The following is a 115,343-nucleotide window of genomic DNA, read 5'->3' as shown; positions in this document are numbered from 1 at the left end:
AAATTATTGAGCTTATTGGAGAAGGGATACAAATAGAAGAAGAAGAATTTTTAATAATAAATAATTGTATAAATTCAGAAGTGGATATTAGGTTAATTATTGAACCATTGAATAAGCATTTGATGTGGAATAATGGCATGCAAAGTGGAACGGTATTTACCTTTGAATCAATAAAATTATTTGAAAATCTTTATTATAAATTTATTGGTGATTATGATTTTGACGTTTTTTTTAAAAGTTATTATTTGTACAATGTTGCTTATCATGTAAGCTCTAGTAATAGTTTGGTAGTTCAAATTATGTCTACACTTTGTAGTATTTTTTATAAAGAAAATTTATTTAATATTGAAAACTTTGTTCCGCAAAACCACTCTAGTGCAAATAGCTTCATCTTAGACATAAAAAATTATTGGTCAGTGTCAAGTAAGAACAATGCAGAATTTACTTATAATAAATACAGAGAAAATCATTTGCTTAATAATATATGGTTATTGTCACATGACAAAAGGAATATTTTGTGTTATGACATAATTGATTTATTATTAAAAAATGATGATAATAAAGAATTTGAGATTGAAAATCCATTTTTTATTCTCTGTGATATTGCATGTAATTCTCCGTCAGGTTATAATAGTATTAGTGGAATTATTATAAAATTTTTAGAAAACTCAAATCTAAAAGAAGAATTAATTACAGCAGAGGATTTGAGTTTGACAGTAAATAATTATGTTCTATATGAAATCTTAAAAACTGATAATTCAGAAGAATTGTACGATAAATTAGAAATTGAAATAAGAAAGCTTAATAGGGAAGATTTTGTCAAATCACTTCAAGACGGTAATAATTATTTATTTGATATACTTTTTAAATTGAAAGAAAAAAACAATCATCTGTCTTTAGGAATTGTTTTAAATGATGCTCTTTACGAATTTGTGCAAAGCATATCAATTGGTAGTAGTTTTACAATTAGTGAGTTTATAAAAGAAGATTGGGATGATATTGTTAAATTGCTAGATGATGTAAATATTGATAATTTTTCGCAACGAATTACAAAATTATTAAAAGAAAGAAGAGAAAACTTGAATGATATTTTCTTTGAAATAAATAATTCTTTTATTGACAAATCTTTTTTTACATCGCTAATTAATGATGATATTATCAATGTTAGGTTAGAAATCCAAACAGCTCTTAGTAGTGCAGTTGATATTAAAAATCTAAAATACATTGAAAATTTGTTAAAATTTGAAAACAATAAGGCAATAAAATTTGGTAACGGTTTCAAAGAATTAATAAAAGATTCTACACTTATTTTACTAGATAGTGAGGATGAAAATGTTAAGAAAATTGCAGATGTTATTGCTAAAAGGTTTTCAATTAAAAAGAAGTAGATTTAATTCTTTTACAATATTAATAAACAGTAGTAATTTTTATTGTGTAAAACAAAACCCTCAATCTTTTAAAGAACTGAGGGTTTTAATTTTTTTCAAAAAAAGACTTACTCCAAATCCAGATAAGGATCTAAAATTTCGGCTAGTTCATTAAGCCAATAGAAGCTGTCTCCAAGTTTGGCAGCGTTTAGCTGAATGTTTTCTTGATCGTTTAGAACGCCCAATGCGAGGGTTAGATTTACCTGTCTTATGGCTCTCGCCATATCGAGTGGGTCAATTCTGTCGTTGAAGAAATTCATTAGACCGATTTCGGCTTCTTTTGAAAGGGTTTTGGTACTCATAACTCTGTAATTTAGGAAATATAAAACCCATGTAGCTTAGGTGTCCTACGCTTACAGAAGCGTTACGGTTGTTTCCAATGCCGCCACCATACCACATGGGCAAGAAGTTTTTTAAGTATCATAATTCTGTAATTTAGGAAGCGCAAATATATTAAAAAAGAAGTTGGTTTAATAGTATAAAAAGTAGTATAATTCTTAAATTTTATTTGTAAATCACAAACACAAAGTCTTCTTAAAAAACTAACAATAAAAAAGAGCAACTCAGTACCTTAGCATCTCAGTACCTTAGAAACTAGAAAACATGACCATTCAGCAGTTAAAATATATAGTCGCTTTAGACGAAGAACGGCATTTTGCAAGAGCTGCCGAAGTTTGTATGGTAACGCAGCCCGGACTTACCATTCAGTTAAAAAATCTGGAAGAAGAAATCGGAATTAAGATTTTTGATCGAAATAAAGTGCCGTTGACACCAACCGTTTTAGGAATTGAAATTATCAATAAAGCCAAAAAGATACTTCGTGAAGTTGATGAAATTCGTGATTTTGTGATCAACGAAAAAAATCTGCTGGAAGGAGAGTTGAAACTTGGCATTATTTCAACTTTATCGCCTTATCTGATTCCGCTGTTTATTCAGGCAATGAAAGAAGCGGCGCCAAAAGTGCATTTTATTATTAAAGAAGGCTATACGGGACATTTAATGCGCGATTTGGAAACGGGTGCAATAGACGTTGCGATTATGGCTACGCCAACAGGAAATCCGAATTTAATAGAACATGTTGTTTTTAAAGAACCGTTTGTTGCTTATTTAAATCAGACGCATCCTATGGCGAATGAAGAATTTTACGAAATGCAGCCCGGCGACAAAACCGAGTTGTTATTATTGCATCATGAATATTGCTACAACGCACAATTGCTCGATATCTGCGGATTAAAAACATCCGATAAAATAAAGGAACAATTTACGTACGATATTAATTCGATAGAAACCTTAAAAAATCTAGTTCGAGCCCATTTAGGATTTGCGATTATCCCTAAACTTTCTACCTTAAACGAATCGGGCGGACTTTTTAAACCTTTCAAAGAACCTGTTCCCGTAAGAGAAATAAGTTTGGTAGTTTCCGATTCCTTCTCCAAGAAATTATTGCTGGAGAAAATGAATGAAGCCATTTGGAACTGCCTTCCCGAATCGCTCAAAAAAGATTTCAGTTACAGAAAAATCCGCTGGAACGATTCGCCATATTTTATTAAAGCGGTTAGCAAAAGTTAAAAATTCCAATACAAAAAATTCCAAATTCCATTACTGTATAGCTTGGAATTTGGAATTTCTCCCCAATTCATTGGAATTTAGGATTTTAAAGTATTGGAATTTACTTTAGTAAAGATGCATCAACAATCACATTCGCCACTTTCTCTGGCTGAGAAATAAACACCACGTGACTTCCTTTAATCTCAGTGATTTTTGTGTTAGAGCGTTTGTACATCGCGTGCTGAATACTCGGAACAATACTTTTATCCTCAGTCGCTAAGATTCCGTAAGAAGGTTTAGCTCTCCAAGCGGCTTTAGTTATCGGTGTTAAAAAACCTTGCGCATGAAAAGCACCTTGCGAAGCATACATAAAATCGGCTTGTTCTTTGCTCAAATCTCCTGCAAAACCAGCGTGAAATTTAGCTTTGTCATAATACGCAATTCCTTTTTCGTCTGGAGGCAATACACCATTTTCTGGAGCTGGAGGAGCAGTTTGCAACCATTGAACAGAATTTTCGCCATTATCTGGCTGTAAAGCCGCTACGTAAACCAAAGCCGCTACTTTTGGGTGATTTCCAGCTTCAGTAATTACGGTTCCTCCCCAAGAATGTCCAACCAAAATTGTTGGTCCGTCTTGTTTGTCCAAAGCTAAGTTTGTAGCTTGAACATCATCTTCCAAAGAACTCAACGGATTCTGAACGATGGTTACATTATAGCCTTTTTTTGTCAAAACCTTGTATAATCCTTGCCATCCAGAACCATCTGCAAAGGCACCGTGAACTAATACGACATTTTTAATTTTTGGAGCTGTTTTTTGTGCGTTTACCTGAACTGATGTAAGTAATAAACTAAAGATTATTGCTGCGAATGCTAAATAGCTTTTATATAATGTTTTCATTTTATTTTAGATTTTAGATTGTTGAATAGAAATTCCAATTTTGAAATTCCAAATTCCAATTTTCCACCGAGAGTTGGAATTTGGAATTTTTGTATTGGAATTTAATTAAGTGTAACTGATAAAGTAATCTCCGTATTTAGCAATTTAGAAATAGGACAAATCTCTTTTGCTTTTTGAGCGGTTTGCTGAAAATCTTCTTCAGAAATTCCAGGAACTTTTCCTGTAAGTTCTAAAGCAATTAAAGTGATAGTTCCGTCTTCAAAAGTTACTTTAGCCGTTGTGTCTAAATCTTCTGGAACAAAACCAGCTTCAGACAGTAAAAAGCTCAACTGCATGGTAAAACAGCCAGAATGTGCCGCTGCGATTAACTCCTCAGGGTTGGTTCCAACACCTTGCTCAAAACGAGTTTTAAAAGACAATTGTGCATTGTCTAAAGTGGTGCTTTGTGTACTAATGGTTCCTTTTCCTTCCATTCCTGTACCTTTCCAGTTTGCGTTTGCTCTTCTTGTAAATTTCATGATTTCTATTTTTTTAAGTTATTTTTTAAGATGTTCAAATCATTTCTTTGATTTTGATGAGACAAAGGTATAGGGAAGGTATTTATTAATCAAATTAATAATTTTTAGTAGTTATAAAAATAATTTATAATTTCTTTGATTGGAGTAGATAAACTAGTTTAAATTTCTAGAAGTATTTGATTTTTTTTTACAAAGTATGGTTTTCCGTAAAAATGAAGAATTTGAAAATTTTAGATTTGAAACAACACTAAAATAGAACAGGTATAATTACTTAATGATTGATTAATAATTATTTGATATTTTTGATTAAGATAATTTATAAAAAATGAAAATATTATATATAGATAATTTTAGAGGTTTTGAATCAACATTTTTATCATTTGAAGATGTAAACTTTTTTGTAGGTGAAAATAGCACTGGAAAGACATCTATTTTAAAACTTCTTGGGATAATTTCCTCTCAAGGATTCTGGAATTATCAATATTTCAATACAGATGAAATTAATTTCGATTCTTTTAGTGAGATTATTACGCTTAATAGTTCAAAAGAGTTTTTTGATATAGGTATTTTGGAATCTACAAATGATAATAGTTTTTCAGCAATGAAATTAAGATTTATTGAAAAAGATAATATGCCGTCTTTGAAAGAATTATCTCTTTTAAATAATGAAATTAATATGCAAATTACAATTGATGGAGATTTTTTGAAATATAGATTTGAATTGTTGACAATCAAATATATAACTGAAGATTTTTTTAACACGTGGATAAGTAATAACGGCTTAAATAATTATCCTTTTTTACGAAACGAATTTGATTTTTTAGGAATTCGATCAATCTTGTTTCATGTACAATCATTTATAAATAGTCAATTAAAAAGTGAAGGGAAAGATATTTTATTAAAAGTTTCAATACCATCATTTTTAACAAATTTTGCATGGACAGCACCCATCCGTGCAACACCTTTAAAAACTTATGACAGTTATGCTTTGTCATTTAAACCAGATGGTACGCATACTCCTTATGTTTTAAAAGAGATTTTAGATAATGAAAAAGATGAATTTGGAGTTAGAAGGATTTTAACAAAATTTGGACTTGACAGTGGGATATTTGACAATATAATTATTAATAAGTTAGGAAGTGGAAAAAATAAAAATGATGCTTTTGAAATTATAATTATGTTAAATGGGAAATCATTGAATATAACAAATGTAGGATACGGAGTTTCTCAAATATTGCCATTACTTGTTGAAGTAATTGCGAGACCAGATGATACTTGGTTTGCAATACAACAACCTGAAATCCATTTGCATCCAAGAGCACAAGCAGCTCTCGGAGATTTTATATTTAAATCAAAATTTATAGATAAACAAAAGTTTATAATTGAAACTCATAGTGATTATATTATTGATAGGTATAGAATAAGAATAAACAAAGAACATCGAAGTAAAGATTCAAAATTGGAAAGCTCAAAAAGTCAAGTTGTTTTTTTTATGAGAAATGAAAAGGGAAATAGGTTACAAACTATTAAAATAAACTCCGATGGGTCTTATTCTGATGATCAACCTGCAGAATTTAGAGATTTTTTTATAAATGAACAATTTGAATTAATTACTATTTGATATGTGTATAATTATTGATACTAATGTATTGGTTAGTGTATTTGAGAATAAATCTGATAATCATCATGATTTTTTGCCTGTACATGATTGGATTTCAAAAGGAAAAGGAAAAGTTGTATATGGAGGTACAAAATATATTGATGAAATAGGCGCAAAATACCGAGCTTTTTTTATTGAACTGAGAAGAGCTAAAAAGGCTATTTACATTGATAATGAAAAAGTGGATGAACAAGAGAAAATAGCTTCTTCAAAAATTCAACATAAGGATTTTGATGATCAACATTTGGTGGGACTTTTAGTAGAGTCAAAATGTAAATTGATATGTTCTCTGGACGAAAGAGCCTATCAATTTTTTACATCATCTAAATTTTTTTCACCGTCATCTCAAAAGCCTAAAATTTATAGCAATAAAGCGAATAGAAAAATTTTGAAAGATAATAATATAGCAGAAGTTTGTAAACCATGTTCAGCTTCTACAAACGCACAAAAAAAGATTTTTGATAAATTAAACTCTAATTAGATATAAATTATGGGAAGTACAGGTAGTGGGTCTTTTAGTGATTATTCTAGAAGAAAGCCGATTAGTAAAGAAGAAAAGAATGGAGGGTCAAGTGATATAGATAAGTGTTCACTTGCTTTCAGTACCTCGCTTGAGGAAATTGGGAGATGTTTTTATTTTATGAATTTTTCAAATATTCCACCAGTAGGAACTTCAATAGTTATAGTTTTTAATGGGATTCGTTTAGTTGCTGAAACATTACTAGGGGAAGAAGTAGGATATTTGCCAACAAGATATAATTACTTAAAATTCTGCATTGACAGTGGCTTTTCATATAGTGGGGTTGTTGTTGATTCTAATCTAAAACCGACTCCTTTTGTAAAAATTGATGTTACTCCATGATTGAAATAGAACCAAAAATATGTTTAGTTGGAGATATTGTGATTGATGTTTCTCTTAAGAATGAATCATCAGATTTAAAAATGCGCTTAGGTGGAATAATTCACGCAGCTAGATGTTTATGGGCTCTAAATATACCATTTTCGGTTGCATATTTTGCACCATCATATTTGGATGTACAGATAAATGAATATTTAAAGCATCATGGTTGTATAGAAATTATAAAGATTGGAAATATTATTGGAGCTCCTTATGTTTTTCTAATAGAAGAAGTAAAAGAGAGTGGTTCACAAGGTTACGAGTTTTTATTACGTGATGAAATAAATATAGAGTACAATATTTTAGGATTAAAAAAATTAGAAGAAAATAAGGTATCTAATTACTTATTAATATCTGGAAATTATGATTTAGAGAAAATTATAAAAAACCTTAATGGTAAAATTCATCTAGATATAGCAAATAATATTAATGACATTTCTTTTTTTGAAGGCCTGACAAAAAAAATTGAAACATTGTTTATTTCTACCTCTTCATCTATTTTTAAAAAATTATATCAGAATGACTTTTTAGTATTTTCGAACAAGTTTAAAACTATAGCAGAAAAATTGATTTTAAAAGAAAATCGGGGAGGAAGTAGAGGAATTAATTTGAAAGAAAATTTATTGATAAATGTTCCTGCACAAACACAGCCAATCTTACATTCTGTAGGAGTAGGCGATGTATATGATGCTACCTATGTTAGTGTATACAATGAAAAATCTTTTGAAGAATCATTATTTTTATCTTCTTGGATTGCAACTGAATATGCAACAACAACTTATCCAGATGATTTTAAATTAGGAGTAACAAGAATATTAAGTTCAAAAATATCTGACTTAATAACTATGGAAGGTGTTTCTCTAAATTGGGAGAAAAGAGAAAAGATAAATATTTATATTGCGGCTCCCGATTTTGATTTTGTGAACACCAATGAAATAGATCGTTTAGTCAATGCGTTAGAATACCATAATTTTAAGCCACGTAGACCAATAAAAGAGAACGGGCAAATGGAAAAAGAAGCTTCGAAATCTAGAAGACAAGAGCTCTTTAGTAAAGATATGATTTTGCTGGATGATTGTTCAATTTTAGTAGCAGTACTTCTTTATAATGATCCAGGAACACTAATTGAAATTGGATTATCAGCCGCTAAGAACATTCCAACAATTGTATATGATCCATATTCTATAGCTACTAATTGTATGCTAACAGAATTACCTTGTTTGATATCTAGTGATTTAGACGAGATTATAAGTGAAGTTTTTATTAAAGGTTCAAAAATAAAATTCGATGAATAAAAAAAATGGAGTTCTTTTAGCGTCAGGTGGCTTGGATTCAACTACAATGGCGTTTTGGTTAATTAATCAACATATTGAATTTGTTCCTTTGTTTATTAATTATGGACAACATTGTGCCGAAACTGAGTATGAGACTTTAAAAAAAGTTTTGCCTCCTTCGTATGTTGATAAAATAGAAGTAATTGATATTTCGAGTATTTATAAACACTCTAAATCAAAATTTATTAGCCCCGCAAATCTTTGGGAAGAAGAAATTGTAGCAGATGATTTATATATTCCTTACAGAAATGTTTTATTATTGACAATTGGTGCTACTTTTGCACAAACTTTAGGTTTGTCAAATTTGTATTCGGCATTTATTAATAGTAACCATGCTAAGGAGATTGATTGTTCTAATGAATTTTTTGAAAAGATGGAAGGCATGTTGAGTGATTACGGTTCTGTAAAAATTAATATGCCATTTCGTTACTACTCAAAATATGAAGTTGCAAAGATTGGTATTGAACTTGGGGCTACAATTGGAAACACGTTTTCATGTCAAGCTTCTCCAATTGTCCCATGTGGTGCTTGTCCAAATTGCGTTGATAGACTTGATGCGTTAAGACGTATTGAACAAGATTTTAATTAAAAGAAGAAACATGAATTTTGCAAGGGAAGCAAGAAAACTAGCTGATTTTATAAGTGATTTAGAGGATGACTTTATATTGTATTCTTATGAAAATGATTATAATTATACTCATATTGGAGCATTACTTACTAATATAATTTTGCAAGCGGGCTTAAACTATAATACTGTTGTAAAACCTCGGGTAGAAAAAGTTTTATTACAATATCCCAATCATAATACTACCAGCAAATTCCAGGAATTAATAAATAGTGATGGGCTAGAAAATATTATTAATTGGAAGCATCATACAAAGCTAAACAGAATGTATGATTTTGTTGATTTTTTAATGGGTAATAACATTAATACTTGTTTTGATTTAAAAGAATATTTATTGAGTTATGAAAATCAGAAGGAAGTTTTAAATCTAGAAGGCATTGGTCCTAAAACAGTAGATTATTTGCTAAAATTATTAAATTTTGATGTCGTTGCTGTAGATAGACATATTTATAATTTTGTTGAGATGGCTGAAGTTGAAATTAAAGGATATGACTACACTAAAAAGACAGTAGAATATGCTGCAGATTTCTTAGATATTCCTCGAAAAGTATTAGACTATAGCATATGGAGCTATATGTCAAATAAAGATTTTACGAAAAGTAATAAGGAAAGTCAACTTATGTTAGAATTTTAAAAAATCGCTGAAAAACAAAACCCTCAATCTCCAAAAAGACCAAGGGTTTTAATTTTTCAAAGAAAGAACCTTTTTACTCCAAATCCAGATAAGGATCTAAAATTTCGGCTAGTTCATTGAGCCAATAGAAGCTGTCTCCAAGTTTGGCAGCGTTGGTCTGAATGTTTTCCTGATCGTTTAGAACGCCCAATGCGAGGGTTAGATTTACCTGTCTTATGGCTCTGGCCATATCGAGTGGGTCAATTCTGTCGTTGAAGAAATTCATTAAACCGATTTCGGCTTCTTTTGAAAGGGTTTTGGTACTCATAACTTTACTTTAAGGAAATATAAAACCCACGTGACTTAGGTGTCCTACGCTGTAAAGTTGAGCGTTGCGGTTGTTTCCAATACCGCCACCATACCACATGGGCAAACTTTTTTTCTGAGATCATAACTTTACTTTTAGGACTGCAAATATATTAAAAAAGAAGTTGTTTTGATATTATAAAAAGTAGTATAATTCTTAAATTTTAATTTATGGAAAATACGGATAGAATCGACATTATTTTACATTAGGTTCTCCCGCAAACGCGAGCGTCAAGCGAGCGTATTTGAAACTTAATTTATTCGGTCGCATAATTTTTGAGCTCACGAGCGGGACGCTCGCGGAGCAGGAGTAACTTTTGGAATTATCATTTTGACGTTTTTAGATTATACTTTTTCGCTATTTCATTTTTAACATCTTCAATATTGTATTCAAAAAAATAATTATCTGCCATATTATATTCTAAATTTTCATTTTCAATTATCTTACCTCTTCTTATATATTGATTTTTTTTCCAGTTTAAAATGTAAAATTTTGCAAAGAACTTTGTTGTCATATCTTTTTCTGTGTCGTCTATAAGATAAAGATGAATGATTTCTTTTTTTTCTATTTCTATTAAGATTGGTCTACTTTTTTTTAAATATACGACTGTCTTCGTATAGTCTCCACGCGATCCAATTTCTCTAGAAAACTCTAGTTTTTCAATAATTTTAGTTGAAGATTTATAATCTATTTTTTCGATGAACTTATTTTCTAATGCGTTTTGTCCTTTACAATTGATTATAAAGCCCAAAGCTTTAAATAAGTAAAATATACTTTTCATGAGTTTTTAAATTATATATTAGCTTTTCCCTCATGCTGGCGCGAGCGTCTCGCTCGTGCCGATTTAGGTAAAATTGATTTACATTGCGTTCACGAGCGGGACGCTCGCACTAGCAGGGGGATTCAAAAAAGCCCCAATTCAAATCTAAATAAAACGTATTTTATTCTTTTATTGTTCAAATCTATTTTGAACAATAATTAGGTAATAAATCACGAGAGGTTAAATAAATTGTGTCAGACTCTAAACAATATTCTATATTGTTTATTTTAATATAATTATAGCAGAAAAAATCACCTTTGTTCTTACCATATTTTTGTCTGAAGCCTTGGCGTCTAAAATCAGAAATTTTTACTGTTTTATCTCTCAATTTAATTAATAATGTATCTGTTTTTAATATTTTATCTTCTAAACAATATGACAAGTTGTTTTTTGACAATGAATCTATTTTATGGTATCTAATCATTTTTTTTAAACCTTCTTTTTGAATGATTAGTATTTTAAGATTTTCATTTACTTGAGAGTTGGAAAATTTAATAACTATATTGTTAGAACTTACAAATTTGCTGTTTTCGCATTTATTATAATTAATATAATCAGAAGCAGTAAAGTAAACGAATCGAAAAATGAAAAATGTAAATGTTAGTACCAAAAAAAACAATATAACCTTCTTCATTTTATTTAGCTTTAATATATCCATTGTAATTATTCATAAAATGATTCGATGTTATTGTTTTTCTTAAGTATCTTGATGGACCAAAAGGATCAGTTCCCCACGAGTATACATTAAAATCTATCTCATTACTTTTTTATAATTTTTCCAAGATTTGTTGGAATTTCAATATTTAAAGGTGCATTTTTGTTGTCTATATTTTGTCCATTTATCACTAATGATGATATATTATTCATTATAGTAAGGCTTTCACAACAGTAGAATACTGTATCTATTTTATTTTCAACTCCTGTAATTCTATATTCAAGACTATCATCTATTATCAATCGTATATCATAGTTTATTTTACCTCTATAAAAACATTAGGTGTAAATATTCTTTGGCTATTATTTTCACAGCCCCCAATATTAAAAACGGAATCACTTTTAATTAGGATTTTAAATTTAGAATCCTTCACATAACTTTGGTAAACATTTTTTTTTGGACATTTTGATGAATTCCATTCTTTCAAATAAATTCCCCAAAATGAACTATTATCTTTTACATATTTAGTTTTATGACAGCTATTCAATAAAAAACTAAAAAGAAGTAAACTAATATATTTCGATATATCCATAATAGTTGCTTTTAAATGATTCTCTAGAGATTCTTTGATGATTATAAATTAACACTTGATTAGGCATAGCCGATTTATTGGTTTCATCCAATTGACTTATAGGACTATCCCCACCTGCTGGTGTGAGCGTCCCGCTCGTGCCGATTTAGTTGTAAAATTGATTTACATTGCATTCACGAGCGGGACGCTCGCGCCAGCGGAGGAGCAAACATAGTAGTGATGGTCTCTACTTTTTTTTCATCCATTGCAAAACTTAATAGATCTAAAGCTTGCAAGACATAATCTAGTTTTTCTGCATTTTTTAATAGTGCATTAAAAACTTCAACCTGCATAATATAATCAAGCTGGTTTATTCAATATTTTGATTTTTACCAATTGATTTTTTTGCTTACATAGAAAAAACTTCCATCCTTTTTCATAGCTCTAAAATGAATGGAATCACTAATCTTATTAAGCTCTTGAATGATTAGTTTGTTTTCTTCTCTAAACTTATCATAAGCTACCAATTTTATCGTGTCAGTAGGTTTTAAATTATCTAGTGATTTATTTATGTGGTATTTTTTCAATACTTGTTGAGCATCTTTTTTGGAAATTAAATGATTTCTTTCTTTTACAATGATATCTATTGATGCACTATTGACTGGTTTATCAAAATCTAATTGGCGTATTGACTTTGTCTTGTTATGTTTATTATAAACTTCATAATCGAAATAATCTTTTTCAAGAGTTTTATTATTAACTTGATAAATCCATGCAATATATTCAATTGAAGAATTAATTTCTATTTTAAATTCTATCGGAAAACTAATCCGAATACTATCTTTTATTTGTCTACGATCCATAAAATTATCTTCAAATGTTACCATTTCCTTAGAAGTAGTTTGTTTAATCTCAATTGGCTTTTTAGATTCACATGAAAAAAATAATAGAGAAATTATAATAATGATATAGGTATGTTTCATATTTGAATTAGTTTATAAAAATGGTCTCTATATATGCTATCTTTTCATCTATTTCCACGTTTTTTTTTGTATAATAAAAAACAGTATAAATTAAACTAGTTTGATAATCATAATTATTAATTGATTTTCTAAAATTTTCTAGATTATTTTCTAAATCTTTTAGTGTCTTATATTTTCCTTTCAATAAATTATTTAACATATCTTGGTTTATTTTAATATGTTGATAATCACCATATGTATCTCTGCTAAACCATTTTGCTACTGCTAGATCAGATATGCCTCTAAGACCATTGTCTTTAGCTTGTTCAACAGCGTCTACAACCATTCCATCCCAAACTTTTTCAATAGGTTTGCTTATGCTTGGATAAACAATAGCATTTAAAAAGTCTAAAGGAGCAAACATGGTAGTGATGGTCTCTACTTTTTTTTCATCCATTGCAAAACTTAATAGATCTAAAGCTTGCAAGACATAATCTAGTTTTTCTACATTTTTTAAAACAGCATTACGAACCCCAACTTGTTTAAAATAATCCAATTGGCTTATTCCTTTTGTTGTTATAAGTTTTCCTTCTTTTCTATAACCAAAATTGACTGCTTGGGTAATTTCATAAAGTTGGCCGCTGTTATCAAATACAGGTTTGGTATAAAGCCTTTTACTAAATTCTATTTTGCCTAAATTGTTAACTAGATATCCTTTTTTAAGCTTATTAACCGCTATAGAATACCTCAATTTATCGCTGTATTTGACCATTTTTTCGCGAACATCTGCAATTGCATTATTTTGAATGTCATCCAGAATAGTATCCATTATTTTTTCTAATTCTTTAGATTGTTCTACAGTAGCTACGATTCCTGCAGAGAAAACAATAAGCTCTCCGTCTGCAGTTCTAATTTCTGGAAAACCATAACCTTCATAAGCTGGCTTTATAAACAAAGTAGTTTTTGAAGGATATACATTAAGTATATTTGTATTTGAAGTCCATGGTTTACCATTATATTCCCAGGTCCAATAAAAGTCTAGACAGCCATTCTTAAAGCGTCCAAGGTCAGCCACTAAATCATCATACCATTTTGGATTGAGAAATAATTTAACTGTCATTTTATGAGTTCCGTTTACTTCTCTTACAACGGCATTTCGATACACTTTTTTGCCATCAAATGTATCATCATCTGATAAAAACCAATTTAGTATATCTCCAAAATCTTCATCCCAAAGCTTAAATGTTATATTTGTTCCAATTGGTATATCATTACTTACAGTTAATTGGTAATATACTATTTCTCCGAGATTTGACCTAGACTTAGTGGCATCCTTTTCCAAATTTCTCATTCCTTCATAATCTGAAGTCCAGCAACCTGAAAAAGCAATTTCAGGTTCTTCTCTAACTGGCCTTGGCTCTGGATCTCCATAAGTATATTCGGGGGCATAATAATTGATACGCCCGTTGGAGTTTATTTCTATTTCGTTGGCAAATTCTTTTGTAGTTCCTCCAACTATGTAAGTTGCATTACCGCCAACACGTCTTGTTTTGGTCATTTCTTGATTTTTTTATATTCTTCTGGTTTAGTTTTGTCTCGTATCTTCGGAGCTATTATTTTTTATAGTTTTATCGGAATGAAATTCATGTCCAGTTTCACTTTGATGAATGTTTTTTCCAGCAACTGTATAAATTTTATCCTTCCTGATATCTGAGTTTAAATTACCTTCAATATTTTCATCATGATTACCGCCAACATAAAACATACTATTGCCAGTAACATTTGTATGTAACATTCCGCCAACTATTGTAGATTTATCTATTGTAGCAGTTTCAGAAATATTCATTCCCGCAGTAGTTGTAATACTCTCAGAAGCATTTATAATTAAGTTTTTACAATTAAGCGTCAATGTCTCTGGTACAGTCAAAGTGGTGCTTTTGGTTTCCTCATTCATATGCAGTTCATTCCCACTTGGGTCAGAGAGTATGATGCTAACTTTTTCGATAAACTTGAAAAGCTGCCCAAAAGGGAGTTTCCAGCCTTTAATTCGGTTTTTTGTATCAAAGAAATCGGGCATTTCTTTTCCGTTATAAAAGGTGCCAGAAATATACGGGCGTTCTGCATTGTTGGCTTCAAAACTTACTTGAACTTCTTCGCCAATTTCGGGTCTAAAATATAGCCCTTTTCCAGAGCCAGAGTAAGGCTGTACAACACGCATCCAATCGCTTTTAGTTGCTCAGCCATTCCAGAAGAAATCCACTTTTATGCGTCCCATTTTTTCGGGATCATTATTGTCAATTACTATTGCAGACTGGCTTTCAGCAGGAGCAAATGCAGTTACGTCTGTGTAGTGCGGCGCTGCCACATCGGCGGGAATGGCTTTAAATTTACAGGTGTAATTTCCGTTTACCTCAGAGCAGTGAATAATTTCAACTGCCAGTAGATGATGCTCTACGTTTTTATTTTCAATAGAGAAAGTCTGTCCCAAACCTATTGGCAGATAGGAGGTGCCACTATAAAATATGCTGTTGGCATCGCGTCCTTCGGTCTGCATTTTTACCATTTCATCAATTTCATCTTTATTTTGAGCATTGCTGGTATATGCGCCGTTTTCGAGTCCGGGTCTTACAATATAAGGCTGTTTAAAAACGGCTAATGTGGCAAATCGGTCTTGACTTCCTACGGAGGTTTTTTCTGCACCATTTTTTATATTAGAAGCGCTATTGTAGTCATAACTGCTGAACGAAGTTTTATGTGAAACCAAATTGGCTTCGATGCTAAAATTATGCAGTGAAGATTCGTTTATAAGTTTTATTTCGGTGTTTTTAATTTGGCCAAACTGCATACGCATTCCGTCAAAATAAAACCATTGGGCATAACGTGCAGAAAGACGTTTAAGGAAATCAAAGCTTGTTTCGTTGTACTGAGTCTTAAAACTAAATTCTTTTGTATAGGTAGGCACAATTGCTTCTCTCTGATAGAATTCTCCTGAATTTTCTTCTGCAAAAATTTCGAGTACAATCTGTTGTAAGTTTTTCTCGCGAAAGATTCTGGATTTTGGCATATCATCAAGAGCAATTGTATGGCTTGTTCCTGTTACGTGCAGTCCAGCTGGGCTTCCGTGCAGATCGATAGAACCTAATTTTGTAATTCTGCCTTTAGACATTAAGCGTATTCCGTTTACTTTAAAGGTGAAAATTACCTCGCTGCCAATGTAATTGCTAAAAGCTTTCTCCTGATCTTGTGGGGCAATAATAGGTTTTCCTGTGTATTGCCAAAAGAAAGAAAAATGGTGATGGTCTGCCATTTTTTGAGAAAGCTCAAGATTGTAATAGATAACATTTTGGGTAAAGCCTTCTATAGTGATATGTACTTGTTCTGTGAATTTTGACATTTTTTAGAAATTTAAATAAGGTATTGATTGGTTAAATTGAAATCTATTTTTTAAGAATTTGACATCGTCAAAAGCCGATTGTTTGGCAGTAAGTTCTATTGATTAGGAGCATTGGAATTTGCTCATGCTGTTACATTTTTCTTCGTTGATTTGTAGTTTGCTAGAAAACTCATTCTCTTTGTTTTAAGGTTAATTTGATGCAATAATTTTGCGATCCTTTATTTTGATATAGAAGGGAATAGTGGGATTTCTAAAATGTAGTTGGATTTACTGCTGGTATATGCGCAGTATTTTTAGTGCGGTATTATGGTAAATATAGATAGGGAGAAATAATAACGATGATCTCTAAAAGACAAAAAAATAATAGAATAGGGCATTTATTTGTTTTGTTTATTTTGCAACAACTTTCGTTTGAAACCGAGTGCCCTAGCCCCGATAGAAGTGGAAATCCTTTTGTACTGGGGTTCAGCACAAAAGATTGCAACGGATAGCGGGAAATAGCTCCTAATCAATATCAATGTGACATTTTAGCTCACTTTAATTGTGGCAGAATACAATCTTAAATCAAGAAAAGAAGAATCATTTAGGCACTTATTTGGTTTCAAATTATAATGTGAAACAAAGTAAGGGACTGATTTGTAGTTTTATTTATGAGGTGAATTTAATTTTATGCGAAACAATTTTATAAGACGATCGAGAAAATAAGTTTTCAATGAATAATCTAACTTTTAAATTTATGAGAAATGCTTTTCTAATAATTGGAGTTTGTTTGAGTGCAGTTTTGTTCTCGTGCAAAAAAGATAAAGAAACAGATCAATCTACCGAAGCTGAAAAGTCAAATCTTGCCGACTCTACATTAATTGCAGATCGCGGCTGGCCTCGCGAAGCTGAAAATAACGGTACAAAATTGGTTTATTATCAGCCTCAGATAGATGACTGGAAAGATTTTAAAGAAATTATTGCCCGAGTGGCTTTTTCGCTGACTCCAAAAGACGGAAAACAGGTTTTGGGTGTAGCTTCTTTAAAAGCTGAGACATTGGTCGACAAAGACAATCGAAGCGCTTTTATTAAAAATATTCAGGTAACCGATATACGTTTTCCTGCGCTGGACAAAAAGAAAGTGCCAGAAATGGAAAAACTGTTTAAAGAAACATTGCCTAAAAGCGGAGACCCTATTTCGGTAGATCGTATTTTGGCAGATTTGAGTCATACCAAAAGTCCGTCTAAAGGAATCGCGGCTAAAAATGACCCTCCAACCATTTTTTACAGTACGAATCCTGCCATTTTGCTTATCGTGCAGGGTGAACCGGTTTTGGTGCCTGTAGAAAAAACGGATATTCAATATGTGGTAAATACCAATTGGGATTTGTTTTTTGATAAAACCACAAAAGATTATTATGTATTGGTGGAGAATATCTGGCTAACTTCGAAAAATCTCGCAGGTAAATGGACTAAAACAACCAAACTGCCTTCAGGTTTAAGCCATCTGCCTTCGGGACAGAATTTTGATGATGTTAAGAAAATGATTCCGCCTCCGTCTTCTGGAGGAGCTCCAGAGGTTTTCTACAGCAATAAACCTGCTGAATTGATTGCCATAAACGGAAGTCCGAAGTTTGTTAAAATTCCAGGGACAAAATTGCTATATATTGATAATACCGAGAATGATATTTTTGCTGACGAAAATAAAGGTCAGTACTATGTATTATTGTCTGGAAGATGGTTTAAGTCTAAAGAACTAACAGGACCGTGGAGTTATGCCAGTAATAGTCTTCCGGCCGATTTTGCTAAAATTCCGAAAGATTCTCCGCGTGCCAATGTATTGTCATCTGTGCCTGGAACACAAGAAGCAAATGATGCTGTTATGTTATCGCAAGTTCCGACAACCGCTATTTTAAAGAAATCGGATGCTGAGTCAAAAGTAAAAGTATCGTATGATGGCGGAACGCCTCAGTTTAAACCTATCGATGGAACTAAAATGCAATATGCAAGCAATACGCAAGAGAAGATTATAAAAGTGGGCGATTTATATTACTTGTGTTTTCAAGCGGTTTGGTTTATGTCGACAAGTCCGAACGGACCTTGGAAAACATGCGATTCTGTTCCGAAAGAAATTTATACGATTCCGCCAAGTTCGCCCGTGTACAATGTTACGTATGTGACGCAAACGACAACCGATACAACGGTAGAAAGCAGTGCAACAGCGGGGTATTTGGGGGCATTTATTATTGGTGCAACATTTGGCGCTATCTTGACTTATGGAACAGGATGGTATTATCCGCCTTATGTATATTACGGCGGACTGTATCCAATTTATCGTCCGTGGCCTTATGCTTACGGAGGAGGAGCAGTTTACAATCCGTGGACGGGAGGATATGCGGCAGGAAGACGCGTTTACGGACCTTATGGCGCGGCTGGAACTTCGGCTTGGTATAATCCTGCTACTGGCAGATACGGTCGTTCTGCCAGTGTGCAAGGCTGGTATGGCGGAAGAACAGCGGCAAGCACTTATAATCCGTGGACTGGAAATTATGCGAGAACCAATCAAGGGCATAATGCGTATGCGCAATGGGGACATTCTGCTGCTACAAACGGAAATCAATGGATACAGACAGGACATATTACAACCCGACGCGGAACTGCGATTGGCTATGAAACTTCTAGCGGAAATAAAGGCGTAATTACGCATAGAAGAGGTGGAGGAACTACAATTCACACTAATAATAATGTTTATGCTGGTCACGATGGTCATGTCTATAAAAGGGATGCCAACGGAAATTGGAGCCATTATAATAACGGAAACGGTGGCTGGACACAAGCAGGAACTTTGGGTTCGTCTAAAAAAACGGGTGAAGGCATTCAGAATAGAGCTAACCAAGGACTTGGTGCAAATGGAGCAGGAGAGAGAATTCAGCGCGATAACCAAGGTCTTGGTGCAAATGGAGCGGGAGAACGTATGCAACGCGATAATCAAGACCTAGGAGGCGAAACACGAATGGGTGACGGAATGCGAGATGATTTCCCTAAAGCAGATCAAACTTTGGGGCAACCAAATAAACCGCTTGGTGAAGCAGGCCGTCCAGATATTACAAACGATTTGGACCGTTCGGCTATTTCTAGAGACCGCGGCGAAATGCAAACCAGAAACTTCCAAAATTTCCAAAGAAGTGGCGGATTTAATGGAGGTGGCTTCGGCGGCGGCGGTTTTAGAGGAGGCGGCGGCTTTAGAGGAAGAAGATAAAAAATCGAAAGTCAAAATTTGAAAGTCAAAAGTTGAAGTTAAAAAAAAGTTAGTTATAATTCAGAAAAATCAGGATGGTGGTAAAATACTAATCCTGATTTTTTTTTAAATTCTAATTTTTGAAATTACTTCATCTGTTGGCTATCGCTTGGGTCCAAATTCCAAGACAAGGAATTGGAATTTGGAATTTTATTTTTTTTGAATTTTCTTTATATTTAACATTCAAAAAATCAGATAAATGAATTCTAATAAACTTTTACTTGGCCTTTTGTTTGCGGTGCAAATACTATTAGGGCAGACAAAATCGGATTCTATTTTAAAACAACTGAGTAAACAGCATCAGTTTGCTAAAATGGATAGTCTTAACAGCAAAGAAAAGGGTAAAGATTATTATTTCTATAAAGGATTATATTCCAATGTGTGTAACAAGCCAAAGTTATCAAATCAGTATTTAGATAGTTTAAAAAACAATGAACTTATAAATACGTACGAATTTGCCAAATTGAAAGATGATAACTACATCAAACTTTTTAGCTACAATTCGGCTTATATGGCTTCTAAAGTTTTAACGATGAAATTTCAGCAGCGTTTTACCAAAGAAGAACTTCAGGATGAAATAAACACGCAGCAAATTTGGAAGATGCTTAGAGGTACTAGGCCACAATCTATAGATAAGTTTACTAAAATTACGGTTGCTGCCATAAAAGACAAAGCGGGTTTAATTACGACAGAAGTGAAAGCAAAAGACACATTGGCTTATTTTGTTTTTGATACTGGAGCGGGAATTAGCTGTATTACAGAAAGCATAGCGAAAAAAATGGGAGTAAAAATTTTGCCAGACCAGAATATTTCGGTGGAGAGTTTTACAGGGCAGAAAAATAAAGTCCGTATTGGTGTTGCGTCGGAGATTAATTTAGGAGAACTGAAAATTCATAACGCGGTTTTTTTAGTATATCCCGATAAGGCTTTTACTTTTGCAGATGTAGCGTATGTAATTAACGGAATTATTGGTTTTCCCATAATAAAAGAATTAGGAACAATTACCATAGAAAAAGATAAACTGACATTTTCTAAAGAATTGGAATCAGTAACAAACGAAAAGAACTTGTTTGTAGACGAACTCAGAGCAATTGTAATGTTGAAGTATAAAAGCAAAACACTGCCTTTTAATTTTGACAGCGGCGCAAAAGTAAGTTTGTTTAATAAAGCATTTTATGATACATTCAAAACCGATCTTGATTCTATAGGCACTTTAGAAACGACAAAATCTTCTAGTGCAGGTGCAGAAGTTGTTTCGACTGAAGTTTTGGTTTTAAAAGATCAGCCAATATCACTCGGAAATAAAACAATTCAGCTTCCAAAAATGGAAATTGCTCCAAAGGATTATGGCGTTTATGGCGAAGTAAACTATGGGAATATCGGTCAGGATGTTCTCGGCCAATTTGAAAAGGTCGTGATTAGTTTTGATGGCAATTATTTGAAATTAGAGAATTAGAATTAGCCACAAAACAATTCATATAAATCAGGATAGTAATAACATACTATGCCTGATTTTTTATTTTTATTTTAACCTTAAAGAGCGCTCAGATTTACATAATGTCCATAAAGCTTCGGTTAATAAAGGTTATCAAATCCTTTTTAATCCTTTTAATCAGTGGCAAAAAGAAATAAAGGCAAAGCTTTGTGTTCTTTGCGCTTTTACAAAGTCCTATAATTAAAAATCCTTGCTCCCGATAGCCATCGGGATTGCGGTAAAAATCCCTCTCATTTCACATCTCACAATTCACAACTTACAGCCTGTCCATTTCACCCTGAAGTTTGTCCATTTCACCTATTTTCTGATTTTGTAAGAAGGGTTATCGAAATACTTTTGACAAAGAAATTAACAGAAAAACAAATAATCTAAATCACAAGTTATGGAAACGAAAAAACAAAAAACATGGGTTATAATCGCAATTATAGTTTTAGGAATCATTGCTTTTTTGGTTCCGAATCAGCTTGCAGCACAAGGAGTAAAACGCATCGATTTGCAAAAACATGATCTAAGCACTCCAGGAAAAGAAATGGTTCAAGCAAGAATCGATTTTGAAGCGCATTCAGCTTTCGGAAAACATTCTCACCCCGGCGAAGAAGTCATTTACGTTGTTGAAGGTTCACTAGAATATCAAATTGAAGGTGAAAAACCAGTGACACTAAAAGCAGGAGAAGTGCTTTTTATTCCGGCAGGAGTAGTTCATTCTGCTAAAAATAATACAAATGCCAAAGCATCGGAACTGGCAACTTATATCGTAGAAAAAGGAAAACCTATTTTAACTATGAAGAAATAGTTTCAAGTTTCAGGTTGTTGCCACGAAGGTGCAAAGTCGCGAAGATTTATTATATCACAAAGTCCGCAAAGGATTTATCTTAAAAGCATTCTTAAAAAAAACTTAGTGTCTTAGTGCCTTCGTGGCAAAAGAAACGCCTGTCCACTTCAACCCCAACTTTGTCCACTTCACCTTTTTTTACCTTTTAAAACAAGCATTGTCAAAATACCTTTGACGAAGAAATTAACTGATAATCAACTAATCAAAAAATAAAAATTATGAAAACACTATCCAATATTCTAATCGCTATTCTTTTTATGAATGCAGCTTTTACTCAAGCACAAACTTCAAATCAAAAAACAATTGAAGTAAACAGTTCTTTAGGAACCTTGAAACAAATCAACGCCGGATTATTAAACGTGGGTTATACCGAAGCAGGTCCGTCAAACGGAACGTCAGTAATCTTGCTTCACGGCTGGCCGTACGATATTCATAGTTATAACGAAGTGGTTCCGATTTTGGTCGCAAAAGGATACCACGTTTTCACGCCATATTTGCGTGGATTCGGGACAACAACCTTCCTTTCGAAAGACACTTTTAGAAATGGTCAGCAGGCAGCTTTAGCAAGTGATATTATCGCTTTTATGGATGCGTTAAAAATCGATAAAGCTGTAATAGGCGGTTTCGATTGGGGAGCAAGAACAGCAGTTGTAATGTCAGCACTTTGGCCAGAACGTGTAAAAGGTTTGGTTTCGGTAAGCGGTTATTTGGTGGTGAATTTAGAAGCAAACTTAAAACCGCTTCCTCCAACAGCCGAATTAGGATGGTGGTACCAATATTATTTCGCAACCGAAAGAGGAAAACAAGGTTACACACAAAATACTTACGATTTCAACAAACTAATCTGGAAAATCGCTTCTCCGTTATGGAACTTCGACAAAGCAACTTATGATCAAACGGCTCAATCTTTTGATAATCCAGATCACGTAGCGATTGTGATCCATAATTACAGATGGAGACAATCTCTAGAAGCAGGAGAATCTAAATACGATGCTTTAGAAAAACGTTTAGCAGCAAAACCAGAGATCAAAGTTCCAACCATTACAATTGGAAGTGATTTTGATGGCGCTTTCGCGGATGGAAAAGCGTACGCAAACAAATTCAAAGGAAAATACGAGCACAGAATTTTAAAAGGAATTGGACACAACGTTCCGCAAGAAGATCCAAAGGCGTTTGCACAAGCGATAATTGATGTATCTAAATAAATTCCAATTTTTTGAAATTCCAAATTCCAAATCAAAAAGCAATATCAATAAACATTTCACTTTTTACAAATAACATTTTACACAAGAAAATCATGGAAACAAAAATTTTATACACAGGAAAAACACACACAACAGGGGGTAGAGAAGGAGCTTCTCAAAGTTCAGATGAACAATTGAATATCAAATTAAGCACACCAGGATCTTCACGTCCGGGAACAAATCCAGAACAGTTATTTGCGGCAGGATGGTCGGCTTGTTTTATTGGAGCACTTGGAATTGCTGCTTCTAAACTGGGAGTTAGACTTCCAGCTGAAACTTCGGTAGACGCTGAGGTTGATTTATGTGTAACCGAAGGTGAATATTCTCTTCAGGCAAGATTAAATATCAGCCTTCCGGGAATTGATGTTCAAACTGCAGAAGCTTTGGCAGCTCAAGCGCATCAGACTTGTCCGTATTCTAAAGCAACTAGAGGAAATATAAACGTTGAGATTAATATTCTTTAAAAAGAATTTTAAATTATGAATTATGAGTTATGAGTTGACGCGAAAACTCTACTCTTAACAAACCTGACGGGTTTTAAAAACCTGTCAGGTTTAATTAAATAGAAATTATGAAAAGGATAAAAATAATATTGATTTTTTCGCTGTTTCTTCTGATTGGAAATAGCATATTCAGCCAAAACAATTCAAAAGGTTTTGCACTTTTAGAATTATATACTTCAGAAGGCTGTTCAAGCTGTCCGCCAGCGGATGAATTGCTGGGGAAAATTCAAAATGAATACAAGGATAAGAATGTTTATGTATTGGCGTATCATGTTGATTATTGGGATAAACAGGGTTGGAAAGATATTTTCAGTAATGCTGATTTCACCAAAAGACAATACGATTACGCTCAATTTCTAGGAAAAGAACCAATCTACACGCCTCAAGTAATCATTAACGGAAAAACAGATTATATAGGTTCTCAGGAAACAAGTCTTAGAAACGGAATAAAATTGGCGCTTTCAAAACCCGCTGCGGTTGATTTGTCTTTAGAAACCAAACAGCAAAATGATAAATTGTCGCTGAATTACAGTATTAATGGTACTTTTAAAAACAGTCATTTGCTTATTGCAGTAGTTCAGAAATCGGCTAAAAGCAATGTAAAGCGAGGAGAAAATGCACATCGCGTTTTATCACATTACCAAATTGTACAGCGTTTGCAAACTATCGATTTGAAAGTAGCAAAAGGAAACTTGACAATCACTTTGCCTAAGAATTTTAATATGCAAGATTTTGAAATTATTGGGTTTGTCCAAGATATAAAATCGGGTTCTATTCTTGGGGTGAAACGTGCTTAGGGTCACCTTAGTTGTCATTTCGACGAAGGAGAAATCTCCGTAAGAAGCTCTACAAAGATTGGCGACATTCTGTATGGAGTTACTTGTGGAGATTTCTCCTTCGTCGAAATGACAAACTAAATGTGTAACGTTGGTTTTCTAAAAAAAAACTCCTAAATCTGCAAAATCTGCGAGAGTAAAAATCTAATTTAATTTTTCAAAATAAACCTATCTTTGACAGAGTAAGATCAAAAAAACAAACTTCAATTATGGAAAAACAAAAACGTTTTCAGGTTTCGCTCAAAGTCATTTGGGGAAGCTCGATTGCCTTGGCAGTTATGGCTTCGATACCCAAATTATTTGATGCCGATTCTACACCTGGAGATCTTATTATAAATTCTTCGATTACGCTGTTGTTTTCCCTTTTTATATGGTATTACAACATCTACAGCTTGCCAAAATTTTCTGCTAACCATGCCAATAAAAGTCTGTTTAACTGGAAACTTTTGCTGAGTGTTATTCTAGGGATTGTGCTGATGGTGATTTTGGTAATTGCGCATCAAGAATTGTTTCAGGTTTCAAAAATGGATGCGCCTATCATGTTTGAGCTTCGAGGAGTTTTAATCAACTTGATTGTGTATATGTTCTTGCATCTGCTTTTTCAGAACTACCAAACACAGCAAATGGGAGTCGAACTAGAACGTACCAAAGCAGTAAATCTAGGAGCTCAATACGAATTATTGAAACAGCAGGTCAATCCGCATTTTTTGTTTAATAGTTTGAATACGCTGAAATCTATGGTTGATATTCAAGACCCGCAGAGTTCTGATTTTATTTTGAAACTATCTGATTTTTATCGTTTTACACTCGAAAGCCGAAAAATGGATTTGATTCCGCTAAGCGAAGAACTACAAATTTTAGATTCGTATGTTTATCTGCTGAAAGCGCGTTTTGAAGACGGATTTGTTTTAGAAAATGAAATTAATCCAAAACAATATGATTCGGCGATTCCGCCTTTTACATTGCAATTGCTAATTGAAAACTGCATCAAACACAATGTCGTTTCATTAGATAAACCGCTCAAAATAAAGCTTTATACAGAAAATGAGTTTTTAGTGGTCGAAAATAAGATTCAGCTCAAAAGAGGCACTGTGTCTACAGGTGTTGGTTTAGATAATATCAACCAACGTTTTATGCACCTGATTCATAAAGAAATTGAAATTGACAAAGACGAAACTACCTTTAAAGTAAAAATACCACTTGATTATGACTATCATAATAATTGAAGATGAAGTAAAAACAGCCAAAGCTCTTGGCCAGCTAATTCTGAGCATCAGACCCGATGTTCAGATTTTGTCGTATATACAAAGCATTGACGGGGCGGTGGATTATCTTTCAGAAAACGATCAGCCCGATTTGATTTTTATGGATATTCAGCTGGCAGACGGTCAGTGTTTTGAGATTTTTAAGAATGTTGAGGTTTTATCGCCTGTTATTTTCTGTACCGCTTTTGATGATTATGCAATCGACGCTTTTAAGTCAAACGGAATTGATTATGTTTTAAAGCCTTTTTCAAGAGAAAGCATTTCGCAAGCTTTGAAGAAAGCGGGAGAACTGAAAAACTTCTTTCAGAGAAATAAAAAAGCAATGCCCGATTTTGATTATTTGCTAACGCGAAATGGCGAAAACAAAGGAAAAAGCAGTTTTTTGGTTTTCAAAAACAACAAATATCAAACGGTTTTAACGGAAAATATTGCGTTCTTTTTCATCAAAAACGAAACTCCGACAATAATGACTTTAGATAAAAACGAATATCCGTTGACGCAGTCTTTAGACGAAATCTATAAGCTTTTATCGCCAATTCAGTTTTTTAGAATCAATAGACAATATTTGGTTAATTTTTCGGCAATTCGAGAAGCAGAACATTATTTTTCGCGTAAAATAATTGTGAAATTAAGTGTGCCAACAGAAGAAAAATTATTGGTTGGAAAAGAAAAAGCAACGGCATTTTTAAGCTGGCTGGAAAATCGATAAAACCAATTAATTCATCATTTTTTCAGATAAACTAATTGGTTTGATTTTACAATCCAGGAAACATAAAGCAGCTTATAAAGAACAAAGCTGAAAGTATAAAACAGAGAATTAAGATGATCTTTTTCATGATAATTAATTAAAGAAAGATTAAATAGAAAATAATAAAATGCCTAATGTTTAATTATTAGGCATTTTTATTTTAATGTAATTTGTATTAATTGATTTCTGAAGGAACGTAAGTTGCTGTATATAGTTTTCTATACATTGCATAAGTTACGCTTACCATTATAAAGGCTACAATGGCATCAGTCGCAGCACCAAAACCTAAAACGGCTATTTTTGAAAAGAGAGCAAAAATGATGTCGAAAAATACGCCTGCGAAAACCCATTCTTTCAATCGCAATAATTTGTTCGGAATTAAAAGTGTAATTACTCCGGCTACTTTAAAAACGCCAAGGATATAAATAAAATGTGCTGGATAACCCAATTGCTGTGTAATTCCCCAAACTAATGGATTATTTGTTAGTTCGAAGAAACCGCTTGCGCCAAACCATAAAGAAGTTAATACTGCGCCTGTCCAATAGATAATTTTTGTTGTTTTTGAGTTCATGATTTTGATATTTAAAGTTATTTAACGGTACAAATGTGCGTTGAAAGCCTTAAAATCGAAATCGAAAATATGTTGAAGCGGACAAACTTCGGGGTGAAATGGACGGGATGTTGGGTGGTGTTTTTTAACCGCAAAGAGCGCAAGGATCTTTTTTATATAAATGCTTAGAGATTTTAAGTTCGCAAAGCTTTGTGTGAAAATATTATGATTTTTAATCTCGCAAAGTAGCAGAGTCGCAAAGTTTTCTTTATTTCTCGCAGATTTGGCAGATTGAGCAGATTATATTTTTAAATATGAAAAAAATCTGTTAAATCTGCTAAATCTGCGAGAGACAAATTCCTTTAATCACAATAATCTGTGGCTTAAAAATAAAATCCTTTGCTACTCTGCGACTTTGCGAGATTATAAATACAATGCTTTGCGAACTTAAAAACATAATCTAAAGCAAAAAAACTTAGCTCCCGATTGCTATCGGGATTGCGGTAAAAAACTACAGCAAAGCAGATGTTTCAGCAATCAAAGCCTGCATTAACTCGCTTGCTTTATGATGTTTTAAATTACTTGTATTTTGTCCAGACCAAAAACTAACCATATCAGTTCTTCCTTGCGCGAGCGCGGCTACTTTTAAAGGTGCAATTAATTTGGTCTGAAGCGGGAAAGGCAATACTTCAGTTTCAAAAGGAACAGCGTCGGAAATGGTATTGCTGATCATTCTGCCCATTCTTCCTGTTAGTGATTTCGAAACTGTTGTTGGAGTGTTTGGGTTTGAAAAAAGCATTTCTTTGTGAATGGGAGCCGCGCCAGATTCATCGGTAACCATAAAAGCAGTTCCCAATTGCACAGCATCGGCACCTAAAGCCATAGCAGCTTTTATGCCTTTTGCATCAATAATTCCTCCTGCAGCAATAATTGGCGTTTTGGTTTTAGCTTTTAATTGCTGTACAAGGGTAAATAATCCTGTAAAAGAATCTTGTGCAGGTTTTAGGAAAGATGGCCTATGTCCGCCAGCTTCAAATCCTGCAGCAATAATAGCATCGACTTCGGCATTTTCTAGTGCAAGCGCTTCTTCTAAAGTGGTTGCAGCGCCAATAGTTTTTATTCCCAACTTTCGGCTTTCTAGAAGTATTTCTTTCGACGGAATTCCGAAAATGAAACTAAAAACGGCTGGTTTGAGTTCGAATAAAACTTCAACTTGTTTTTCAAATTTAGAAGGAATATCAGAAGATAAATCGGGAAGCGAAATCCCTAATTCATCAAAATAAGGTTTAAAAAGCAGTTTTATCTTTTCTAGTTTTTCTGAAGGATAATTTAAAAGGCTTTTATCGACATCATTAACCCATAAATTGATATTATAAGGTTTAGAAGTAGCGAGTTTGATTTCTTTTCCAGCTTCACGAATTTCTTCTGGCGTGAGCGTATAAGCACCGTAACTGCCCAATCCTCCCGCATTGCTTACAGAAGCCAAAAGAGCGGCAGTTGAAAAACCACCGCCCATTGGACCTTGTAAAATTGGATACTCAATGCCTAGTAACTGTGTTATTTTGGTTGAATTCCACATTGTATTTTAATTTACTTTAGTTGCTAATTTATTACTGATAACCCATTTGCCATCAACAACGATAAGGCTTAAGAAGTCATAATAATTATACTCGAATATCGGAACCTGAACTTTCGCGACAGCGGTATTATTGATAATTTCTAAAGATAGGATTTTCATTTTGAATTCTTCTCCCAATTCCTGTGGACTTTTACGGTTTTTTACACCTTCCAAATATTGATTTACGGTTTTAAAATGAGTTTCTCCATTAAGATCAAAACCAATAATCGCTTCTTGATGAAATACACTTTGAAGTAGAGGGACATCACCATTATAAATTCCGTTAAAATAATTCATAAGTACAGCCGTAATTAGAGCTGCATTTGTGCTAAAATTTTCCATGATTTTAACTTTTGAAGTTATCAAATGCTATGGCCAGCAACATGACCGCCATCTAAATTAATGATTTCTCCCGTTACAAAATTGCTTTCAGCCAAATAAAGAGCCAGTTGCGCCACATCATCGGTTTCTCCAATGCGGTTTAATAAATGCAGCCCAGCCAAACTATCAGCATTGTCTACGCCAGTTTTAGCCTGAAGCGGACTTCTAATTATTCCTGGGGCAATGGCATTTACGCGAATATTGTTTTTTCCGAATTCAGCAGCCAGCTGTCTGGTAAAAGCATGAATGCCGCCTTTGCTTGAAATTGGTGCTGTAGCAGGAAATCCATCAATAGCATGGTCAACCAAAACGGTTCCGATATTAATAATAGATCCTTCTCCTTGTTGCAGCATTTGTCTAACAGCTGCCTGACTTGTAAAATAAGTTCCTTTTAAATTAATGTTTAAAAAACGATCCAAGTCCTTTTCTTCTACATCTAAGAAAGATTGTGGCTGAAAAATTCCCGCATTATTGATTAAAACGTCAACGCTTCCAAAGCGTTCTAAGGCCGTTTCGACTAATTTTTTCCCGGTAGCAATAAGGCTTACATCGCCATGCACCATCGCTAATCGGTTCGTATGACCTAATTCTTGATATGTGTTTTCAAGGTTTTGTAAATTTGCGGAGTTGATCACCACATTATACCCTTTTTCTAAAAATAATTGTGCTGTTGCTTTACCAATGCCTGTAGAAGCACCGGTTATGATAATTGTTTTCATTTTTTCTAATTTTAAAGAGATTATTTCTTTTGTGCCGTAATGCCTTTTTCTCGCAATACTGAAACTTGTTCGCCTGCAAATCCCCAATCATCCAATTCTATTTCCTGAATTACGATGTGTGTAAGGCTAGGGTCTTTGTCCAAAACATCTGTTATTAATTGTGTAATTCCAGATATTAGCTTTTGCTTTTGTTCTCTTGTAACGCCTTCACGAGTTACTTCAATTTTTACATATGGCATGATTTCTAGATATTAAGCAAGTTTTGCTGTTAGGTTAAAATCCAATTCAAAATCGTTGTAGATTAAAGTGTCGCCAAGATTAGTGAAGAAGTTTCCAGAACGGAATTTCATGTCATATTTGGTACGGTCAATGATGATTTTGCCCGTAGCTTTCAAGTCGCTATCGTTTCTTTTTACTTCAAGATTAAAACCAATTGGATGTGTAATGGCTTTAATCGTAAGATTGCCTTCAATAAAATAATTTGAAGAAGATTGTTTAGAAACAGCTGTAATGTCTAAAGCTGCTGTTTGGAATTTGTCTGTAGAAAAGAAATCATCTGAAGCCAAATGTCCGGCAAATTGCTGATTTGTTGCAGGATCTGTGACGTCAAGAATTACGATAGAAGTGGTGTCAATTACAACATTTCCTCCAGTCAGTTCGTCATTAGAAAAAGTAAAAGTGCCTTCTTGAATATTAATTGTTCCATTGTGCTGTCCAGTAACTTTTTTTCCTATCCAGTTTACTTGACTTTCAGTATTCGAAATTTTAAAATTTTTAGTTTCCATTATTCTGTATTTTAAATTGTTATTAATTTATGATACAAAGTAATGGCGGTATTCAAAATTGATTACGTGATGTAGATCACATTTGTTAGTGTGGTTTAGAAACGTTGTACAATCGGCTTAAAGTTTCTCGCGAAACGCCCAGATAAGCCGCAATTAAATGTTTGGGAACAGCATTGTATAGGGCAGGATAGAGAGCCAGCAGTTCTTCGTATCTCGTTTTCGTATCATTATTCATAAAAGAAAGCAATCTTTTCTGAGAAGCCACATAACCGCGATTGGTTCTCCATCTAAAAAAATGCTCCACTTCGTGTATTTCTCTGCAGAGTTTTTCTCGGTCGTCATTTGAAAGAGAGAGAATTTCAACATCCGAAATGCAATCAACATTAATTGTTGCTTTGGTTTTGTTGTAAAGCGCCGCATAATCTGACGCCCACCAAGTAGGCATGGCAAACTGCAGAATATACATTTTTACTTCATCATTAACATAAAAAGATTTTAAACAGCCCGAAATAACAAAATATTCTTTATCAACATTCTGGCCTTCGCTAATAACAGTTTGCCCTTTCTTAAAAGTTTCTGTTTTAAAATGCGAAAAGAAATACTCGAATTGTTCGTCGGTCAATGAAACAATTTTAGAAACATGTTCTTTTAAGAGAGATTTGGCGTCCATTCGCTAAGTTTTAATAAAAAGTAAAAATAATAAATATAAAAACTGACAGACTTGATTTTTCTTGTTTTTAAAGTAAGAAACCAAAAAATAAAGCCTGTTTTTTCGGGGATGAAATTTTACGGTTGGGTCGTAAAAAATGATTATTCGGTGATATAAAAAAGGTGTAAAGCGTTTATTTGGGCAATTTTGCAGAAAGCTTAATTACAAAATTTATGATTTCACCTCTTACTATAATCGCCGCGACAAATTTTTCTGATATTGCAAATAACGCCGTTGCGTATGCTGCTGGTTTAGCCAAAGCTACTGGCGCAAAATTGGTTTTATTTAATTCATTTTCTCTGAGTGTGCATAGTGCCAACTCGCATATAACAGCAGATGCAATGCAGAAGCAGATTGACCGAGCAATTTCTAAGCTTGAAAATGTAGCTAAAGAAATAGCCGATTCATTTCAAATAGAAACAGCAGCAATTTGTACTTATTCTTTTTTAGAAGATGAGCTTTCGAGAATCATTAAGGAAACCAACGCCGATGCTGTCGTAATGGGAATGGCTGAGCGTTCTTTTGAGCAGGAATTATTAGGAAATTCAACGACAACAGCGATTAAAAACTTACAGATTCCGGTTTTGGCTGTTCCTCAGGCTGCCCGTTTTGTGAACATAAAAAAGGTATTATATGCTTGTGACAGCTTAAGTTTTTCGGCTATTAAGAAATTCAGCTGGATCAAAAATACTTTAGGAGGTTTTGGTGCAGAAATTGAGTTTTTTACTGTCGATGATAAATTGGATGATTTGAAAGAAGAGCAGCAGAGAATTTTGATGAATTCAAATATTGAAAAAGAATTTGAAGACGTAAAATATTTGTACAAAACGGTAAGATCGAATGCTGTTATTAACGAAATCAGGAAAGAAATTAAAAATTATGAGGCCGATCTGCTGATTATGGTGCCTCAAAAATACGGTTTTTGGGATTCTTTGGTTCACAGAAGCAAAACTAGGATTCTGGCAGCGGGTCTAGATATCCCATTATTGTCATTTCCGAATTATTAACGATTGATTTGATTTAAAATTAATGATATAAAAATTATAAAGTTTTTTTGAGGAAATAGTATCAAAATAAAATTTAACAGATATTTTTTGATTTTAGAGATTCTATAATTTTTGGAGCTAATTGTCGAATTTCAAAATTATACTTTAACATTTCAGCCAGTTTTGTTAATTATTCTTAATAACCTGCTGGTTTAAGATATTTTTAAATTAATTTTGTGGCACTCTAAAAACGTAATGCAGAAAGGTTTTTTTATCAGTACAGCAACAGCTAAAATTGGGAATTATCTGCAAACTGAAACCGCATTGTATGATTTTAAAAATAAGGTAAATTAAAGGTTCTATACAGAGTTATACCGAGAGAACACTTTGTATAGGTTTTTAATTTATTTTAATTGGATTTTGTATAATGTTCATAGTTTGTTAAGTTTTTAAACATTATTTCTCAAGAAAAGTTATTGCCAACAGATTTAATCGGTTTTTAAGGAATACTATATTGGTTTCCTGTGGTACCTCAAAGATTCTATTCCTATCATGAGCAGTCCAAAAAAAGAAAAAAAGTGTTAAGCGTTGGGTTCTAAGAGTACAAAGCTTAAAAAAAATAAAAAACAATGAGCGCAGTAATTACAGCTATAGGTGGTTACGTACCATCATCAATTTTAACCAACAAAAAAATTTCAGAAACAGTTGATACATCGGAAGAATGGATCATCAAAAGAACTGGAATTAGAGAACGCAGAATCGCAGATGACGATACGGCAACATCTGATCTTGCCGCAGCTGCGATTGAAAATCTTATCGAAAATTATAATGTAGACCGCGAAGAAATAGAAGCTTTGTTAGTAGCAACAGCTACTCCGGATCACATTTTGGCACCAACAGCAAGTATTGTTTGCGATAAAAGCGGACTTACAAATGCTTTTGGAATTGACATGAATGCAGCCTGCAGCGGGTTTTTGTATGCGCTGGAAATGGGGGCAAACATGATTGAAAGTGGCCGTTATAAAAAATTAATCATCGTTGGAGCAGATAAAATGAGCTCAATCGTAGATTACGAAGACCGTAATACGTGTATTCTTTTCGGAGATGGAGCAGGAGCCATTTTATTAGAAAAAAGTGAATCTGATGCTGGTCTAATGAAAACAATCCTGAAAACGGACGGAAGTGGAGTTTCTTCTTTGGCTGTGCCAGCTGGAGGTTCTAGAAATCCAACGTCTATGCAGAGTCTTTTACATAGAACACACTATTTAAAACAAGATGGTGCTTTTGTATTTAAAAGAGCCGTTGCGGCCATGAGCCAGGTTTCGCAAGATGCTTTGGCAAAAAATGAATTAGAAGCAGACCAAATTGACTGGGTGGTTCCACATCAGGCTAATTTGAGAATTATTACTGCTGTTGGCGAAAGTTTAGGAATTGATTTCGAAAAAGTAAAAGTAAATATTGACCGTTACGGAAATACAACCTCTGCAACAGTTCCGTTGTGTTTATGGGATTTTAAAGATGATTTTAAAGAAGGACAGAATGTATTGATAACTACTTTTGGAGCAGGATTTTCATGGGGAGCAACTTGCTTAAAATGGGGAGTTATGCGCGAGAGAAAATCAGCTGAAACTATTACAGCAACCACTAAGGCAGAAGCTGTTCTGGTAGAACACTAATGAGATAGGATTTTTTGAATGAATTAATGAGTAGAAAGAACCAAAATAAAAAATCAGGCAAGAATTTTTTCTATAAATATTACAGAGTTATAGTAATTCCAGCCGTTTTTTTGGTTTATCTTTCTTCTTATTATTGGCTCAATCCGTACCGAGATTTCGAACAACAAAGCCTGCTCGATTTAGACCAGACCTTTGATATTTTCATTATTTTAGTCTATTGCGCAATTTTGACAGAGCTCACACTTTTTGTGGGCCGAAGATTGAATTATTATATAAGATGGGAACAAAATCCGGCATTTAGGGCAATAGCACAGTTTATTTGTTTAATTGCCGGAAATAGTCTCTTAAATTTTATTTTTTCCAGTGTCTGGGATTATTTCTATCCATGTACAGCCTTAGAAGAAAATGATCTGGTTACCATTTGGCAGTCTAAAATTATGGCTGCGATTATTTCGCTTTTCATAAGTGCCATTCATACTGGAATATTTCTTCTAAACAGGTGGCGTTTAAAAGCTATAGAAACTGCTGAATTAAAAGTTAGAGCTTCTGAACTTCAAGAAGCGGTAACACGTTCAAAATTAGAATCTTTAAAAATGCAGTTAGATCCGCATTTTGTGTTCAATAATTTCAGCACTTTGACAGAATTGATTTATGAAGATCAGAAAGAAGCCGCTTCGTTCTTAGAAAATATAACGAGAGTATATCGTTATATGATTTCAAACTCAAATAAAGACACGATTACTGTAAAAGAGGAGATTGAATTTCTGAATGCCTATTTTTATTTGTTGAAGAAAAGATTGGGAGAAAAAATCGACTTAAAAATTGAGGTTGATTCGTCTGCTTTAGCTCTTCATTTGCCGCCTTTAACCTTGCAGTTATTGGTAGAAAATGCTGTAAAACATAATATGGCAACTTTAGCGAATCCGCTTGCTATTTCTGTTTTTTCTGATTCTGGCGATATTGTCGTTCGAAATAATTTGCAAAGAACCGCTGGAAAAACGTTGGTTTCGACAGGAATTGGAAATAAAAACATCGAATTCCGCTATAAAATTTTATCTCAGAGAATGCCGATTTTCACTGAATCAAACGGTTATTATGACGTACGTCTGCCATTAATGTAAGAGTTATGAAAATTTTAATTGTAGAAGATGAAAGCATTAACGCCAGCCGTTTAAAAAGGCTATTGGAAGAGCTCGAACCCAACTGCGAAATTCTTGGCATTATTGATACAGTTGTAGATACTGTTGCATGGCTAAAATTGAATCCACCTCCAGATCTCATTACAATGGACATCCGCTTAGCTGACGGACTAAGCTTTGCTATTTTTGACGAAATCGAAATCACTTGCCCTGTTATTTTTACGACAGCGTATAACGAATATGCGATTCGCGCTTTTAAGGTTAACAGCATCGATTACTTGATGAAACCTATAGAAAAGAACGAATTGGAGTTTGCCTTAAACAAATTTAAATCTTTAAATAAAAACGAAGCCAACGTTACCAATATAGCTGGAATTCTAAAAGAACTGATTGAGAAACCTGTATTCAGAATGCGTTTTTTAGTAACCTATCGCGACGGTTACAAAAGCGTAGATGTCTCCGATATTGATTTTATATATTCTGAATTTAAAACGAGTAATTTATTCCTAAAATCGGGTGTAATTATTTCTATTCCGCAAACTATGGAAGAACTGGAACAAGAATTAGATCCAAATATTTTCTTCCGTGCCAACCGCCAGTTTTTCATTCGTGCAGAAAGCATTAAATCTATTGCCAACTACTTCAACGCAAAACTAAAGATCCAATTAAAACTTGATCCAGAACGCGAGGTAATCATAAGTCGCGAAAAAACGCCTTTCTTTAAACAGTGGATGGATCGCTAATTTTGAGATGCTATCCCAAGTCTTCGGGAATGAGAGGCTGAGATTCTAAGTTTTTGTATTGTAAACGGCTATTCTTTGCTATAAAAAACTGCGATTCTCTGAAGTTATAAAAAAAAGAGGCTTTCTCTAGGAAAACCTCTTTTCAAATAGTTGTGTTGCGGTTTAAGACAAACCGGCTTAGTTTTTAATTAATTGATTAACCAAATGAGCTTCGATAGCAGCTCTTTGAGGTTCGTATTGAGCAGGAAGTTTTAGGTTCTGACCCAATTCTTCTAAGCTTTCATCTACAGTGAACCCAGGATTATCAGTTGCAATTTCAAACAAAACTCCTCCTGGTTCTCTAAAATATAGAGAGTGGAAATACTGTCTGTCAATTTGCGGTGTAATAGACAATCCGTAATCTTCGATTTTCTCTCTGAATTTCATCAAAATTTCATCATTTGGAACACGGAATGCTACGTGATGAATAGTTCCGTTTGCATTTAAACCACGTTTTTCCTCTGGTAATTCCACCAAGTCAACAATGGCAGCATTTTCTACAGCATCTGTTGCATAACGGTAGCGGTTTACCTCTTGATCGATTAATTTATAACCGAAAATGTCAGTTAAGATAGCAGCAGTTGCTTTGATGCTGTTTAAAGTTAAAGTAATGTTATGGAAACCTTTTGTTGCCACATCTGCTTTTACTTCATCTGTTTCCCAAGCTTTTCGGTTATCTTCTGTTTTAGATTCGATTAACTCTAATTTTAGTCCGTCTGGATCTAAAAAAGTCAAATATTTTTCTCCAAACTTTTCAGCTGGTTTATTGTAAATTACATTGTATTTCTCAAAACGTTTCTGCCAGAAATCCAAACTTCCTTTTGGAACAGAATAACCAATTTCTGTTGTCATTCCAGAACCTTTTCTTCCTTGTTGGATTCCTTCTCCCCAAGGGAAAAAAGTTAATATTGTTCCAGCGCTTCCTACTTCGTCGCCAAAGTAAAAATGGTATGTTCCAGGATCGTCAAAGTTTACTGTTTTTTTGATGAATCTTAGTCCTAAAACTTTTGAATAAAAGTCAAAATTACGTTTAGCGTCACCTGCGATTGCAGTAATATGGTGTAAGCCTAATATTTTATTTTCCATGGTATTTGTTATATTAAATTGTTATTGATTTTTCTTTTACAAATTTACGTCCGTTATGCTTCTGGATCGATTAACCTAGATTAAGAAATGAAATACGGCACGTTTTTGATGTTTTTTAAAGAATAACCAAACCCTGTTCCATTTGAGTAAGTGCTTTATTATTAGGGTTTTTAAGAAAGAGCAAATTTGATATTACACGATATATCGTGATTTTGATAATGGAAAATCTATATTCAGAGAATCAATAAAAAAGAAAAATCTTTAAGATTGATATTTTTTCACGCTTTCGATAACTATCGAGATTAAAAGATTTAAGTAAAGGTTTATATTTTTTTTAAACACATAGAAACATAGCTTTTTAGATGTATAAAAGGCGTTTCACTTATTTAAATGCACATAGTTTTTCGCGCTTACTTTTGATTTTTTTCACGCTCCCAATAGCTATCAGGTTTAAAAGGTTTAAGCAGATTAAATTACTTAAAGTAAAACTTTGCAGCTCTGTGTCTTTGCGAGATTTTTTTAGTGTTTGCAAAAAACTTTGTGTCTTAGCGCCTTCGAGGCAAAAAAAATCAATTTAATTCTTTATTGCGATAGCTATCGGGAGTGGCACTTTTTTAAATTACAATTTTATAAATATTGATTTTCGAAGCTTTGGTTCGATATTTTTAGTTTTGTGGCCTTTTCCAGTAGTGTCTTCCACCAATAAAATTGAACCCGTCGGGAATGTTCTTTTTTCTCCCAGCGAAGTTTCGATTTCTACGCCTCCTTCCAGTAATACAATATATTGGCGGTCTGGCGCATTATGAAAATCGTAATCGTAAGACGGACTTACTTCTCTAAAAACAATAGATTTGACAGGCTCATCATCAGATAAAAATCCTATATCGCCATTGTTTTTCAATGGAATTTGAAAGTCTTCGAAGTGACTTTCTCCGCTAGTATCGCTGTAAACACGAGTTATGGTAATCATTATTTTTTATTGAAAATCAATGCATTTGCACAATCTACTTCATCCTGACTGATGGTGTGTCCCATATTAGGATAGATTTTTTTAGTAACGTCAGCACCCATTTTTTCCATAAGCGCTTCTGTATCATTCACTCTTTCTACAGGAACGTGGAAATCAGGATCGCTTGTTCCTATAAAAACAGGAGTATTTTCAAAATTTCCTGAATAATGATTTTCATACACCTTATCACCAATTAGCCCACCTGTAAAAGCTACGATTCCGCCATATTTTGCGGCATTTCGGGTTGTAAATTCCAAAGCAAGACAAGCTCCTTGAGAAAAGCCCAAGAAATAAATATTCTCTTTTTCGATTCCGTTTTGCTGAATTGCAACAACAACCTGATGGATAGCTTCTAATGATTTTGAAAATGAAGGTTCATTTTCGTTTAGGGGTGCCAAAAAAGAATACGGATACCAAGTTCTGTTTTCTGCCTGAGGCGCAACCAACGCAAAATCTTCTACTTTAAGATGTTTGGCGATAGAAAGAATATCATGCGCGCTTGCACCACGACCGTGAATCATGATGAGGGCTTTTTTGGCTTCATTTAAAGGAACGCCATCTGTTAATATATCTGTATTCATAGTTTTTTAATCTTTAATTTTTAAGCCTAGAGACAAGAGTCTTTCATCTCCAGTCTTTCATCTCCAGTCTTTTGTCTTTAATCTTTAATCTTTTCAACGTTACTTCTTCCAAATATCTTCGTATTCATCTGGATGTCTTTTGAATTGCGCATGCACATAAGGGCAAAGCGGTAAAACTTTTAAATTATTGGCGCGAACGTATGCTACCATTTCTTCTAAAAGTTTCTTTGCATAACCTTTTCCTTCTGCTTCTGGTTCAACTCCAGTATGATAAACCGTCAACAAATCTGGTTTAATGCTTACTATCATTTCGCCTAGTTTTTTATCGTCGACATAGAGATTAAAAGCACCATGTTTTTTTTCGTCTAATTCTAATTTTATTGTTTCCATATTCTTGGGTTGTATTTTGTTTTATTTCTATATCAGCAATTTCTTTTTTAGGAAAAGAGATAAAACCATTCTTTAAAGATACTATATTATTGGCAAACTGCAATTCAAAAATGCGTGTTTACTGGCTGTCTCGGTGGTATAAATAGCAAATAATCATAGCAGTTCCAGGCAGAATTAAAGTGCCTAATCCGAAAAACTTTCCTGCAACGGCACCAAGAAAACAACCGATAAGAAATCCAATTATTGTAACTAATTGTTTTTTAAAACTTAAAAGTACTTCGGCATCTTTAAATCCGTTTTTTAATAGATTTCCAAGGTCAAGCGAAGCCTGAGTGACATTTCCTGTCATCATAGTTGTCGGGCCGTGCGTTTCTTTAGCGTAAAGTTTTCCAAAAGCATTCTGAAGCCCCATGGCAAATACAGTTGTCATGGCGATGGTATACATCGTCCATTCTTCGAAATTTTGCAGATAACCAAAGGCGTACGATGCAATGCCGCTTAAAACCAATATTATCCCTTCCCAAAATAAAATAGTATAGCGATTTGTGGCTTTTAAAGCAATTCTTCCCCCTGTAATTACTGCGATAATAAAAACGGGAAAAGTTAGCAGTTTTATCCAAGCATGCAAGTCTGAACCTTTGATAATCTGGTAGGCAAATACGATAAAGTTTCCTGTAACATGCGCCGAAAATATCGAATCAGCTGCGACAAAGGTTACGGTATCGCAATACCCTGCTATTATGGTTAGAAGCAGGGTTACGTACCAAATATTGTTTTGTTTTATTTCCATAATTTCTTTTTAGTTTAAATGTGCGCGAAGCATCCACGCCATTTTTTCGTGATTTTCTACAAGACCTGTAATAAAATCGCTTGTCCCTGCATCTTGGAGATCATTCGCAATAAGATTGATGTTTTCTCGCAGATATATAATGATGCTTTCATGATCGAGAAGCAATTCTTTAATAAAACCATTACTGTCATTTTTCTCTTGTAATTCTTCGCTAAGATGTGTTAACGTTAAGAAATCTTTTAAAGTAGCTGGAGTGTAATGGCCTAAAGAACGAATTCTTTCTGCAACAGTATCCACAATTTCATCGATGGCATCATATTGCTGTTCGAAGAAAATGTGCTTGTTGTAAAAATCTGGACCTTCAACGTTCCAATGTGCTCTTTTTGTTTTGGTGTAAAGTATAAATTCGTCTGCAAGAACTTTAGTTAAAATCTCTACGATTTTTGAAATGTTTTCTTGTTTGATTCCGATGTTTGCTTTCATTTTTAAATTGGGTTTTAATAAGTTATTAATTATGAGTTATGAGTTATGAGTTTTGAGTTTTAAGTTATGGAGGAATCTGAATCAATAAACACATAGAAACATAGATTTTTTCTTGATTTTTGAAAAGAATAAAGAAAGAAACTAGTTTCTAACACATAGATTTATGAACGCTTTGTGAGAACTTGTCAAAGTTTGTAATGGAAAATATCTGCCTAATCTGCGAGAGAATAAAAACATGCTATGTGTATTAATGCAAAGTGAAACGCCTTTTATTTGCTCCCAAAAAAATCTATGTTTCTATGTGTTAAAATATTTGTGCTTAAATCAATTGTTTAATATTGTTACTAAATAGTAATCTAGTGAATACGTTCCTGCGCCAAGGGCAAGAAGCAGTAATAAAGATAAAGTGTACATAAAAGGCACATCGCGCACTTCTAGCGAATCGTTTCGGTGAACCACAAAATAGCCAATTGCAGTGACACCAATTGTAGGTAAGACCGCGAGCCTTGTTCCAAACCCTAGAATGATGAAAAACGGGATGACAGTATCTGAAAATGTTGCTACCAAACCGTTTAGTTTTTCTGGCAGATGCAGCGGATTTGGAACATGTTCTTTTTGTCCGTTTTCGACTCTAAATTTTTTCATTCCGTGTACTCTGAATAATTCAATGGCAAGCAGAACTCTAAAAGCTAAAAGAGCTGCATTGTTGAATGATGTCCCTAAATCGGAATACAGGATTTGTTTTATAATATCAATCATTTTTTGAGATTTAAAAAGCAAAACAAGAACAGCCCAAAGCTCCCCAGAATGCATTATAATTATTAACAGGAACATTGCTCAATCGGGCAGCGTCGTGATTGTGTAAATGAACGTCGCAACTTCCGCTGCAGCTATGAATCTGCGAAGTCAGTTTTGGTTTTGCATCGGCTTTTGCATTTTTTTCAATTGCACTTTGCAAACCGCTCCTTACAGGATATCCGTTATAAATATTTGTTGGTGACCAATCTGGAAGAATCGGAATGTGAGGAGGGGAGAAAGAAGAAAAATCTCCGTTTGCATACACAATTTTTCCGTCTACAATGGTTAAGTCAGCTTCGATTTTTTTAATGTCTTCGTCGTCAATTGCAAAATAATCTCGGTCTAAAACCACTAAATCGGCAAACATTCCAACTTTAATATCTCCTTTTTTTGTTTGTTCTTGCGAGAACCAAGCGCTTCCTCTGGTGTACAATTCCAAAGCCGTTTGTCTGTTCAATCTGGTTTCATTGTACAATTGCAAGCCTCCAACAGTTTTTCCAACCGTCATCCAATACATGGAAACCCACGGATTGTAACTGCTTACTCTTGTGGCGTCCGAACCTGCGCCAACAGGAACTTCCATTTCGATCATTTTTTTGATTGGAGGTGTGTTTTCTGCAGCTTTAGCTCCGTAACGATCTGTGTAATATTCTCCTTGATAAGCCATTCTGCTTTGAACAGCAATTCCGCCTCCTAAAGCTTTTACACGTTCGATGTTTCTTTCATCAATAGTTTCTGCGTGGTCAAAAATCCACGGAAGTCCGTTGAAAGGAATATCTTGGTTTATTTTTTCAAATACATTTAAGAATCTGGTAATGCTTTCGTTGTAAGTCGCATGCAGTCTAAACGGCCAGCGGTTTTCTACCAGAAGACGAACCACTTTTGCTAATTCGGCTTCCATGTTTTCTGGAAGATCAGGTCTTGGCTGTAGAAAATCTTCAAAATCAGCAGCAGAGAAAACCAACATTTCACCAGCGCCATTGTGGCGGTACATATCATTTCCCTGATATAATTTTACGGTATCAATCCAATCTGAAAAATCTTCAAATTCGTGTTTTGGCTTTTGTGTGAAAAGATTGTAGGCAATTCGCACTGTCAATTGGTTCTTTTCATTCAATTCATTCACCACTTTATAATCGTCTGGAAAATTCTGAAATCCGCCGCCAGCATCGATCACACTGGTGATTCCGAAACGATTTAATTCTTTCATAAAATGACGTGTCGAGTTAAGCTGATGCTCATAAGAAAGAGTAGGGCCTTTAGCCAAAGTTGAATACAAAATTATCGCATTTGGCGTTGCAATAATAAGTCCTGTTGGCTCTCCGTTTGAGTCACGCTCAATATGTCCGCCTGGAGGCGCAGGCGTATTTTTGTTATATCCAACAGCTCTCAGTGCCGCTCTGTTCATAATCGCTCTATCGTACAAATGCAGAATAAAAACAGGAGTATCTGGCGCAATAGCGTTGATTTCTTCTAAAGTTGGCATTCTGCGTTCAGCAAATTGAAATTCAGACCAACCGCCCACTACACGTACCCATTGCGGATTTGGAGTGCGATCAACTTGCTCTTTTAGCATTCGAAGCGCATCGGCTAGAGACGGAACTCCATCCCAGCGTAATTCTAAATTATAGTTTAATCCGCCACGAATAAGGTGAATGTGCGAATCGTTGATTCCTGGAACAGCTCTCTTATTCTGAAGGTCGATTATTTTGGTTTCTTCAGAAGCAAACTGCATGATATCGCTGTCATTTCCAACGCCAATAAATTTTCCGTTTTTAATCGCGACTGCTGTTATATTTGGAGTTTCTGGATTGAAACTATGAATTTTTCCGTTGAATAAAATTAAATCTGCTTTCATAATTAAATTATTTAGAGTAGAGCCTAGGATAGGTATATAGGTTTAAATGAACTCTTTAGATTAGTGTTTCAACATAGTATGTGCATATTGGATGCCTATTCCATAAGAACCGCCATATTTTTTCATTAAAGAAGTTACAGGACCATAAGTAGCTTCTCGCGCCCAGTCTCTTTGAAGTTCTAATAAATATTGGATAGAAGTTATAGGAATTGCACCAGCTTGTACCATTCTCTGTACGGCACGTTCGTGAGCTTCTTTGCTTACGTCGCCACAGGCATCTGTAATAATGTAAACTTCGTATCCCTCTTCAATAGCAGATAAAGCAGGCCCAACAATACAAACGCTTGTCCATAATCCAGCAAGAACTATTTTCTTTTTATTTTTTGCTACAATAGCTTTATAGGCATTTTCGTCTTCCCAAGTATTCATTGTTGTTCTATCAATATATCCAGAAGTAGCGATTGGATAAAATTCTTCAACTTCAGGGAAAACAGGACCCGAGAAGCTTTCTTCTGCAACTGTAGTTACCACTGTTGACACATTAAAGATTTTTGATGCTCCAGAAACGATTGCCACATTTGTACGTAATTCGTGTACAGGAAGATTGCTCGTTGCAAAAGCCATTTGACCTTCAAAATCGATTAATACTAAGGCGTGATTGTCTGGTGTCAATAAGTTAGATGATGGTTTCATGATGTTTATTTTTTAGATTTTATAATTAGTCAATAGAGTATTTAATTTCCGAGAGAACTAGCGATATATCGTTATTCTTACGATATGCTGTTATTTTGATATTAATGTGTAGAAAGTTTTTTAATCATTTCAGCAGAAACTGAATCTGCATAAATTCCAAAAGCGCTGGTTAAAACACCTTTTACATTGTAAATGTCAGAGATTATGCCGTATACAATATCTTCATCACCGGGATCAGTATCACCTTCGAAACGAAATAAATATTCGATTCTGAACTCTTCTGGAGACATTCTAAGCGTGTTGGTATTGCATCTGATGCAATCTACATCAAGATTGAAGTTTTCTGTAAAACCTTGTACATTTAGCCATTGTAAAGCTTCGGTAACGGTTTCAAAATAAGGTTGTTGTAATGAACTCATAACTTGGAGAGATTTAAACTGTCTGCAAAGAAGTTTTGCAGACAGTTAGGTTTTAAGAGTTATTTTATGAAAGCTAGAATATCATTATTGATCGTTTCTGCTTCTGTGGTTGGCATACCGTGAGGAAATCCTGGGTAAGAAATCAATTTTCCGTTTTTTAGCAGTTTTGCTGATTTTGGCGCTTGATGATAAGGAACGATCTGGTCATCTTCTCCGTGCAACACAAGAACCGGAATATCTAAACTTTTAAGATCTTCTGTAAAATCAGTTTCAGAGAAAGCTTTAATTCCTTCATAATGAGATAATACAGAACCCATCATTCCTTGACGCCACCAATTTTGCTTAATTCCTTCTTGAACGGTTTGACCTTCGCGATTCCATCCGTAAAAAGGAATAGGGAAATCATAAAAATATTGCGATCTGGTAAAACCCGTTCCTTTTCTGATTTCATCAAAAACAGACAAAGGCACACCTTCAGGATTCGATTCGCTTTGAACCATAATTGGTGGTACAGCGCTAATGATTACTGCTTTTGAGATACGCCCTTTTCCGTATTTTGCAGCATAACGAATTACTTCACCGCCTCCTGTTGAGTGACCAACGTGAATTGCATCTTTTAAGTCAAGAGCCTCAACTAATTGAGCAATGTCTGATGCGTAAGTTTCCATGTTATTTCCTATAGAAGTCTGGCTTGAACGTCCATGACCGCGGCGATCGTGTGCAATAACTCTGTATCCTTTTTGAAGAAAAAACATCATCTGTGCGTCCCAATCATCGCTTGATAAAGGCCATCCGTGATGAAAAACAATTGGCTGTCCTGTTCCCCAATCTTTATAATAAATTTCTGTTCCGTCTTTTACTGTAAATGTGCTCATGGTTTTTGATTTTAAGATTAATATTTGTTTATATTTTTAATTTAAATTGATTTATAGGTTTAAATTTTAAACTTATAAGTGGTATTGTATTTTGTTTTGTTATGATTACACTGCAAATGTATTGCAGATTGAAAGGCCTATCGGTTAATCTAGATTAAGAAGTGAAAATTTTTGTGTTGAATACGTGGTGGGGCATGCTGAAAGAGGGATGTTTGCTTAATTTTCATATTATTCATTTTATATTTGGAAATTATGCCAGACAGTAGCCAATTAACGTGCCTTATTTACAATGGCTTTATTTTAAAGGCTTTATCGAAAAGAGAAAGTTTTTTATTTGCGATATTTCGTTAATTGATGAGGAGTTCGCTTTTTGCAAATGCAATTGATTAGTTATTATCCAATAAAAAATGAAGAAATCGTTAAAATAAATACAAAATAGTATGTACTTTTGCCAGCAACTATTGAACAAGCATTGAAAAGAGTAATCATCATAGCGCTTTCTATTTTAATACTGTCGCCATCTTTTGGCAGCTTGTTCGTTTATGCTTCTTTTAAAATCAATCAAAAAGAAATTGCAAAAACCATCTGTGTGCAACGCAAACAAGCTTTTAATAGCTGTAATGGTCGTTGCGAACTTCAAAAAAGCATTAAAAAATATTCTGATAACGAACGAAAAATGCAGGATAGCCTAAAAGATAAATTAGAGCTTGTATACGTTCAAAATACTGCTGAAACTAATTTTAGTACAATTCCAGTTATCGAATCAAAAGAGAATACTTCAATTTTATTTGAAAAGAAACCTATCGGGGCTTCTAATCTTACTTTTCATCCTCCTCTCTATACAGTATAGAGATTAAAATCCTGTTGTTTTTATAAAATCCAATTTGTGAAATTCCAAATTCCAATTCTGAAATTTGAATTTTCGAATAGTTTTGTTTTGCTCGATTTACTAGTGCTTATAATTCTAGTTGAGATAAAATTACTCAATTTATTTTTCTAAAACTGATTTTGATCTTCTTTTGTAATTGAAAGGAAAACACTTCCATTTTCATTTACACTGCCAATATTTTGGTTTGCTCACAGCATTTTGGTTCTTTTTTGATATTCAAAAATTTATGGCAAGGTGTTGAATATTAAATTTTTTTTATAACATCATCAAATGAAATCTTTTAATTTTTGTATAATCGCACTATTGTTTGCGGTTACTTCCTGTACAATCGATAAAACAGATTACGAAGCTGAAACTGGTTCTGAAGTTCCTGAAAGCTACGAATTTAAAGAAGCGACTTCTTTTATTAATGGGAACTATAAGATAACCATAGATGCCTTAAACGGAACATTCTATAAAGGATATAATGAGCTTCACTTGAAAATTGTGAGCACTCAAAACAATCAGGAGCTGACTTCTTCTGCTGTAACTTTTCTGCCTATTTTGAGCAATGCTGACGGAAGCAAAAGTTCATGTCCGCATGAATATAATCTAGCATATGATCCTACTAACAAATACTACATTGGTTATTCTGTTTTTACTGGCGAAAGCTCAACGACGGCAAGTTGGAAATTGTACATCAGTTTTACGGCTGATAACCAAAAATATGAGATTAATAAAGATATTTCGGTAGCACAGCAACCCAATAAAAATCTAAACATGACGGCTTTTGCAGGAAATGATGGAGAACAATATGTTATAGCATTGATTTCGCCTCAAAAACCTATGGTTTCAGAAAATCCACTTGTGGCAGGGGTTTATAAATACAACAAACCAACCACGCCTGCGGGAACTTTCCCTGATCCAACACAGTTTTCATATACAGAAGTTGTGGGCTATACTTTAAAGTTAGATCCTAGAATGCCTGAACCTTCAATGGGCAATCATTCTTCGCCAAATAATAAAGATTTAACGCAAGGAAATGATGGTTTGTATCACGGTGTGGTTAATTATACGATGACAGGAAACTGGACATTGAATCTAATTATGATGAACCAAAACGGATTAATAGTAAAAGGAACTGTAGTTCCGACCGATCATACGCCGGGGGTTGAAGGCGTGAAAAGCGAACTATATATTGATACTTTATTCTAATAACATGAAATATATTATAATGCTACTTTTTTTGGGAATGTCTGTAACGGCTCAAAACCAGCATGCACATCACGACAGTATTAAAAACTTAGAAGAAGTAACAGTAAAAAACGCCGCAAAAAAGAAAATTGAAACCGAGATGAAAATGGCGGTTTCTGTTGATGAATTTCTGTCATCCTCAGAGAATATCAGTTTTATAAAGCGTGGAGCTTATGCATGGGAACCTTTGTTAAACAATATGAGCACGGAACGTTCTACAGTTACCATTGACGGAATGCATGTGTTTGGCGCTTGTACCGATAAAATGGATCCAATTACGTCTTATGTAGAAAGCAATAATCTCGCGGCAATCGATATTAAATCGGGACAGGAGGGAAGCCTGCATGGATCAACAATTGCAGGAAGCATCGATTTAAAAAGAAAAAGCACGCCGTTTGGACTTCAAAAGAAATGGAATGGAACGTATCAGACAGGATTTGAGTTTAATAATAAGCAGTTTTTCAATTTAGGAAATATCTCTTATTCGGGAACTAAATTTGTGGCTGACGGAAGCATTTCCTACCGAACGGCCGATAATTATCATGACGGAAACAACAATGAAGTAAAGCATTCGCAATACAATAAATTCAATACTTCATTAGGATTTGCTTATAAAACCAGCGATTTATCATCATTACGATTAGACGCGATTTTTGATGTGGCAAAAGACGTAGGTTATCCTGCTTTGCCAATGGATTTGTGGCTTTCACGCGCACTCATTACTTCAGCGTCTTACAAACAATTGTTTGAAGAAGGTTTGGTTAGAGTAGTGGATACGAAAGTATATTTTAATGCAATCGAACATTATATGGATGATACTACACGTCCTGAGAATTTGGTTCATATGGATATGCCGGGTTGGAGCACAACCTATGGCTTGGTTTCTAAAGCCAATTTGAAAAGAAATAACTATTCATCTGAAATTCAGTTGAATGCCTACGATAATTTGTCTATTGCAGAAATGCGTATGTATCCGCAGGATCGAAGCGAAAGAACCATGTTTGCCTATAGCTGGCCTTGGGTAACAACACGTTTTGCTGGACTTTCTATGAATAATTCTTGGGAGCTTTCGGAGAAAAGCACTGTGAATCTTGGCGGTTCTTTGGGGGTGAACTACAATTATTCTAAATATATAGAGTTCAACTGGATTTTTCACCCAGGCGCGCCTCAGGAAAAAACGAGATTTCTGCCAAGTTTAAATGCCAGTTATCAGTTAAATATAGATCAGTTTAATTTTTCTGTTGGAACGGGTTATGGTCATAGAGCGCCTTCTGTTTCTGAAGGTTACGGATATTACATTTATAATAGTTTTGACCGCTACGATTATATCGGAGATCCCAATCTGAAAAATGAAATTTCGTATGAAGGAAATGCAAGCGCAGGTTTTGCAAACGAAAGATTAAGCATTCAGGGAAAAATCAACTATTTCTACATTGACAATTATATTATTGGTAAAATCTTGAGTTTAGGAAGTCCAATGAATTATCAGTCGGTTGGGGTAAAAGGCTATACTTCTTTAGATTATGCAACACTTTTGAATATGTCTGCGAATGTAAGCTACGATATTTTAGAGCATCTGCACTGGAAAGGAACGTTGACTTATGCTCGCGGAATGGACAATAAAGGAGGAAATCTGCCATTTATACGTCCGTTAAGCTATTTGAGTTCATTGTACTATATGTATAAAAATTTCGGAATCCAGACTTCTGTAAATGGCGATTTCGAACAGATTAATTACAGTCCGGAATACGGAGAAGATTTGACTGCGGCTTATGCCATTTGGAATATCTCTGCCGATTATTCTTTTGCAATCAATAAAGTGAGAAGCACAATCCAGATTGGTGCAGAGAATGTATTAAATGAATATTACAGTACGTATGCTGACTGGGGAAATATCCCGAGAATGGGGCGTAATATTTTCACGTCTTTAAAATTGAATTTCTAATTAGAAAAACATCAAGATTAAATTTAAACACATAGGAACATAGATTTTTCTGTGATCTTGAAAAGAAAAAGAAAGAAACTAGTTTCTAACACATAGTGCTATGAGTTTTATTAAAAGTGAAACACCTTTTACAAATTTCTAAAAACTATGTTTCTATGTGTTAGAATTATTATACAAGTAAAATGAAAAAGGTTTTTAGTATCACTATGACGATTCTGTTCCTGCTGGTTTCTTTCCAGCAGGCGCTTATCATTGTGCACTTTAAACTGAACCAAAAAGCGATAGAAAAAGAGTTTTGCGTTAACAAAGCCAAGCCAGAATTGCAATGCCATGGTAAATGCCATTTGAAAAAAGAACTTCAGGAAACCGAAAAAAATACAGATTTAGAATTGAGAAGCATCAGCAAAAAGATTGATATTGCTTTAATTGCTAATATCGAATTTGCGGTTTCTGTTACAAAAGCAATTCATTCTAAAAAAGTAAATTTATATAAAGAATCTGGTCAGCCAGAACCTTGTCTTGAAATTTTTGTACCGCCGCCTATTTTATAATTGTCCTTGTCAATTAATAAAAATAGAATGCAATACAAAAATTAAAATCATATAATGGAAACTTTAAAAAAATACCTTTTATTATCAGCGGCTACCTTAGCATTTGTATCATGTTCAAGCGATGACGATACACCTGCAGCAAACAACTTAACCCTGGAATTCAATAATACTTTCAAAGAAAAGACAATTGTTTTAGGTGATGCAACTTCAGCTTCAGCAACAACAAATACTTCTGCAGCAGGGCAAATTCACCATTTTTCTGAGTTAAAATACGTAATCAGCAATATTCGTCTTATAAAAGATGATGGGAGCGAAGTGCCTTACAATGTAAATGATTTAGATAAAGGCGCAACTGTAATCGATCAGGCAAAAACGGAATCATTGAGCTATGTTTTGAGCAATGTGCCATCAGCAACATACAAACAGATTAAATTTGGTTTGGGTATTAAAACAGAGCAGAATACTCTAGATCAGACTAGATTTCCTAAATTTTATGCAGCAGCAGGAGCCAATGATACTCAAATGATGTGGGAATGGGGAACAGGATACCGTTTTACGAAAGTAGAAGGTTTTTATGATACTGATAATAAAGTTATGTCTATTCATACTGGAAGTACTGTAGCAGGAAAAGAAGGCGCTTATACTCAAGGTGTAAATGCTTACAGAGATATTACATTAAGCCTTACAGCAAATGCAGTGGTAGGAAGCAAAGCTCCAAAAATCAAAATTAAAGCGGATTTTGATAAGTTATTGAGCGGAAAAATCAATACAATTACATTATCGACTGGAACAACAATGACTGATAATGCAACTCCGAATATTCATACTGCAGCTCAGATGGTAAAATTTGTGGATAATTTGGGAGGAAATGGAACAAATGATATCTCAGGAATGTTTTCTGTTACTAGTGTAGAAAACTAAATATATTTTGGAGCCGTCTGAAATTAAAAAGACGGCTCTATTTTAAAATTCGTTAAAAATGAAAAAAATATTTGGCTTTATCATAATCGTAATCTTTTTCGCTTCTTGTAGCAGTAGTGATTCTGATGAAACTTATTTTGATAATCCTGAACTTGCATTGCCTATTCCGACTGATTTTCCAGAAGTAAACAGTTACGTAAGTTTGAACAAGCCTACAAAATATGGAGTTGAATTGGGTGAAAAACTTTTCTCTGACAAAAGATTTAGCGCAGACAATACAATTTCGTGTGCAAGCTGTCATATTCAAGCGAATGCTTTTGCAGATCATAATGCGCGAGCAATTGGCATTGAAGGAAGAGTTGGTCTTAGAAATGCTCCACCTCTTCAGAATTTGATGTTTCTAAAGTTCTTTAATTGGGATGGAAGCAGACTGCAGTTGGAAACGCAGCCTTTAGTGCCAATTATTACGCATGAAGAAATGGATTCATCGATTCTGGAAGTGATCGGAAAAATTAAAGATGATGCTTTTTATAAAGATTTATTTAAAAAAGCATTTGGCGATCAGGAAATTACTGCTGATAGAATTTATAAGAGTATTGCTCAGTTTGAATATACTTTAATTTCTGCTAACAGCAAATACGATAAAGTAAAACGAAAAGAAGGACACTCGTTTACAGAAAGCGAAGCGGCAGGCTACGCAACATTTCAACAGAAATGTGCCAACTGTCATAGCACAGAATTGTTTACAGATCAAAGTTTTAGAAATATTGGTTTTCCAGTAAATACAGATTCTAATGAAGCAGGACGAGGAAGAGTTACCGGAATCCCGTCTGATTTTATGAGTTTTAGAGTTCCAAGTCTGCGTAATGTTGAATATACAGCGCCTTATGGAAGTTTTGGTCAGTTTCCTACATTAAAATCAGTTTTGGATTATTTCGACACAGGTGTTTTGGAAGCAGAAAATTTGGATCCTATTTTTAAAAATAACGGTAATAAAATTCCGCTGACAGAACCCGAAAAAGAAAACCTTATTGCGTTTATGAAAACTCTTAGCGACAAAGAATTTACAGGAAATTAACCTCGAAAGACTTGATTTTGCTGGTATTTGGCATTTCTATTATAAAAAAAGAAGAAATGTTTATAATATGTTGATAAATAATATGTTGCGGATAGTGTTAAAATCTGATTTCGATAGATTAAATGTTTTAAATTTAGTAACTGAATGATAGTTAATTATTTAAAATTATTTGAATATGGAAAGAGCTATAAAATTACAGGTTCGCAAAGAACTTGATGGAAAGCAGCAGGTAAACGTAATCAAACTAAAAGGCAGTTTAATTACTAAAGGCTACACAGAAATTATTCATATTAGTGACAAGGATGATGAATTTTATATTAATTCGTTTGCAACCAAAACGGAAGCAAGCAATGAAGTAAAAGAATTTATTCTGGATTTTATAAACAAAGAAAATTTAAGCAATACAATTAGTGTTTTAGGATAATCATTTCATAATTGTATTGCCTAAATAGTTTTATAACAGTTTGAGATTAAACTGCACTTGTAAAACTTGTATTTTGATCCAGATAAAGAGGCTTGTCTTGTAATGCATCTTCTGGTTTTTCGTCCCAATCTCCCCAATCTCCTACATAAGTTTTACGAAATATCAATTCGTTATTGTCACCTTTACAAACCAAAGTTCGGTCTGTACAGGTTTCATTGTTTGGACTGAAATTTATTTGTAAATTTTTCATGACGCTATTTTTTTAATTGTTTGTAAATGAGATCATAAAATTAAAAATATGAGATGTGATGTTGTTATAAAATAATATTAAATTATTGTTTAATTTACATGTATAGGGTTGAAAATTAATAATATAAAAAAAAGCTAAACAAATTTTGTTTAGCTTTTTGAATTTTAATCTTTCGTCTTTAATCTTTAATCTTTTTTCTCTGAATCTTTCTCCCTCTTAAGGCACCTTCCTCTAGGCTCATCGCCTTCTTGAAGTATAATCTCAGAATGCAAGAACTGCGCAGCATCGGCTGAGCCTTTGACTTTTGCGGCGCTTCGTTCGAGCATTTCAGCTTCAAATTCGGTTAATACACATTCTCTCAATCCTCTTTCTTTCCATTTTGACTTAGCATTACAGCCTTTCGAAATTTTTCTGGACAATTTTAAAGCATCTAACAAAGCTTGATTGGCGCCTTGTCCTTTAAACGGACTCATTGGATGCGCTGCATCGCCAATTAAAGTGATATTGTGATTTTTTTCTAATAATGCTGCACTTAATAATTCACGGTCATAAACAGGATATCCAGAAATTAGATTTTCTTGCGTGGCTTCCAAAATTTGAGGAATAGGAGCGTGCCACTGTGTTCTTCGGCAGGCTTCTTCTTTTAGGGCCTTTGGTCCTTTTGCACTTAAATTTTTGGCTTCTTCTTCAGACATTGGAAAACTTAATTGCCACATGACCGAATCAGCCGTATAAGGCATTACATAAATTCGTTCATTTCCATTAGCAGTCTGGAATATTGTTTCGCTATCTAGCAAATCGCTAGAAAGCCCTTCTAGAGCACTTAACGGACAAATTCCTAATATTACAATGCAATCTAAGTAACGAAGCGGTGTTGCTTCTTCGCCAATTATAATTCTTCTAACGGCGCTTCTTATGCCATCTGCGCCTACAACAAGATCAGCTTTTGTTGTTATTATTTCTCCGTTTGCCTGAAAGTTTAATTCTACACTTTCTTCAGCTGCTGTAAGGTTTACTAATTGGTGGCCCCATTGTACAGCATTGTTTTCGCCAAGCTGTTCCAAAAGCGCCAATCGAAGCGATTGTCTTGCTATATGTATGTTAGTGCGTTTTGTAGGTGACTTAATAGCGGTTTCCAACCATTTTCTGGTTCCCCATTCTCCTAATATTTTTCCATCAGTATTGTGTACAATGTGTTTTGTCGAAATAACGCCGTTTAGAGAAGTAATTCCCAAACCTTTCATGGCTTTACTGGCTTGTTGCAACGTAAGTCCGTAGCCTTGAGATCTGGCATCAAAGTCTCTGTCTCTTTCATAAATTGTAAAAGGAATTCCGCGATGTAAACAAGCTACCGCTAAGGCAACTCCGCCTATGCCTGCACCAATAATGGCAACATGAGGTTTTGTGAGATCAGGTTCAAGATATTTTTCAGATTGAATTAATCCAGACCCTAAGCAATTTGTGCACAAATGCAGATGCGCTTTAGGACGCATTGGAGCAATTTTAGTCTGCGAACTTTCATATGCCGCCAATTCCGTCTGATAACGGCGTTGCGCTTTTTTACTGAGTCCGCGATTTATTTTGCCCTGTCCTTGGCATTCATGACATATAGTCCACATTCTATTGTACAGCTTATTGGTTATGAATATGCAAATTTACGTCAACTGTACTATTTAAACTACTGATTTTCAAATCTAAATCGCATTTCAAAAATATAAAAGATAAAGATTTAAAAATCAGTATTTTGCGTTTTTTTAGTTTGTTTCTATGAAATCATCAATGTAGCGTGCAATCATATCCGGATATTGGCTTTGAGGGCCATGACCAGTTTGAGCGATAGTAATAAGTGTTGCTGTTGGCAGTTTTTGGTTCAGCTCGAACCAGTTTTCTGGCGGAAAACAAACTTCATGATTGGCAGAGATTACCAATATTGGAATGTTTGTTTGCATTAATTTTTCTCTGGATTTGTAAGGATCGTTGATATAATCATCATGAGACTTTGCATAGTATTCCCAAAGTTCAGGTCTTACTTTTGGATCTTTATCTTTTCTTTTATTGATTCTTTTATGACTTTCTACTGCTGCTTTTTTACTTATTTCAGAAGTCGGTTCAAAAAACAATATGGTTTCGTGCTCAAGGGTATAATCTGGAATGTAAGCTGTTTTAAGAAAAATTTCTTCCATAGAATGACTTACTTTTCCTGGAGGTTTGGTTCCTATTAGAATGGTATGGGTAATTCTATTTGGAAATTCGGTTGTAAGAACCTGCGCAGCCCATCCGCCAAGTGACCATCCTCCTAAAATAAATTTATCAATGTTTAAAGCATCTGCCAAGTCCAAAGCATCTTTTCCAAAACCTAAAATGGTTTCATGAGGTGTTCCGGTAGAAGAGGCCAATCCTTTGAAGTTAAATGTGATGACTTGGTATTTTTGTGCCAAAGCGTCTAAAAACGCAGGATCCCAATCGTCGAGATTCCCTCGAAATCTATTGCAAAGGATAATTGGCAAGCCTTTGCCTATCGATCTATAAGCGATTTTATGATCTTTAATTGAAGCAAATTTAGTTTCAGACTGGATTGCTTCTGAGAAGGTGTTTTCTTTTTCCATTGTTATACATTTTTATGTTGTTGTTTTTATGAATTGATACTATTTATGAATTCGTCAGTAGAGAGAAGTGCATGTCCGTAATTAGGAAAATTAGTTTCGACCGTTGCTTTAATTTCTTCCCAATTAAAAGCACCAATTCCGTCTTTGATTAAAGTGACATGATAGCCCAGTTCGACACCAAATCTCGCAGTTGAATCAATGCAGGTATTAGCTCTCATTCCAGCAATAACAATCTGGTCAATATCGTGCTGACGCAAAAGAAAGTCTAAATCGGTGTTGGCAAAACCGCTGGCAGTCCAATGATTTTGCGCCATATGATCGCCTTCCTGCATAATGAGATCAGGATGAAATTCGGCTCCCCATGAATCTTTTTCAAACAAAGTGATATTTTTGGTTCCTGCATGCGAAGGCGACAAGTACTTCCAGTTCAAGTAATCGCCTTTTTGAGTGTGGCGATGCGGTGCGTAAATCACCTGGATTTTATTTTCTCTCGCAGCTGTCAATAGTTTTTTTATGTTGCTGACCACTTTATTTCCTTCAACAGTTTCTTTTGCTACAGGAAATAATTTTCCTCCTTCAGAAAGAAAATCATTAAATGGATCAATAATGACAAGTGCAGTTTTTTGTAGTTGATACAAGCCCATAATTTTAAAAGTTTTAAGTTAAGTTGTTGTATTCTAATAATATGCCATTTGTTTTATGATGCAGTTTTATTGATGTTTAGCAAATATGTCAAGATGAAAAATTGCGATATTTAACGGATTTTTGAAATAAAGCAAATTAAGAAAGCCACTTCATTTTATAATTTTTAAAAATGATTATATAAACCAGACTATTGCATTTGAGTTAATTTTAATAATCATTTAAAAACGAAGAAATTATGGAAAAGAATAATCAAACCCAGAAAAACCCCAACCCTAAAGAACAAGGTGGGGGAGATCATCGAACCGATACAAGAAAACATCAATATAAAGAACATGATGAAGTTTTGACAAATGATGAAAATTATGATGTGGACACCAAAAAGTTCAAAGGAGAAGAACCCGAATTCGATGACAAATTGGATAATGAAGAAAAAAAATAATGTTAAAGCGCCCTGAAGTTGTTTGGGGCGTTTTTTCGTTCTTCCTTTTCATGACAAATCCATTTTTCCTTTTTAAAATGACTTTTTTTAAGAGATAAAAGTGAAGAAGTGAAAAATATGACATGATTTTTATAGATTTGTAAAAATCTAATACAATCTCTCAATACTAATTGAGAAGCAATATATAATACAAGGCATGAAATCGGTTACTTCAGTTTTTTTACTTTTAATGTTTGTCTGTTCAAATGCATTCGCTCAATTGAGTTCTGATAAAATATTCGAAAGTTTTAAACAAGGTGAACGCACCAATTGTTCATCTATAGCATTTATTAAAGCTTCTTTAAATGTTTACGGATTAGATAATCTTTTTGTAACCGAAAAGCTAAACGATGATTTATATAAGATAACTTTAAAGAACAATGCCTCATTCAACCTGAACAGTGCAGAAATTAGCAAGGCCAAAGAATCTGCAGGTTTTGTCTATATTAAGGACAATTGCGATAGCGAAAAAATCACCGATTATGCAGAATTGACTTATGCTGTAATGGCAAAATACAAACAGATTATAGATAAGGAAGCCACTTTTGATAAAGCCTTGGAAGATCTGGAAGACGGTACAGTTTATACTCCAACGATTTATAAGTACCTCGGATTCACATTAGGCAAACAGATTCAAAAATTAAAAAAAGAGTCTGGAACTGAATATTGCGGTGTTGTGGCTTGGTCAAAAGTGCACGCTGTTTTTGTATGTGGAGAATTTATGGACTATTACGGAAACAAAAAAAGCTTATGGATTAAATATCCGAGCCGTTTCAGGATAATTAAATCGTAAAAAAGCATTTATCTTTTTTTGGGAAAAATGTGCTTAAATGCCCAAAATCCTTGCTTTTGCTGTAATATTTTCCTTATCGCAACGTAATAATTATAATTTTATTGTGAAAAAGAAAATATAAAAGTTGCATTTTAACATAATTTATATATTTTTGTTTTTATTCAAGAACCAAATCTATTAAGAAAATGAAGAGCAAGATTATTTTATTATGTGTCCTTTTCTTCTTGACGACTGCTGCCGTTTCTGCACAGGCAAAAAATGCACCAAGAAGTATCATTAGTACAACTGCCTTAATCCGTAAATACCATGATCAAAAAGAATTAAGCGGTATGCAAAAAGGAGAACTTTTAGAATTGTACATTGAACGTATAAAAGTTCTAGTAAAAACGCTTCCTTATATTGCTTTGGTTACTAAACCTGGTGTAACAATGGCAGATTTAGGTATTCCAGATACAAGTGAGAATAAAAAAATCTTAGATGGACAGGCAGAAGGCACAACGGTTTTCTTAGATACTACAGTAGACTTCCAAAGAAAGATGATGCCGTATTCTGATAAAGGAAATCTTATCGCAGCCATCTTGTTTTACGAAACTACATTGAAATCGTTACACGAGTTTAACGAATTATAATATTTCGATACCTAAAATAGAAGCTCCAAGGTCTTATGATCTTGGAGCTTTTTTTTATAAAAAAATTGAATTGCCTCCATCTTTAGATGGAGGTAGATAAAATTAGCCTGAAATGGCTTTAGCCAAATTTCTCAAAGTTTAAAACATAGCCTCTGGTTTCTCCCAGAGGAACGGAAAGAAAAGCGATTTTGGCTAAAGCCATCAACTGACAATTTCCAAAAGATCCCCTAGTTGAAACTAGGGGCAATAGATAAAGCTCTACTATTTTCGTCTGCTGCAATCAATTGTATTAAATATCTCTCGCAGATTTCATTAGATTTATGTACATTAAATTATCCTGTTTGATTTATATAATTGAATTAAAATCCTTTGAAAGTATTGAGCTTTTAGTACAATTCTTATAAAACCGCAAAAAAACGCATTTCTTATAACTATTTTATTTTTAGATGCTTAAGGTTTTATTTTAAAAGCAGTTAACATTTTTTTTGCAAAAAGTTTAATTAAAATTTGGGAACTAAAAATTTTAACATACTTTTGTTCTATCAAATTAGTAGAGTTTAAAATTTAGTTAGAAATACAGAGATTAAAACCTTATCATTTCATTTTCAGAAATATAAAGCATAAGGCATTTGCAGCTTATGCATCACTACGGTTAAAATTCCTCTTTTTAAATTCATTATAGATTTTTAATAACACTATCCTGAACAAGGGTAAAAATTGTATAGGCCAAATAAAATAATAATCTAAAAAAAAGTAAAAATGAAAAAACGAATGTGCTGCAGATAAAAAAGAAAACCATTTCTGTTGCAGCAGAAATGGTCAGAGTTTAAAGAAATTGTCATCTCTAAAAGGAAAGCAAGAATAGTTTAAAACTGTTCTGAGCCCGCCTTATTTATTAAACTAAAACAAAGTAATGAAAATAAAATTAAAAAGATATGCTTGGCTATGTATTTTATTGATTTCCATAGGAGTTAAAGCTCAAGATACTAAGCCATTAATTCAGTCTAAGCTGGAAGGGACTGTAGTTGATGCCGTAACAAAAGAGCCAATTATCGGGGCTTCGGTAACTATTAAAGGAACTACACATGGTGTTGTTACCGATACAGATGGGAAATTTTTCTTCCAAACCGGACAAAAATTCCCTTACACACTTTTAATTAGTTATTTAGGATATAAAAAAGAAGAAGTTGTAGTAAACAAAAACGCTATCACGATCAGTCTTACTGAAGAACAGAATGCATTGTCTGAAGTTGTGGTAACGGCACTTGGAATTTCTAAAGAAAAGAAATCTCTAGGATATACGACTCAGGCATTAAAAGGAAAAGAATTGGCTACTACAAAAGAAACCAACTTTTTGAATGGTCTTTCTGGTAAACTGGCAGGTGTTCGTATTACAAATTCACAAGGAGATATGGGATCTTCGCGTATTATCATTCGTGGGGAAACTTCTATTGCAGGAAACAACCAGCCACTTTTCGTGGTAGACGGAGTTCCTGTAGATAACTCTCAATTGAACTTTGGAGGAGCAACTCGTGATTTCAGAAATGCCATTGCCGATTTAAATCCGCAGGATATTGAAACGTTAACAGTTTTAAAAGGACCCAATGCTGCCGCTCTTTACGGATCGCGTGCTGCGCATGGTGTTGTGCTTATTACTACAAAATCGGGAAAAGGACAAAAATCAGGATATGGAGTTACTTTTAATACAGGTATAACTGTTTCTCAAGTAGCTACTTTACCTTCTTTCCAAAATACTTTTGGTCAAGGTTCTAACGGAAGATTTAGCTACGTAGACGGAAAAGGAGGAGGAGTTAATGATGGAGTTGATGAAAGCTGGGGACCAAGAATGGACGGTCGTTTAATACCTCAGTTTTATTCTAAAGGTGAAGCCGTTCCTTTTGTAGCTCATCCAAACAATGTAAAAGATTTCTTTAATACTGGACTTACTTACGACAATAGTGTTTCTATTGCAAAAGCTAATGATAAAGGAGATTTTCGTTTAGGTGTAAACAATCAGAAACAACTTGGAACTGTGCCTAATAGTGAAATAAACAAAACAAACTTTACAATTAATACTAATTATCAGATTTCTGAAAATGTAAAAGTTGGTGTTAATGCTAATTATATTGTTACAAATGCTCCACAATTGCCAGGAGGTCCATCAGGAGGGCGTGCTGCGGGTGTAATGCTTCAGTTTCTTTGGTTCGGACGTCAGGTCGACATTAATGAATTGGATAAAGATTGGAACACTAACTGGAACAACAGTTACTACAGTAACCCTTATTGGAATGCCTATTATAATACAACAAGCCAACAGCGTAACCGTATAATTGGAGATGTCCATTTAGACGCGAAATTGGCTGAAGGACTTAACTTCAGATTCCGTACAGGTGTTGATTATTATAATGACCGCAGAAAATATACTATTAAGTATGGTACAAACGGAACTCCTTTCGGATCGTATGCTGAAGACGCATACACAGTAAATGAACAAAATACTGAGGGTATATTTCAATATACAAAACAGCTAAATGATGATTTCAGTTTAGATGCGCTTGCAGGTTTCAATATTCGTAACCATAGCGATGCCAACAATTATCAGAAAGCGCCACGTTTAGCGGTTCCAGATTTATATACTTTAACTAACTCTAGAGATCCGTTAACTTCATCAAATTCATTGTCAAGATTAAGAGTGTATAGTGCTTACGCATCTGCTCAAGTAGGATTTAGAAACTATGCTTTCTTAAACGTAACAGCGCGTAATGACTGGTCGTCTACATTGCCAAGCAGCAACCGTTCTTATTTCTATCCTTCTTTTAACGGAAGTGTAGTTTTAACAGATGCATTAAACATTAAGAGCAGTACACTTGATTTCTTAAAAGTTAGAGGTGGATGGTCTGAAGTAGGTAACGATGCAGATCCGTACCAATTGTCTACGGTTTACAATTTCCAAACAGCATTTGACGGAAACCCAATTCAGACTTCTTCTCAAAAGAAATTAAATGAAAACCTAAAACCAGAAACAACTCGTTCTACAGAGGTAGGTCTTGAAGCTTCTTTCTGGAAAAACAGACTTCATTTTGATGTAGCGTACTATAATACAAATAGTTTCGACCAAATTTTAGAAATTAAAACTACGGCATCAAGCGGTTATACTTCGCAGTTAATCAATGCGGGTAAAATCAACAACCAAGGTATTGAGGTGCAATTGGACGGGAATCCAGTTCAAACTGAAAACTTCAAATGGAATGTGGCTGTAAATTATTCAAAAAATAAGAGTAAAGTAGAAATTCTAGATTACGCTGGAGATATTAAAAACTATACAATTGGTTCTTCTGGAGGTGTCGATGTATTGGCGTCTGTTGGGCAAGCTTACGGAGCACTTTACGGAACAGCTTATCAGCGTGATGCAAGCGGCAATATTGTAGTAGGAGCAAACGGTCTTCCAAAAGCAGATCCGACAAAAAAGGTTCTAGGACATTACACGCCAGATTATTTAGCAGGTCTTACGAATACTTTGACTTACAAAAATCTTGAGCTTTCTTTCCTTGTTGATGCTAGCATTGGCGGTGAACTTTTCTCTGGAACTAACAGAACAGGAAACTATACAGGAGTTTTAGCACAGACTCTTCCAGGACGTGGCGCTGAAAACGGAGGTTTAAGCTACTATTATCCAGGAAATAATACAGCTAACCCAAAAACTTTGGTAAGCGGAGGAGCTGCTCCAAGCGGTGTAACGGTTTATGATGACGGAATGATTTTCGGCGGTGTATTTGCAGACGGAACGCCAAATAATAAAGTGATTAGTGCACAAGAATATTATAAAGCATCATACAATATTAGCGAAGCCTATATCTATAGCTCAACTTTTGTAAAAATGAGAGAGATCAAACTAACTTATAATGTTGATAAAAAATTGGTTAAAAAGTTAGGATTAGAAGGAGCAAGCATTACTGCAGCTGGACGTAACTTATTCTTTATCTATAAAGATGCGCCAAATATTGACCCTGAAACAGCTTTCAATACAGGAAATGCACAAGGATTGGAAAGTTTAGCGTTGCCAACAACTAGAAACTTCAGTCTTAACCTTAATGTTAAATTTTAAAAACTCGGAATCATGCTAAAAAAACTATCATATACAATACTGTTTGCATTGACACTGAGCTCTTGCAGTGATACTCTTGACGATATAAATAAAAACCCAAATGCAACTGAAACGCCACTTGCGCCGTACCTTTTGACTGGTACTTTAAAACAAGGTGCAGATTTGTATTGGGGAGATGCAAATAACTTTAACTCAACATTACTTTTTGTACAGCATTGGGCTAAAATTCAATATACAGAACCAGACCGTTACGATGTTTCGAACACTTCTTTCACTTCATTGTGGGATAAAGGATATTCAACTCTAATTACAGATTTGAACACAATTATAAAGTTTCCAGATGCACAGGCTAATTCTAATTATAAAGGAATTGCCTTATCGCTACGTTCGTGGACATTTTTATTGCTGACAGATGCTTACGGAAGTATTCCGTACAAAGAAGCAGGTCAAAAAGTAACGCCAGCGTATAATACTCAAAAAGAAGTTTATACAGGATTGCTTGAAGATTTGAAACAAGCACAATCTTTATTAAACTCAGCAAACGGTTCTGTAACAGGAGATTTGGTTTATAAAGGCGATATAGCAAAATGGAAAAAATTTGTGAATTCACTTCGTTTGAGAATTGCTTTAAGAATTTCAGACAGAGAACCTGTTTTGGCGAAACAAGCAGCGATTGACGCGACAAGTGACGCTGCAGGACTAATCAGCAGCGAAAGTGAAACATTTAAGTTCACTTACACTAGCTCACCACAGCAGAATCCAGCTTCGGCTTGGTTTGAAACGAGAGACGATTTCCGTATTTCAAAAACTATGGTTGATCAATTATATGCATTATCTGATCCGCGTTTGCCAGTATTTGCACAATTGCCATCAGATGCAAGCGTAGGAAAATATGTTGGTGGTGCTAATGGATTATCAAATAGTGATGCCAACAGCCAAGGTTTTGCAAAAACATCAAAACCAGGAACTTATTTCCTTACATCGGCTTCGCCTGCTGTAATTGCTTCTTACTCTGAAACTTTGTTTAACTTGGCAGAAGCTGCGGCAAGAGGATATATTTCTGGAGATGCAGAGCAATATTATAAAAATGCTATTACAGCGTCTTTCAATCAATTTGGAATTACAAATGCTACAACTATTTCAACGTATTTGAATCAGGCAAGCGTGAAATATGATGCTTCAAACTATGCTAAATCAATCGGTACACAAAAATGGATTGCTTTCTTCGGACAAGGTCTTGATGCATTTACAGAATGGAGAAGATTGGATTATCCTGTCTTGACAGCTGGTCCAGCAACTGTTTTGGACGGAAAAATTCCTTCACGTCTTTTCTATCCGGGTACAGAACAATCTCTTAATGGAGCAAGTTATCAAGCTGCTGTTGCAGATCAAGGAAAAGATTTATTGACAACCAAATTATGGTTTGATGTGAAATAAATCTGAATTTTAATAAATTTCATCAAAAAAGCCCCGTATCAAACTTTGATGCGGGGTTTTTGCATTGTTTTCAATTATGATAAAGTTGTTCGTTATTTTACAATTTTTGGGCTAGTAGAATAATTTTCTTTGTAAAAAAATATATAAACCATGAAAACAAAAATCATTTTAAGCACATTCATGATGCTTACTTTTTGGTGTAATGCCCAAACCACAGATCCTGCTTTAAAAGAGGTAAAAAAAATTATTGAAGCCAGTAACAAAACGTTCTCCGACTTTACCAACAAGAACGATGGTTCTATTGTTGCAAGATATACGGATGATGCTTGTCTATTTCCGCCAAATGGAGAGCCAAAATGCGGAGCAAAACAAATTGATTCCTTTTTTAGAGGCGGACCTCAAGTGCATGTTATATTCACAATCCAGCATCTTTATGGAGACGCAAAAACAGCCGTTACTGAAGAAAGTTTTTATGAAATGACTGATATGAATGGTAAAAAACTAGATGACGGAAAAGTAATCGTGATTTGGAAGAAAACCAAAGATGGCTGGAAAATGCATCGTGATATGTTTAGCAGCAATCATCCTGCAAAACAAGGCTAAAAACCAATGTTAACTGCATGCTGTAAATTGGTATCGTTTTTTAGCATCGAATTTCTGGATGCAGATGGCGTAATGCCAGTAAACTTCTTAAACTCTTTAATAAAATGAGATTGGTCATAATAGCCATTATCGTAAGCTATAGTCGTCAATGATTCTGTTGTGTTGAGTACTAAATCCAGACTTTTATTAAATCGGACTACAGAGGTAAAAGCAGCAGGACTTATGCCAATATTAGACAAATAAAGTTTTTGGATATACCTTTCTGATAATCCTGAATGGTGGGCAAGGAAAGGTAAATCCAATTGCTTATGATGTCGAAAAAGCTCCTGACTCAGATTCTGAACTATTGAAACTTTTTTTAATCTAGTTTCATTTTTCTTTAATTTTTTAAGAAAGTACGTTTCTAAAACACTTATTTTAGACAATAAATCGTTCCTTTCCATGATCTGGTCATACAAATCCCTATTTTCTCCCAAAGCAACATCATACATATCGGTGGCATAATTGGTAAATTCTGATAGAGGATCTGAAAAAAACAGTGCGCTGGCATGCGGATAAATTCTTGCTATTAGTACGGATGTTCCTTTTGCTACAGAAAGACGTGTTGGAAGCGTAAGATGTCCCAATAATTCTATTGCAGGAGTATCTTTTTGTTTTCCGTTAATAATAATAGCTGCAAATCCTCCAGAAATATTTATAATCAAATCGACATATCCGCTTGGATAAAAAACTTCGTTGTCGAGATCTTTTTCGATTGTAACAATAGTATAATTTTTTATAAACGGCGCTAAACTGGCTGACGGTAAAATCTGCATATCGCTTTTTGTTGTAATTTAGAAGTAAATTAACTGATTTATAGCAAGTTCTAAATTAATAATAAATACAATATAAACGAATTAGAATTTAGCAGATGTTGTTGACTGAAATAACAGTAATCAATATTCCTACGGAATGAATATTTTTTTGATTTTAAAAAAGCCCTGTATCATATTTTGCTACAGGGCTTTTATTTTCAATTACAATTTTTTTATAGGTTTTCGTACCAATTTAAAATATAATCGGCTACACTTTCCCAGCCAGGTTCTCCACAGATAAAATGGCTTTTGCCATCAAATATTTTAAGGTCCACTCGTCCTGCATTTTCTTTATATCTACTGGCAATTGTTTCTGTTAAGTTAGGTGGAAAAATATGATCACTTCCGCCGCCAACAAATAGAATAGGTTCATGCGGTTTTTTAAAATTGATATTGGAGAAAGAATTCAAAACCAATTCTCGGCTTACTTTATAACTTTCTGGCACAGCAAATTTCTCAAAAGCAATACTTTTTTGTGCTTCAGGTATGGTGTTAAAAAAGGCATAATCGTACCATTTTCGGCTTCCCATAAAATATTTGGAAGAAGAAAAAAAGCCAAAAGCAGGAATTACAGTCTTTAAAGTTTGAAACGGCGGAAATACATTTTTTGGAGGCGCTCCGTCAATGCTCACGCCAGCCGCTGCTTTACCTAGTTCGACCAATTTTAATGTCGCCATACCAGCCATTGAATGCCCAATCACCAAAGGCTTTTCGGGTAAAGTATCTATTAATCTGCTGATGTTATTGACAATATCTATAAATCCGGTTTTGATAAGATCGGGATGAACTTTTGCTCTTAAGTCGGCAGGATTTCCATCGTGTCCAGGATTTGCGGGAGTATAAACCGTGTATCCTTTCTGTTCATAGTGCTTTTTCCATTCTGCCCAAGTTTTCTCATTGACAAAATTTCCGTGAATAAGTACAATTGTTTTTGATTTTGACATGATTTTATTTGATTAATGTTAGAATTTCTTTGAGGATTTCTCGTTTTGGAATTTTAGAAAAAATTAAACTTCCCTCAAAAAAAAACAATTAACATGCCATGCCAAAACATCGCTTAATAATATGGCTTTTAATCGCTATTTGTTTGTTTATAAGTGCTATATATCGCTAAACAGATTTAGATTAGTGAGATTTCGCTATAAAATCAATATAGGACTATTCAAATTACCTTCTTTTTTCATTGATTGGAAATTCCTTTGAAAATTCAATTTTAAGAATCGTTCCATTATTGTTTTCCATAGAAAAAGTGGCATCCAAGTCGTCACTTAAACCTTTTATAAGGCTCAATCCAAAAGAATTGATTTTTTTATTGCTGATATTAGCATCAAAACCCACTCCATTATCTGCAATGGTTAGCATGTATTTGTTTTCGGATGTAGCCTGTAAAGTGATATAAATCATTCCGGTACCATTGTCTGGAAAAGCATATTTTATAGAATTTGTAATCGATTCGTTTAAAATAAGTCCGACGGGAACGGCTTGGGCAACATCCAATTCCAAAGTATCAATTTTTAATTCAAAACGGATTCTTTGTCCAAGCGAAAAAGATTCTCTCAAATATTCGACCAGTTCTTTGATGTAATTCGGCATATTGATGGTTGAAATATTCTCAGAATTATATAATTTCTGATGAATGAGCGACATAGAATGTATACGATGTTGGCTATTTTTTATGGCTGATAACGCCATATCATTTTCCAGATAAGCCGATTGCGAATTGAGCAGACTTATCACGGTTTGAAGATTGTTTTTTACACGGTGATGAATTTCTTTCAAAAGCCATTCTTTTTCATCGAGCAAATGTCTCAGATTGATGTTTTTCTGATTGATTTCCTTTTCTTTCAGTTCCAGTTCGGCATTGTTTTTCTGTTTCAGACGATATCTGTTGTACAATAATCCAATAATAAGGATCAATAAAACCAAACTTGATATCGATACGGTGTTCAATAATCTTGATTTTTTTAAAGCTGTTTCCTGTAAACGAGTCTCTTGATTTAATGATTTGATTTTCTGTTCTTTATTTTCTGTTTCATATTGGAATCTAAGTTCTTCAATCTGCTTGTTTTTAGCATAATCTAAAACGGAATCACTCATTTTTTTATACAATTTATGATGCTCTAATGCCAATTTGAAATTGCCATTCAACGAATCTAATTTGTATAAGGACATTTGTAGCGCTTCAGAATTATAGTTCTGGCTATATTTTTTTGAAATTGCATCAATCTTATCGATATACAATTTTGTTTTATGAAGGTTTTTTCGATTCGCATAAAACAAAGCAATAGACGAATAGGTGTTGCATACATCTCTGTAGGTTTGCTGAGAGTCTAAACCATCTGCAGCTTCTCCCGCTTTTATAAAATACTTTTCGGCTGTGCCATAATTTTTAATGCGCCAGTAGCAGTTGGCGTAACCATAATTCATAAGCATGTTATCAAACTTATTTGGAGGAGGATAATGGCTTGTAATAGAATTCATGTATGCTATGGCTTCTTTGTTTTTTCCTTTCATTGACAAAGATGCAGTGGCGGTCATAAAACTCTTATACCATGAGCCGCTGCTAAAAATATTTTGTCCGTATCTAATGCTTTTTTCAGACATTTTTATGGCTTCATCTGTATGTCCCATTTGCAAATACACCAATCCTAAGCGCATATAAAAAATATCGGCAAATGTGTAATCATTTGTAGACTCCATGCTTTTTACACTCTTTAAAGCATAATAAAGAGCGTTTTTAATATTGAATTGTACGCCTTCTATATAAGCAATTGTAGTTTCAACGAATTGCTGCTGCCTGAAGCCAATTTTTCGCATATCGGCAGCATTTTGATACAAGATTTTCTTGGCATCGTTTATTTTTCCGTGCCAGAAATAGATGGTGCAGATCCTTGCTTTTGTGATTATTCTTTTTTCTTCAAAGCCTAGGTTTTTGTATAAAGCTTCGGCTTCTTTCAGTATTTTTTCTTTTTCGGGATCCAAATCATATTGATTTGTTGCCTGATAGAATAAGGCGTCTGCTAGAGCAGCTTTGTCGTTTTGTTTTCGGCATTCGTTTACTACTTGCGAAAAGCATTTTTTGCTTTCAGGATAATTGTTGATCTGGAAATAGAACTTTCCCAGAAGCATCAAACTCTCATGCTGCCATTTTTGAATTTTTAGCTGATTGCTGATTTTTACTGCTTCTGTTATATAATAATGCGCATTTTTGATATCATCTGGTTTGATAAAGGGCTTAAACAGATAAAAAATCCCCAATTGCAGCGCTAGTTTTGTTTTGTTTACACCTTTTGATTTTAGAAAAAGTTTTTTAGCGCCATCGATATTGCCTTTTTCAATTAAGTCTTTTCCAACCAAATAAGAACCATCATTAAATCCTTCGTCATAGGCTAAAGAAACAGGCAGTTTATAGGCCTTGCAGGCTAGAACTACCGCACTGTCGGCGTCTATTGATCCTTGATTTGAATTATACAGATAAGAAGAGCAAGTCTGTATAAGCAAACGTTTCTTTTTTAAATCATAGCCCGCTGTAGCAGGATGATTTTGCGCTTCAGAGTTAATTGCGATAAGGAATAGAAGACAAAAAGGATACAGCAGCTTCATCAATTTGATTGGGATTAAATAGTAAGTTTTTGATTAACAAATATAAAGAGAAACAATTGAGTTTGGTTTGCAAAATAACGGGAAAATTATGGTAAAATATGATTTTTATTTAACTAAATTTGGAAACGCTTAATTTTAATTATGATAATTAACTATTTTTGTATCAATGAATTAAGTGTTATGTAGGACAAAATTTACCCACTTATGAAAAAGTCTGCCGATAACGGAAATGAAGCTGCGATTTCAGCATTAAAAAAGCGAATTTTAATTGTTGAAGATCAGTTTATTGAAGCGCACGATTTACAGCTTATTCTTGAAAAAGCCAGTTATGAAGTTACAGGAATTGCAAGATCGGTAGAGCAGGCTTTGGAACAGATTGAGATTGAAAAACCGGATCTTGTTTTTTTGGACATTATGCTCAAAGGCAAGCAGGATGGTATAGAGCTAGCACATATTCTTAAAGAAAAATATATCGGTTTTATATTTATTTCGGCCAATTCCAGCAAAAGTATTTTAGACGAAGCAAAAACAACACAACCCTACGGATTTATTGTAAAACCATTTAGAGAGCAAGATGTTCTCACCACTCTCGAAATCGCTTTTTATCGTCAGCAATATAGTTTAGAAAGCCAGTTGAGACAGCAATTTCAGCTTCAAAAAGCAATTTCAGAGATCATAAATTCAAATGTAAAGAAAGAAGAGGCTTTATTGGCTTTTGCAAAAGCAGTTCAGACTTTTATTCCTTTCGATTATTTAGAGACTGGTTTTGTGGCCAGTACACATTATGATAATCTCGGAATTGTCCGCAGAAATATCGATCAGTATCAGATCGTTAACCTGCAGAAACTTGTTCAAATAACAGAATTGTCTGAGAGAGAAATAAATGAAACGTACAAGAAATCAAAAATAGATCTAGAGCCGATTATCTATAGCGAAGAAGCGCTGATAAACAACCTTCAGGAAGCGCCAATAAAAGCTCTGATTGCTCATAATTTCGGAATAAAATCCTATTTAGTTTTTCCGCTTTCGATTGCGGCAATCCAGAGTTATCATTTTACTTTTTACAGCCGTAACCTGAATGTGTATTCTCAGGAACATCTCCGAATTTTGACTTCACTCGAACCTATATTCGGGCAGTTTATAGCAAAAATCTATTCGAAAGAACAATTTAGCCTGGCTCCGAAAAAAGCTGAAGCCAAAAACGCTAAACCTGTCAGCACCCAAGAAGGCTTTGAAGGCATTATTGGCAATAGTTCGCAAATGAATTCTGTTTTTAATTATATTCGAAAAGTAGCCCCTTCCGATACTTCGGTGCTGGTTCTTGGCGAAAGCGGTACAGGAAAAGAAAAAATAGCCCAGAGCATTCATGCTTTGTCTCCCAGAAAAGATAAGCCTCTGGTTATTATCAATTGTGGAGCAATTCCTGAAAATCTTGCCGAATCATTGCTTTTTGGCCACGAAAAAGGCGCTTTTACGGGTGCTTTGGATAAACGTATCGGTAAATTTGAACTGGCGGATGGAGGCACTATTTTTCTGGACGAAGTAGGAGAGATGTCTCTAGAACTTCAGGTCAAATTGCTGCGTGTTTTGCAGGAAAGGGAAATTGAGCGCGTTGGCGGTACTTCTCCTATGAAAATTGATGTCAGAATTATTGCGGCAACCAACAAAAATCTCGAAGAAGAAGTGGCAGCGGGAAGATTTAGAATGGATTTGTATTATCGTCTGCATGTTTTCCCAATTATGGTTCCGCCGCTAAAAAAGAGAAAAGAAGATATTCCAGATTTAGCCAATCATTTTATAGCCATTTACAGTGATAAAATGGGCAGAAAAACACCAGTCCTTTCCGATTCTGCCATGCAGCAGATAATGAATTACAATTGGCCGGGAAATATTCGTGAGCTTGAACATGTTATCCAGCGTGCCATCCTGTTGACAGAAGGAAACACGATCAAGGAAATCGAACTTTCGATGTCTGCCAAAATGCATCCTGAACAGCCAGCTGAATCATTTTCGATAAAAACAATATTAGAAAACGAAAGAGATTATATTCTTTACATTCTTAAAAAGTGCAACGGAAAAATTTCTGGATCTGGCGGTGCAGCCGAAATTTTAGATATTCATCCGTCAACATTGAATTCTAAAATCAAAAAGCTGGAGATTAAGAAAGGGATTATTTAAGTCATATTTTAAAAAATAAACACATAGAAGCATAGAATTTAGGTTCTATGCGTAAAAAATAGCAAGAAGAACGTTTGATTAAACTATGTTTCTATGCGTTTAAAGTGATTAGTAATGTTAAGTAGCTTTCATTAGCCAATTTGCTATAAACTCAGCAATAGTTTCCCAGTTTTCCTGATTTATGCTCAAATGATTTGAATTTTGAAATTCTTTATAACAAGTTATAGAGTGCAGATTTTTGTATTTTATAAAGTTCGCATAATTGAGAGCAGCAGGCGTAAAAGCGTCTTCTGAACCGGATATAAACAAAAGAGGCTCGTGCTTCTTCTTAAAATCGATTTTCCCTGTTTTCGTAAAAATATCACGCATTATTAATTTTGACTCCGGAATTAATAATGCTTCGTAAGTTTCTTTTTGTTCTTCAAAAGCCATTTGGCTGCCAAAATAGTGCTGCCATTTTTTAAAAGGCAATAGGCAAGTTTTGGCTCCTGAACTGAAAATGTCTGATAGGTCCCAAATGGTTTTGTAGAAAGAAAAATGAAAATGAAATGCATTGTAAGGAGGAATAGAGTTGATGCAGATTCCAGCAGAACCCAATTCTTTCTGAATGAGCAATTGAGCGAGAAGACCTCCGTAAGAATGGCCTATTAGAATAGGCTTTTCAGGAAGTTTATCCATAATTTCGATGTAGTAATCCAATATAATATTCAAACTGTTTAAAGCAATTTTTGAATTAGGATGCGTTTGTCTTAAGGCAGGAGGTAGTTCATTTTTGTGTGGCCAAGGCGGTGCTACAGTTTTATACCCTTTACTTTCAAAAAAAACAATCCATTCTTTCCAGCAAGTATGGCTCACAAATGCTCCAGTAATAAACATAATGGTTTTTTTATTAGATAAATACGTCATATCGAAGCTATTAGGTTAGTTTCAGAAAAGTAATACAGTTTGAAAAACAAAAGGAATGCCTTTTTTATAAAGTATTGATTATAAAAGCATTGTTAGAACAGCTCGCGTCAGAATTATTATATATCGTTAAAAACAAGTTTTGATTCTTGAAATATCATAAGTTCAAGCAAAAAAAACTCTAGTAAATCCTTTATTTTAAAGGCTCTGCGTTTTGGTTTAATCTTTGTCTCCCTCAAATATGGGTTTCAATCTTTAAATTATAATTATGGAAAAAATTTATGACACAGAAACAAGTTTCGCAGAATTAGGTGATCGTACCATTGCTTATCGCTCGTATGGAAAAGGAAAGGCAATAATTTTTGTAAACCGTTTTAGAGGAACGTTAGATACGTGGGATCCGCTGTTTGTGGCAAAAATGGCAGAAAAATTCAACGTTATCGTATTTGATTATTCTGGAATTGGTTCTTCTACAGGAAGTCTGGCTCCTGATATTACTGTTGTAGCCAAAGATGTCAAAGATCTAGCTGATTTCTTAAAGCTAGATTCAGTTATTGTTTTAGGATGGTCTTATGGCGGATTGGTAGCGCAGACAGCAACTTTACTATATCCTAATCTGGTGACACACGCTGTTTTAGTCGGAACAAATCCGCCGGGGAAAAATGAGATTCCTATAGAACAGGCATTTTTTGATGCGGCGCTAAAACCAGTAAACGATTTTGAGGATGAAATTGTTTTGTTTTTCGAACCAAAATCAGAATCTAGCAGATTGGCAGCAAAAGCTTCGCATTATAGAATTCACAAAAGAATAGACGTAGAAAAAATCCCTTCTACTATGGATGTTTTTCAGTTGTATTTTGGAGGAGGAGACACTTTTAGAGATGATCCACTTAATTTCAGAGAACAGCTTAAAAAGATAAAAACACCGATTTTGATTATTTCTGGCGATCATGATATTAGTTTTGCTGTAGAGAATTGGTATTCGTATGTTAATCAAATGACAAATGCGCAAATAATAGTATATTCGGCAACAGGACATGGACCACAGCATCAATATCCTGAGCTTACAGCGCAGTACATCATTAATTTTGTAGAATACACTTAATTTCAAATAGAACATAATTACGAAAAGGAATAGTGCCGGTAGCTATTCCTTTTTTTTATATAAAAGTTTTAAAGTTTTTTTCTTTTGATAATAGACATGATGATATTTCGCTAAAAGCTGGCTTTTAGCGAAATATAGCAAAAGAAAATCTACAATTTAGATTTCTATAGTACTGTTTATTTTAGGAAGAAACAATTGAAGAGAAGCATCCTTAAACGCATCCAAAGCTTTTTGATGGTCCATAACAATAAAACCGAAAGTATCATAATGAACGCCTAATATTTTGTTCACTCCGACAAGTTTAGAAGCTTCGATGGCTTCTTCAATTCCCATTGTGAGTCCGTCACCTATGGGAAAAACAGCAAAGTCAAGTTTAGTAAATTTAGGAATGAGCTGCATATCTAAAGTCAAAGCCGTATCGCCACTGTAATAAAAATTGCCATCAGAGGTTGTAAGCACAAAACCACAGGCGATGCCTCCATAAGAGCCGTCCATAAAACTGCTAGGATGTTGTGCTACCACACATTTTACAGTTCCAAAATCAAAATCAAATTTGCCGCCTGGATTGATGGGATGTGCGTTTTCGATTCCGTTTTTCAATAGCCAGTTATAGATTTCAAAATTTCCGAGCACTTTTGCGCCTGTATTTTTTGCGATTCGTTCAACGTCTAAGATATGGTCATAATGTGCATGTGAAATAAAAATGTAATCTGCTTTTATAGCATCAACATCAACCTCTTTGGCTAATTCGTTTGGCGTAATAAAAGGATCAAAAAGAAGGTGTTTTCCGTTGGCATAAACAGAAAAACACGAATGTCCGTAGTACGTAATTTTCATGGTAAATAGTTTTAAATCAGTTAATAATGAGGAATATTTTTTCAAGAAATATGCCAGCTTGGAAAAACTGATTTTTTTAAATGTGATTCAGGAGAAATACAGAAATAACAAAATAAAGTTGTCTGATTTTCCAAAAATTAAGAGGAACTTATTAAATAAAATCTTATCTTTAACTAGTTGGGACATTGGTTTATGTATGTTCTGATTGATATGTTTTTTCGTTTGCTGTTTAGTTAAGAAACCCCAATATTTACGTAAGCAGCGCATTTTTAAAGTTTTTATCTCATTTCTATTGTATCAAGCTGTTTTTAATGAAACAGCAAAAAAGAAGTCGCTGGTTAAAAGTAATTTCAATTCTAAGAATATTATATAGATGCACGTAAAACTAAATTTCTTAAAGCCTTTTATTTTGTGTTGTTTTCTATTCTACTGTCTGAATATGAAAGCACAAACTACTTCTCTTGAAGAATGTTTTTCTATAGCCAAACAAAATAATATTACTATAAAACAGGCCAGATCTGCATTATTAACAGGCGAATACAATCTTCAGGCCGAGAAGAAAGGGTATCTTCCTAAGGTCGATCTTTTGTCGAGCTATTCGTATTTAGGCAATCCGCTTACTATAAATCTACAGACGGTCAAAGATGGAATTGTCGAAGGTTCATCACAGCAGAGCGTAAATACCGCCAACGAAATTTATCATGAAATTACAGGTGGCAATTTGTCTCAGGCGGCACAAGACCGTATTTACGATGCTTCAAAAAAAGTGATTAGCGGGATTTACCCAGATTACAATCCTAGTTTAAGCAAGCAGTCCTATTTTATTGCAGGAGTAGGAGTTCGTCAGCCTATTTTTTTAGGAAATAAAATAAATTCCAGCATTGATTTGGCTCAATCCGTTGTCAATTCAGCAGATATTGGTGTAGAGATTGCTGGAAAAGAAGTTGATTTTTTGATTGCAATTCAATACATCAGAATATTATACCTCAATTCTTTAATTAAAAAACAGGAACAGATTGTAAATGCTTTAGATAAAAATAAAAATTACGCAGAAGAGCTAGTAAAAAATAAAATACTGCCTCCTTACCAGAAGAACTGGACGAATGTGGTCTTAATTCAAGCGCAAAGCCAATACAACAATATTAAGTTGGAAAAACAAAATGCCCATCTTGAACTGAATAAGCTTATGGGAGTTGATCTTAATACCGAAATAGTAATTTCAGACACCTTGAGATACAATGCAGTGAATTTAGAGAAGCCTGTTAAGGATTACTGGCTTACAAATCCGGTTTACAGAATTGCAAACAACAAAATTACGTACGCAGAAACTGCTGAAAAAATCAGCAAATCAATGGCTTTGCCTAATATTTTTGCGATAGGGAACTACAACTTATATCAGAAAGATTTACCGGTTTCTATTCCAGATTGGTTTGTGGGGTTGGAATTGCAATGGACTTTGTATAACGGACAGACAAGCAAAAAAACTCTGGCCGCGAAACAGCTGATAGAAGAGGCCAAGTTAGGAGAGGAGAATTCGAGTTTAATGCTTCAAGTGCAGTCGAGAGTAGCTAAGAATAAAATGAGTTCTCTTCAAAACGATGTTGATGCCATGGATGCAGCCAGAAAAGAAGCCGCTACGACAAGCAGTTTAATTACCAAAAGAATGAACAATCAGCTGTCATCGCCAAAAGACGTGAATGATGCTTTATTGGTAGAAACGGAAATTGAAAAAGGATATTATACCGCTGTATTAGGATACTATCTAGCATTAGCCGAATATTTTAATAGCTTAGGAAATCCAAGTCAAATAACGCAATTTATTAAATAGATGAAAGAGATATTTAAAAACTACTGGGCGCTGATCATTCCGATCTTTGTAGTAATAGCAGGATTGATTTTTTTCTTAAAAGATAATAACGAAGAAAATAATTTCATAGGAATGGTCGATGCATCAAGTGTTGATGTAGCGGCAGAATTTCCAGGAAGATTAGATTCATTGCTTGTAAAACAAGGTGATACCGTAAAAACAGGACAATTGCTGGCTGTACTTCGATCTAACGAAATAAACGCAATAAAGGCGCAGGCTCTTTCAGCAATTGATGCGGCAAAAGGGCAGCAGGAACTGCTCACTCAAGGAGCAAGGCCAGAACTGATTGAAGCCACTTCTAAATTGTATCAAATCAGTCAGGAGCAATATAAATTGTTTAGCAATACTTATGACCGCATGGAACGATTGTACAAGGAAGATGTGATATCGGGACAGGAAAAAGATGTTTTCTATTTTAAGTTTCAAGCGGCGAAAAAGGAAATGGAAACCGCTCAGTTAAATCTGCAAATGCTTAAAAATGGTACAAGACCTGAATTGCTAAAAACCGCAAATGCAATTGTAAAACAAGCAGAACAAGCTTATGAGTTGACTAAAGCACTTGGAGATAATACAAGAGTTTATGCGCCAGCAGATGGAGTTATTTCGAGTTTGGTAACGCATCAGGGCGAAATTATTTCGATCGGTTATCCGATTATGACGATAGAGAAGAAAAATTCGACTATAATTAAGTTTAATATCAGACAAGATAAATCAAATCTGCTAAAGGTAGGAAGCAAAGTATCGGTTAAAGTTCCAGGCTGCGAACCTGAAACGTTTAGCGCTACGGTACATTCTATTGCGCCTACATTGGAATTTGCCAATTGGGTTCCGTCAAAAGACAAAGGAGAATTTGAACTGAGAACTTTTACCATAGAACTAAAGCCTGAAAACCTTTCACAGATAAAAGGACTTCGTTCTGGAATGACGGCTTCTTTAATTCTTCCTTAATGAATGCTATCAAAAACATAATCGTTAGGGAGTGGAAGCGCATTCTGAGTTTAAAAGTGTTTTACTTGGTAATGCTTGTGGTTCCTGTAGCTTTGTTTTTCTTTTATGCTCTTATATATCAGAAGCAGGAGGCTAAAAATTTGGCATTTGCGGTTTGGGATGAAGATCAAAGTCCTGTTAGCCGCGAATTGCTTTTTTTATTGCAACAAAAAGAAGCCTTGCAAATTACTAGAAGGGTAAGCAGTGAAGCCGAAGTAAAAAAACTGATACAAGAAGGTAAAATCTTAGGAGCCATACATTTTCCTGCAAATCTCCAGAAGAATATTTACAGCAGACATCCCAGTACAGTGACTTTGTATACTAACGCTGCCGCGCTTGTTCCTGCCAAATTGGTTTATAAAGCTGTTGCCGAAGTTGTTATTACAGGAAGCACAGGCGTAATTTTGCAGAAGCTGGTAAAAACAGGAATGAAACCAGACCAAGCAATGGCGATTGCCAACCCAATAAGTTTAAATACCTATCAGCTTTATAATCCAACTTATAATTATCAGGAATATTTGGTTCCGGGATTAATAACTGTCGGCATGCAGATGATTCTGATTATTGGTTCTATGCTGGCTTTAAATTACGAATGGGTGACAGAAACAATGCATGGACTATATGATTCTTCAGAACGCTCTGTTGTAATTGCTATTGCAGGAAAAACAATAGCGCATCTTGCCATCAGCTGGATTAATTTTATCATCATTGTAGGTGTCATATTTCCTTTTTTTGATATTGGTGTTTCTGCAGCAACAGGTAAGTTTTTCATTATCTATACATTGCTTTCTTTAGCCTGTATTGGCATTGGCATGTTTATATCGGCTTTGTTTAAAGACGTGATGCTTTCGGGAGATGTTGCCCTTTTCTATACTTCACCCGCTTTTGTGTTCAGCGGATTTACTTTTCCGAGATGGGCAATGCCTTGGTACGACCAATACTATGCACTTATTATGCCTTATACCTCATTTTTGGATGGATTTTTCAAAGTGTATTATATGAATCTGCCTTTGAAATATGCTTTAGGAGATTTTTCCAAACTTTTATTGTTCTGTGTGGTAATGTATCCGACAGCTATGTTGTTGTTCAAACGTCAATTTAATTCGATTAAAAATGAAAAAGAAACCGCAACAATCGCTGATTAGTCTTTTTTTGAGAGAAGCTTCGCAGGTAGTAAAAGATCATAGTTTACTGCTTACGCTTCTTATTGCTCCATTGCTTTATGCTTTTTTTTACGGAAGCATTTATATCAATAAAGAAGAATTTGATGTGAAATTGGCTGTTGTCGATGACGATAACTCTAGATTATCCCGTTTGCTGCAGCAAAATATCGACGATTCTCCGATAGTAGAACTCATTCATTTTTCTAATCTAGAACAGGCAAAAGAGCAGATGTATCAAGGCAATTGCCAAGGTTATTTTTATATTCCAGAAGGAACAGAAGCCAATTTGCTGAGTTTAAAACAAAGTAATGTTGTGTTGGCAATCAATGCTGCAAGGTTTCTTCCCTCGAGCGATCTCCTACTAAATGTCCAACAGATATGTCTTACGGTTGGAGCGGGAGTGAGGCTTCAGTATTATCAAAAAAAAGAAGGCATGAGCACTACTATTGCTATGGAAAATGTGATGCCTGTAAATTTAGATTATCGTCCGTTATTCAATGAAAGATCAAGTTATGGAGCCTTTTTGCTGCCTGGATTATTAGCCCTGATTTTACAGCAGACCTTACTGATTGGTCTATCCGAAAGTGTTGCAGGAGAGCGTCAGCGTTCTCGTTTAGGAGAATGGTTGGGTTCTGGCATTTCTAATGGCATTTGGGGAAAAGGATTGTTTTATCTGATTCTCTTTTCTTCGTATGGGTTTTTCTTTTTAAATGTAAATTACAAATTGCTTAATTTACCCATGAGAGGCAACGGATTCGAATTGAGTGTATTGATGCTTTTGTTTATTATTACTTTAATTCCGATGGCGCAGTTTATTGGTTCTTTGTTCAAATCGCAATTGCTTTGCCTCCAGATGATGGCTTTCTCGACTTATCCGATTTTCTTGATTACGGGGTACAGTTGGCCGTTTGAATCGCTTCCGCTGGTATTGCAGTGGCTGTCCAACCTTTTGCCGACAACGCCTTTTATTGTTTTGTATACGGCCATCGTACAATCGGGTGTCAGTTTATGGGACAATCCGTCTGTTTTATTGCATCTTATATTGCTTTTTGCTTTTTATAGTACAATTTGTTTTGTTCGTTTAAGATATTTGGCGGGTAAATTATGAGTTATGAGTTATGAGTTATGAGTTATGAGTGTGGCCTAATTATCGATATGCATATTTTTTTGCTTGCATGCATATATTCAAACATAGCCCGTGTTTTACCATTGGGTTACGGATGATATACGAATAAATCAGTTATTAGTTTGAATTGGCTCCAGCTTTAGCTGGAGTTTATATGAAGTTATTCAAAATGGCTTTAGCCAAAAATATCTCATTTGGCTAAAGCCTTATTCTTATGAAAATTAAAAACCTCTAGCTGAAGCTGGAAGCTATTTATAAAGAAGCTCTACTTAGAAAGTTTTTAATTATTAATAATTCTTTAATCTGCTCAATCTGCCAAATCTGCGAGAGAAAAATAAAATAAAATGCTGGAATAAACCATGTTTGTATGATTTATTCCAGCATTTCTATTGGGTCAGTTACTTGACAAATACATTACAATACCACTAAAGGCGAAATTACGCCAAGCATAATTCTTCCGCTTGTGGTATTCGATTGTCCTAAATCTGTTTTAGCGTAATCGCTGTAATTATAGAATCGCTGGACATATGTGGCAAAAAACTTTAAGTTGAAGTTTTTAATCGGATAAAATTCCACTGTTGGAATAATGCCGTATGCGGTACGAATTCGGTTCGAGCTTACAGCAGGATCGGGAATCTCTTTCCATGAAGCTTTACTTGTCATTCCGATAACGGTAAGTTTCCATTGCTCATTTAGAGAATAAACGGTTCTTAGCCAATGTTCCAGATAATATACATTTTCTGCAGCATGATCCAAAACAGTATCTGGAATAATAGTACTAACCACTCCTGTTCGGTCTAGATCTTCACTGCTCCATTTGAAATCATATTGAAAAAGCCATTTTTTGCTTCGAAATTGATTTCCTAACGCCGTATAATACATGTTTACCGGCCTTCCATTTTTTGTGGCTTCCTGAAAAATACTGAAACTGTATATCGTTTTGAATTTTCCGCCTAAAAAACTTCCGTTCCAGTTTCCAACATAGGCAGCCGGAAATTTTGCTTCTTCTACATCTGGCACATTTTGATATAACTCAGAAAAAGTTTTGGTTCTTGAATTTAAGATCTGTCCCGAAAAGACATGGTTGGCATTCAATTTCCAGTTTACCTGAACTCCTGTTAGAAAGTTATCCGAATTATCGACAATGTCATTGTATTGATAGATGTCAATAGGGTTCATATCAAATTCATAACCACCCCAGTTAGCCGTCATTTTTCCAATTGCAATACTTGTTCTGTTGGATATATTATAACCAATAAAAGCCAAGTCAGTAGAACTGCTGATGTTATCGGTAGATTGCGGTTCAGTTTCTTTAGTATATCGGTCTCGAAACCTAAAAAAAACTTTGTCCTTATACACTTTTCCTTTTATTTCCAATCTAAACTGATTTACTTCAAATTTACTGCCAGTGTAATTTCCGTCATCAAAATAGGTGTTAAAACCTACTTGAGTATTGAAAATTAAATCAACATTATTGAGTAAATCAACTTTTGTTGCTTTTATTAGTGGTGTTTTATGATTTAGGACCGTATCAGTCTGTTTTTCTTGCTGTGCGTAAACACTTGAAGCCAAAAAAACGCCCAAAATTATTGAAGTTAAGACACGCATAATTTACAATTTCAAGTTTAATACTCAAAGAAATACTCCTGCAGTTTTTTGCTATCGCTTGTTTGTGTAAGGCCCAACATTAATAAAATTCGTGCTTTCTGCGGAATCAAATCATCGCTGACAATTGTTCCAAGCTTTTGGTCATCGGTTTCGTCAAATAAAGTGACTCTTCCAGACGGTACTCTAGATGCTCTTGCAACGGCAATTCCTTTTTTAACAGCGCTTGCCGCAGCATCTGAATTTACTTTATTTAGATTTCCGTTACCCAAACCGCCAGTTACAATTCCTTTTACTCCAGACGCTACGTAAGCATTAATTGCAGTTGCAGGCGCATCGGCATATAATTCGACAACTGCGACTTCAGGCAAAGTGGTTAAACCTGTAATATCAAACGGAGTATTTTTATTGGCTTTTCTTACCGGAGTTTCATAAAGAATGACTTTTCCGTCATAAACCTGCCCGATTGGACCATTGTTTGGCGCTGTAAACGCGTTTAAGTGCGTCGTACTGGTTTTTACGGCACTTCTTCCTGTAAAAATGTATTCGTTAAATACCAATAAAACGCCACTATGTGCTGCTTGTTTTGAGGCTGCGAGAGTTACTGCATCATACAAATTCTTTGGGCCGTCTGCGCTGATGGCTGTCGCTGGTCGCATAGAACCAGTAATAATTACAGGTTTGTCATATCGTACTGTCAGCGATAAAAAATAAGCGGTTTCCTCCTGAGTATCTGTTCCGTGCGTGATTACGATTCCGTCAGCTTCATTATTTTTATAAATCTCGTTGATTCTTTTATTCAGCTTAATCCAAATGTCTACAGTCATGTCCTGACTTCCTACATTTGAGATCTGTTCTCCTGAAATTTCTGCAACTTTGTCAATTCCTGGAACTGCTGCGATTAAATCTTTTATCGGTAATTGTCCCGCGGTATAAGCAGAACGATCTGCAGATGCACCTTGGCCCGCAATTGTTCCTCCAGTTGCAAGTATTTTGATTCTAGGTAATTTTTGAGCATAAATACCTGTTACTAATAAAACCGATAATAATAAAGTAAATAGATTTTTCATAGATCAAATGTTTATATTTTAGAATTCCATTATTTTTTTGAGTTTTCCCAGCTGGTTACATATTCCAATAAAATTTTACGGATATTTTTTCCAAGAATCAGATAACTATCAGTTGGAAGATTGGCAAGAGAAACTCTAATGCTCCATTCAGGACCTGCAAAACCGCCGCCGTTTAATAACACGATTGCAGTTTTTTCTGCCAAACGGAACAGAACATCAACAGGTTCGAAGTTAGTTTTCAGCCAATTGGCAAAATCGTCTCCATAAAAGTGTTTTGCGGCTACCATAACATCAATTTCAGAATAATATCCAGCACGCATCGGATCTTCTAGAATTGGAACTTCTAATCCTTCCCAAAGTAAGTTAAGACGTTTGTGAATAATAGACTGCGTAAGCGTTTTATAAACATCTTGAGCATCTAATAAACAAAATGCTGAGAAAAGCATCATCTGAAATTGCTGAGGTAAGGATAGCCCAGCAGTATGATTTAGAGCCACTTGACGGCTATCGGCAACCAGTCTGTCTATAAATTTGATTTTTTCGGGCTGTAGCGTAAGAGAGGCATAACGTTCATGCAGTTCTTTTTTGTGGGCGGGACTTAAATTGGCAATTTTCTTATCGAATATATTGTCTTGATGAACTGCTATTGTTCCAAGTCTCCAGCCTGTACATCCGAAGTATTTTGAATAGGAATAAACCGTAATCGTATTATTAGGAATAATAGCCATTAAAGACCTGAAATTATTAACGAATGTTCCATAAACATCATCGGTAATAACCATCAATTCCGGATTATCATTTTTTACAATATCTGCAATATAATTTAATGTCTCAGTGCTCATTGCAGAAGATGGCGGATTACTCGGATTTACCACAAAGGCAACTTTTACTGCAGGATCTTTAAGTTTGTCCAATTCAGAATTTGGATATTGCCAAGTATGGAATCCGTTTTCGCCAACTCCGCTTGCTTGTACGTAAACGACATCAAATTTGTATCGATCTAATTCCGGAATTTCAATATAAGGCGTAAAAGTAGGAGTAAGGAGCGCTATTTTATCTCCACGTTCGGTAAGATGGTTTTGCATTAAGGAATCAAAAATATAACACATCGCCGCAGTTCCTCCTTCAACAGCAAAAATATCATATTTGCCTTTGTCGTTTCCTGTACCGCACATTTCCTGCACTAAATAGTCGTGTACAATAACTTCTATTTGACTTAGCATACGGTCAGGAACAGGATAGTTAAATCCGATTACGGCTTCTATCCATTCACGGATCCATGCATCACCATCAAAATCATGTTTGTCGACACCATAATGATATGTTTTTTCTAAAAGTGATGCAGCAGGAGTATCTTTGTGTTTAGCCAAAAACGTTTCAAAGCGTGCAGCCACTCCGCTTTTGTTCTGTACAATACCAGCTAAAATGCCTTGTTCTTCCATAACATTGCGACATTCTTCCAATGCAAATTGTCCGAAAAGGAAAAAAGCTTCTCTCGGAACTGTAGCAATCCAGTTTGGGTTTCCTCTTCCTGCATTAAGGGTTATCGCTGTCGATTTAAGAGCGCTTTCTTCTGCGAGATGGATTAATTCATTTTTAATTTCAAACGGACTTAAAGTTTGAAGTGTTTTCTCTACCTCTCGAGATGTTTTTATTTTTGAAATATCAATTGCCATGATTTAAATTGTTTTAGAGATTATATAAAATTTGATTAACTCATGATTAAAATGATGACGACTCCCCATATTATGAGCAGCGTATTGCCAACAGCGTAGGTTACGGTATATCCCAAAGCAGGTGTTTTGCTTTTTACGGCATCTTGCAAAGCTCCGAGCGCGGCTGTAGTAGTTCTTGCACCAGCAGCGCATCCTAAATTTATAATAGGGTGGAATTTGAAAATATATCGTCCGATTAGAAGTCCAAGAATTAACGGAATTGATGTTGCAGCCGCGCCCGCGATGAAAAGTCCCCAGCCAGCTTCTTGAAATCCGACAATAAAACTTGGTCCTGCCGTAATACCCACTACTGCGATAAAAATGTTTAATCCAACATTATTCATAATCCACAAAGCAGGTTCTGGAATTCGTCCAAAAGTTGGATGCTGGCCTCTTAACCATCCGAAGAAAAGTCCAGATATTAAGGCACCTCCGCTTGTACTTAGGCTTATTGGCACTCCACCAATTTTGACGGTCAATGCACCTAGTAATCCGCCTAGAACTATTCCTAAACCCACAAAAGCCATATCAGTTGAGTTTGTAGGACGGTCTGGATAGCCAATATGTGCCGCAACTTGATCTACATCTCGTTTGATGCCCACTAATTCGATCATATCTCCTTTCTGCATCACCGTATTAGGCAATATAGGCATCTGGATTCCAGATCGTTTTAGTGATCTGATGACAACTCCATGCATGTATTTTACGTGACGCAAGTCTGCAAGAGTTTTGTCTATCACTTCTTTTTTTACAATTAAGACACTTAAAACTTCTACTGGAAAATTAAGAAGCTCGATATCTAAAACTTCTTTTTCATTTACAGCCACATAGTTCATCATGTATTCTCTTCTTCCGCCCAAAGCAACTACATCATTTTCTTTAATTATGAAATCTGGTGTAGCATCTATGATTTCTTTTCCTCTTCTGATTCGCTGTATAAATAACCGTCTGCCTTTGCTTTCTAACTCATTTTCAACATCTGAAACGGTTTTATTACACGCATAAGAATGTGTCGCAATCTCATAGGCATTATATATTACACGGTCATAAGCAGAGGCAATACTCGGATCATCGCCAATGGCATCTCCTCCAAGCTGAATTTCAAGTTCTTTTGCTTTTTCCACTAAGTTGCCGCCCAGTAATTTTGGACCAATAGAAGCCAGTAGCCAAGCCGATCCAGCGGTTCCGAAAATGTAAGTAACAGCATAAGCAACTGGGATTTTGTTAATTAAAGCCGCTTTTTGATCAGCAGGAATACTCAGTTGATTGATCGTATCTGAGGCCACACCAATAACAGCAGATATGGTTTGTGAACCTGCAAGCATACCAGCGGTCAGTCCCATATCGTAGCCCATAATTTTGCCTACCAGATAAGGACAAATCAGACATAAAACGCATACTACTGCTGCATACAGCATTTGAGGCAGTCCGTCTTTTTTTAGACCTCCAAAGAATTGCGGTCCTACGCTATATCCGACAGCGAAAAGAAACATTAGAAAAAATACAGATTTTACGTTAGGAGAAATCACAATATCTAATTGTCCGATTAAGACTCCAACAAGTAAAACACTAGTTACAGTTCCTAAAGAAAAGCTTCCGATTTTAAATTTTCCTATAAAGTATCCTAAAGATAAAGTGAGAAAAATGGCTAGTTCGGGATAATCTTTTAATGTAGTAATAATCCAATCCATAAAGTATTTGTTTTAGTTATTGTCAATAAGTGATTATAAAAATCGCAGGAAGGCAGAAAAAAAATGAGAAGGGATTTTAACGGCAGATATTTAAGTCTCTCAAAATTAGATTAGAAAGTCAGAATAATTGCATAAAATTAGAGCTAGACATGTTTCAAGTTATAACTTGAAACATGTTTTTATAATCAAGATGAGCTTTTTAGAAAAGATATGCCAATTTTTAAGATTTTATCTGCAACGTAATTATCAATTAAAGTATAGCATTACTCAGTTGTGATGCGTATATTTGAGAGAATAAAAAAATAAAAGCCATTATGAAGAAAATAGGATTTTTATCATTTGGGCATTGGGCTAATCATCCGTCATATAAAACACGTACCGCAGCAGACACATTACTGCAATCTATTGATTTGGCTGTTGCAGCTGAGGAAATAGGCATAGATGGCGCTTACTTTCGAGTGCATCATTTTGCACAGCAGTTGGCTTCGCCTTTTCCTCTGCTTTCAGCCGTTGGAGCTAAGACGAGTAAAATAGAGATTGGAACGGGCGTAATCGATATGCGATACGAAAACCCGATGTATATGGTTGAAGATGCCGGAGCAGCCGATTTGATATCAGAAGGACGTTTACAATTAGGAATAAGCCGAGGATCGCCAGAACAAGTTATCGACGGATGGCGCTACTTTGGTTATGAACCAGATGCAGGCGAAACGGATGCCGATATGGGACGTAAAAAAGCTTTGGAATTTTTGGATAAATTGAATGGGGAAGGATTTGCAGAACCAAATCCGTATCCGATGTTTCCAAATCCGCCTGGATTGTTGCGCATAGAGCCACATTCTGAAGGGCTACGAGAACGGATCTGGTGGGGAGCGGCCTCTAATGCAACTGCTATTTGGGCGGCAGAAAATGGCATGCATCTTCAGAGTTCTACGCTGAAATATGATGAAAATGGAAAACCATTCCATATTCAGCAGGCAGAGCAGATAAGATTATACAAAGAAGCTTGGAAAAAAGCAGGACATCAGCGTGAAGCGAGAGTTTCTGTTAGCCGTTCGATTTTTGCGATTGTGAACGATCAGGACAGATATTACTTTGGCGGACAAGCTAAAGGCAATGATAGTTTTGGGTATATCGAGCAAGACAAAAGAGCAATCTTTGGGAAAAGCTACAGCGCAGAACCCGATAAACTGATTGAAGAATTGGCTCAAGACGAAGCAATTCAGGAAGCAGATACATTGCTGCTGACTATTCCTAATACAATTGGCGTAGATTACAATGTTCATATTTTGTCGTCTATATTAGAACACGTTGCACCTGCATTGGGTTGGCGATGAGTTTTTGTAAAGAAAGAAAAGCCCTCTGTTAATGAAACGAGGGCTTTTTTATTGAACTTTTATTAAAATGATAATTTAATTAATACACCTAAGACAGCAGCGATTAAAATTATATAAGGCTCTTGAATTTTCTTGATATAAATTAAAGAAAGAATACTTGCAAGAGCTATCAATATTGTCGAAACATCTACAATGCTTCTTTTCGCAATAATAATGACAGAACCAACCAAAGCTCCAACTACAGCAGCCGTTATTCCTTCAACAAATGCTTTAACAGGTTTGTTGTTTACAATTTTCTTAAAAAATGGCGCCAATGCAACAGTAAAAAGATAACAAGGCAAAAATGTGGCTAATGCGGCAGTTATAGCACCTAAAAAACCATTTACCAAATATCCTATAAAACCAACAGTTATGACAACTGGTCCAGGTGTTATCATAGCTATAGCTACCGAATCTAGAAAATGCTGTTCTGTTAGCCATTTGTTTTCTACGACAACTCCTGAATGTAAAAAAGGAACAATTGCGAGACCGCTTCCAAATACAAAAGCGCCGGCTTTAGTAAAGAAAATGGCAATTTTCATTAAGGTCGAACTTTCATAATTCCAAAAGCCAGATGAAATAAGAATTAAAACATTTGTGGTTTTGGCAATCTTAAAATACGGGCGAGCCTTTATTAGCATATAAATAAGCCCTGCGGCCACAAATAATAAAATATGTTCTTTTTCTGTGATGTAAGTTATTATGATGACTGAGAGAAAGAAAAGCCATAAAATCCATTTTTCTTTAAAAGAATTTAGATTCAATTTTCCGATGGATTTTATGGTAAGTTTATAAGAACTTAGAGTGATGATTCCAATAACGGCAGCACTAACTCCATAAAAAAAACAGACTGAATCCATAACAATCCACCATAAGCTTGATAGATTATTCCAAGAATTAAAACCATAAAGAACGAAGGGGCAATAAAAGCAAAACCTGCTAAAGTAGCTCCAACAATATTGTAATGAACATAACCTATATATATGCCAAGCTGTGCTGCCAATGGACCTGGAGCCAATTGTGCTAATGCAAGACCCTCTTTATATTCTTCATCGGAAATCCATTTTTTGTTTTCTACCAGATCCTTATACATATAACCAACCAACGCGACTGGTCCTCCAAAACCAATTGTGCCAAGTTTTAAAAAATATAGTATTAATGCTCTTAATGTATATTTTGGTTTTTCGTTCATGATTAGTTCCTTTAGACACACAAAGCTAGAACGAAATAGAGGGTTTAAATAGAATCTTATTTACCTTTTGTATACAGATTACTTTTTTTAATTAAAAATTTTGAATCAATTTCTATTAGCGTCATTCGCCTGTCTGATTGCTTTTGGATCGGTTAGATTAAAACGATAGACAAAACTCAAGCGATATCTGGCGGCATTAGGAATGCTATTGTCTCTAACTACATAATCAGTTCCCGTTGTAATGCTTTTATTTTGGCGGAGATTAAAAGCATTCGTAACATCAAAAACAATAGTTGCTTTATCTTTGAGTAATAGTTTGCTAAAACCAAAATCAAGCGATTGCAAGGCTTCGATAGTTGTTTGAGCATTACGTTTTTCTCCGCGAAAATTATATCGTCCCTGAAAACTAAACTTAGCTGGAAGTTTTATCTGTGTGCTTAAACGTCCAGTAAAGTTATTGCTATTATAATCCAGATTTTCTCCCATGTAATTTCCTTTTTGTTTAAAACTGTAAAAGTTCATTTCGGCATTGATCTGAAGCCATTTCAACGGATTGTACAAAGTAGACAATTCAATTCCGCTTCGCATTTCGTAATCAATATTTATGGGAGTTGTCAAGAAAATATCATCCTGACGATACGTATAATCCTGAATATAACCTTTTTCATACTGATAATAAAGAGAAGGATTTAAAGTAAATGTTTTCCACGTTTTAAGAAATGCCATTTCAAAAGCATCAGTGTAAGATGGATTCAAATCGGGATTTCCAATGTATTGCGCATTCAAATCTGTGACTTCATTAAAAGGATATAAATCATAGAGATAGGGACGTCTAATGCGTTTGCTGTAATTTAACTGTAAAGTCGAAGCATCAAACTTATAGCTTAAATTTACAGTAGGGAAGAGCTTATTGTATTTCTTTTTGTCGCTATAAGCATTTTCGGCATCTTTGATGGAAATATTGGTAAACTCAGTTCTCAAACCAAGCATATAAGTAAACTTTTTGATTTTGTCGCTAAATTGTGCGTAAGCACCCGTTATGGATTCATCATAATTTAAATCATTATCGATATTCTGATAAATTACCCAACTGTTGTCTTTTTGTTCTTCAGCCAAATAATCGCTACTAACAGTTCGAATTTCAGTTTTTAATCCAAATTCTAAAACCGAAACGCTATCAATAGGCTGTACAAAATCAGTCTTAGCAAGAAAATCTTTGCTATTGCCTACTGAACTTGTTCTTATGCCAGGATAAACAGATGCATCAGGAAGCAAACGCTGTGTTGAAAGATCCCATTTTTTATCGCTGTCCCACCAATCGTATTGAACATCTACAGTCCATTTTTTTTCTTTTTGTTTGAAAGTATGGGTATAATTAAACTCAAACTGATTGTAAGCACGTTTTTCCAAAGATTTTCCGTTTCTCACCAAAAGACTGTCTGGCTCTGTATTTCCAAAATCACTGTCGTAATTGTACCGTAAATTGGTTTTGTCATTGTCGTGCGTTGCATTCTTTAAAAATGCGGCAGTAATAGTTTGATGTTCATTAATGTAATAATCGGCGCCTAGATAAAGCAATTTGCCATCATCATGTCGATCTTCATTTTGTACACGATTCATATAATTTGGCGTTGTAGCACTATTTGTAACCTGATCGGTAGTATACAAGCCTTCATAATCGCTCGAACGTATGCTGAAATTGGAAAAAATATTGATTTTATTTGATTTGTAATTGAGGCTCGGATTAAGACGGCTGTCATTTGGCGAACCTGCAACCAATCTAACCTGACCGCTAAAACCGCTTTTTTTGTTTTTTTTCAATATAATATTGATAATACCCGCAGATCCGGCAGCATCGTATCTTGAGGACGGATTGGTAATAACCTCAATTTTCTCAATCTGATCGGCTGCAATCTGGTCAAGCGCATTGTTTTGAGTAAGTCCAGATTGCCTTCCATTAATTAATACCAAAACATTGCTATTGCCACGAAGACTTATTGCTCCAGAGGGACTAACTGCAACTGACGGAACGCCATTTAAAACATCATGAGCAGAACCATTTTGCGATAGCACATCTTTACCGACTTCAAATATTTTTTTGTCTAATTTTAAACTGATGTTCGATTTTTTACCATTAATTTCTACGGCTTTTAGCTGTACAACATTAGTGATTAAATTAATTGTTCCTAGTTCAATTTTTGATTTTTCTAAAATACTGTTTAATGTTTGATTCTGAATTTGATAACCTGTTAAGCTAAAAGAAATTATGGAAGTATTTTTTAAAATTCCTTCCAAGCTAAACAAACCGCGATCATCGGTTACTCCAGCCATAATTATTTTCGAATTATTATCTTGTATGGTTACCGTTACATAAGGCAATGCTTCTTTTGTTGTACCGTCTTGAACTTTACCAGAAACAACAGTTTGCTGTCCTATTCCTAAGAAAGGAATAAATAAAAATAAAATACTGATTATTAGCAATTTCATCTTGATTGATTTTTGATTGATTTTGTAGTACAAGATTACCTCATAAAACAGAATGCAGTTTTCAAAAACATGCAAATGGCTCTATCAGCTTCTCAAATGCATTTAGCAATTCGATATTTATTTTATCTTTATCTTATGTATAAATCTCTCTTTTTTACCGTTTTATTTCTGCTATTGTTTAGTTCGTGTTCGTATTATAAAAAATACGTTACAACTGACGTGACTTATGATGTTGACTACGATCATCAGCAGATGAATTGGGGTAAGCCAACCAGTTCAAGTTTTAAATTTCAAACAGGAATTGAGATACAGAAACGTGAAAATAAAGCCGAATCTCTCGGACTTCAGATTAATGCTTTTGGCGCTTTTGACGTGTATTGGGATGGCGTTTTTGTGGGAAGAAATGGTTATATGGCAAAATCAGGAAGTGTTGAGGTGCCAGGAACAGAAACAACCTATTATCAAATACCAAATAAACTGTCTAATCTCGGAAAACATACTGTTACTTTAATTGGTACGCAGACCTATTGTAAAGAAGCAGAACGTGGTATAGACGTAAAACTTAAAAGCTATTTACAGCTTCATCGGTCACCGCTTATTGTTGTTGGTTTTATGAATCTTATGGCTGGCGCTTTTCTTATTGCATCGGTTTATTATTTCTTTCTGTATATAAATAGTACTCGAAAAGAATTGGCGGTATTGCTTTTTGCAATTATTTGTCTGCTTTTCTTCTTCCTTTTAATTATTGAATATGTAAAGTATTATTTAGATATTCCTTATAATGAGTTTTATACACGCTTAAAAATCATCGGTTGGCTGACTTTTGCTATTTCAATGCTTGTGCCGTGGTATTTTATGCTGCAGTTTGAATTTAAAAGAAAAAAGTTGTTTTTAGTTCTTTTGTTTATTACTCTTTTAGCAGTTTATATTGGCTATTATGGGCATTATGATATTTCTGCAGCTTATTTTACCATTACAGCTCGTTTCTTTTCTATTGTAATTGCCATTGACGCGACAATTAGAAGAGCAAAAGGCGGACTAATTGTTGCGGCTGGTTTATTGGCTGGCGTAGTAGTCAATTATTTTATGTTTTACGATTTCGGATTGTTTATTGCTTTTACAATTTTAGTGCTCTGTATGCTTTATCTGCATACTATACGCGCGAAAGCGATGGAAGAAGCTCACAATGCATCGCTGTTGCTTTCTTCCAGATTACAGTTGGAACTGATTAAGAAGAATATTCAGCCTCATTTTCTTCGAAACACTTTGACTTCGTTGATTGATTGGATCGAAGAATCTCCAAAAGAAGGAGTTGTTTTTATTCGCGCCCTTGCAGAAGAATTTGATATCATGAATGATATTGCCGAAGATACGCTTATACCAATCAGGCAAGAAATTGATTTATGCCGAAGACATTTGGAAATAATGTCTTTTCGAAAAGAAATCTGTTACGAGTGGCAGGAAGAAGGAATTGACGAAAATGACACCATTCCGCCAGCAACTTTTCATACCATTATTGAAAACGGAATTACTCATAGTCTTTCTCCAAAACAAGGTTGTATTGTTTTTTCTCTCAGTTTTGCCAAAGAAAAACAATTTAAACAATACACTTTATTGACGCTTGCTCAAAATCGGCATACTAAAAAAGAGCGGCGAACAGGAACAGGATTTAAATATATCGAAGCAAGATTAACGGAGAGTTACGGCACCAATTGGTCTTTTGATTCTCATGCTGTAGAAAAAGGCTGGGAGACAACCATTAAAATTTTTGAGAAATAATGAAGATTCTGATAATTGAAGACGAAGCCCGAATTGCAAAGAGAATCGAAAGAATGACCCGTGACTTCTTTGATAAAGAAGTGCAGATTCTCCTTGCAGATTCTCTAGAAAATGGATTGACTGTTATTGAACAACATCCGATTGATTTACTTTTGTTAGACTTAAATCTAAACGGTGAAGACGGATTTGAAATTCTCCAAACCTTTGTTTCTGGTCCATTTCAGACTATTATCATTTCAGCTTATACAGACAAGGCAATTACGGCATTCAATTATGGTGTTTTGGACTTTGTGCCTAAACCTTTCGACCAAAACAGATTAGCGCAAGCTTTTACGCGTTTTACAACTCAAGAAAAACAATCAGGAGGAGATGTGCGATTTTTGGCAGTTAGAAAAGGAAAAACATTCAGACTTGTTCCAATTAATGAAATCTTATACATAAAAGGAGCAGGCATTTATACCGAATTGCATTTGTCAAATAAAAAAATAGAACTTCACGACAAATCACTCGAAGCCTTAGAAAAACTACTTCCTGAGACATTTGAAAGAATACATAAATCTTATATTCTATGTTGGGAGCAAGCAGATAAAATTGTAGTAGAGGCAGGAGGAAAGTACAGCATGCAGTTAAAAAACGGAGATATATTGCCAATTGGCCGTTCTAAGTATAAAGAAATTAAAAATAAACTGCTGTAGGTTGATTAATAAATATTGGCGAGTATTAAAAAAAGTAATGCATAAAAAGCATCGACTAATAAAAAAATAGCATTTTTGAGCATCACGTTTTTGTCTAGTTTTATCCTCATAAAAAACTAACACATACTTTATCACTTTTTAATTGACATAATAATAATGATTACTACCAAACGCCTTATAATAAGACCGTACAAAATAGAGGATTCTAATAGCTTCTTAGAAAGTTTAACCGAAAACCGTGAACATTTATATGATTATTTTGCCAACATGATAAAAGTTAATGGCGATTTAGAATTGACAAAAAAGTATCTAGGACAGAAGGAGATAGATTGGCAGGAAAATAGAGGTTTTGCTTGTGGTATATTTACAAAAGAAGACCATCAGCTTATAGGGCATATATCGGTTAGAGAAATTGATTGGAGAGTGCCTAAAGGTGAATTGGCTTATTTTATTTTCAAAAAATATAATGGCAATAACTATGCTGCAGAAGCTTTAACTGCATTCAAAAATTGGTGTTTTGCAGAAAAGAAGTTCAATAGGCTTTTTATGAAAATAGCTGTAGAAAATATTGCAAGCATTAAAGTAGCCGAACGTTCTGGATTTATTTACGAAGGACTTTTAAAGAAAGATTACAGAAAAAAAGAACAAGATTTAATTGATATGAAGATATACGGATATACAGAAGAGTTGAAACTCGTAAGAACCAATTCTCAAAATGAAGATTTCTCCAGCTTAATTGTAAAATTAGATGCAAATCTAGCAAGCAGAAATGGCGATATGCAGGAATATTTTAATCAATTTAATAAGGTAGATAGTATCAAACATGTTATTATTGCTTATGTAAATGGCATTGCAGTAGGCTGTGGAGCTATCAAACAATTTGATGACAAATCTGTTGAGGTAAAACGAATGTTTGTTTCAGAAGAATTTAGAGGACGAGGCATATCGCGTAAAATTTTAAGCGAACTTGAAAATTGGGCAAAAGAATTAGGCTACAAATCAACTGTTTTAGAAACCAGCAATGTGCAGATAGAAGCTGTTGGATTATATACAAATAGTGATTATGCAATTACTGAAAATTATGGACAATACGCTGGTATAGGAAGCAGTATTTGTTTTAAAAAGTCACTTTAACGTTAAAATAATAACAACTCCGATGTTTTTATTGATAATGATAAAAAGTATCGGAGTTGTATATTTTATTTCCGGTCCAAATTGTATTTAAACTTTATAGATTATAGAGCATTCCGATCGCGCAGATCTACTCTGAATCGTTAGCGCAGATTTGCAATCTGTGCCCGCAAAGATTGGATACAATGCAAATCAAAGAATTTCAATTATGTCTAATCATACATCTCCATTCCCTTGTTCTTTCCTGCTGTAATTTTTTGAGTTTAACTTTTCTGGATCACTTCAGCTGAATAAATTTAAAAATAATTACTCTGCATTTTCAAATTTTGACATATACATATACCAATTCCATTCCCAAGAACTTCCGTTGTCTTCAGAGAATGCTTGGCTCCAAACAGGATTATTTCGGTCTCTTGCATCCCAACGAAAAATCACTAGAATATCCTTTCCGTTAAAAACATCCTTAGTAATGAAATGGCCGACATTATTTTCAAAAGAACCCAATACAGGTTCGTCTAATCTCCCTTCATTAGAATCTGCCCAGTAAATGCTCCATAATTTGGTCTTAGGATTAAATAACCTGACGGTCATTCCCTCAAACGGTTGCCCATCAAAATTGGCTAGAAAATTATCAATATTGCCAATTCCGTTGAGTACTTTATACATTTCTTGAGTTGACTCAAATTCAGTCCATTCCGTGCAATTGGATAATCTGGAATTAAGTTTTCTGTTATGGAGTTTCCACTTTCCTTGAAAAAAATCAAAATCATCTTTAGAAGAAGTTGCAGAAGGTGTAATTATTAAGGCTCCATTTACATCAAAATTTATTTTCGGTATTTCTAGATCTTCAGTTGGTATCATTTTTTACCTTTTTTGTTTAAAAGTAGTAATTGATTATGAATAGTTATCAATGATTGCATGGAAAATTTTAATGCAGATGGCATATCCTGAATTGCTTTTTGCTTTGTTTCGTAATCGGTTTTGTCTTTATAATGGGTAATGGTTACCAAAAGGTTTTTATCCTGAAAAACAGGAAGTCTCGGAAAATCATTTTCTGCCATTTCACTGATCCACAAAGAAAAATCAGTACTATTTAAACCTTTCAAAAACGGAATGTACTCCTCATCAAATAACCTTATAACCTTTTCAATCGTGCTGTTGCAAATGTAGAAATCAACAACCGTATAAGATTTGTCAGTTTTAAGAGCTTTATTTTTATATAAAGGTTTGAGCAAATAAACATGGTCAGAGTTTATCATCATTTCATTTGCTTCTTTTCCGTGTTTTTTCCACGTATCGCTTTCGCAGTAAAAATCGTTGAGAAATTTCACTCTTGTTTTCATGTCCTTAAAACCGCGAAACCAGACAAATCTATCGTTGTCAGAATCGATTTTAAATTCGCCTAAAGTATATCCCCCCAATTCATTCATGGGATTAACAAATTTGGAATGGAAATAATTGCTGAATGTATCGGCTAAATTAGTTTTGAGCAAATAATTTCGAATTTCCAGCACATTAATATCTTCTGAGTATTCTTGTTTAGTATAAACCATATTTATTTTCCTTTAAAGAGATATACAAAGTAAATTAATTGATATATTTATGGCAAGTAGGTACAATTTGGTAATCTACATACTAAAAGTATATTAATGCTGATTATCAGTAGTTAAAAAACGAAAAAAATGATAAAAAAAGATAAATCTGCTTATTGTCCTGTCGATTATGCTTTTCAAAGAATTGGCGGCAAGTATAAGGGAAGAATTTTGTGGTATTTAAAGGACGGCATCATGCGATATGGCGAACTGAAAAGGATTGTAGAAGGTATAACTCCAAAAATGCTTACTCAAACGCTTCGGGAATTAGAATCTGATGATTTAATTAGAAGAAAAGTGTATAAAGAGGTTCCGCCACGTGTAGAATATCGACTTTCTGAAACGGGAAAAGAGCTAGTTCCGTTTATTGATCAAATGCGAATTTGGGGAGAAAAACAAATGGCTTTGGATTAATTTTTTTAAATAACAACTCCGATCTTTTTATTAATAATAATAAAAAGCATCGGAGTTGCATATTTATTTTTTCCGGTCCAAATTGTATTTAAAGTTTATAAATTATAAAGCGTCCCAAGAAGCGCTCGGATAATAGATAGAACTTGTTACAGGAGCTGTCCAGTAATCTTGGCTTCCTCCGCGGAAAGTGTGAAAGCTTACAGCATTTACATTTCGCTTAGAATCGTTCGTTACCCAGCGAATTTTTTCATTCAAAATTTCTGTGCCATTTACATAATATTTTACATACCCGTCTGTATTTGAGCCAGTATTTAGCTTCACAGATATCTGGCAGTTATACGTAACACCTTCTTGAATGTAATATTTCTTTCCAAAATCATTTCCATACTGTCCTGGCTGATCTCTATAATATACATAAGGCTGAAGATAAGCACCGCTTCCTTTGGCTGTGTTTGATCCATTTGGACAATACCACATAAATCTGGCGCTTCCGCCATTTCCATCCCATGCGGCATCGCCACCTGTATTTTGGTCACCAATTAAGATTCCGTACCCGCATTTTCCGCCTCGGCTCCAGTAAAATCCGTTATTAAATTTCATTTGGAACCAAACTGTATAAACGCCAGTTGACCAAACACCATATGAGGTGCATAAACCGCCAGGGCAAGATAGTGTATTGGTTTGCAATGTAATTGTTCGTGCTCCAGCTGTACCTCTTGCTGTGGTGCCATCCAGCACCGAGTTAGATGCGAGAGTATCTTTACTAGCGATTTGCTGTGCCTCTTTTTTAGCGGTTTGGGGCGTATTTGCTTCTTCCTGTTCTTTTTCGCAAGAACTAAGAACTAATGCTATGGTTAATAGCATACTGGTTAATTTTAAGAATTTCTTCATTTTTTAAATTTTAAGGTTAGTAAACGATTAATAGTTAGTAGTAATAGATAGTAGATTATGGTATTTGGAACCGAAAGTGTAAAGTTGGGTAATAATAATTTTGGGAAGGAGTAATAAAGTACGTTTTTACGTACATAGAAATACAGACTGTATTTTTTATGTTCTTTTGGGAGAATTTATGCCACTATTTCCTTTGAAATATTTTAGTGTAAGCAAAATATTTTCTGCAAATAGCTGTGCTGTAAAAATTTATATAAATAAATGATTCTTTTTATTAAATTTATAAGTTAATATCTCATATTGAAAAATATCATTTCATCAATAAGGACGTTTTTTTTAAAACTATCTGAGTTATAAAGAATTTAAATATGGAAAAAGAGTATGGATAGATTTTGTCTATTTAAGAAGTAGTATTTACAATCTGCGGCCCTAATTTTCTCTTTCATTAGTTTGTAATTTAGTCAAAAATAAAAATTTTCAACTATGGATAATCAATCAAATGACATCAGCAAATGCCCTTTTCATAATGGGAGCATGGACAAGCAAGCGGCTTCAGGAACAAAAAATCGTGACTGGTGGCCTAAACAGTTAAAGGTAAATATACTGAGACAGAATTCAGTATTGTCAAACCCCTTGGATAAGGATTTTAACTACGCAGAAGCGTTTAAAAGTTTAGATCTCGAGGCTGTAAAGAAAGATTTACATGCTCTTATGACTGATTCGCAAGATTGGTGGCCTGCTGATTTTGGCCACTACGGAGGACTTTTCATTCGAATGGCTTGGCACAGTGCCGGTACTTACAGAGTTCATGACGGGCGCGGAGGAGCAGGAGCAGGACAACAGCGTTTTGCCCCGCTTAATAGCTGGCCTGATAATGTGAGCTTAGACAAGGCGCGAAGATTGCTTTGGCCAATAAAACAAAAGTATGGTCAAAAGATTTCATGGGCCGATTTGCTAATCTTAACAGGGAATGTGGCCTTAGAATCAATGGGTTTTAAAACATTCGGTTTTGCAGGAGGACGTGCCGATGTGTGGGAAGCAGACGAATCTGTATATTGGGGATCTGAAACGACTTGGCTTGGTGGTGACGAGCGTTATAAAGATGGCTCTGAAGGTGTGCCGAAAGATCATGGAGTTGTTTCATCCGATGATAATGCAGATGGAAATATTCATAGTAGAAATCTAGAAAAACCGCTTGCCGCAGTGCAAATGGGACTTATATATGTAAATCCAGAAGGGCCAGACGGAAATCCAGATCCGATTGCGGCAGCAAAAGATATTAGAGATACTTTTGGGCGTATGGCAATGAATGATGAAGAAACTGTAGCACTTATAGCTGGCGGACATACTTTTGGTAAAACTCACGGAGCTGCTTCTTCAGGCCATGTGGGTAAAGAGCCAGAAGCTGCCGGTTTAGAATTGCAAGGTTTAGGATGGCAGAATAGTTTTGGTTCAGGAAAAGGGTCAGATGCCATTACGAGCGGACTTGAAGTGACTTGGACAAAAACGCCGACCCAATGGAGCAATAACTTTTTCGAGAATTTATTTGGCTTCGAATGGGAACTTTCTAAAAGTCCGGCGGGTGCACATCAATGGGTGGCAAAAAATGCAGAGGCTATTATTCCTGACGCTTTTGATCCTAATAAAAAGCACTTGCCTACCATGCTTACTACCGATTTATCATTAAGATTGGACCCAGCTTACGAGAAGATATCACGCCGATTTTTAGAAAATCCAGATGAATTTGCAGATGCTTTCGCCCGTGCTTGGTTTAAACTGACTCACCGTGATATGGGACCACGCGCTCTTTATCTAGGACCTGAAGTGCCAGCGGAAGAATTGTTATGGCAAGATCCAATTCCAGAAGTAAATCATACTCTAATAAATGATCAGGATATAGCGCAGCTGAAAGAAAGAATATTAAATTCAGGTTTAACGGTGTCTCAACTAGTTTCAACAGCTTGGGCTTCTGCTTCTACGTTTAGAGGATCAGATAAACGTGGCGGTGCAAACGGCGGACGCATAAGACTTGCGCCTCAAAAAGACTGGGAAGTAAACAATCCAACTGCATTAAAAGTGGTTTTAGATAAATTAGAAGTCATTCAAAACGAATTTAATGCAGCGCAAAATGACGGCAAAAAAGTTTCACTAGCTGATTTAATTGTTTTGGGAGGTTCTGCTGCCGTTGAAAAAGCGGCTAAAGATGCAGGAGCTTCAGTTTCTGTGCCTTTCGCTCCTGGACGTATGGATGCATCTGCAGAACAGACAGATGTTGAATCATTTGGATATCTTGAGCCAAAAGCAGATGGTTTTAGAAACTACAGAAAAACAAAATCTTCTGTTTTAACAGAAGAGCTTCTTATAGATAAAGCAAATCTTTTAACTCTTACTGCACCAGAATTAACAGTGCTTTTAGGAGGTCTTCGCGTTTTGGATATTAACGCAGACGGAAGCAAAAATGGTGTTTTTACCACTAGACCAGGTCGCCTGACAAATGACTTCTTTGTAAATCTTTTGGATATGAACACACAATGGCAAGCCGTTTCTAACGATAAAGAACTTTATACAGGAAACGACCGAAGCACTGGACAGCCTAAATGGATAGGAACACGTGCCGATCTTGTTTTCGGATCAAACTCAGAATTGAGAGCAATTGCAGAAGTGTATGCCGCATCTGATGCGCATGAGAAATTTGTGCATGATTTTATTGCCGTTTGGACTAAAGTAATGAATCTGGATAGATTTGATTTGAAAAAATAATATTAGCGAAAAGCAATAAACGTAAAAAGACGCCATAATTGGCGTCTTTTTCTTTTTTATCAGTTTTTGGAAGGTTAAAAGGATTTTTCTGCTTAACTTGTAGAATCCAAAATCAATTCTTATGACTTTAAAAGGACTTATTCTTGTCGGTTTTATACTTGCATTATATTCTTGCGGAAACAAAAAAGAGCAGGAGCTTATTGTGCGCGAAAACTCACTTTTAGAAAGGGAGAAACAGTTTCAAGATAAAGAAGCAGAATACGAAAAGCTATTAAAAATGAAAGACAGTTTACTGTCTCTTTCTACAGTAAAAGACACGCTTCCTAAAATAAAAGAATGGCCAGAAAACCTTAAAGCAGCATGGAACAGCAAAATGGTCTGCAGGGAATCGAATTGCAGTAATTATGTCATTGGCGATCAGCGCACTGAAACTTGGGAGTTCCGCTCAGATTCGACAGGAATGTATACCAATGTATTGAGCAATAATGAAATTAAACGGGTTTTTACAGGACAATATCTTGAGAATAAAATAGTGCTGGATTCGGCAAAAGAAGCCTCTGCTAAAAACAAAATAAAAGTTAGCGTGGTACTTGATGATATTAAAAAAAATATAATCAAAGGTACCCAGACCATCACTGGTCAAGATAATTGCATCGCAAAATTCTCAGTCGAACTTACTCCATCCAATAAAAAGTAATTTATGCAGCTGAGTATACATCATATAAGTTTTCCTATTGAAGATCCTTTGTTAAAGTATCTTATCGAAATTATCATCATTTTATGCATTCCGCTTTTATTGAATAAAATTAAAGTGCCGCATCTGTTGGGACTTATTATCGCCGGTGCGCTAATAGGTCCAAATGGTTTTGGAGTGCTCTCTAGAGATAGCAGTGTAGTAGTTACTGGAACTACGGGTCTTTTGTACATTATGTTTTTAGCGGGTCTGGAAATCGATATGGTCGATTTTAAAAAGAACAAATGGAAGAGTATTATTTTTTCTATTTTCACTTTTGCTGTTCCGTTTATTTTAGGACTTGTTGGTGGTTACTATATACTGGGATTTTCATTGCTTACCTCAATTCTTTTTGCCAGTCTTTTTTCGTCACATACTTTAATCGTTTACCCGATGGTAAGCGGATTAGGAATTGCCAAAAATCTTGCAGTTAATATAACAGTGGGAGGAACGATGATTACCGATGTGCTTTCGCTTCTCGTTTTGGCCGCTGTAGTCGGAATGTCACAGGGAGAAGTCGGAACAGCTTTCTGGATGAAGTTATCAGTTTCGATGGTCATTTTTACATTAATTGTACTGCTTGTTTTTCCAATAATTGCCCGCTGGTTTTTTAAAAATGTGGAGGATAAAATTTCTCAATATCTTTTTGTACTCGTCATGATTTATTTGGCGGCACTTTTAGCTGAATTGGCAGGTATCGAATCTATTATTGGAGCTTTTTTTGCTGGATTGGCTTTAAACAAGTTAATTCCGCATACTTCATCGTTGATGAATAGGGTGGAGTTTGTCGGAAATGCCATTTTTATTCCTTTCTTTTTAATAAGTGTCGGAATGCTGATTGATTTTAGTGCTTTTATACAAAGTTGGGAGACATTGTGGGTAGCATCAATTATGCTTATTGCTTCTATTGGAGGAAAATACGTCGCTGCTATGCTGACGAAAAAGACATTTAAACTCACTAACGATGAAGGTCAGCTGATTTTTGGACTGAGTTCTGCATCTGCGGCAGCTACGCTGGCTTCTGTAATGGTGGGATATAATATAATTATTGGAGAAAATGATGCGGGAGAACCTATAAGACTTTTAAATGAACATGTGCTGAATGGCAGTATTCTTCTTATTCTCGTTTCTTGTACCGTATCATCTTTTGTGTCGATGGCAAGTGCACAGCGTATAGCGCAGGCAGATAAGGACAATACTGTATCGGGTAAGAACGAAGAGAAAGAAAATATACTTTTGGCAGTAAACCATGAGGCTACTGTTGAAAAAATGGTCAATCTTGGACTGATGGTAAAGTCCTCTGCAAATAAACAGCTGTATGCTGTAAATGTAATTAACGAAGATGCCAATGAATCTTCTGAAAAAAATGCCGAACGGATTTTAGAAAATGCTATTAAAGCCGCTTCTGCTGCCGATGTTGAATTGCACCCAATTACACGTCACGACAATGATATAGCAAGCGGAATAAGTAATGTGATAAAAGAAAAAGAAATTACAGACCTTATTGTAGGGCTTGAAGGCGGAAAAGGTTTTTCGGCTTCATTTGTGTATAATTTGTATAACGGTTATCTTCGAAATAAAAGCATCAATTTGATGGTATATCACGCCGTACAGCCTGCCGCCACGATTAAAAGATATTTGGTTTTTATACCAGCAGATGCCGAACTGGATGCTGGTTTTTTTCATTCGATGTTAAGAATCTGGAATATAGGCCGTAATTCTGGAGCAAAAATGAGTTTTTATGGAAAAGAGAAAACACTGGATATTCTGAAAAGAATTGCAAAAAAAGCCTCTATAGAAGCCACATTTGATGTTTTCTCAAATTGGGAAAATGCAGAACAGACAGCACTTTCCATTGAAGAAAACGAGGGTCTAGTGATTATGATGGGAGACCGAGGAATGCATTCGTATTTTCCCAGAATGAGAGATATTCCAGATCTTTTGAATCACAGGTTTAATAACAATAATTATATGCTTATTTATCCTTTTTCTAAAATTGCTTCAAACAATACAGAAAAAAGATCTGTAAGCAGTCATGATGATTTTGCAGAAATAGGAAAAGCAATTCGAAATATTTTTAAATAATGATTGATTAAAATTTATAAACCAGTTATAATAAACTCACTTCTACGATTCATCTGATGCTGATCTTCAGAACAGTTCACACCATCAGAGCAGTTGTTTACCAATTGCGTTTCGCCATATCCTTTTGCTGTTAAACGATTCTCGGCGACTCCGTTTTTGATTAGCCAGTTTAAAGTGGCTTTTGCTCTCTGGCCAGATAATCTCAGATTATATTGATGTGAGGCTCTACTGTCGGTATGAGAACGGATGTCGAGTTTCATATTTGGATGCTGATTTAGAACATCTAATATTTTTTCTAAATCTATGGCGGCTTCGGTGCGGATATTATATTTATCCAAATCAAAATAGATCATTTTTATGCCAAAACATTTCCCTAAATCATCTCCAACTGTAACCTTACAGATTGATTTGTCAAGCGCGATGGGAAGATTGGTTTTTCCGGATACTTTTCCAATAGTTACTAATTCTTCCTTAGTATCATATTCCACTTTTTGAGCCCGTACCATATAAGTTTTTCCGCACTCTACTGCAAACGTATATTCTCCGCTATTATTGGAAATGCTCGATTTTATAATTTTTTGATTTTCATACAAAGTAAGTTCCGTTCCCGGAAGCACCACACCGCTTTGCGAATCTGTTATTACACCATTTAATTCCTGCAGACATTTCAATTGACGTGTTTCTGTAAATTTATAAATATCATCAGAACCCTGTCCGCCGTCTTTATTGGAACTGAAGTAGCCTTGTCTGGAAAGCGGATCAATGATATAGGCAAAATCATCTTTTGGTGAATTGATATCGCTTCCAAGATTCTGGATGTTGCTAATGGTGCCGTTATTTTCAATTTGTCCGACAAAAACATCCAAACCGCCAAGTCCAGGATGGCCATCTGAGGCAAAGTAAATTTCATTTTCGCTGGTTACGTATGGGAAGGTTTCCTTACCTTCAGTATTGATTGAAGAACCAAGATTCTCAGGACTTCCAAAGCTGCCGTTGACTTTAACGCTTACTTTGTAAATATCAGATTGTCCCATTGTGCCTGGCATGTCTGATGCAAAATATAAAGTTTTCTCGTCAGGGCTTAATGCAGGATGAGCAGTGGTGTAATTGTCACTGGTAAAGGGAAGGGCGATAATGTTGCTGAATTTTTCATTTTCAAAGTCAGCTTTGTAAATTTTTACGAGTGTAATTTCATTGTCATCTTTTCCTTTTTTGCCATCGATAAAATTATTTCGGGTAAAATATGCCGTTTTTCCGTTTTTAGTAAATATAATGGTCGATTCGTGGAAACGGCTGTTCAGCAATGACTTGATTTTATTTACTTTTGATGGAGTTCCTGTTGCCGCATCAATACTGGCATTATAAATATTGGTAAAATATTCGCCTGTCCATTTGTGTTTTCTCTTGCTGAAATTTCCTGTATCCCTTGCAGATGCGAAATAAATTTTATTATTATAAACAAAACTTCCATAATCAGAATACTTTGAATTAATTCCGGCATCTTCAATTTTATATCGTCCAGAATTGGCTTTGATCTGCTCAAGATAATTCGTGTTTTTAGCATATAGTTTTGCTCTGGAATCGTTCTTATATTTAGTGCTGAATTCATTTAAGATTGCGCTTGCTTTATCAGTCTGGCCAGTTGATTTTAAAGATTGGGCGTATCTATAATAGTACTCGGCTTCGGGAGTTGGATTTAGAGCAAAAAGTTCGCCGTACCATTTGGCGGCTGCTTCGAAATCTGAATTAAAGTAATAAGAGTTGCCAAGTTTTTTGAAAAGATCTTCAGACTTGTATCCTTTATCAGCGATTCTTTCATATGTTTTTATAGCATCTATATAAGCATAGCTATCGTATTTTTTGTCACCCGATTTTACTTTTGATTCTTGCGAATAGCCATAAAAAACGCTTAAGGTTATTAAGTATATAAGTTTATAATTTTTCATAATATTCTTTTTTAGAAGAAACGGGGAGTTGTCATTTTTCCATTATTTTTGAAGAATTCATAACGTAGAAATATCTCATGCGATCCTGAATTATAATTATTCAGTTTTGTCGTTTCGCGGTCGTACCCATAACCCAGATACAATCCGTCAGTTATCTGAAATCCTACCATTGCGCTTAACGATGCGCTCCATCTGTAGGCGACTCCCAGGACAAATCTGTCAACAAACATAAAGTTGGCAGAAATATCGACCTGAAGCGGTGCCCCTTCAACCATTTTAGCCAATACAGCGGGTTTAAATTTATAATACTGATACTTATCAAGATTAAAAACATAACCTCCCATTAAATAGTAGTTGATTTTATCCTTATAAATTGCCACATCATTATCATCATATCTATTGGTTTCGATGAAGTTTGGAACCGAAAATCCAATATAAGCCTTGTCTGAATGCCAGTAAATACCAGCTCCAACGTTAGGAGAAAATTTATTGTCTAAATCCTGAAACTGTGGATCTCCCTGATCTGCTGGATTCAGCTTGTTGACATCGAGGTTAAAGATATTGGCTGTTCCCTTAATACCAAAAGAAAGCTTAAAATCGGGTGAAGTCTGTATGGTATAAGATACATCTGCCGATATATTATTTTCATTTGTAGGGCCTATTTTATCATTTACTAATGAAAGTCCGAGACCAACTCTGCTGTTATTTATTGGCGTGTTGATGGAAAAACTGCTTGTCTCTGGCGCTCCATCCAGACCTACCCATTGCGTCCTGTATAGCCCAAAAAGGCTCAAAGCACCTCGTGATCCTGCATAAGCCGGATTTATAACGATAGTATTATACATGTACTGCGTATACTGCGCATCCTGCTGTGCATAACCAGTAAAGGATATTAATATAAAAGCGAAATAGAATAATTTTATTTTCATAGCAGCATATTTACGATTACTATTTTTTTTCAGTGTGTGATATTAAGTATCATATAGCCATTAAGTTTTTTTTGACTAACCTTAATTATCATTCGTAATATATAAGTAACCAGTTTTTTCAATTAGTGTATTGTTTTTGTTGTATTTTAAAACATAAAAATACGTTCCCGCTGGAAGTCCTTCACCTCTTTTTACTGTGCTTCGCCCATCAGAATATCCTTTAAACATTACGTCACTTTCGTTGTAAGATGAGGCATCAAATACTTTTACTCCCCAACGATTGTATATTTCTACTCGGTTATCTGGATATTTATCAATTCCTTTAATATAGAAACTGTCATTAATTCCGTCGCCATTAGGAGATACAGCATTATAAATAATTAGATCTGAATCAGGATTGATTGTTTTTTTTACGATAGCGATTGTAAAAAGCCCATATCCATCAACTTGTGTTGCAATTAGTTTAGAATAGTTAGCTCCTGTTAAAAGATCAGTTGTTGCTCCGCCTTCGTTTACCCATTTTTTGACACTATCATCCCAACGGACTATTGCTAGTTGTGTATCTGGATTTTCTTCAAAAAAAGAAGCAGGAGTTGTATTTTTGTCTAGAGTAAGGCTTAATACAATATTCTCTGAACCTTGATCTTGGGTTAAGTTCCAATATTCGGCTTCATCAATAGATATAATCGTTTCATCTTTGCTCGTATAAGGATGCTGATTCCCTGCATTTTGAAAAAAGTATTGGGTGGTATAAATATTGTTTATATTCGCTCCCTTATCGTGATAGGAGGGTCTAAAGTAATATTGGTCTCCAACTGGGAATTCAAAATCTAGATTTCCTATATTTTCTACTTTCCCATCAACAAAACTCAAATTGCTGGCATCAGTATGGAAAGCATTTTGACCAAAAATCATTCTCCCGTTATAACTGTCGCCATCAACTATTCCCTTTTTAAATTCGACATTTTTGCCCACTTCAATAGCAGTTTTGAGATGAAAAGGAACTAAGTCTGATGTATTTTCAAAAACTATATTTTGAAAATGCGCAATTTCGGTACCTGAAATAAACTGTTGCTGCGTACCTATGAAAAAAGTTTTTCCATTACTGAGATTACTATAAGTAACTAATCCATCATTGTTAAAATTTGCATAAGCAATAAAATTACCGTCAATTAATAAGTTACCACTTGGCTTGTTATCAAAATCAAATAAAGTTGAGAGCTGCGTATTTGGAGCAACTGCCAAATCTCCAATATTAACAGTCTGTGCGACAGTTTTTCCCATAAATAGGGCTAAAATGCTTGTTTTTATATAATTTTTTATCATGATCCAGCATTTAGATATATAGATATTTTAGATTTTTTGTTGAGACAAAAGAGATCTAGATTCCATTTACTTTAAGGAATAATATAATTGGCGTTAATATTATCTTGCACATATTTAATGGCCCAGGCCATTGTATTTGCATAGAAGATACTATTATATACAGTGACTCCTGAATCATATGCTTTGGATAACGGAAGTCCTGTAGAAGTCATTTTTGCAGGATAAATAGTTGTAGAAGTATTTGTTGCATCGCCGGCTGTCCATCCTGAATCTCCTGCAAACATATATCCTAAAGTATTGTGTTTAAACGAAAAAATTCTAGTTGCATTTCCATTTTGGGTAGACAGAGGTGTAACATTAGTAGGCAATCCTGTTGCATAATAAGAGTTATTCACGTCACTCCCTAGATTTAATCCTTTAAGATCACCGAAAGGCCCTTCAACAAGTGGATCAAATACATTTAAAACTGGATTTGTATAGGTAGTTCCTGTGGAACTAATAGTTGCAGTAGATGAATCACAAATAGTATTAATTAGATTTGCAGTACCTCCTGTGTCGCTTTCTTGAGTATGTAACAATACTCCTTTCTTATTTTTAACAAAATCGTTTAGAACTGTAATTGTCGCTGCATCAGGAACATAATTATATCCAATTACTACAATATCAATTTTATTTGTATTAATTAAATTTTTAAGCGAGTTACCATAATTATAAGCTCCGTTAATTATTGTAAAGCCTTGGATTGGTACAGTTCCTAAAGGTCCAAAATTTGTACTTGAGACTAAAATCGCTCTAGCAGAGTTTGCAGTTCCTGATGAGCCTGGCTGATAAACTCCCCCTCCAAGCCCTAAAACGAACATAGTTCGATAAGTAAATGTAATGCTTTTATTACAAGAGATACCTGCATTGGTACTATTGGCTGTTATTCCATACGAAAAAGTTCCTCCCGAAGTTGGTGTTCCCGTTGCCGTCATTATTACGTTTTGAGAACCAACTGAACTAAATGTCCCAGACGCCGAAAAACTGATTCCGTTTACTATATTTGTTGTAATGGTATAAGCGCCTATATAGGTTACATTTACAGGAACTGTCATGGTATTTGTTGCTGTCATTGCGACACCAGGCGCATAACTACCAGAAGTTGTAATTCCGGCACAATTTGTAGTATACGTTACAGGTTGTGCACCAATCGTTACATTTAATGTGCATGTTGCCGAGGCTCCTGGAGTTCCTGAAACCGTTAAAGCAGTAGTTCCCGGAGCTGTTGGTGTTCCAGAGCCTGTTAATGTAATATTTTGTGCTCCTAGAGTAGATAAATTTATTAATCCCGATGTAAAGGTTATTCCGTTAGCGGTTGTGGTAGTAATCGTGGTCTGTCCAGTTGCTGTTACATTTATAGGTAATGTTATAGTATTTAGTGCCGTCAAAGGAACATCTTGAAGATAGGTTCCGTTTTGTGTTGCTGTGCCACAATCAATTGTATACGCTACCGCTTGTACTGTAACTGGAATACCTGTACATGAGGCTGTTGCCTGTGTAGTTGCGTTAGAGACAAGATTAAAATTATTTGTCCCTGATGCATCTGGAGTACCTGTTCCTAAAAGCTCAACGGTTTGGTTTGGCGTTAAAGACGTAAATGTTCCTGTACCGCTAAAAGAGTATCCATTTACTGTATTTGTATTCATACTCCAAAAACCTAATACCGTAGGGTTTACGCTTACAGTAATTTTATTTGCAGGTGTTAAAGGAATTCCAATATAATAATTCCCCAACGGATTTATAACGCCACAATTGATTACATAATCAACATCTGCAGGCGCCACAGGAATATGTGGGATACAACTACTAGCTTTTCCATTTAATGTAATAGTTACAGGATCGCCTGGATCTCCAACTGCAGTTCCATTATTTGGAGTTCCCGTAGCAGGCAGATTCAAAGTGTAAGTTCCAGCAGTTGGAAAAGTTCCGTTTGTGCCAAAATAATATCCATTAGTTGTAGTTGCCGAAACACTATAGACACCTGGTTGTGTTACGGTAACTGGAACTGTAAGATAATTTGAGGCAATAAGGATCTGGCCACTTCTATAAGAGCCAAAAGCTTGTACTTCGCCACATTGTGCTGTGGAAATTTCAAAGACTGCGGGAGGCAGAGTACCACAGATACTTAGCCATATATTTTGAATCGTACTCCAATAATCAAAACATCCTGTTGTTATATTATAAATTAATAATCCATCTGTTAGATTAGCAGTTGGTATTGCGTCTCTTTGGGCAGTGGTTAATCTTGAAGTTAGCATCCCTTTATTGTTGCTTTCCAGTTCGAAAATTGCACCTGGCTTTGCTTTTTCTGGACTGGTACTTACAGTTCCATCTTTTATTTTAGTACTGTTTACCTGAGCCGTAAGACAAACAAGATTAAACAAAGTAAAGCATACTGCAAATATATTTTTCTTGGTTTTATATAATGTTATTTTCATAATCTTAGTATTTAAGTATGTATGGTATTTGTTGCCATTTATTATTTAGAATTTCTAAAACTTAAGAAATGGCATTAATTATTCTTTTCAGCTATTAGCTTTTCCAGTTTTTCAAGACGTAAATTCATTGCTTTTGAAGCTTCTTTCAATTCTTTAATTTCTTTGTCTTTTGCTTCAATTGCTTTATTCTGCTCTATAATGTGCAGATAGACTTCTTCTGTTTTTTCTAATAGCTGAATTGATAATTCAGACATATTAAATGCGTATCCTTCTTTTGTTTTTTCAAGCTTGTTTATAGGAGTAATTCCTGGAAGGTGATTGTATTTTTTAATGTAATCTTCAATTTCTGGCAGACGTTTAAATTTATAATCAGCTTTGATTTCAGATTTTCCTTTGAAATAATCCTCAAAAACATAATCGGCATAATAGGTGTTTACTGTGGAGATCGCACCGTTAACTCTTAATTTCTCATTTGGTGCACCAGATGCGGTCGTATATCCAATACCTACCCATCCATTGGTATAAATATCTTCAGTATTTAGTGTGGCTCCAATATGGGTGGTGGTACTGTACCAAGGTTCTTTTACTGCAGCCCCTAAATCCAGTTGTGTTAACACTTTATTTTCATCTGTGTAATCTAGTGTTCCAGTTGCAGCATTTACTTGTAAAGAAGTTAGTGTCTCTGATTCACCAATTAAATCAACCATTTTAAATTCTGTAGCATTTCCATGTTCATCACTATAAATCAAAGAATGATTTGCTCCATCGTATACTAAAGAGGTTAAAGTTTCAACTCCTTTTACCAAAACAGATAAATCAATAGGGTTTGGTGTATTTGTTTCGTCTGTGTAGGTCAAAGTATGTAAATCAAACACCTGACCAAACTGATCTGTTATTTGTGTTACCACATCTTTTAAAGAAGTAATAGTTTCTTTAGCCTCAATTGGAGTTCCGCCAGCTTCATTAGTATAAGTTGCAATAGTATTTCCTGTAGTCACAACAGGCGTTAAAGTTGTTAAAGTCTCGGCCGCCTTTATTGCTGGACTCAAGTCCAGAGCGGTGCTTGCAACTCCATTTACTGCTGTGTTTAATGTCGCGCCTGTAAGAGATGTTGTATTGCTGTTTATAATATTTACTGCAGTTCCTGTTACTCCATTTACAGTTGTGGTTAGGGTATTTAGTGAGGAGCCGTTTGATACTGTTGTAGCAGGAATTAAAGCACTAGGTGCTATTGTTCTAAAAACGCCAGAAGCATCTGCAACAACAACGTTATCTGTTCCTGATACACTGACTTGCAAACCTTCTGCACGAATAGGATCGACTCCTGTTACAGGCTTAATGTGAATCGTATTTGTAGGTGCATCAGTACCAATACCGACATTTACGGCATCAGCATCTATTCCGCCTAGGACCAAACTGTTATCAGTGGCAACTTTTGAATTATTACCAATTGCTGTAGCATTGTTTACAATTGCTCCACCACTTGGGTTGGCATTGTTTCCAATAAAGGTATTTCCAGAGCCTGAAGCGTTTAAAGATCCTGCCTCAGATCCCGCAGCAGTATTGTTGCTTCCTGTAGCATTTACGGTAAGCGAGTTGTATCCTACTGCTGTATTATTATTTCCTGTCGTATTTTCAAGAAGTGCCGAAGTACCAAATGCCGCATTAAATTGTCCAGTTGGATTATTATTAAAAGCATTTACACCAAACGAAGTATTATTAATTTCAAGTTTTCCTGATACTATAAAATTTCTTCTAAAAACTAAATCTACGTCATCTCGTGTTCCTAAAAAATGAAATTGTGCTATAGTTCCAAAATTACCGTTAATGTTCCAGTTATTAAAATTTAATTCTTCAGCCTTAATGGTTCTTAGAAATCCTCCACCTGGATCTGTAACCAAAATTTCATCCATTGGAGTTCCATGCATTAAACCTGTTATAGATAAAGTATTTGCAAAATCTGTGGCTATTGTGGTTGGAGCAATAAGAGTTCCTCCCAATTGTACATTACCATTTGCAGCTGTTAATCCATTATCTGCCGATATTAGAATAGGAACAGGAGGAGCTGTGGCAACTCCGTTTACTGTTGAGATTAAATTGCCATTTACTGCTGTCAAAGTATTGGTTGTTGCTGCTGTTATAGCTGGAGTTAAATCTACTGCGGTACTAGGAACTCCATTGACAGTACTAGTCAGATTTGTTCCTGCTAATGAAACTTCATTGCTGTTAATAATAGGGGCGCCTGCACTGGTAATACCATTTACAGTTACAGTCGAAGTATTTATTGAAGAAGCATTGGAAACACCGCTAACAGCGTCTGAGGTCGCTGATATTCCATTAACAGTCGAGGTCAGAGTATTGCCAGAAAGGTTTAAAGCGTTGGTCGTGCCTGCTGCGATGGCAGGAGTCAGATCAACCGCGGTGCTGGCAACGCCATTCACTGTTGTTGTTAAATTTGTTCCATTTAATGAAACATCATTAGTATTGATGATTGGTACTGAAGTTCCTGTAACACCATTTACAGTTGTATTTAAGCTATTTGCAGAACTTGTATTCGAAACAGTTGTTGCCGCAGTAAGTGCAGTAGGAGTCAGTAAAGCACCGCCATCGGGTCCTACAGTGATTAAGTTGGCAGGATCTGCGCTAATAACGTTTGCCCCAGAAGCAAAGCCTTCTTCATTGATAAAAGAAATAATCCCTGTTACTGGATCTTGAATTTGTTTTGTAACAGATTGTTGAATTTCAACAGGAATTCCACCAGCCTCATTAGTATAAGTTGCAATAATGTTTCCTGAATTGACTATTGGAGTTATAGTAGTTATTGTTTCACCTGCTTTAATTGCTGGAGCTAAGTCTAGCGCAGAACTGGCGACTCCATTGACTGTCGTAGTCAAACTGGTTCCTGCTAATGATGCTTGATTGCTATTGATAATAGGAGCGCCTGCACTGGTAATGCCATTTACCGTTACCGTCGAAGTATTTATTGCCGAAGCATTGGAAACACCGCTAACGGCGTCTGAGGTTGCTGTTGCTCCATTTACAGTAGAAGTTAAAGTATTGCCTGCTAGGCTTAAAGAATTTGTGGTTGCTGCTGTAATAATTTGTGTTAAATCTAATGGTGCACTTGCAACACCATTTATCGTCGTAATCAAATTTCCACCATTTAATGATGTTTCGTTAGTGTTAATAATTGGAACGGCAGTTCCAGTTACGCCGTTTACGGTTGTTGTCAAATTATTTACTGCAGATGTGTTGGATACTGTAGTTGCGTTTGTAATAGCAGTTGGAGTTAGTAAACTTCCACCATCTGTACCAACGGTTAAAATATTGCCAGCATCAGTGCTTGTGACTTGTGCAGTTGCAGCTACTCCAGCTTCATTAGTATAAGTAATTACTCCCGTTGTGAGATTTTGACTTTGAATAGTTACTGTTTCAGAATCTCCAACTAAATCTACTAAATTAATTACGGTAGGAGTTCCGCTTTCACCATTATACGTTAAAGTTTTAGCTGCCTGATCATAAACTAAGGTCGTTTGGGTTTCTGCATCGCCAACCAGATCAAGCAAGTTAATTACATTTGGCACTGATTTTTCATCTGTATAAGTTAAAGTGTTTGCAGCTCCATTATACACTAGACTTGTTAGTGTTTCATTATTTTTAATAATAGTTGTGATGTCTGTAATAAAAGCCGGATTATTTAAAATTACTGACGAATTATTTATTACATCACTCACAACATCAATTTTGGTTGTTGTGGCATTTTCGCTTGTATAAGTATATTGCCCGTTATTAGAAGGATCTTTTTCTAGTGTAGTAATTGTTTCATTTGCTTTTACAATAGTACCGATATCTACTATTTGGGTATTTCCAGAAGCATCTATATAAGTAAACTGATTTGTAGTCGAGTTAAAAGATACATTACCGTCAGTTTTATTTACTATATCTTGAATAATAGTAGTTACTGAAGGAGTATTTGCAATAGTGCTGAAATTAGATATGACATCTCCTACCACATCAATATTTACCGCTGTTCCAGCTTCATTAGTGTAAGTGTAAGACCCTCCGCCATTATCCACAAGAGATGTAATGGTTTCATTAGCTTTTACAATAGTACTAATGTCTACTATTTGAGTGTTTCCAGAAGCATCTACATAAGTAAACTGATTTGTAGTAGAATCAAAAAACACATTGCCTTCCGTTTTACTTACAATATCCTCAATAATATTGGTTACTGAAGGGTTATTTGCAATAATGCTAAAATTAGATGTTACATCTCCAACCACATTAATATTAACTGCCGTTCCAGCTTCATTAGTGTAAGTGTATGAACCTCCACCGTTATTGACAAGGGATGTAATGGTTTCATTAGCTTTTACAATAGTGCTTATGTCTATAATTTGTGGATTTCCAGAAGCGTCTATGTAAGTAAACTGCTGATTGTTTGGGTTGTAAATAACAGTTCCTGGATTTGCTGTTACTTCATTTGATATTACAATTCTATTCCATTTGTTATCATACCAGTAGTAATACCCTGGTTTAATGTCCGAAATAGTAGAAGTGTTAAATACCAATAGACTGTTAACGTTGCCATTTGTTATTGTAGTGGTATCAGTTGATCCTGTTAAACTAATTTTAGGAATTAATATACCTTTATTAGTAGCAACGACTTCTAATTGAGAAGAAGCGTTAGGCATCGGTGTTCCAATACCCACCTGAGCATGAATTGAACTCAGAAAACAAAAAATAAATGTTGTAAGGAGTAATGTTTTTTTCATTTTTAAATATTTTAAATTGTGCAATAGCTCCGCTTAAAGCAGATTTTTCTAAATTCAGGGAATATAAAATGATGCAGTATAAAAAATCAACCAAGAGAAGGCGGATAGAAGTGTGAAAGAATCTTACGAAAGGTTTGATAAAGGTAGGAAATTTACATATGTGTAAATGTTAAATAAAAATAGGATTATATTTATGTTTTTTGTGAAGACGCCTGTTTTTTATTGGCTTTCAATTACAGTAATCGCATCAATAGACTGCTTTTGCGACAAAGTTTTGGAATTTGGAAAATCCTAAAAATATGGTTGCAAATTATAATTTGAAACACGTTTTGGTTTTTTGCAACAATAAAAATAGTAAGAAAAGAATGTTATTTTTAGATTTTTAGTTGGTTTTGTCGATAAAAAAATACTTTTAAACGTTGATTTTAGTTTTACTAAATGTTTGAATACATGTTCGATAAGAGGAAAAAAGAAGAATATTTTGGTTATAGGAGGCTCTATTGAATATTTAAATTAATTGGCAACAAGTTTTTATTTTTCTTATTATATCTTTAATTTTTTTAACAGGATCTCTATGCTATTGAGACAATTGATGAGATTTTAGAAAAGAATTAGTGAACTAAAGATTGCACGAATGGATAGAAAGAAACATTGGGAAAATATATATCAAACAAAAGATCTGACAGAAGTTAGCTGGTATCAGCCAGTTCCTCAGACTTCATTAGATCTATTTAAGCAATATAATATTCCCTTTCAAGCTAAAATTATTGATATTGGAGGCGGTGACAGCTTTTTGGTTGACGAACTTCTGAAATTGGGTTATTCAGACATAACTGTTTTAGATATTTCTAAAGAAGCAATTGCAAAAGCCCAAAACCGTTTAGGAAAAGAAGCTGAAAAAGTAAATTGGATCGTATCTGACATAACAGATTTCAAACCAGTTCATAAATATGATTTTTGGCACGATCGCGCTGCATTTCATTTTTTAACAGAAGAAAAAGATATTCTGAAATATCTCCAGATTGCCAGTGAAGGAATAAACAAAAATGGAATTTTGACAATTGGTACTTTTTCTGAAACAGGACCAACAAAATGCAGCGGAATCGAAATCAGACAATATTCTGAGAAATCTTTGGCAGAACGGTTTAAATCAAACTTTCAATTGGTGCATTCTTTTACAATTGATCATAAAACTCCTTTTGAAACTATTCAGAACTTTATATTTGGCGTTTTTAGAAAATAATATATTACTTTTAGCTGATTACGAATTGATTAATGTACCAAAAATATGAATTCTGAAAACCAAAAAAACGAAATAAGCCGACGCAAGTTTTTACAAAATAGTTCATTAGCGACAGCTGGAATTTACTTAGGTATTTTAGGTATGCCTAAACTGTTCGGAAATGTCTTGATGGATAAAGAGCCTAAAGGCATTCCAGATGTTAAACTGAATAATGGTCTAAAGATGCCTATGCTCGGGTTTGGAACTTATGGGCTGAGTGGTGAGATCTGTCAAAAATCTGTCGTTGAAGCTATATCTGCAGGTTATCGCCTTATTGATACTGCAAAAGTGTATGGAAATGAGATAGAGGTAGGCAAAGCTATAAAACAAAGTGGCATTGACAGAAAGCAGCTTTTTGTTACCTCAAAACTTTGGGTTGATGATGCGGGTTATGAAAATGCAAAAAAGGGTTTTGAAGAAACACTAAGAAAATTGCAGGTGGAATATCTGGATTTATATCTAATACACCGTCCGAGAGGCGATGTAAAAGGATCTTGGAAAGCAATGGAAGAACTCTACAAAGCAGGAAAAATCAGAGCTATTGGCATAAGCAATTTTGATCCTGCACAGTTGGCCGATCTATTGTCTTATGCACAGGTAAAACCAGTTGTGAATCAGATAGAAACTCATGCTTATTTTCAGCAGTCCAATGATTATAAAGTGCTAAAGCAGCATACTATACAGATGCAGGCATGGGCACCTTTTGCAGAAGGGCGCAATGGTCTTTTTACAAATGAAACATTAACTCAAATAGCTAAAAAGCATGGTAAAACTACTGCCCAAGTTAGTCTAAGATGGCATTACCAGCGTGGTATTGTTGCTATTCCGAGATCTTCTCAAAAAGCCCATATTATAGAGAATCTAGATATATTCAATTTCAAGCTTGATGATGCTGATATGAAAGCGATTGAAAAATTGGATTTAAATAGAACTCAATTTCCAGAATGGAGTTAAAGATGCTTTTTAAATCAGCTGCTTGGGAGAAATGCCATATAGTTTTTTAAACGCGTATGAGAAATGAGATAAGTTTTCGAAACCTACTTCAAGATACACATCGATTGGCTTTTTCTTTTTTTCTGCCAATTGATAATAGGCCAATTCCAGTCTTTTATGAGTGAGCCATTTTTGAGGAGTAGTATTAAAGTGCTTTTTAAAGTCTCTATTGAATGTTGACAAACTGCGACCGGTAAGATAGCCTAGTTTTTCCAAAGGCATGTTAAACATAAAATTACGTTCCATAAAACCAATTAGATCGATTTTTCCTGGTTCATCAAAATTAGCGAGTACATTGTCAACATTTTTGTCGATTGCTCTTAAAATGCTTAGAGCTTCGGTTATTTTTAAAGAAGCCAAATCTTCTGAGAA

General features: G+C 34.8%; 102 protein-coding genes (2 of these 102 cut by a window edge). 49 read left to right on the top strand and 53 right to left on the bottom strand.

What is annotated here, in order from left to right; all coding sequences use genetic code 11:
• Positions 1-1,388, top strand: the end of a protein-coding gene (locus tag GR162_RS07465) for a P-loop NTPase fold protein (protein ID WP_160781593.1). The gene continues 1,993 nt to the left of window position 1, outside the view; only the last 1,388 of its 3,381 coding nucleotides appear in the window; its start codon lies off the left edge, out of view; it ends in the stop codon at positions 1,386-1,388.
• A 107-nt stretch (positions 1,389-1,495) separates the two neighbouring features.
• On the opposite strand, the gene GR162_RS07460 is transcribed toward GR162_RS07465, so the two are convergent.
• Positions 1,496-1,729: a hypothetical protein gene (locus tag GR162_RS07460; RefSeq protein ID WP_095931884.1), complete on the bottom strand. Its 234-nt coding sequence runs from the start codon at positions 1,727-1,729 to the stop codon at positions 1,496-1,498.
• A 301-nt stretch (positions 1,730-2,030) separates the two neighbouring features.
• Here GR162_RS07460 and GR162_RS07455 point away from each other — a divergent pair, with 301 nt between their 5' ends.
• Entirely contained in the window at positions 2,031-2,996 is a 966-nt protein-coding gene (locus GR162_RS07455) for a hydrogen peroxide-inducible genes activator (protein WP_160781592.1), read from the top strand.
• Positions 2,997-3,096: 100 nt separating this feature from the next.
• On the opposite strand, the gene GR162_RS07450 is transcribed toward GR162_RS07455, so the two are convergent.
• A complete protein-coding gene (locus GR162_RS07450; protein ID WP_160781591.1) occupies positions 3,097-3,873 on the bottom strand; it encodes an alpha/beta hydrolase in 777 nt (258 codons plus the stop codon).
• A gap of 101 nt (positions 3,874-3,974) precedes the next feature.
• Positions 3,975-4,391, bottom strand: coding sequence for an OsmC family protein (locus GR162_RS07445; protein WP_091132395.1), 417 nt, complete (start codon positions 4,389-4,391; stop codon positions 3,975-3,977).
• A 325-nt stretch (positions 4,392-4,716) separates the two neighbouring features.
• On the opposite strand from GR162_RS07445, the gene GR162_RS07440 reads away from it, so the two are divergent.
• The 6 genes from GR162_RS07440 to GR162_RS07415 are packed head-to-tail and all read left to right on the top strand — an operon-like array spanning position 4,717 to position 9,542.
• Positions 4,717-6,012 (top strand): AAA family ATPase, encoded by a 1,296-nt coding sequence (locus GR162_RS07440; RefSeq protein ID WP_160781590.1) that lies wholly within the window; start codon positions 4,717-4,719, stop codon positions 6,010-6,012.
• 1 nt (position 6,013) lies between these two features.
• Positions 6,014-6,532: a PIN domain-containing protein gene (locus GR162_RS07435; RefSeq protein WP_160781589.1), complete on the top strand. Its 519-nt coding sequence runs from the start codon at positions 6,014-6,016 to the stop codon at positions 6,530-6,532.
• Between the two features lie 9 nt (positions 6,533-6,541).
• The gene (locus GR162_RS07430; protein WP_160781588.1) at positions 6,542-6,913 is read left to right on the top strand and encodes a hypothetical protein; all 372 of its coding nucleotides are present in this window, start codon (positions 6,542-6,544) and stop codon (positions 6,911-6,913) included.
• Positions 6,910-8,244 (top strand): nucleoside 2-deoxyribosyltransferase, encoded by a 1,335-nt coding sequence (locus tag GR162_RS07425; RefSeq protein WP_160781587.1) that lies wholly within the window; start codon positions 6,910-6,912, stop codon positions 8,242-8,244. Before GR162_RS07430 ends, GR162_RS07425 begins: the two co-directional genes overlap by 4 nt.
• On the top strand, positions 8,237-8,872 hold the full coding sequence (locus tag GR162_RS07420) for a 7-cyano-7-deazaguanine synthase (protein WP_160781586.1): 636 nt from the start codon (positions 8,237-8,239) through the stop codon (positions 8,870-8,872). The genes GR162_RS07425 and GR162_RS07420 overlap by 8 nt, the downstream gene beginning before the upstream one ends.
• 10 nt (positions 8,873-8,882) lie before the next feature.
• Positions 8,883-9,542 (top strand): hypothetical protein, encoded by a 660-nt coding sequence (locus tag GR162_RS07415; protein ID WP_160781585.1) that lies wholly within the window; start codon positions 8,883-8,885, stop codon positions 9,540-9,542.
• Positions 9,543-9,615: 73 nt separating this feature from the next.
• Here GR162_RS07415 and GR162_RS07410 read toward each other — a convergent pair whose 3' ends face one another.
• The 7 genes from GR162_RS07410 to GR162_RS22240 all read right to left on the bottom strand — a co-directional run bounded on the left by GR162_RS07410 (position 9,616) and on the right by GR162_RS22240 (position 16,290).
• Positions 9,616-9,849 (bottom strand): hypothetical protein, encoded by a 234-nt coding sequence (locus tag GR162_RS07410; RefSeq protein ID WP_111424686.1) that lies wholly within the window; start codon positions 9,847-9,849, stop codon positions 9,616-9,618.
• A gap of 364 nt (positions 9,850-10,213) precedes the next feature.
• Positions 10,214-10,669: a hypothetical protein gene (locus tag GR162_RS07405; RefSeq protein WP_160781584.1), complete on the bottom strand. Its 456-nt coding sequence runs from the start codon at positions 10,667-10,669 to the stop codon at positions 10,214-10,216.
• 181 nt (positions 10,670-10,850) lie between these two features.
• Entirely contained in the window at positions 10,851-11,342 is a 492-nt protein-coding gene (locus GR162_RS07400) for a hypothetical protein (RefSeq protein WP_160781583.1), read from the bottom strand.
• Between the two features lie 981 nt (positions 11,343-12,323).
• A complete protein-coding gene (locus tag GR162_RS07395) occupies positions 12,324-12,917 on the bottom strand; it encodes a hypothetical protein (RefSeq protein ID WP_160781582.1) in 594 nt (197 codons plus the stop codon).
• 7 nt (positions 12,918-12,924) lie between these two features.
• The gene (locus GR162_RS07390) at positions 12,925-14,454 is read right to left on the bottom strand and encodes a hypothetical protein (RefSeq protein WP_160781581.1); all 1,530 of its coding nucleotides are present in this window, start codon (positions 14,452-14,454) and stop codon (positions 12,925-12,927) included.
• Between the two features lie 27 nt (positions 14,455-14,481).
• Positions 14,482-15,114 carry a phage baseplate assembly protein V gene (locus tag GR162_RS22245; protein ID WP_237421316.1) on the bottom strand — a complete coding sequence of 211 codons (633 nt, stop codon included), beginning with the start codon at positions 15,112-15,114 and terminating at the stop codon, positions 14,482-14,484.
• Positions 15,115-15,132: 18 nt separating this feature from the next.
• Entirely contained in the window at positions 15,133-16,290 is a 1,158-nt protein-coding gene (locus tag GR162_RS22240) for a contractile injection system protein, VgrG/Pvc8 family (RefSeq protein WP_237421315.1), read from the bottom strand.
• Between the two features lie 736 nt (positions 16,291-17,026).
• Here GR162_RS22240 and GR162_RS07380 point away from each other — a divergent pair.
• The 8 genes from GR162_RS07380 (at position 17,027) to GR162_RS07345 (ending at position 26,451) form a co-directional block, all read left to right on the top strand.
• A complete protein-coding gene (locus GR162_RS07380; protein WP_237421314.1) occupies positions 17,027-19,528 on the top strand; it encodes a hypothetical protein in 2,502 nt (833 codons plus the stop codon).
• A 238-nt stretch (positions 19,529-19,766) separates the two neighbouring features.
• On the top strand, positions 19,767-21,023 hold the full coding sequence (locus tag GR162_RS07375; protein ID WP_160781579.1) for a retropepsin-like aspartic protease: 1,257 nt from the start codon (positions 19,767-19,769) through the stop codon (positions 21,021-21,023).
• Positions 21,024-21,444: 421 nt separating this feature from the next.
• Positions 21,445-21,855, top strand: coding sequence for a cupin domain-containing protein (locus GR162_RS07370; protein ID WP_160781578.1), 411 nt, complete (start codon positions 21,445-21,447; stop codon positions 21,853-21,855).
• A gap of 257 nt (positions 21,856-22,112) precedes the next feature.
• A complete protein-coding gene (locus GR162_RS07365) occupies positions 22,113-23,099 on the top strand; it encodes an alpha/beta fold hydrolase (protein ID WP_160781577.1) in 987 nt (328 codons plus the stop codon).
• A 92-nt stretch (positions 23,100-23,191) separates the two neighbouring features.
• Positions 23,192-23,602 (top strand): organic hydroperoxide resistance protein, encoded by a 411-nt coding sequence (locus GR162_RS07360; protein ID WP_160781576.1) that lies wholly within the window; start codon positions 23,192-23,194, stop codon positions 23,600-23,602.
• A gap of 107 nt (positions 23,603-23,709) precedes the next feature.
• Complete coding sequence (locus tag GR162_RS07355) at positions 23,710-24,438, top strand: thioredoxin family protein (RefSeq protein ID WP_202393915.1); 729 nt, start codon at positions 23,710-23,712, stop codon at positions 24,436-24,438.
• Between the two features lie 248 nt (positions 24,439-24,686).
• The gene (locus tag GR162_RS07350) at positions 24,687-25,703 is read left to right on the top strand and encodes a sensor histidine kinase (protein WP_160781575.1); all 1,017 of its coding nucleotides are present in this window, start codon (positions 24,687-24,689) and stop codon (positions 25,701-25,703) included.
• Positions 25,684-26,451 carry a LytTR family DNA-binding domain-containing protein gene (locus tag GR162_RS07345; RefSeq protein WP_160781574.1) on the top strand — a complete coding sequence of 256 codons (768 nt, stop codon included), beginning with the start codon at positions 25,684-25,686 and terminating at the stop codon, positions 26,449-26,451. The genes GR162_RS07350 and GR162_RS07345 overlap by 20 nt, the downstream gene beginning before the upstream one ends.
• Before the next feature lie 214 nt (positions 26,452-26,665).
• Here the strand turns inward: GR162_RS07345 and GR162_RS07340 are convergent, their stop codons facing one another.
• From GR162_RS07340 to GR162_RS07310, 7 genes are all read right to left on the bottom strand, one after another.
• Positions 26,666-27,061, bottom strand: coding sequence for a DoxX family protein (locus GR162_RS07340; RefSeq protein ID WP_160781573.1), 396 nt, complete (start codon positions 27,059-27,061; stop codon positions 26,666-26,668).
• A gap of 490 nt (positions 27,062-27,551) precedes the next feature.
• A complete protein-coding gene (locus tag GR162_RS07335; protein WP_160781572.1) occupies positions 27,552-28,619 on the bottom strand; it encodes a nitronate monooxygenase family protein in 1,068 nt (355 codons plus the stop codon).
• Between the two features lie 6 nt (positions 28,620-28,625).
• Positions 28,626-29,000 (bottom strand): nuclear transport factor 2 family protein, encoded by a 375-nt coding sequence (locus GR162_RS07330; protein ID WP_008463450.1) that lies wholly within the window; start codon positions 28,998-29,000, stop codon positions 28,626-28,628.
• A gap of 20 nt (positions 29,001-29,020) precedes the next feature.
• Positions 29,021-29,758 carry an SDR family NAD(P)-dependent oxidoreductase gene (locus GR162_RS07325; protein WP_160781571.1) on the bottom strand — a complete coding sequence of 246 codons (738 nt, stop codon included), beginning with the start codon at positions 29,756-29,758 and terminating at the stop codon, positions 29,021-29,023.
• A 20-nt stretch (positions 29,759-29,778) separates the two neighbouring features.
• The gene (locus tag GR162_RS07320) at positions 29,779-29,997 is read right to left on the bottom strand and encodes a 4-oxalocrotonate tautomerase family protein (RefSeq protein ID WP_008463454.1); all 219 of its coding nucleotides are present in this window, start codon (positions 29,995-29,997) and stop codon (positions 29,779-29,781) included.
• A gap of 12 nt (positions 29,998-30,009) precedes the next feature.
• On the bottom strand, positions 30,010-30,543 hold the full coding sequence (locus tag GR162_RS07315) for a YceI family protein (RefSeq protein WP_008463456.1): 534 nt from the start codon (positions 30,541-30,543) through the stop codon (positions 30,010-30,012).
• 85 nt (positions 30,544-30,628) lie between these two features.
• A complete protein-coding gene (locus tag GR162_RS07310) occupies positions 30,629-31,213 on the bottom strand; it encodes a Crp/Fnr family transcriptional regulator (RefSeq protein ID WP_160781570.1) in 585 nt (194 codons plus the stop codon).
• A 212-nt stretch (positions 31,214-31,425) separates the two neighbouring features.
• On the opposite strand from GR162_RS07310, the gene GR162_RS07305 reads away from it, so the two are divergent.
• The 4 genes from GR162_RS07305 (at position 31,426) to GR162_RS07290 (ending at position 35,796) form a co-directional block, all read left to right on the top strand.
• Positions 31,426-32,259: a universal stress protein gene (locus tag GR162_RS07305; RefSeq protein ID WP_160781569.1), complete on the top strand. Its 834-nt coding sequence runs from the start codon at positions 31,426-31,428 to the stop codon at positions 32,257-32,259.
• A gap of 608 nt (positions 32,260-32,867) precedes the next feature.
• On the top strand, positions 32,868-33,914 hold the full coding sequence (locus GR162_RS07300; protein WP_008463462.1) for a beta-ketoacyl-ACP synthase III: 1,047 nt from the start codon (positions 32,868-32,870) through the stop codon (positions 33,912-33,914).
• 26 nt (positions 33,915-33,940) lie between these two features.
• A complete protein-coding gene (locus GR162_RS07295; protein ID WP_160781568.1) occupies positions 33,941-35,035 on the top strand; it encodes a sensor histidine kinase in 1,095 nt (364 codons plus the stop codon).
• Positions 35,036-35,040: 5 nt separating this feature from the next.
• Positions 35,041-35,796 carry a LytTR family DNA-binding domain-containing protein gene (locus GR162_RS07290; protein WP_119790403.1) on the top strand — a complete coding sequence of 252 codons (756 nt, stop codon included), beginning with the start codon at positions 35,041-35,043 and terminating at the stop codon, positions 35,794-35,796.
• Positions 35,797-35,973: 177 nt separating this feature from the next.
• Here the strand turns inward: GR162_RS07290 and GR162_RS07285 are convergent, their stop codons facing one another.
• From GR162_RS07285 to GR162_RS07235, 11 genes are all read right to left on the bottom strand, one after another.
• Positions 35,974-36,921, bottom strand: coding sequence for a ring-cleaving dioxygenase (locus GR162_RS07285; RefSeq protein WP_160781567.1), 948 nt, complete (start codon positions 36,919-36,921; stop codon positions 35,974-35,976).
• Positions 36,922-37,540: 619 nt separating this feature from the next.
• A complete protein-coding gene (locus tag GR162_RS07280) occupies positions 37,541-37,891 on the bottom strand; it encodes a hypothetical protein (protein WP_160781566.1) in 351 nt (116 codons plus the stop codon).
• Positions 37,891-38,511: an alpha/beta hydrolase gene (locus GR162_RS07275; RefSeq protein ID WP_160781565.1), complete on the bottom strand. Its 621-nt coding sequence runs from the start codon at positions 38,509-38,511 to the stop codon at positions 37,891-37,893. The genes GR162_RS07280 and GR162_RS07275 overlap by 1 nt, the downstream gene beginning before the upstream one ends.
• Before the next feature lie 99 nt (positions 38,512-38,610).
• Positions 38,611-38,901 (bottom strand): GNAT family N-acetyltransferase, encoded by a 291-nt coding sequence (locus tag GR162_RS07270; RefSeq protein ID WP_160781564.1) that lies wholly within the window; start codon positions 38,899-38,901, stop codon positions 38,611-38,613.
• Between the two features lie 118 nt (positions 38,902-39,019).
• Positions 39,020-39,691, bottom strand: a complete 672-nt coding sequence (locus GR162_RS07265) for a YoaK family protein (protein WP_066034858.1) — start codon at positions 39,689-39,691, stop codon at positions 39,020-39,022.
• A 9-nt stretch (positions 39,692-39,700) separates the two neighbouring features.
• A complete protein-coding gene (locus GR162_RS07260; RefSeq protein WP_160781563.1) occupies positions 39,701-40,174 on the bottom strand; it encodes a Dps family protein in 474 nt (157 codons plus the stop codon).
• A gap of 324 nt (positions 40,175-40,498) precedes the next feature.
• A complete protein-coding gene (locus GR162_RS07255; RefSeq protein WP_237421313.1) occupies positions 40,499-40,933 on the bottom strand; it encodes a DoxX family protein in 435 nt (144 codons plus the stop codon).
• A gap of 10 nt (positions 40,934-40,943) precedes the next feature.
• On the bottom strand, positions 40,944-42,830 hold the full coding sequence (locus GR162_RS07250; protein ID WP_160781561.1) for an amidohydrolase: 1,887 nt from the start codon (positions 42,828-42,830) through the stop codon (positions 40,944-40,946).
• A gap of 60 nt (positions 42,831-42,890) precedes the next feature.
• Entirely contained in the window at positions 42,891-43,523 is a 633-nt protein-coding gene (locus tag GR162_RS07245; protein WP_008463483.1) for a hydrolase, read from the bottom strand.
• A gap of 101 nt (positions 43,524-43,624) precedes the next feature.
• Positions 43,625-43,942: a hypothetical protein gene (locus tag GR162_RS07240; RefSeq protein WP_008463485.1), complete on the bottom strand. Its 318-nt coding sequence runs from the start codon at positions 43,940-43,942 to the stop codon at positions 43,625-43,627.
• Positions 43,943-44,001: 59 nt separating this feature from the next.
• Complete coding sequence (locus tag GR162_RS07235) at positions 44,002-44,817, bottom strand: alpha/beta fold hydrolase (protein ID WP_008463488.1); 816 nt, start codon at positions 44,815-44,817, stop codon at positions 44,002-44,004.
• A gap of 448 nt (positions 44,818-45,265) precedes the next feature.
• On the opposite strand from GR162_RS07235, the gene GR162_RS07230 reads away from it, so the two are divergent.
• From GR162_RS07230 to GR162_RS07205, 7 genes are all read left to right on the top strand, one after another.
• A complete protein-coding gene (locus GR162_RS07230; protein ID WP_160781560.1) occupies positions 45,266-45,667 on the top strand; it encodes a hypothetical protein in 402 nt (133 codons plus the stop codon).
• Between the two features lie 309 nt (positions 45,668-45,976).
• Positions 45,977-46,900, top strand: coding sequence for a hypothetical protein (locus tag GR162_RS07225; RefSeq protein ID WP_160781559.1), 924 nt, complete (start codon positions 45,977-45,979; stop codon positions 46,898-46,900).
• A gap of 4 nt (positions 46,901-46,904) precedes the next feature.
• Positions 46,905-48,884 carry a TonB-dependent siderophore receptor gene (locus GR162_RS07220; protein WP_160781558.1) on the top strand — a complete coding sequence of 660 codons (1,980 nt, stop codon included), beginning with the start codon at positions 46,905-46,907 and terminating at the stop codon, positions 48,882-48,884.
• A gap of 182 nt (positions 48,885-49,066) precedes the next feature.
• Positions 49,067-49,435, top strand: coding sequence for a hypothetical protein (locus GR162_RS22140; protein WP_202393914.1), 369 nt, complete (start codon positions 49,067-49,069; stop codon positions 49,433-49,435).
• Between the two features lie 54 nt (positions 49,436-49,489).
• The gene (locus GR162_RS07215) at positions 49,490-50,356 is read left to right on the top strand and encodes an MbnP family protein (protein ID WP_008463498.1); all 867 of its coding nucleotides are present in this window, start codon (positions 49,490-49,492) and stop codon (positions 50,354-50,356) included.
• Positions 50,357-50,414: 58 nt separating this feature from the next.
• On the top strand, positions 50,415-51,434 hold the full coding sequence (locus GR162_RS07210) for a cytochrome-c peroxidase (RefSeq protein ID WP_160781557.1): 1,020 nt from the start codon (positions 50,415-50,417) through the stop codon (positions 51,432-51,434).
• A gap of 175 nt (positions 51,435-51,609) precedes the next feature.
• Positions 51,610-51,858 (top strand): hypothetical protein, encoded by a 249-nt coding sequence (locus GR162_RS07205; RefSeq protein ID WP_035690839.1) that lies wholly within the window; start codon positions 51,610-51,612, stop codon positions 51,856-51,858.
• A 46-nt stretch (positions 51,859-51,904) separates the two neighbouring features.
• Here the strand turns inward: GR162_RS07205 and GR162_RS07200 are convergent, their stop codons facing one another.
• The 4 genes from GR162_RS07200 to GR162_RS07185 all read right to left on the bottom strand — a co-directional run bounded on the left by GR162_RS07200 (position 51,905) and on the right by GR162_RS07185 (position 55,358).
• Positions 51,905-52,108, bottom strand: coding sequence for a hypothetical protein (locus GR162_RS07200; protein WP_008463503.1), 204 nt, complete (start codon positions 52,106-52,108; stop codon positions 51,905-51,907).
• A 185-nt stretch (positions 52,109-52,293) separates the two neighbouring features.
• A complete protein-coding gene (locus tag GR162_RS07195) occupies positions 52,294-53,727 on the bottom strand; it encodes an NAD(P)/FAD-dependent oxidoreductase (RefSeq protein ID WP_160781556.1) in 1,434 nt (477 codons plus the stop codon).
• Between the two features lie 135 nt (positions 53,728-53,862).
• Positions 53,863-54,714 (bottom strand): alpha/beta fold hydrolase, encoded by an 852-nt coding sequence (locus GR162_RS07190; protein WP_160781555.1) that lies wholly within the window; start codon positions 54,712-54,714, stop codon positions 53,863-53,865.
• Between the two features lie 26 nt (positions 54,715-54,740).
• Positions 54,741-55,358, bottom strand: a complete 618-nt coding sequence (locus GR162_RS07185; RefSeq protein ID WP_160781554.1) for an isochorismatase family cysteine hydrolase — start codon at positions 55,356-55,358, stop codon at positions 54,741-54,743.
• Positions 55,359-55,594: 236 nt separating this feature from the next.
• Here GR162_RS07185 and GR162_RS07180 point away from each other — a divergent pair, with 236 nt between their 5' ends.
• The 6 genes from GR162_RS07180 to GR162_RS07155 all read left to right on the top strand — a co-directional run bounded on the left by GR162_RS07180 (position 55,595) and on the right by GR162_RS07155 (position 63,404).
• A complete protein-coding gene (locus GR162_RS07180; RefSeq protein ID WP_160781553.1) occupies positions 55,595-55,798 on the top strand; it encodes a hypothetical protein in 204 nt (67 codons plus the stop codon).
• A gap of 196 nt (positions 55,799-55,994) precedes the next feature.
• Positions 55,995-56,630, top strand: coding sequence for a hypothetical protein (locus GR162_RS07175; protein ID WP_160781552.1), 636 nt, complete (start codon positions 55,995-55,997; stop codon positions 56,628-56,630).
• Positions 56,631-56,815: 185 nt separating this feature from the next.
• Entirely contained in the window at positions 56,816-57,259 is a 444-nt protein-coding gene (locus tag GR162_RS07170; RefSeq protein ID WP_008463513.1) for a hypothetical protein, read from the top strand.
• Between the two features lie 913 nt (positions 57,260-58,172).
• Positions 58,173-61,364 (top strand): SusC/RagA family TonB-linked outer membrane protein, encoded by a 3,192-nt coding sequence (locus GR162_RS07165; RefSeq protein ID WP_160781551.1) that lies wholly within the window; start codon positions 58,173-58,175, stop codon positions 61,362-61,364.
• A 12-nt stretch (positions 61,365-61,376) separates the two neighbouring features.
• Positions 61,377-62,801: a SusD/RagB family nutrient-binding outer membrane lipoprotein gene (locus GR162_RS07160; protein WP_160781550.1), complete on the top strand. Its 1,425-nt coding sequence runs from the start codon at positions 61,377-61,379 to the stop codon at positions 62,799-62,801.
• 150 nt (positions 62,802-62,951) lie between these two features.
• Positions 62,952-63,404 (top strand): hypothetical protein, encoded by a 453-nt coding sequence (locus tag GR162_RS07155; protein WP_237421312.1) that lies wholly within the window; start codon positions 62,952-62,954, stop codon positions 63,402-63,404.
• Here GR162_RS07155 and GR162_RS07150 read toward each other — a convergent pair.
• The 3 genes from GR162_RS07150 to GR162_RS07140 form a co-directional block, all read right to left on the bottom strand.
• Positions 63,401-64,219 (bottom strand): helix-turn-helix transcriptional regulator, encoded by an 819-nt coding sequence (locus GR162_RS07150; protein WP_160781549.1) that lies wholly within the window; start codon positions 64,217-64,219, stop codon positions 63,401-63,403. The genes GR162_RS07155 and GR162_RS07150 overlap by 4 nt on opposite strands.
• 212 nt (positions 64,220-64,431) lie before the next feature.
• The gene (locus GR162_RS07145; protein ID WP_160781548.1) at positions 64,432-65,202 is read right to left on the bottom strand and encodes a carboxylesterase; all 771 of its coding nucleotides are present in this window, start codon (positions 65,200-65,202) and stop codon (positions 64,432-64,434) included.
• A 223-nt stretch (positions 65,203-65,425) separates the two neighbouring features.
• Positions 65,426-67,861, bottom strand: a complete 2,436-nt coding sequence (locus tag GR162_RS07140) for a sensor histidine kinase (RefSeq protein ID WP_160781547.1) — start codon at positions 67,859-67,861, stop codon at positions 65,426-65,428.
• 204 nt (positions 67,862-68,065) lie between these two features.
• Here GR162_RS07140 and GR162_RS07135 point away from each other — a divergent pair, with 204 nt between their 5' ends.
• On the top strand, positions 68,066-70,039 hold the full coding sequence (locus GR162_RS07135; protein ID WP_160781546.1) for a sigma 54-interacting response regulator: 1,974 nt from the start codon (positions 68,066-68,068) through the stop codon (positions 70,037-70,039).
• A 117-nt stretch (positions 70,040-70,156) separates the two neighbouring features.
• On the opposite strand, the gene GR162_RS07130 is transcribed toward GR162_RS07135, so the two are convergent.
• Complete coding sequence (locus GR162_RS07130) at positions 70,157-70,945, bottom strand: alpha/beta hydrolase (RefSeq protein WP_237421311.1); 789 nt, start codon at positions 70,943-70,945, stop codon at positions 70,157-70,159.
• Between the two features lie 265 nt (positions 70,946-71,210).
• Between GR162_RS07130 and GR162_RS07125 the strand changes: the two genes are divergently transcribed.
• Complete coding sequence (locus GR162_RS07125; protein WP_160781545.1) at positions 71,211-72,047, top strand: alpha/beta fold hydrolase; 837 nt, start codon at positions 71,211-71,213, stop codon at positions 72,045-72,047.
• A 156-nt stretch (positions 72,048-72,203) separates the two neighbouring features.
• On the opposite strand, the gene GR162_RS07120 is transcribed toward GR162_RS07125, so the two are convergent.
• Positions 72,204-72,884 carry a metal-dependent hydrolase gene (locus GR162_RS07120; RefSeq protein WP_160781544.1) on the bottom strand — a complete coding sequence of 227 codons (681 nt, stop codon included), beginning with the start codon at positions 72,882-72,884 and terminating at the stop codon, positions 72,204-72,206.
• Between the two features lie 439 nt (positions 72,885-73,323).
• Here GR162_RS07120 and GR162_RS07115 point away from each other — a divergent pair, with 439 nt between their 5' ends.
• The 4 genes from GR162_RS07115 to GR162_RS07100 are packed head-to-tail and all read left to right on the top strand — an operon-like array spanning position 73,324 to position 78,009.
• The gene (locus GR162_RS07115) at positions 73,324-74,712 is read left to right on the top strand and encodes a TolC family protein (RefSeq protein WP_237421310.1); all 1,389 of its coding nucleotides are present in this window, start codon (positions 73,324-73,326) and stop codon (positions 74,710-74,712) included.
• The gene (locus GR162_RS07110) at positions 74,713-75,699 is read left to right on the top strand and encodes an HlyD family secretion protein (protein WP_160781542.1); all 987 of its coding nucleotides are present in this window, start codon (positions 74,713-74,715) and stop codon (positions 75,697-75,699) included.
• Positions 75,699-76,883 carry an ABC transporter permease gene (locus GR162_RS07105; RefSeq protein ID WP_160781541.1) on the top strand — a complete coding sequence of 395 codons (1,185 nt, stop codon included), beginning with the start codon at positions 75,699-75,701 and terminating at the stop codon, positions 76,881-76,883. The genes GR162_RS07110 and GR162_RS07105 overlap by 1 nt, the downstream gene beginning before the upstream one ends.
• Entirely contained in the window at positions 76,852-78,009 is a 1,158-nt protein-coding gene (locus GR162_RS07100; protein WP_160781540.1) for an ABC transporter permease, read from the top strand. Before GR162_RS07105 ends, GR162_RS07100 begins: the two co-directional genes overlap by 32 nt.
• Positions 78,010-78,441: 432 nt before the next feature.
• On the opposite strand, the gene GR162_RS07095 is transcribed toward GR162_RS07100, so the two are convergent.
• Genes GR162_RS07095 through aspT form a run of 4 tightly spaced genes read right to left on the bottom strand, consistent with a single transcriptional unit; the run spans position 78,442 to position 84,108 of the window.
• On the bottom strand, positions 78,442-79,635 hold the full coding sequence (locus tag GR162_RS07095) for a porin (RefSeq protein WP_160781539.1): 1,194 nt from the start codon (positions 79,633-79,635) through the stop codon (positions 78,442-78,444).
• Between the two features lie 17 nt (positions 79,636-79,652).
• Positions 79,653-80,702: a type II asparaginase gene (locus GR162_RS07090; protein WP_160781538.1), complete on the bottom strand. Its 1,050-nt coding sequence runs from the start codon at positions 80,700-80,702 to the stop codon at positions 79,653-79,655.
• 29 nt (positions 80,703-80,731) lie between these two features.
• Entirely contained in the window at positions 80,732-82,378 is a 1,647-nt protein-coding gene (gene aspD / locus GR162_RS07085; protein WP_160781537.1) for an aspartate 4-decarboxylase, read from the bottom strand.
• A 35-nt stretch (positions 82,379-82,413) separates the two neighbouring features.
• Positions 82,414-84,108 carry an aspartate-alanine antiporter gene (gene aspT / locus GR162_RS07080; protein WP_160781536.1) on the bottom strand — a complete coding sequence of 565 codons (1,695 nt, stop codon included), beginning with the start codon at positions 84,106-84,108 and terminating at the stop codon, positions 82,414-82,416.
• A 314-nt stretch (positions 84,109-84,422) separates the two neighbouring features.
• Here aspT and GR162_RS07075 point away from each other — a divergent pair, with 314 nt between their 5' ends.
• Complete coding sequence (locus tag GR162_RS07075; RefSeq protein ID WP_160781535.1) at positions 84,423-85,445, top strand: LLM class flavin-dependent oxidoreductase; 1,023 nt, start codon at positions 84,423-84,425, stop codon at positions 85,443-85,445.
• A 62-nt stretch (positions 85,446-85,507) separates the two neighbouring features.
• On the opposite strand, the gene chrA is transcribed toward GR162_RS07075, so the two are convergent.
• The 3 genes from chrA to GR162_RS07065 all read right to left on the bottom strand — a co-directional run bounded on the left by chrA (position 85,508) and on the right by GR162_RS07065 (position 89,163).
• Complete coding sequence (gene chrA / locus GR162_RS07070; RefSeq protein WP_237421309.1) at positions 85,508-86,344, bottom strand: chromate efflux transporter; 837 nt, start codon at positions 86,342-86,344, stop codon at positions 85,508-85,510.
• A complete protein-coding gene (locus tag GR162_RS22235; protein ID WP_237421308.1) occupies positions 86,284-86,676 on the bottom strand; it encodes a chromate transporter in 393 nt (130 codons plus the stop codon). The genes chrA and GR162_RS22235 overlap by 61 nt, the downstream gene beginning before the upstream one ends.
• Positions 86,677-86,781: 105 nt before the next feature.
• Complete coding sequence (locus GR162_RS07065; RefSeq protein ID WP_160781534.1) at positions 86,782-89,163, bottom strand: outer membrane beta-barrel protein; 2,382 nt, start codon at positions 89,161-89,163, stop codon at positions 86,782-86,784.
• A 75-nt stretch (positions 89,164-89,238) separates the two neighbouring features.
• Here GR162_RS07065 and GR162_RS07060 point away from each other — a divergent pair, with 75 nt between their 5' ends.
• From GR162_RS07060 to GR162_RS22390, 3 genes are all read left to right on the top strand, one after another.
• Positions 89,239-90,942, top strand: a complete 1,704-nt coding sequence (locus GR162_RS07060) for a histidine kinase (protein ID WP_237421307.1) — start codon at positions 89,239-89,241, stop codon at positions 90,940-90,942.
• On the top strand, positions 90,942-91,637 hold the full coding sequence (locus tag GR162_RS07055) for a LytTR family DNA-binding domain-containing protein (protein ID WP_160781533.1): 696 nt from the start codon (positions 90,942-90,944) through the stop codon (positions 91,635-91,637). The genes GR162_RS07060 and GR162_RS07055 overlap by 1 nt, the downstream gene beginning before the upstream one ends.
• 156 nt (positions 91,638-91,793) lie before the next feature.
• Positions 91,794-92,771: a GNAT family N-acetyltransferase gene (locus GR162_RS22390; protein ID WP_160781532.1), complete on the top strand. Its 978-nt coding sequence runs from the start codon at positions 91,794-91,796 to the stop codon at positions 92,769-92,771.
• A gap of 303 nt (positions 92,772-93,074) precedes the next feature.
• On the opposite strand, the gene GR162_RS07045 is transcribed toward GR162_RS22390, so the two are convergent.
• Together GR162_RS07045 and GR162_RS07040 are read right to left on the bottom strand one after the other, a co-directional pair.
• The gene (locus GR162_RS07045; RefSeq protein ID WP_160781531.1) at positions 93,075-93,629 is read right to left on the bottom strand and encodes a hypothetical protein; all 555 of its coding nucleotides are present in this window, start codon (positions 93,627-93,629) and stop codon (positions 93,075-93,077) included.
• Positions 93,626-94,321, bottom strand: a complete 696-nt coding sequence (locus GR162_RS07040) for a hypothetical protein (protein WP_160781530.1) — start codon at positions 94,319-94,321, stop codon at positions 93,626-93,628. Before GR162_RS07040 ends, GR162_RS07045 begins: the two co-directional genes overlap by 4 nt.
• 129 nt (positions 94,322-94,450) lie before the next feature.
• On the opposite strand from GR162_RS07040, the gene GR162_RS07035 reads away from it, so the two are divergent.
• A complete protein-coding gene (locus GR162_RS07035) occupies positions 94,451-94,774 on the top strand; it encodes a helix-turn-helix domain-containing protein (protein ID WP_160781529.1) in 324 nt (107 codons plus the stop codon).
• A gap of 102 nt (positions 94,775-94,876) precedes the next feature.
• On the opposite strand, the gene GR162_RS07030 is transcribed toward GR162_RS07035, so the two are convergent.
• Positions 94,877-95,665, bottom strand: coding sequence for a polysaccharide lyase (locus tag GR162_RS07030; protein WP_160781528.1), 789 nt, complete (start codon positions 95,663-95,665; stop codon positions 94,877-94,879).
• 483 nt (positions 95,666-96,148) lie between these two features.
• On the opposite strand from GR162_RS07030, the gene katG reads away from it, so the two are divergent.
• The 3 genes from katG to GR162_RS07015 all read left to right on the top strand — a co-directional run bounded on the left by katG (position 96,149) and on the right by GR162_RS07015 (position 101,243).
• Positions 96,149-98,425 carry a catalase/peroxidase HPI gene (gene katG, locus GR162_RS07025; protein ID WP_160781527.1) on the top strand — a complete coding sequence of 759 codons (2,277 nt, stop codon included), beginning with the start codon at positions 96,149-96,151 and terminating at the stop codon, positions 98,423-98,425.
• Between the two features lie 121 nt (positions 98,426-98,546).
• On the top strand, positions 98,547-99,122 hold the full coding sequence (locus GR162_RS07020) for a hypothetical protein (protein WP_160781526.1): 576 nt from the start codon (positions 98,547-98,549) through the stop codon (positions 99,120-99,122).
• A gap of 3 nt (positions 99,123-99,125) precedes the next feature.
• Entirely contained in the window at positions 99,126-101,243 is a 2,118-nt protein-coding gene (locus GR162_RS07015) for a cation:proton antiporter (protein WP_160781525.1), read from the top strand.
• A gap of 14 nt (positions 101,244-101,257) precedes the next feature.
• Here the strand turns inward: GR162_RS07015 and GR162_RS07010 are convergent, their stop codons facing one another.
• The 5 genes from GR162_RS07010 to GR162_RS06990 form a co-directional block, all read right to left on the bottom strand.
• A complete protein-coding gene (locus GR162_RS07010; protein WP_160781524.1) occupies positions 101,258-103,189 on the bottom strand; it encodes an OmpA family protein in 1,932 nt (643 codons plus the stop codon).
• 11 nt (positions 103,190-103,200) lie between these two features.
• Positions 103,201-104,118 (bottom strand): type IX secretion system membrane protein PorP/SprF, encoded by a 918-nt coding sequence (locus GR162_RS07005; protein WP_160781523.1) that lies wholly within the window; start codon positions 104,116-104,118, stop codon positions 103,201-103,203.
• Between the two features lie 81 nt (positions 104,119-104,199).
• The gene (locus GR162_RS07000; RefSeq protein ID WP_160781522.1) at positions 104,200-105,444 is read right to left on the bottom strand and encodes a gliding motility-associated C-terminal domain-containing protein; all 1,245 of its coding nucleotides are present in this window, start codon (positions 105,442-105,444) and stop codon (positions 104,200-104,202) included.
• Positions 105,445-105,515: 71 nt separating this feature from the next.
• The gene (locus tag GR162_RS06995; protein WP_160781521.1) at positions 105,516-107,921 is read right to left on the bottom strand and encodes a hypothetical protein; all 2,406 of its coding nucleotides are present in this window, start codon (positions 107,919-107,921) and stop codon (positions 105,516-105,518) included.
• Between the two features lie 74 nt (positions 107,922-107,995).
• Complete coding sequence (locus GR162_RS06990; protein ID WP_160781520.1) at positions 107,996-112,696, bottom strand: hypothetical protein; 4,701 nt, start codon at positions 112,694-112,696, stop codon at positions 107,996-107,998.
• A 634-nt stretch (positions 112,697-113,330) separates the two neighbouring features.
• Between GR162_RS06990 and GR162_RS06985 the strand changes: the two genes are divergently transcribed.
• Together GR162_RS06985 and GR162_RS06980 are read left to right on the top strand one after the other, a co-directional pair.
• Positions 113,331-113,939 carry a trans-aconitate 2-methyltransferase gene (locus GR162_RS06985; RefSeq protein WP_202393913.1) on the top strand — a complete coding sequence of 203 codons (609 nt, stop codon included), beginning with the start codon at positions 113,331-113,333 and terminating at the stop codon, positions 113,937-113,939.
• A gap of 45 nt (positions 113,940-113,984) precedes the next feature.
• Positions 113,985-114,932 (top strand): aldo/keto reductase, encoded by a 948-nt coding sequence (locus GR162_RS06980; RefSeq protein WP_237421306.1) that lies wholly within the window; start codon positions 113,985-113,987, stop codon positions 114,930-114,932.
• 9 nt (positions 114,933-114,941) lie between these two features.
• Here the strand turns inward: GR162_RS06980 and GR162_RS06975 are convergent, their stop codons facing one another.
• Positions 114,942-115,343, bottom strand: the final stretch of a protein-coding gene (locus tag GR162_RS06975) for an AraC family transcriptional regulator (RefSeq protein ID WP_008463560.1). It continues 402 nt past the right edge of the window; the window shows 402 of its 804 coding nt (coding positions 403-804); its start codon lies off the right edge, out of view; it ends in the stop codon at positions 114,942-114,944.

The sequence above is a fragment of the Flavobacterium sp. HBTb2-11-1 genome (assembly GCF_009826975.1).
In the GTDB taxonomy this organism is placed as follows: Bacteria; Bacteroidota; Bacteroidia; order Flavobacteriales; family Flavobacteriaceae; genus Flavobacterium.
This window is presented reverse-complemented; position numbering and strand designations above follow the sequence as displayed.

Excerpts from the sequence above, each read along its gene's own strand:
- GR162_RS07460 (WP_095931884.1), bottom strand. The coding sequence starts at position 1,729 with ATGAGTACCAAAACCCTTTCAAAAGAAGCCGAAATCGGTCTAATGAAT.
- GR162_RS07455 (WP_160781592.1), top strand. The coding sequence starts at position 2,031 with ATGACCATTCAGCAGTTAAAATATATAGTCGCTTTAGACGAAGAACGG.
- GR162_RS07450 (WP_160781591.1), bottom strand. The coding sequence starts at position 3,873 with ATGAAAACATTATATAAAAGCTATTTAGCATTCGCAGCAATAATCTTT.
- GR162_RS07445 (WP_091132395.1), bottom strand. The coding sequence starts at position 4,391 with ATGAAATTTACAAGAAGAGCAAACGCAAACTGGAAAGGTACAGGAATG.
- GR162_RS07440 (WP_160781590.1), top strand. The coding sequence starts at position 4,717 with ATGAAAATATTATATATAGATAATTTTAGAGGTTTTGAATCAACATTT.
- GR162_RS07435 (WP_160781589.1), top strand. The coding sequence starts at position 6,014 with ATGTGTATAATTATTGATACTAATGTATTGGTTAGTGTATTTGAGAAT.
- GR162_RS07430 (WP_160781588.1), top strand. The coding sequence starts at position 6,542 with ATGGGAAGTACAGGTAGTGGGTCTTTTAGTGATTATTCTAGAAGAAAG.
- GR162_RS07425 (WP_160781587.1), top strand. The coding sequence starts at position 6,910 with ATGATTGAAATAGAACCAAAAATATGTTTAGTTGGAGATATTGTGATT.
- GR162_RS07420 (WP_160781586.1), top strand. The coding sequence starts at position 8,237 with ATGAATAAAAAAAATGGAGTTCTTTTAGCGTCAGGTGGCTTGGATTCA.
- GR162_RS07415 (WP_160781585.1), top strand. The coding sequence starts at position 8,883 with ATGAATTTTGCAAGGGAAGCAAGAAAACTAGCTGATTTTATAAGTGAT.
- GR162_RS07410 (WP_111424686.1), bottom strand. The coding sequence starts at position 9,849 with ATGAGTACCAAAACCCTTTCAAAAGAAGCCGAAATCGGTTTAATGAAT.
- GR162_RS07405 (WP_160781584.1), bottom strand. The coding sequence starts at position 10,669 with ATGAAAAGTATATTTTACTTATTTAAAGCTTTGGGCTTTATAATCAAT.
- GR162_RS07400 (WP_160781583.1), bottom strand. The coding sequence starts at position 11,342 with ATGAAGAAGGTTATATTGTTTTTTTTGGTACTAACATTTACATTTTTC.
- GR162_RS07395 (WP_160781582.1), bottom strand. The coding sequence starts at position 12,917 with ATGAAACATACCTATATCATTATTATAATTTCTCTATTATTTTTTTCA.
- GR162_RS07390 (WP_160781581.1), bottom strand. The coding sequence starts at position 14,454 with ATGACCAAAACAAGACGTGTTGGCGGTAATGCAACTTACATAGTTGGA.
- GR162_RS22245 (WP_237421316.1), bottom strand. The coding sequence starts at position 15,114 with ATGCGTGTTGTACAGCCTTACTCTGGCTCTGGAAAAGGGCTATATTTT.
- GR162_RS22240 (WP_237421315.1), bottom strand. The coding sequence starts at position 16,290 with ATGTCAAAATTCACAGAACAAGTACATATCACTATAGAAGGCTTTACC.
- GR162_RS07380 (WP_237421314.1), top strand. The coding sequence starts at position 17,027 with ATGAGAAATGCTTTTCTAATAATTGGAGTTTGTTTGAGTGCAGTTTTG.
- GR162_RS07375 (WP_160781579.1), top strand. The coding sequence starts at position 19,767 with ATGAATTCTAATAAACTTTTACTTGGCCTTTTGTTTGCGGTGCAAATA.
- GR162_RS07370 (WP_160781578.1), top strand. The coding sequence starts at position 21,445 with ATGGAAACGAAAAAACAAAAAACATGGGTTATAATCGCAATTATAGTT.
- GR162_RS07365 (WP_160781577.1), top strand. The coding sequence starts at position 22,113 with ATGAAAACACTATCCAATATTCTAATCGCTATTCTTTTTATGAATGCA.
- GR162_RS07360 (WP_160781576.1), top strand. The coding sequence starts at position 23,192 with ATGGAAACAAAAATTTTATACACAGGAAAAACACACACAACAGGGGGT.
- GR162_RS07355 (WP_202393915.1), top strand. The coding sequence starts at position 23,710 with ATGAAAAGGATAAAAATAATATTGATTTTTTCGCTGTTTCTTCTGATT.
- GR162_RS07350 (WP_160781575.1), top strand. The coding sequence starts at position 24,687 with ATGGAAAAACAAAAACGTTTTCAGGTTTCGCTCAAAGTCATTTGGGGA.
- GR162_RS07345 (WP_160781574.1), top strand. The coding sequence starts at position 25,684 with ATGACTATCATAATAATTGAAGATGAAGTAAAAACAGCCAAAGCTCTT.
- GR162_RS07340 (WP_160781573.1), bottom strand. The coding sequence starts at position 27,061 with ATGAACTCAAAAACAACAAAAATTATCTATTGGACAGGCGCAGTATTA.
- GR162_RS07335 (WP_160781572.1), bottom strand. The coding sequence starts at position 28,619 with ATGTGGAATTCAACCAAAATAACACAGTTACTAGGCATTGAGTATCCA.
- GR162_RS07330 (WP_008463450.1), bottom strand. The coding sequence starts at position 29,000 with ATGGAAAATTTTAGCACAAATGCAGCTCTAATTACGGCTGTACTTATG.
- GR162_RS07325 (WP_160781571.1), bottom strand. The coding sequence starts at position 29,758 with ATGAAAACAATTATCATAACCGGTGCTTCTACAGGCATTGGTAAAGCA.
- GR162_RS07320 (WP_008463454.1), bottom strand. The coding sequence starts at position 29,997 with ATGCCATATGTAAAAATTGAAGTAACTCGTGAAGGCGTTACAAGAGAA.
- GR162_RS07315 (WP_008463456.1), bottom strand. The coding sequence starts at position 30,543 with ATGGAAACTAAAAATTTTAAAATTTCGAATACTGAAAGTCAAGTAAAC.
- GR162_RS07310 (WP_160781570.1), bottom strand. The coding sequence starts at position 31,213 with ATGGACGCCAAATCTCTCTTAAAAGAACATGTTTCTAAAATTGTTTCA.
- GR162_RS07305 (WP_160781569.1), top strand. The coding sequence starts at position 31,426 with ATGATTTCACCTCTTACTATAATCGCCGCGACAAATTTTTCTGATATT.
- GR162_RS07300 (WP_008463462.1), top strand. The coding sequence starts at position 32,868 with ATGAGCGCAGTAATTACAGCTATAGGTGGTTACGTACCATCATCAATT.
- GR162_RS07295 (WP_160781568.1), top strand. The coding sequence starts at position 33,941 with ATGAGTAGAAAGAACCAAAATAAAAAATCAGGCAAGAATTTTTTCTAT.
- GR162_RS07290 (WP_119790403.1), top strand. The coding sequence starts at position 35,041 with ATGAAAATTTTAATTGTAGAAGATGAAAGCATTAACGCCAGCCGTTTA.
- GR162_RS07285 (WP_160781567.1), bottom strand. The coding sequence starts at position 36,921 with ATGGAAAATAAAATATTAGGCTTACACCATATTACTGCAATCGCAGGT.
- GR162_RS07280 (WP_160781566.1), bottom strand. The coding sequence starts at position 37,891 with ATGATTACCATAACTCGTGTTTACAGCGATACTAGCGGAGAAAGTCAC.
- GR162_RS07275 (WP_160781565.1), bottom strand. The coding sequence starts at position 38,511 with ATGAATACAGATATATTAACAGATGGCGTTCCTTTAAATGAAGCCAAA.
- GR162_RS07270 (WP_160781564.1), bottom strand. The coding sequence starts at position 38,901 with ATGGAAACAATAAAATTAGAATTAGACGAAAAAAAACATGGTGCTTTT.
- GR162_RS07265 (WP_066034858.1), bottom strand. The coding sequence starts at position 39,691 with ATGGAAATAAAACAAAACAATATTTGGTACGTAACCCTGCTTCTAACC.
- GR162_RS07260 (WP_160781563.1), bottom strand. The coding sequence starts at position 40,174 with ATGAAAGCAAACATCGGAATCAAACAAGAAAACATTTCAAAAATCGTA.
- GR162_RS07255 (WP_237421313.1), bottom strand. The coding sequence starts at position 40,933 with ATGATTGATATTATAAAACAAATCCTGTATTCCGATTTAGGGACATCA.
- GR162_RS07250 (WP_160781561.1), bottom strand. The coding sequence starts at position 42,830 with ATGAAAGCAGATTTAATTTTATTCAACGGAAAAATTCATAGTTTCAAT.
- GR162_RS07245 (WP_008463483.1), bottom strand. The coding sequence starts at position 43,523 with ATGAAACCATCATCTAACTTATTGACACCAGACAATCACGCCTTAGTA.
- GR162_RS07240 (WP_008463485.1), bottom strand. The coding sequence starts at position 43,942 with ATGAGTTCATTACAACAACCTTATTTTGAAACCGTTACCGAAGCTTTA.
- GR162_RS07235 (WP_008463488.1), bottom strand. The coding sequence starts at position 44,817 with ATGAGCACATTTACAGTAAAAGACGGAACAGAAATTTATTATAAAGAT.
- GR162_RS07225 (WP_160781559.1), top strand. The coding sequence starts at position 45,977 with ATGAAATCTTTTAATTTTTGTATAATCGCACTATTGTTTGCGGTTACT.
- GR162_RS07220 (WP_160781558.1), top strand. The coding sequence starts at position 46,905 with ATGAAATATATTATAATGCTACTTTTTTTGGGAATGTCTGTAACGGCT.
- GR162_RS22140 (WP_202393914.1), top strand. The coding sequence starts at position 49,067 with ATGAAAAAGGTTTTTAGTATCACTATGACGATTCTGTTCCTGCTGGTT.
- GR162_RS07215 (WP_008463498.1), top strand. The coding sequence starts at position 49,490 with ATGGAAACTTTAAAAAAATACCTTTTATTATCAGCGGCTACCTTAGCA.
- GR162_RS07210 (WP_160781557.1), top strand. The coding sequence starts at position 50,415 with ATGAAAAAAATATTTGGCTTTATCATAATCGTAATCTTTTTCGCTTCT.
- GR162_RS07205 (WP_035690839.1), top strand. The coding sequence starts at position 51,610 with ATGGAAAGAGCTATAAAATTACAGGTTCGCAAAGAACTTGATGGAAAG.
- GR162_RS07200 (WP_008463503.1), bottom strand. The coding sequence starts at position 52,108 with ATGAAAAATTTACAAATAAATTTCAGTCCAAACAATGAAACCTGTACA.
- GR162_RS07195 (WP_160781556.1), bottom strand. The coding sequence starts at position 53,727 with ATGTGGACTATATGTCATGAATGCCAAGGACAGGGCAAAATAAATCGC.
- GR162_RS07190 (WP_160781555.1), bottom strand. The coding sequence starts at position 54,714 with ATGGAAAAAGAAAACACCTTCTCAGAAGCAATCCAGTCTGAAACTAAA.
- GR162_RS07185 (WP_160781554.1), bottom strand. The coding sequence starts at position 55,358 with ATGGGCTTGTATCAACTACAAAAAACTGCACTTGTCATTATTGATCCA.
- GR162_RS07180 (WP_160781553.1), top strand. The coding sequence starts at position 55,595 with ATGGAAAAGAATAATCAAACCCAGAAAAACCCCAACCCTAAAGAACAA.
- GR162_RS07175 (WP_160781552.1), top strand. The coding sequence starts at position 55,995 with ATGAAATCGGTTACTTCAGTTTTTTTACTTTTAATGTTTGTCTGTTCA.
- GR162_RS07170 (WP_008463513.1), top strand. The coding sequence starts at position 56,816 with ATGAAGAGCAAGATTATTTTATTATGTGTCCTTTTCTTCTTGACGACT.
- GR162_RS07165 (WP_160781551.1), top strand. The coding sequence starts at position 58,173 with ATGAAAATAAAATTAAAAAGATATGCTTGGCTATGTATTTTATTGATT.
- GR162_RS07160 (WP_160781550.1), top strand. The coding sequence starts at position 61,377 with ATGCTAAAAAAACTATCATATACAATACTGTTTGCATTGACACTGAGC.
- GR162_RS07155 (WP_237421312.1), top strand. The coding sequence starts at position 62,952 with ATGAAAACAAAAATCATTTTAAGCACATTCATGATGCTTACTTTTTGG.
- GR162_RS07150 (WP_160781549.1), bottom strand. The coding sequence starts at position 64,219 with ATGCAGATTTTACCGTCAGCCAGTTTAGCGCCGTTTATAAAAAATTAT.
- GR162_RS07145 (WP_160781548.1), bottom strand. The coding sequence starts at position 65,202 with ATGTCAAAATCAAAAACAATTGTACTTATTCACGGAAATTTTGTCAAT.
- GR162_RS07140 (WP_160781547.1), bottom strand. The coding sequence starts at position 67,861 with ATGAAGCTGCTGTATCCTTTTTGTCTTCTATTCCTTATCGCAATTAAC.
- GR162_RS07135 (WP_160781546.1), top strand. The coding sequence starts at position 68,066 with ATGAAAAAGTCTGCCGATAACGGAAATGAAGCTGCGATTTCAGCATTA.
- GR162_RS07130 (WP_237421311.1), bottom strand. The coding sequence starts at position 70,945 with ATGACGTATTTATCTAATAAAAAAACCATTATGTTTATTACTGGAGCA.
- GR162_RS07125 (WP_160781545.1), top strand. The coding sequence starts at position 71,211 with ATGGAAAAAATTTATGACACAGAAACAAGTTTCGCAGAATTAGGTGAT.
- GR162_RS07120 (WP_160781544.1), bottom strand. The coding sequence starts at position 72,884 with ATGAAAATTACGTACTACGGACATTCGTGTTTTTCTGTTTATGCCAAC.
- GR162_RS07115 (WP_237421310.1), top strand. The coding sequence starts at position 73,324 with ATGAAAGCACAAACTACTTCTCTTGAAGAATGTTTTTCTATAGCCAAA.
- GR162_RS07110 (WP_160781542.1), top strand. The coding sequence starts at position 74,713 with ATGAAAGAGATATTTAAAAACTACTGGGCGCTGATCATTCCGATCTTT.
- GR162_RS07105 (WP_160781541.1), top strand. The coding sequence starts at position 75,699 with ATGAATGCTATCAAAAACATAATCGTTAGGGAGTGGAAGCGCATTCTG.
- GR162_RS07100 (WP_160781540.1), top strand. The coding sequence starts at position 76,852 with ATGAAAAAGAAACCGCAACAATCGCTGATTAGTCTTTTTTTGAGAGAA.
- GR162_RS07095 (WP_160781539.1), bottom strand. The coding sequence starts at position 79,635 with ATGCGTGTCTTAACTTCAATAATTTTGGGCGTTTTTTTGGCTTCAAGT.
- GR162_RS07090 (WP_160781538.1), bottom strand. The coding sequence starts at position 80,702 with ATGAAAAATCTATTTACTTTATTATTATCGGTTTTATTAGTAACAGGT.
- aspD (WP_160781537.1), bottom strand. The coding sequence starts at position 82,378 with ATGGCAATTGATATTTCAAAAATAAAAACATCTCGAGAGGTAGAGAAA.
- aspT (WP_160781536.1), bottom strand. The coding sequence starts at position 84,108 with ATGGATTGGATTATTACTACATTAAAAGATTATCCCGAACTAGCCATT.
- GR162_RS07075 (WP_160781535.1), top strand. The coding sequence starts at position 84,423 with ATGAAGAAAATAGGATTTTTATCATTTGGGCATTGGGCTAATCATCCG.
- chrA (WP_237421309.1), bottom strand. The coding sequence starts at position 86,344 with ATGGATTCAGTCTGTTTTTTTTATGGAGTTAGTGCTGCCGTTATTGGA.
- GR162_RS22235 (WP_237421308.1), bottom strand. The coding sequence starts at position 86,676 with ATGAACGAAAAACCAAAATATACATTAAGAGCATTAATACTATATTTT.
- GR162_RS07065 (WP_160781534.1), bottom strand. The coding sequence starts at position 89,163 with ATGAAATTGCTAATAATCAGTATTTTATTTTTATTTATTCCTTTCTTA.
- GR162_RS07060 (WP_237421307.1), top strand. The coding sequence starts at position 89,239 with ATGGCTCTATCAGCTTCTCAAATGCATTTAGCAATTCGATATTTATTT.
- GR162_RS07055 (WP_160781533.1), top strand. The coding sequence starts at position 90,942 with ATGAAGATTCTGATAATTGAAGACGAAGCCCGAATTGCAAAGAGAATC.
- GR162_RS22390 (WP_160781532.1), top strand. The coding sequence starts at position 91,794 with ATGATTACTACCAAACGCCTTATAATAAGACCGTACAAAATAGAGGAT.
- GR162_RS07045 (WP_160781531.1), bottom strand. The coding sequence starts at position 93,629 with ATGATACCAACTGAAGATCTAGAAATACCGAAAATAAATTTTGATGTA.
- GR162_RS07040 (WP_160781530.1), bottom strand. The coding sequence starts at position 94,321 with ATGGTTTATACTAAACAAGAATACTCAGAAGATATTAATGTGCTGGAA.
- GR162_RS07035 (WP_160781529.1), top strand. The coding sequence starts at position 94,451 with ATGATAAAAAAAGATAAATCTGCTTATTGTCCTGTCGATTATGCTTTT.
- GR162_RS07030 (WP_160781528.1), bottom strand. The coding sequence starts at position 95,665 with ATGAAGAAATTCTTAAAATTAACCAGTATGCTATTAACCATAGCATTA.
- katG (WP_160781527.1), top strand. The coding sequence starts at position 96,149 with ATGGATAATCAATCAAATGACATCAGCAAATGCCCTTTTCATAATGGG.
- GR162_RS07020 (WP_160781526.1), top strand. The coding sequence starts at position 98,547 with ATGACTTTAAAAGGACTTATTCTTGTCGGTTTTATACTTGCATTATAT.
- GR162_RS07015 (WP_160781525.1), top strand. The coding sequence starts at position 99,126 with ATGCAGCTGAGTATACATCATATAAGTTTTCCTATTGAAGATCCTTTG.
- GR162_RS07010 (WP_160781524.1), bottom strand. The coding sequence starts at position 103,189 with ATGAAAAATTATAAACTTATATACTTAATAACCTTAAGCGTTTTTTAT.
- GR162_RS07005 (WP_160781523.1), bottom strand. The coding sequence starts at position 104,118 with ATGAAAATAAAATTATTCTATTTCGCTTTTATATTAATATCCTTTACT.
- GR162_RS07000 (WP_160781522.1), bottom strand. The coding sequence starts at position 105,444 with ATGATAAAAAATTATATAAAAACAAGCATTTTAGCCCTATTTATGGGA.
- GR162_RS06995 (WP_160781521.1), bottom strand. The coding sequence starts at position 107,921 with ATGAAAATAACATTATATAAAACCAAGAAAAATATATTTGCAGTATGC.
- GR162_RS06990 (WP_160781520.1), bottom strand. The coding sequence starts at position 112,696 with ATGAAAAAAACATTACTCCTTACAACATTTATTTTTTGTTTTCTGAGT.
- GR162_RS06985 (WP_202393913.1), top strand. The coding sequence starts at position 113,331 with ATGGATAGAAAGAAACATTGGGAAAATATATATCAAACAAAAGATCTG.
- GR162_RS06980 (WP_237421306.1), top strand. The coding sequence starts at position 113,985 with ATGAATTCTGAAAACCAAAAAAACGAAATAAGCCGACGCAAGTTTTTA.